The organism is uncultured Sulfitobacter sp. (genome assembly GCF_947500075.1).
In the GTDB taxonomy this organism is placed as follows: Bacteria; Pseudomonadota; Alphaproteobacteria; order Rhodobacterales; family Rhodobacteraceae; genus Sulfitobacter.
The window spans coordinates 166,204-278,127 of record NZ_CANMQS010000004.1 but is presented as its reverse complement, the minus strand read 5'-3'; the positions used below and the strand labels follow the sequence as shown (position 1 = coordinate 278,127).

At 60.1% G+C, this 111,924-nt stretch carries 114 protein-coding genes, 1 tRNA gene and 1 pseudogene (2 of these 116 cut by a window edge); 55 read left to right on the top strand and 61 right to left on the bottom strand.

Features of this window, described 5'->3' with window-relative positions:
• The 8 genes from Q1A91_RS14260 to ruvC form a co-directional block, all read right to left on the bottom strand.
• Window positions 1–41: the 5' end (the start) of an energy transducer TonB gene (locus Q1A91_RS14260; protein ID WP_299878596.1), read on the bottom strand. The gene continues 1,075 nt to the left of window position 1, outside the view; the window shows 41 of its 1,116 coding nt (coding positions 1–41); its start codon is at window positions 39–41; its stop codon lies off the left edge, out of view.
• Window positions 42–44: 3 nt separating this feature from the next.
• On the bottom strand, window positions 45–527 hold the full coding sequence (tolR, locus tag Q1A91_RS14255) for a protein TolR (protein WP_299878594.1): 483 nt from the start codon (window positions 525–527) through the stop codon (window positions 45–47).
• Window positions 528–530: 3 nt separating this feature from the next.
• On the bottom strand, window positions 531–1,226 hold the full coding sequence (gene tolQ / locus Q1A91_RS14250; RefSeq protein WP_299878592.1) for a protein TolQ: 696 nt from the start codon (window positions 1,224–1,226) through the stop codon (window positions 531–533).
• A 123-nt stretch (window positions 1,227–1,349) separates the two neighbouring features.
• Window positions 1,350–1,745 carry a YbgC/FadM family acyl-CoA thioesterase gene (locus tag Q1A91_RS14245; RefSeq protein WP_299878589.1) on the bottom strand — a complete coding sequence of 132 codons (396 nt, stop codon included), beginning with the start codon at window positions 1,743–1,745 and terminating at the stop codon, window positions 1,350–1,352.
• The gene (locus Q1A91_RS14240) at window positions 1,742–2,365 is read right to left on the bottom strand and encodes a hypothetical protein (protein WP_299879457.1); all 624 of its coding nucleotides are present in this window, start codon (window positions 2,363–2,365) and stop codon (window positions 1,742–1,744) included. Before Q1A91_RS14240 ends, Q1A91_RS14245 begins: the two co-directional genes overlap by 4 nt.
• 60 nt (window positions 2,366–2,425) lie before the next feature.
• Window positions 2,426–3,445: a Holliday junction branch migration DNA helicase RuvB gene (gene ruvB / locus Q1A91_RS14235; protein WP_299878586.1), complete on the bottom strand. Its 1,020-nt coding sequence runs from the start codon at window positions 3,443–3,445 to the stop codon at window positions 2,426–2,428.
• A gap of 55 nt (window positions 3,446–3,500) precedes the next feature.
• Window positions 3,501–4,160 carry a Holliday junction branch migration protein RuvA gene (ruvA, locus tag Q1A91_RS14230; RefSeq protein ID WP_299878583.1) on the bottom strand — a complete coding sequence of 220 codons (660 nt, stop codon included), beginning with the start codon at window positions 4,158–4,160 and terminating at the stop codon, window positions 3,501–3,503.
• Window positions 4,157–4,660 (bottom strand): crossover junction endodeoxyribonuclease RuvC, encoded by a 504-nt coding sequence (ruvC, locus tag Q1A91_RS14225; RefSeq protein ID WP_299879454.1) that lies wholly within the window; start codon window positions 4,658–4,660, stop codon window positions 4,157–4,159. Before ruvC ends, ruvA begins: the two co-directional genes overlap by 4 nt.
• A gap of 344 nt (window positions 4,661–5,004) precedes the next feature.
• Between ruvC and Q1A91_RS14220 the strand changes: the two genes are divergently transcribed.
• A complete protein-coding gene (locus tag Q1A91_RS14220; protein WP_299878580.1) occupies window positions 5,005–5,223 on the top strand; it encodes a DUF1127 domain-containing protein in 219 nt (72 codons plus the stop codon).
• A gap of 161 nt (window positions 5,224–5,384) precedes the next feature.
• On the opposite strand, the gene Q1A91_RS14215 is transcribed toward Q1A91_RS14220, so the two are convergent.
• From Q1A91_RS14215 to Q1A91_RS14195, 5 genes are all read right to left on the bottom strand, one after another.
• The gene (locus tag Q1A91_RS14215; protein WP_299878577.1) at window positions 5,385–5,735 is read right to left on the bottom strand and encodes a hypothetical protein; all 351 of its coding nucleotides are present in this window, start codon (window positions 5,733–5,735) and stop codon (window positions 5,385–5,387) included.
• 108 nt (window positions 5,736–5,843) lie between these two features.
• A complete protein-coding gene (locus Q1A91_RS14210; protein WP_299878574.1) occupies window positions 5,844–6,716 on the bottom strand; it encodes a 50S ribosomal protein L11 methyltransferase in 873 nt (290 codons plus the stop codon).
• The gene (locus Q1A91_RS14205) at window positions 6,716–8,107 is read right to left on the bottom strand and encodes an MATE family efflux transporter (RefSeq protein WP_299878571.1); all 1,392 of its coding nucleotides are present in this window, start codon (window positions 8,105–8,107) and stop codon (window positions 6,716–6,718) included. Before Q1A91_RS14205 ends, Q1A91_RS14210 begins: the two co-directional genes overlap by 1 nt.
• Before the next feature lie 4 nt (window positions 8,108–8,111).
• Window positions 8,112–9,344 (bottom strand): MFS transporter, encoded by a 1,233-nt coding sequence (locus Q1A91_RS14200; RefSeq protein WP_299878568.1) that lies wholly within the window; start codon window positions 9,342–9,344, stop codon window positions 8,112–8,114.
• A gap of 80 nt (window positions 9,345–9,424) precedes the next feature.
• A complete protein-coding gene (locus Q1A91_RS14195; RefSeq protein WP_299878565.1) occupies window positions 9,425–10,546 on the bottom strand; it encodes an FAD-binding oxidoreductase in 1,122 nt (373 codons plus the stop codon).
• A 97-nt stretch (window positions 10,547–10,643) separates the two neighbouring features.
• Between Q1A91_RS14195 and Q1A91_RS14190 the strand changes: the two genes are divergently transcribed.
• Window positions 10,644–11,969 (top strand): cytochrome c peroxidase, encoded by a 1,326-nt coding sequence (locus tag Q1A91_RS14190; protein ID WP_299878562.1) that lies wholly within the window; start codon window positions 10,644–10,646, stop codon window positions 11,967–11,969.
• 138 nt (window positions 11,970–12,107) lie between these two features.
• Here Q1A91_RS14190 and Q1A91_RS14185 read toward each other — a convergent pair whose 3' ends face one another.
• Window positions 12,108–13,532 carry a CRTAC1 family protein gene (locus tag Q1A91_RS14185; RefSeq protein WP_299879451.1) on the bottom strand — a complete coding sequence of 475 codons (1,425 nt, stop codon included), beginning with the start codon at window positions 13,530–13,532 and terminating at the stop codon, window positions 12,108–12,110.
• 56 nt (window positions 13,533–13,588) lie between these two features.
• Entirely contained in the window at window positions 13,589–14,797 is a 1,209-nt protein-coding gene (locus Q1A91_RS14180; protein ID WP_299879448.1) for an ROK family protein, read from the bottom strand.
• A gap of 266 nt (window positions 14,798–15,063) precedes the next feature.
• Between Q1A91_RS14180 and xylF the strand changes: the two genes are divergently transcribed.
• The 5 genes from xylF (at window position 15,064) to Q1A91_RS14155 (ending at window position 20,024) form a co-directional block, all read left to right on the top strand.
• A complete protein-coding gene (gene xylF / locus Q1A91_RS14175) occupies window positions 15,064–16,104 on the top strand; it encodes a D-xylose ABC transporter substrate-binding protein (protein WP_299878561.1) in 1,041 nt (346 codons plus the stop codon).
• A gap of 101 nt (window positions 16,105–16,205) precedes the next feature.
• Window positions 16,206–17,504: a sugar ABC transporter permease gene (locus tag Q1A91_RS14170; RefSeq protein WP_299878558.1), complete on the top strand. Its 1,299-nt coding sequence runs from the start codon at window positions 16,206–16,208 to the stop codon at window positions 17,502–17,504.
• Window positions 17,504–18,259 carry an ATP-binding cassette domain-containing protein gene (locus Q1A91_RS14165; RefSeq protein ID WP_299878555.1) on the top strand — a complete coding sequence of 252 codons (756 nt, stop codon included), beginning with the start codon at window positions 17,504–17,506 and terminating at the stop codon, window positions 18,257–18,259. The genes Q1A91_RS14170 and Q1A91_RS14165 overlap by 1 nt, the downstream gene beginning before the upstream one ends.
• A complete protein-coding gene (gene xylB, locus Q1A91_RS14160) occupies window positions 18,256–19,695 on the top strand; it encodes a xylulokinase (protein ID WP_299878552.1) in 1,440 nt (479 codons plus the stop codon). Before Q1A91_RS14165 ends, xylB begins: the two co-directional genes overlap by 4 nt.
• Window positions 19,696–19,772: 77 nt before the next feature.
• Window positions 19,773–20,024: a DUF1289 domain-containing protein gene (locus Q1A91_RS14155; protein WP_299878549.1), complete on the top strand. Its 252-nt coding sequence runs from the start codon at window positions 19,773–19,775 to the stop codon at window positions 20,022–20,024.
• A 63-nt stretch (window positions 20,025–20,087) separates the two neighbouring features.
• Here Q1A91_RS14155 and Q1A91_RS14150 read toward each other — a convergent pair whose 3' ends face one another.
• The 4 genes from Q1A91_RS14150 to deoC form a co-directional block, all read right to left on the bottom strand.
• A complete protein-coding gene (locus Q1A91_RS14150) occupies window positions 20,088–20,558 on the bottom strand; it encodes a DNA starvation/stationary phase protection protein (RefSeq protein ID WP_299878546.1) in 471 nt (156 codons plus the stop codon).
• A gap of 115 nt (window positions 20,559–20,673) precedes the next feature.
• On the bottom strand, window positions 20,674–21,021 hold the full coding sequence (locus Q1A91_RS14145; RefSeq protein WP_299878543.1) for a hypothetical protein: 348 nt from the start codon (window positions 21,019–21,021) through the stop codon (window positions 20,674–20,676).
• 153 nt (window positions 21,022–21,174) lie between these two features.
• The gene (locus tag Q1A91_RS14140) at window positions 21,175–23,544 is read right to left on the bottom strand and encodes an aldehyde dehydrogenase family protein (protein ID WP_299878539.1); all 2,370 of its coding nucleotides are present in this window, start codon (window positions 23,542–23,544) and stop codon (window positions 21,175–21,177) included.
• 4 nt (window positions 23,545–23,548) lie between these two features.
• On the bottom strand, window positions 23,549–24,535 hold the full coding sequence (gene deoC, locus Q1A91_RS14135) for a deoxyribose-phosphate aldolase (RefSeq protein WP_299878536.1): 987 nt from the start codon (window positions 24,533–24,535) through the stop codon (window positions 23,549–23,551).
• A 166-nt stretch (window positions 24,536–24,701) separates the two neighbouring features.
• Here deoC and Q1A91_RS14130 point away from each other — a divergent pair, with 166 nt between their 5' ends.
• On the top strand, window positions 24,702–26,213 hold the full coding sequence (locus tag Q1A91_RS14130) for a malonyl-CoA synthase (RefSeq protein WP_299878533.1): 1,512 nt from the start codon (window positions 24,702–24,704) through the stop codon (window positions 26,211–26,213).
• Here the strand turns inward: Q1A91_RS14130 and ccoS are convergent.
• From ccoS to fnrL, 9 genes are all read right to left on the bottom strand, one after another.
• Window positions 26,210–26,356, bottom strand: a complete 147-nt coding sequence (gene ccoS / locus Q1A91_RS14125) for a cbb3-type cytochrome oxidase assembly protein CcoS (RefSeq protein ID WP_299878531.1) — start codon at window positions 26,354–26,356, stop codon at window positions 26,210–26,212. The genes Q1A91_RS14130 and ccoS overlap by 4 nt on opposite strands.
• Window positions 26,353–28,470 (bottom strand): heavy metal translocating P-type ATPase, encoded by a 2,118-nt coding sequence (locus Q1A91_RS14120; protein WP_299878528.1) that lies wholly within the window; start codon window positions 28,468–28,470, stop codon window positions 26,353–26,355. Before Q1A91_RS14120 ends, ccoS begins: the two co-directional genes overlap by 4 nt.
• Window positions 28,467–28,919 (bottom strand): FixH family protein, encoded by a 453-nt coding sequence (locus tag Q1A91_RS14115; protein ID WP_299878525.1) that lies wholly within the window; start codon window positions 28,917–28,919, stop codon window positions 28,467–28,469. The genes Q1A91_RS14120 and Q1A91_RS14115 overlap by 4 nt, the downstream gene beginning before the upstream one ends.
• Entirely contained in the window at window positions 28,916–30,340 is a 1,425-nt protein-coding gene (gene ccoG, locus Q1A91_RS14110) for a cytochrome c oxidase accessory protein CcoG (RefSeq protein ID WP_299878522.1), read from the bottom strand. Before ccoG ends, Q1A91_RS14115 begins: the two co-directional genes overlap by 4 nt.
• Before the next feature lie 179 nt (window positions 30,341–30,519).
• Entirely contained in the window at window positions 30,520–31,386 is an 867-nt protein-coding gene (ccoP, locus tag Q1A91_RS14105; protein WP_299878519.1) for a cytochrome-c oxidase, cbb3-type subunit III, read from the bottom strand.
• On the bottom strand, window positions 31,379–31,606 hold the full coding sequence (locus Q1A91_RS14100) for a cbb3-type cytochrome c oxidase subunit 3 (protein WP_299878516.1): 228 nt from the start codon (window positions 31,604–31,606) through the stop codon (window positions 31,379–31,381). The genes ccoP and Q1A91_RS14100 overlap by 8 nt, the downstream gene beginning before the upstream one ends.
• A gap of 12 nt (window positions 31,607–31,618) precedes the next feature.
• Window positions 31,619–32,344, bottom strand: a complete 726-nt coding sequence (gene ccoO, locus Q1A91_RS14095) for a cytochrome-c oxidase, cbb3-type subunit II (protein ID WP_299878513.1) — start codon at window positions 32,342–32,344, stop codon at window positions 31,619–31,621.
• Between the two features lie 10 nt (window positions 32,345–32,354).
• Window positions 32,355–33,971 (bottom strand): cytochrome-c oxidase, cbb3-type subunit I, encoded by a 1,617-nt coding sequence (ccoN, locus tag Q1A91_RS14090; protein WP_299878510.1) that lies wholly within the window; start codon window positions 33,969–33,971, stop codon window positions 32,355–32,357.
• A 119-nt stretch (window positions 33,972–34,090) separates the two neighbouring features.
• Entirely contained in the window at window positions 34,091–34,822 is a 732-nt protein-coding gene (fnrL, locus tag Q1A91_RS14085; protein ID WP_299878507.1) for a transcriptional regulator FnrL, read from the bottom strand.
• Window positions 34,823–34,874: 52 nt separating this feature from the next.
• Between fnrL and hemN the strand changes: the two genes are divergently transcribed.
• Complete coding sequence (gene hemN, locus Q1A91_RS14080) at window positions 34,875–36,230, top strand: oxygen-independent coproporphyrinogen III oxidase (protein ID WP_299878504.1); 1,356 nt, start codon at window positions 34,875–34,877, stop codon at window positions 36,228–36,230.
• 48 nt (window positions 36,231–36,278) lie between these two features.
• Here hemN and Q1A91_RS14075 read toward each other — a convergent pair whose 3' ends face one another.
• Complete coding sequence (locus Q1A91_RS14075) at window positions 36,279–38,693, bottom strand: fasciclin domain-containing protein (RefSeq protein ID WP_299878501.1); 2,415 nt, start codon at window positions 38,691–38,693, stop codon at window positions 36,279–36,281.
• Between the two features lie 25 nt (window positions 38,694–38,718).
• Window positions 38,719–39,132 carry a fasciclin domain-containing protein gene (locus tag Q1A91_RS14070; RefSeq protein WP_299879445.1) on the bottom strand — a complete coding sequence of 138 codons (414 nt, stop codon included), beginning with the start codon at window positions 39,130–39,132 and terminating at the stop codon, window positions 38,719–38,721.
• Between the two features lie 196 nt (window positions 39,133–39,328).
• On the opposite strand from Q1A91_RS14070, the gene Q1A91_RS14065 reads away from it, so the two are divergent.
• Window positions 39,329–40,171 carry a DUF6502 family protein gene (locus Q1A91_RS14065; RefSeq protein WP_299878499.1) on the top strand — a complete coding sequence of 281 codons (843 nt, stop codon included), beginning with the start codon at window positions 39,329–39,331 and terminating at the stop codon, window positions 40,169–40,171.
• Complete coding sequence (locus tag Q1A91_RS14060; protein ID WP_299878496.1) at window positions 40,158–41,090, top strand: DUF5666 domain-containing protein; 933 nt, start codon at window positions 40,158–40,160, stop codon at window positions 41,088–41,090. The genes Q1A91_RS14065 and Q1A91_RS14060 overlap by 14 nt, the downstream gene beginning before the upstream one ends.
• A 22-nt stretch (window positions 41,091–41,112) precedes the next feature.
• On the opposite strand, the gene Q1A91_RS14055 is transcribed toward Q1A91_RS14060, so the two are convergent.
• From Q1A91_RS14055 to Q1A91_RS14045, 3 genes are read right to left on the bottom strand one after another with little or no spacing between them, the layout of a single operon-like run.
• Window positions 41,113–41,595: a hypothetical protein gene (locus tag Q1A91_RS14055; RefSeq protein ID WP_299878493.1), complete on the bottom strand. Its 483-nt coding sequence runs from the start codon at window positions 41,593–41,595 to the stop codon at window positions 41,113–41,115.
• On the bottom strand, window positions 41,592–41,756 hold the full coding sequence (hemP, locus tag Q1A91_RS14050) for a hemin uptake protein HemP (protein WP_299878490.1): 165 nt from the start codon (window positions 41,754–41,756) through the stop codon (window positions 41,592–41,594). Before hemP ends, Q1A91_RS14055 begins: the two co-directional genes overlap by 4 nt.
• The gene (locus tag Q1A91_RS14045; protein WP_299878488.1) at window positions 41,753–41,920 is read right to left on the bottom strand and encodes a hypothetical protein; all 168 of its coding nucleotides are present in this window, start codon (window positions 41,918–41,920) and stop codon (window positions 41,753–41,755) included. Before Q1A91_RS14045 ends, hemP begins: the two co-directional genes overlap by 4 nt.
• A 307-nt stretch (window positions 41,921–42,227) precedes the next feature.
• Between Q1A91_RS14045 and Q1A91_RS14040 the strand changes: the two genes are divergently transcribed.
• Together Q1A91_RS14040 and Q1A91_RS14035 are read left to right on the top strand one after the other, a co-directional pair.
• Window positions 42,228–43,850: a thiamine pyrophosphate-binding protein gene (locus tag Q1A91_RS14040; protein ID WP_299878485.1), complete on the top strand. Its 1,623-nt coding sequence runs from the start codon at window positions 42,228–42,230 to the stop codon at window positions 43,848–43,850.
• Window positions 43,851–43,993: 143 nt separating this feature from the next.
• Window positions 43,994–45,085 carry a histidinol-phosphate transaminase gene (locus tag Q1A91_RS14035; protein ID WP_299878482.1) on the top strand — a complete coding sequence of 364 codons (1,092 nt, stop codon included), beginning with the start codon at window positions 43,994–43,996 and terminating at the stop codon, window positions 45,083–45,085.
• Here Q1A91_RS14035 and Q1A91_RS14030 read toward each other — a convergent pair.
• The gene (locus Q1A91_RS14030) at window positions 45,082–46,062 is read right to left on the bottom strand and encodes a 3-hydroxybutyryl-CoA dehydrogenase (protein WP_299878479.1); all 981 of its coding nucleotides are present in this window, start codon (window positions 46,060–46,062) and stop codon (window positions 45,082–45,084) included. The two genes, Q1A91_RS14035 and Q1A91_RS14030, sit on opposite strands and share 4 nt — an antisense overlap.
• Before the next feature lies 1 nt (window position 46,063).
• A complete protein-coding gene (locus Q1A91_RS14025) occupies window positions 46,064–47,149 on the bottom strand; it encodes an NAD/NADP-dependent octopine/nopaline dehydrogenase family protein (protein WP_299878476.1) in 1,086 nt (361 codons plus the stop codon).
• A gap of 182 nt (window positions 47,150–47,331) precedes the next feature.
• Here Q1A91_RS14025 and dctP point away from each other — a divergent pair, with 182 nt between their 5' ends.
• From dctP to Q1A91_RS14000, 5 genes are all read left to right on the top strand, one after another.
• Window positions 47,332–48,357: a TRAP transporter substrate-binding protein DctP gene (dctP, locus tag Q1A91_RS14020; protein ID WP_299878473.1), complete on the top strand. Its 1,026-nt coding sequence runs from the start codon at window positions 47,332–47,334 to the stop codon at window positions 48,355–48,357.
• A gap of 69 nt (window positions 48,358–48,426) precedes the next feature.
• Window positions 48,427–48,930 carry a TRAP transporter small permease gene (locus Q1A91_RS14015; protein WP_299878470.1) on the top strand — a complete coding sequence of 168 codons (504 nt, stop codon included), beginning with the start codon at window positions 48,427–48,429 and terminating at the stop codon, window positions 48,928–48,930.
• Window positions 48,931–48,957: 27 nt separating this feature from the next.
• Entirely contained in the window at window positions 48,958–50,295 is a 1,338-nt protein-coding gene (locus Q1A91_RS14010) for a TRAP transporter large permease subunit (RefSeq protein WP_299878467.1), read from the top strand.
• A gap of 18 nt (window positions 50,296–50,313) precedes the next feature.
• The gene (locus tag Q1A91_RS14005; protein ID WP_299878464.1) at window positions 50,314–51,027 is read left to right on the top strand and encodes an EthD family reductase; all 714 of its coding nucleotides are present in this window, start codon (window positions 50,314–50,316) and stop codon (window positions 51,025–51,027) included.
• 14 nt (window positions 51,028–51,041) lie between these two features.
• On the top strand, window positions 51,042–51,839 hold the full coding sequence (locus Q1A91_RS14000) for an aspartate/glutamate racemase family protein (protein ID WP_299878461.1): 798 nt from the start codon (window positions 51,042–51,044) through the stop codon (window positions 51,837–51,839).
• Window positions 51,840–51,865: 26 nt separating this feature from the next.
• On the opposite strand, the gene leuD is transcribed toward Q1A91_RS14000, so the two are convergent.
• The 3 genes from leuD to Q1A91_RS13985 are packed head-to-tail and all read right to left on the bottom strand — an operon-like array spanning window position 51,866 to window position 54,683.
• Window positions 51,866–52,477: a 3-isopropylmalate dehydratase small subunit gene (leuD, locus tag Q1A91_RS13995; RefSeq protein ID WP_299878458.1), complete on the bottom strand. Its 612-nt coding sequence runs from the start codon at window positions 52,475–52,477 to the stop codon at window positions 51,866–51,868.
• Window positions 52,477–53,883: a 3-isopropylmalate dehydratase large subunit gene (leuC, locus tag Q1A91_RS13990; protein ID WP_299878455.1), complete on the bottom strand. Its 1,407-nt coding sequence runs from the start codon at window positions 53,881–53,883 to the stop codon at window positions 52,477–52,479. The genes leuD and leuC overlap by 1 nt, the downstream gene beginning before the upstream one ends.
• On the bottom strand, window positions 53,880–54,683 hold the full coding sequence (locus Q1A91_RS13985; RefSeq protein WP_299878452.1) for a GntR family transcriptional regulator: 804 nt from the start codon (window positions 54,681–54,683) through the stop codon (window positions 53,880–53,882). Before Q1A91_RS13985 ends, leuC begins: the two co-directional genes overlap by 4 nt.
• A 136-nt stretch (window positions 54,684–54,819) precedes the next feature.
• Here Q1A91_RS13985 and Q1A91_RS13980 point away from each other — a divergent pair, with 136 nt between their 5' ends.
• The 6 genes from Q1A91_RS13980 to Q1A91_RS13955 are packed head-to-tail and all read left to right on the top strand — an operon-like array spanning window position 54,820 to window position 61,974.
• Entirely contained in the window at window positions 54,820–55,386 is a 567-nt protein-coding gene (locus Q1A91_RS13980) for a nuclear transport factor 2 family protein (protein ID WP_299878449.1), read from the top strand.
• A complete protein-coding gene (locus Q1A91_RS13975; RefSeq protein ID WP_299878446.1) occupies window positions 55,383–57,077 on the top strand; it encodes a hydantoinase B/oxoprolinase family protein in 1,695 nt (564 codons plus the stop codon). Before Q1A91_RS13980 ends, Q1A91_RS13975 begins: the two co-directional genes overlap by 4 nt.
• On the top strand, window positions 57,074–59,137 hold the full coding sequence (locus tag Q1A91_RS13970) for a hydantoinase/oxoprolinase family protein (protein ID WP_299878444.1): 2,064 nt from the start codon (window positions 57,074–57,076) through the stop codon (window positions 59,135–59,137). Before Q1A91_RS13975 ends, Q1A91_RS13970 begins: the two co-directional genes overlap by 4 nt.
• Window positions 59,134–59,754, top strand: coding sequence for a cysteine hydrolase family protein (locus Q1A91_RS13965; protein WP_299878442.1), 621 nt, complete (start codon window positions 59,134–59,136; stop codon window positions 59,752–59,754). The genes Q1A91_RS13970 and Q1A91_RS13965 overlap by 4 nt, the downstream gene beginning before the upstream one ends.
• Window positions 59,751–60,614, top strand: coding sequence for an isocitrate lyase/phosphoenolpyruvate mutase family protein (locus Q1A91_RS13960; RefSeq protein ID WP_299878439.1), 864 nt, complete (start codon window positions 59,751–59,753; stop codon window positions 60,612–60,614). The genes Q1A91_RS13965 and Q1A91_RS13960 overlap by 4 nt, the downstream gene beginning before the upstream one ends.
• A complete protein-coding gene (locus Q1A91_RS13955; RefSeq protein WP_299878436.1) occupies window positions 60,598–61,974 on the top strand; it encodes an FAD-dependent oxidoreductase in 1,377 nt (458 codons plus the stop codon). The genes Q1A91_RS13960 and Q1A91_RS13955 overlap by 17 nt, the downstream gene beginning before the upstream one ends.
• Before the next feature lie 764 nt (window positions 61,975–62,738).
• Here the strand turns inward: Q1A91_RS13955 and Q1A91_RS13950 are convergent.
• Complete coding sequence (locus tag Q1A91_RS13950) at window positions 62,739–63,197, bottom strand: hypothetical protein (RefSeq protein WP_299878434.1); 459 nt, start codon at window positions 63,195–63,197, stop codon at window positions 62,739–62,741.
• Window positions 63,198–63,303: 106 nt separating this feature from the next.
• On the opposite strand from Q1A91_RS13950, the gene Q1A91_RS23710 reads away from it, so the two are divergent.
• A complete protein-coding gene (locus Q1A91_RS23710) occupies window positions 63,304–63,630 on the top strand; it encodes a helix-turn-helix domain-containing protein (RefSeq protein ID WP_367278682.1) in 327 nt (108 codons plus the stop codon).
• A 23-nt stretch (window positions 63,631–63,653) separates the two neighbouring features.
• Here Q1A91_RS23710 and Q1A91_RS13945 read toward each other — a convergent pair whose 3' ends face one another.
• Both Q1A91_RS13945 and Q1A91_RS13940 read right to left on the bottom strand, forming a co-directional pair.
• On the bottom strand, window positions 63,654–64,646 hold the full coding sequence (locus Q1A91_RS13945; RefSeq protein WP_299878432.1) for a site-specific integrase: 993 nt from the start codon (window positions 64,644–64,646) through the stop codon (window positions 63,654–63,656).
• Complete coding sequence (locus Q1A91_RS13940) at window positions 64,639–65,712, bottom strand: hypothetical protein (protein ID WP_299878429.1); 1,074 nt, start codon at window positions 65,710–65,712, stop codon at window positions 64,639–64,641. The genes Q1A91_RS13945 and Q1A91_RS13940 overlap by 8 nt, the downstream gene beginning before the upstream one ends.
• Before the next feature lie 404 nt (window positions 65,713–66,116).
• Between Q1A91_RS13940 and Q1A91_RS13935 the strand changes: the two genes are divergently transcribed.
• The 5 genes from Q1A91_RS13935 (at window position 66,117) to Q1A91_RS13915 (ending at window position 71,591) form a co-directional block, all read left to right on the top strand.
• Window positions 66,117–67,139 carry an SIR2 family protein gene (locus Q1A91_RS13935; RefSeq protein WP_299878426.1) on the top strand — a complete coding sequence of 341 codons (1,023 nt, stop codon included), beginning with the start codon at window positions 66,117–66,119 and terminating at the stop codon, window positions 67,137–67,139.
• 9 nt (window positions 67,140–67,148) lie between these two features.
• Entirely contained in the window at window positions 67,149–68,891 is a 1,743-nt protein-coding gene (locus tag Q1A91_RS13930; protein ID WP_299878423.1) for an ATP-binding protein, read from the top strand.
• A 358-nt stretch (window positions 68,892–69,249) separates the two neighbouring features.
• Window positions 69,250–69,414: a hypothetical protein gene (locus tag Q1A91_RS13925; RefSeq protein ID WP_299878420.1), complete on the top strand. Its 165-nt coding sequence runs from the start codon at window positions 69,250–69,252 to the stop codon at window positions 69,412–69,414.
• Between the two features lie 124 nt (window positions 69,415–69,538).
• Window positions 69,539–70,258 (top strand): hypothetical protein, encoded by a 720-nt coding sequence (locus Q1A91_RS13920; RefSeq protein ID WP_299878417.1) that lies wholly within the window; start codon window positions 69,539–69,541, stop codon window positions 70,256–70,258.
• Window positions 70,259–70,565: 307 nt separating this feature from the next.
• Entirely contained in the window at window positions 70,566–71,591 is a 1,026-nt protein-coding gene (locus Q1A91_RS13915) for a hypothetical protein (RefSeq protein ID WP_299878414.1), read from the top strand.
• 84 nt (window positions 71,592–71,675) lie between these two features.
• Here Q1A91_RS13915 and Q1A91_RS13910 read toward each other — a convergent pair whose 3' ends face one another.
• The 5 genes and pseudogenes from Q1A91_RS13910 to Q1A91_RS13895 form a co-directional block, all read right to left on the bottom strand.
• The gene (locus tag Q1A91_RS13910) at window positions 71,676–72,185 is read right to left on the bottom strand and encodes a hypothetical protein (protein WP_299878411.1); all 510 of its coding nucleotides are present in this window, start codon (window positions 72,183–72,185) and stop codon (window positions 71,676–71,678) included.
• A 693-nt stretch (window positions 72,186–72,878) separates the two neighbouring features.
• Window positions 72,879–73,682 carry a hypothetical protein gene (locus Q1A91_RS13905; protein WP_299878408.1) on the bottom strand — a complete coding sequence of 268 codons (804 nt, stop codon included), beginning with the start codon at window positions 73,680–73,682 and terminating at the stop codon, window positions 72,879–72,881.
• 182 nt (window positions 73,683–73,864) lie between these two features.
• Window positions 73,865–75,394, bottom strand: coding sequence for a site-specific integrase (locus tag Q1A91_RS13900; protein ID WP_299878405.1), 1,530 nt, complete (start codon window positions 75,392–75,394; stop codon window positions 73,865–73,867).
• Between the two features lie 15 nt (window positions 75,395–75,409).
• Window positions 75,410–75,586, bottom strand: a pseudogene (locus Q1A91_RS23705) (DUF6538 domain-containing protein); the annotation flags it as partial.
• A 99-nt stretch (window positions 75,587–75,685) separates the two neighbouring features.
• Window positions 75,686–75,775: transfer RNA gene (locus Q1A91_RS13895), tRNA-Ser, on the bottom strand.
• 465 nt (window positions 75,776–76,240) lie between these two features.
• On the opposite strand from Q1A91_RS13895, the gene Q1A91_RS13890 reads away from it, so the two are divergent.
• Window positions 76,241–76,486 carry a hypothetical protein gene (locus Q1A91_RS13890; RefSeq protein WP_299878402.1) on the top strand — a complete coding sequence of 82 codons (246 nt, stop codon included), beginning with the start codon at window positions 76,241–76,243 and terminating at the stop codon, window positions 76,484–76,486.
• A 195-nt stretch (window positions 76,487–76,681) separates the two neighbouring features.
• Here Q1A91_RS13890 and Q1A91_RS13885 read toward each other — a convergent pair whose 3' ends face one another.
• Window positions 76,682–76,855, bottom strand: coding sequence for a hypothetical protein (locus tag Q1A91_RS13885; protein WP_299878399.1), 174 nt, complete (start codon window positions 76,853–76,855; stop codon window positions 76,682–76,684).
• A 139-nt stretch (window positions 76,856–76,994) separates the two neighbouring features.
• Between Q1A91_RS13885 and Q1A91_RS13880 the strand changes: the two genes are divergently transcribed.
• Entirely contained in the window at window positions 76,995–78,983 is a 1,989-nt protein-coding gene (locus Q1A91_RS13880) for a helix-turn-helix transcriptional regulator (RefSeq protein WP_299878396.1), read from the top strand.
• A 6-nt stretch (window positions 78,984–78,989) separates the two neighbouring features.
• Here the strand turns inward: Q1A91_RS13880 and ychF are convergent, their stop codons facing one another.
• Window positions 78,990–80,087, bottom strand: coding sequence for a redox-regulated ATPase YchF (ychF, locus tag Q1A91_RS13875; protein WP_299878393.1), 1,098 nt, complete (start codon window positions 80,085–80,087; stop codon window positions 78,990–78,992).
• A gap of 155 nt (window positions 80,088–80,242) precedes the next feature.
• Here ychF and trpA point away from each other — a divergent pair, with 155 nt between their 5' ends.
• Window positions 80,243–81,034, top strand: a complete 792-nt coding sequence (trpA, locus tag Q1A91_RS13870) for a tryptophan synthase subunit alpha (protein WP_299878391.1) — start codon at window positions 80,243–80,245, stop codon at window positions 81,032–81,034.
• A 269-nt stretch (window positions 81,035–81,303) separates the two neighbouring features.
• Here the strand turns inward: trpA and Q1A91_RS13865 are convergent, their stop codons facing one another.
• A complete protein-coding gene (locus Q1A91_RS13865; RefSeq protein WP_299878388.1) occupies window positions 81,304–81,753 on the bottom strand; it encodes a MarR family winged helix-turn-helix transcriptional regulator in 450 nt (149 codons plus the stop codon).
• Complete coding sequence (locus Q1A91_RS13860) at window positions 81,746–82,852, bottom strand: twin-arginine translocation pathway signal protein (RefSeq protein ID WP_299878385.1); 1,107 nt, start codon at window positions 82,850–82,852, stop codon at window positions 81,746–81,748. The genes Q1A91_RS13865 and Q1A91_RS13860 overlap by 8 nt, the downstream gene beginning before the upstream one ends.
• Before the next feature lie 133 nt (window positions 82,853–82,985).
• Here Q1A91_RS13860 and Q1A91_RS13855 point away from each other — a divergent pair, with 133 nt between their 5' ends.
• Both Q1A91_RS13855 and Q1A91_RS13850 read left to right on the top strand, forming a co-directional pair.
• Window positions 82,986–84,152, top strand: a complete 1,167-nt coding sequence (locus Q1A91_RS13855) for an alpha-hydroxy acid oxidase (RefSeq protein WP_299878382.1) — start codon at window positions 82,986–82,988, stop codon at window positions 84,150–84,152.
• Window positions 84,153–84,218: 66 nt separating this feature from the next.
• On the top strand, window positions 84,219–84,839 hold the full coding sequence (locus Q1A91_RS13850) for a hypothetical protein (RefSeq protein ID WP_299878379.1): 621 nt from the start codon (window positions 84,219–84,221) through the stop codon (window positions 84,837–84,839).
• 161 nt (window positions 84,840–85,000) lie between these two features.
• Here Q1A91_RS13850 and Q1A91_RS13845 read toward each other — a convergent pair whose 3' ends face one another.
• Window positions 85,001–86,161, bottom strand: a complete 1,161-nt coding sequence (locus Q1A91_RS13845) for an MFS transporter (protein ID WP_299878376.1) — start codon at window positions 86,159–86,161, stop codon at window positions 85,001–85,003.
• Window positions 86,162–86,308: 147 nt separating this feature from the next.
• Between Q1A91_RS13845 and Q1A91_RS13840 the strand changes: the two genes are divergently transcribed.
• Window positions 86,309–86,968 carry a 50S ribosomal protein L25/general stress protein Ctc gene (locus tag Q1A91_RS13840; RefSeq protein ID WP_299878374.1) on the top strand — a complete coding sequence of 220 codons (660 nt, stop codon included), beginning with the start codon at window positions 86,309–86,311 and terminating at the stop codon, window positions 86,966–86,968.
• Between the two features lie 63 nt (window positions 86,969–87,031).
• Here the strand turns inward: Q1A91_RS13840 and Q1A91_RS13835 are convergent, their stop codons facing one another.
• The gene (locus Q1A91_RS13835) at window positions 87,032–87,811 is read right to left on the bottom strand and encodes a universal stress protein (protein WP_299878371.1); all 780 of its coding nucleotides are present in this window, start codon (window positions 87,809–87,811) and stop codon (window positions 87,032–87,034) included.
• Between the two features lie 172 nt (window positions 87,812–87,983).
• Between Q1A91_RS13835 and Q1A91_RS13830 the strand changes: the two genes are divergently transcribed.
• The 6 genes from Q1A91_RS13830 (at window position 87,984) to Q1A91_RS13805 (ending at window position 93,753) form a co-directional block, all read left to right on the top strand.
• Window positions 87,984–88,889 carry a haloalkane dehalogenase gene (locus tag Q1A91_RS13830; RefSeq protein WP_299878368.1) on the top strand — a complete coding sequence of 302 codons (906 nt, stop codon included), beginning with the start codon at window positions 87,984–87,986 and terminating at the stop codon, window positions 88,887–88,889.
• A 69-nt stretch (window positions 88,890–88,958) separates the two neighbouring features.
• A complete protein-coding gene (gene pth, locus Q1A91_RS13825) occupies window positions 88,959–89,648 on the top strand; it encodes an aminoacyl-tRNA hydrolase (RefSeq protein WP_299878365.1) in 690 nt (229 codons plus the stop codon).
• Window positions 89,645–90,685, top strand: coding sequence for a DUF2332 family protein (locus tag Q1A91_RS13820; RefSeq protein WP_299878362.1), 1,041 nt, complete (start codon window positions 89,645–89,647; stop codon window positions 90,683–90,685). The genes pth and Q1A91_RS13820 overlap by 4 nt, the downstream gene beginning before the upstream one ends.
• Before the next feature lie 2 nt (window positions 90,686–90,687).
• Window positions 90,688–91,851: a serine hydrolase gene (locus Q1A91_RS13815; protein ID WP_299878359.1), complete on the top strand. Its 1,164-nt coding sequence runs from the start codon at window positions 90,688–90,690 to the stop codon at window positions 91,849–91,851.
• 17 nt (window positions 91,852–91,868) lie between these two features.
• On the top strand, window positions 91,869–92,246 hold the full coding sequence (locus Q1A91_RS13810) for a DUF2237 domain-containing protein (RefSeq protein ID WP_299878356.1): 378 nt from the start codon (window positions 91,869–91,871) through the stop codon (window positions 92,244–92,246).
• A gap of 304 nt (window positions 92,247–92,550) precedes the next feature.
• The gene (locus tag Q1A91_RS13805) at window positions 92,551–93,753 is read left to right on the top strand and encodes a multidrug effflux MFS transporter (RefSeq protein WP_299878353.1); all 1,203 of its coding nucleotides are present in this window, start codon (window positions 92,551–92,553) and stop codon (window positions 93,751–93,753) included.
• A gap of 137 nt (window positions 93,754–93,890) precedes the next feature.
• Here the strand turns inward: Q1A91_RS13805 and Q1A91_RS13800 are convergent, their stop codons facing one another.
• The 7 genes from Q1A91_RS13800 to Q1A91_RS13770 all read right to left on the bottom strand — a co-directional run bounded on the left by Q1A91_RS13800 (window position 93,891) and on the right by Q1A91_RS13770 (window position 102,111).
• Complete coding sequence (locus tag Q1A91_RS13800; protein ID WP_299878350.1) at window positions 93,891–94,673, bottom strand: xanthine dehydrogenase family protein subunit M; 783 nt, start codon at window positions 94,671–94,673, stop codon at window positions 93,891–93,893.
• A 114-nt stretch (window positions 94,674–94,787) separates the two neighbouring features.
• Window positions 94,788–97,154 carry a xanthine dehydrogenase family protein molybdopterin-binding subunit gene (locus Q1A91_RS13795; protein ID WP_299878347.1) on the bottom strand — a complete coding sequence of 789 codons (2,367 nt, stop codon included), beginning with the start codon at window positions 97,152–97,154 and terminating at the stop codon, window positions 94,788–94,790.
• Between the two features lie 84 nt (window positions 97,155–97,238).
• Window positions 97,239–97,574: a VOC family protein gene (locus tag Q1A91_RS13790; RefSeq protein ID WP_299878344.1), complete on the bottom strand. Its 336-nt coding sequence runs from the start codon at window positions 97,572–97,574 to the stop codon at window positions 97,239–97,241.
• Window positions 97,575–97,576: 2 nt separating this feature from the next.
• Window positions 97,577–98,062: a (2Fe-2S)-binding protein gene (locus Q1A91_RS13785; RefSeq protein ID WP_299878341.1), complete on the bottom strand. Its 486-nt coding sequence runs from the start codon at window positions 98,060–98,062 to the stop codon at window positions 97,577–97,579.
• Between the two features lie 37 nt (window positions 98,063–98,099).
• Window positions 98,100–98,618 carry a CoxG family protein gene (locus Q1A91_RS13780; RefSeq protein ID WP_299878338.1) on the bottom strand — a complete coding sequence of 173 codons (519 nt, stop codon included), beginning with the start codon at window positions 98,616–98,618 and terminating at the stop codon, window positions 98,100–98,102.
• A 222-nt stretch (window positions 98,619–98,840) separates the two neighbouring features.
• Window positions 98,841–100,073 carry a tryptophan synthase subunit beta gene (gene trpB, locus Q1A91_RS13775; RefSeq protein WP_299878335.1) on the bottom strand — a complete coding sequence of 411 codons (1,233 nt, stop codon included), beginning with the start codon at window positions 100,071–100,073 and terminating at the stop codon, window positions 98,841–98,843.
• An 88-nt stretch (window positions 100,074–100,161) separates the two neighbouring features.
• Window positions 100,162–102,111, bottom strand: a complete 1,950-nt coding sequence (locus tag Q1A91_RS13770; RefSeq protein WP_299878331.1) for an AsmA family protein — start codon at window positions 102,109–102,111, stop codon at window positions 100,162–100,164.
• A 63-nt stretch (window positions 102,112–102,174) separates the two neighbouring features.
• Here Q1A91_RS13770 and rimO point away from each other — a divergent pair, with 63 nt between their 5' ends.
• From rimO to Q1A91_RS23700, 5 genes are all read left to right on the top strand, one after another.
• Window positions 102,175–103,551, top strand: coding sequence for a 30S ribosomal protein S12 methylthiotransferase RimO (gene rimO, locus Q1A91_RS13765; protein ID WP_299878328.1), 1,377 nt, complete (start codon window positions 102,175–102,177; stop codon window positions 103,549–103,551).
• Between the two features lie 173 nt (window positions 103,552–103,724).
• Entirely contained in the window at window positions 103,725–104,090 is a 366-nt protein-coding gene (locus Q1A91_RS13760) for a hypothetical protein (protein WP_299878325.1), read from the top strand.
• Window positions 104,091–104,145: 55 nt separating this feature from the next.
• Window positions 104,146–104,529, top strand: a complete 384-nt coding sequence (locus Q1A91_RS13755; RefSeq protein WP_299878322.1) for a thiol-disulfide oxidoreductase DCC family protein — start codon at window positions 104,146–104,148, stop codon at window positions 104,527–104,529.
• Window positions 104,530–104,566: 37 nt separating this feature from the next.
• Complete coding sequence (locus Q1A91_RS13750) at window positions 104,567–104,986, top strand: hemolysin III family protein (protein WP_367278681.1); 420 nt, start codon at window positions 104,567–104,569, stop codon at window positions 104,984–104,986.
• Between the two features lie 45 nt (window positions 104,987–105,031).
• Entirely contained in the window at window positions 105,032–105,187 is a 156-nt protein-coding gene (locus tag Q1A91_RS23700) for a hypothetical protein (RefSeq protein WP_367278680.1), read from the top strand.
• Between the two features lie 48 nt (window positions 105,188–105,235).
• On the opposite strand, the gene Q1A91_RS13745 is transcribed toward Q1A91_RS23700, so the two are convergent.
• Both Q1A91_RS13745 and Q1A91_RS13740 read right to left on the bottom strand, forming a co-directional pair.
• Complete coding sequence (locus Q1A91_RS13745; protein ID WP_299879443.1) at window positions 105,236–105,586, bottom strand: YigZ family protein; 351 nt, start codon at window positions 105,584–105,586, stop codon at window positions 105,236–105,238.
• Window positions 105,587–105,598: 12 nt separating this feature from the next.
• On the bottom strand, window positions 105,599–106,318 hold the full coding sequence (locus Q1A91_RS13740) for a M48 family metallopeptidase (protein ID WP_299878319.1): 720 nt from the start codon (window positions 106,316–106,318) through the stop codon (window positions 105,599–105,601).
• 146 nt (window positions 106,319–106,464) lie between these two features.
• On the opposite strand from Q1A91_RS13740, the gene Q1A91_RS13735 reads away from it, so the two are divergent.
• From Q1A91_RS13735 to Q1A91_RS13700, 8 genes are all read left to right on the top strand, one after another.
• Window positions 106,465–106,701, top strand: a complete 237-nt coding sequence (locus Q1A91_RS13735; RefSeq protein WP_299878316.1) for a hypothetical protein — start codon at window positions 106,465–106,467, stop codon at window positions 106,699–106,701.
• Window positions 106,702–106,723: 22 nt separating this feature from the next.
• Complete coding sequence (locus Q1A91_RS13730; protein WP_299878313.1) at window positions 106,724–107,602, top strand: branched-chain amino acid aminotransferase; 879 nt, start codon at window positions 106,724–106,726, stop codon at window positions 107,600–107,602.
• An 83-nt stretch (window positions 107,603–107,685) separates the two neighbouring features.
• Complete coding sequence (locus Q1A91_RS13725; RefSeq protein ID WP_299878310.1) at window positions 107,686–108,144, top strand: universal stress protein; 459 nt, start codon at window positions 107,686–107,688, stop codon at window positions 108,142–108,144.
• Window positions 108,145–108,231: 87 nt separating this feature from the next.
• Window positions 108,232–108,792, top strand: a complete 561-nt coding sequence (locus Q1A91_RS13720) for a NifU family protein (RefSeq protein ID WP_299878307.1) — start codon at window positions 108,232–108,234, stop codon at window positions 108,790–108,792.
• The gene (tsaB, locus tag Q1A91_RS13715; RefSeq protein WP_299878304.1) at window positions 108,785–109,495 is read left to right on the top strand and encodes a tRNA (adenosine(37)-N6)-threonylcarbamoyltransferase complex dimerization subunit type 1 TsaB; all 711 of its coding nucleotides are present in this window, start codon (window positions 108,785–108,787) and stop codon (window positions 109,493–109,495) included. The genes Q1A91_RS13720 and tsaB overlap by 8 nt, the downstream gene beginning before the upstream one ends.
• Window positions 109,492–109,911 (top strand): GNAT family N-acetyltransferase, encoded by a 420-nt coding sequence (locus Q1A91_RS13710; protein WP_299878301.1) that lies wholly within the window; start codon window positions 109,492–109,494, stop codon window positions 109,909–109,911. Before tsaB ends, Q1A91_RS13710 begins: the two co-directional genes overlap by 4 nt.
• Window positions 109,912–110,049: 138 nt before the next feature.
• The gene (locus Q1A91_RS13705) at window positions 110,050–111,045 is read left to right on the top strand and encodes a BMP family ABC transporter substrate-binding protein (protein ID WP_299878298.1); all 996 of its coding nucleotides are present in this window, start codon (window positions 110,050–110,052) and stop codon (window positions 111,043–111,045) included.
• A protein-coding gene (locus Q1A91_RS13700) for an ABC transporter ATP-binding protein (RefSeq protein WP_299878295.1) crosses the window boundary here: on the top strand, window positions 111,046–111,924 show its 5' portion. Its footprint extends 747 nt past the window's final position; only the first 879 of its 1,626 coding nucleotides appear in the window; it begins with the start codon at window positions 111,046–111,048; its stop codon lies beyond the right edge, outside the window.

Below are 111,924 nucleotides of genomic sequence, written 5' to 3'. Positions count from 1 at the left end.
AGCGTATGCCCCGCACCAGAGATGACATGCCCGGTACCCACCGATCATTCCCCTGTTGTCGGACGGCCATCCAGTGCAGGCCCGCCGATGTCCGTCACAAGTCCGATGTTGGAAAAGCCGCCCGCGTTGAGCGCGCCCATCACTTCCATGACCTGCGCATAGGGAACGGCCCCATCCGCACGCAGGAACACCCGGTCGCTGGTGCGCTCCGCGGCAATGGCGCGCAGGCGAACGACCAGTTGATCGCGCGCCACCGGGGTTGTCTGGATCTGCACGGCGCCGTCGGCGGTGACAGTCACGGCCAGGGGTTCTTCCTGATCGGCAGGCAGGGCGCCTGCGGCGGTACGCGGCAGCTCCACCGGCACGCCTACGGTCAGCAGGGGGGCGGCGACCATGAAGATGATCAACAACACCAGCATGACGTCCACGAATGGTGTGACGTTAATCTCGGACATCGGCGCGCTGCGCCGTCTGCGCCGACGGCGTTTGCCGCCGCCGCTGTCGGATTTGACCACTCCGGCACCCACGGCTCAGCTGTCCAACTGGCGGCTGAGGATGGTGGCGAATTCGTCCGAGAACGCCTCATGCTGGGTCAGGATGCGGTCGCTGTCTGCCGTCAGCTTGTTGTAGAAAATCACCGCCGGGATCGCGGCCAACAGGCCCAGACCTGTGGCCAGCAGAGCCTCCGCAATACCCGGTGCCACAACGGCAAGGTTGGTGTTCTGCTGCTCTGCAATCTCGATAAACGCATTCATGATGCCGATCACGGTACCGAACAGCCCGATAAACGGCGCAGAGGATCCAACCGTGGCCAGCACTGTCAGCCCCTTCTGCAAGCTCTCGGCCTCCTTGGAGATCGCCACATCCATGGAGCGGTCGATCCGCGCGGTGGCACCGGGGATCAACCCGCCATCCTCGCGGTGCGAGCGCCGCCATTCGGTCATGCCTGCGGCAAAGACCTTCTCTGACGGCCCATCGGGAGAGGCGCCAATGGTGTCAAACAAGCCATCCAGCGGCTCCCCGGACCAGAACGCCTGATCAAAGGCTTCCGCTTCGGCCCGTGCGGCGCGGTATTGCAGCATCTTCTGAACGATGATGGCCCAGGACCAGAAGGAGGCGAGGATCAGCATGATCATCACCAGTTTCACGGTCAGTGTCGCGCGGGCAAACAGCCCCCACATGGAGAAATCGACCTCATGCGCGAGGGCGAGCGCCTCTGTTTCCATTATTCCCACTCTTTCCTGTGCCTGCCGTTGGTCTGGCAGCCTGCCGCCTCGGCCCTGATTTTCGGGCTCAATTTGGGCGCAATGTAGCGAGAAACAAGGGGATTGGCTAGACGTCGTCGCGTACTAACCGGTCACATCGAGGTGTGAGCGAACTCTTGCTGGAAGGCGCACGGGTTTTCCTTCCGTCGACATCGACACTGCGGTGACCTTGGAGCGGAACAAAACCGTGTCGTCGCGCCAGACTTCTTGATCAAACATCCAGCGCACAGCGCCCTTGGCATAATGCGTGGTGCGCACTTCCAGCCGATCCCCAAAGCGCGCAGGCGTGATGTAATCCGCCTCCACCCGCGTGATGGCAAAGACGATGCCTTCCGCGCGCATGCTGCGCTGATCCAGCCCCATCTGTTCGACAATGTCCGACCGGGCGCGTTCGATATAGCGCAGATAATTGGCGTAATAGACGATGCCCGCCATATCGGTGTCTTCATAGAAGATGCGGATCGGGAAGGTGTGGCTCATTGCGGGGCCTCCATGCGGGCGGCAAGGCGCAGGGCGAAGGATGGATCCTGCGCGGCCACGGGCAAGACCGGATCATAGGCCGCGCGCAACAGGCTGGCGATATTGGGGCGCAACACCGTTGTCTCCCCCGCCACCATCAAGGCGGAGCGGTCCTGAAACGCGGTGTCAGACCACAGCACCATCGACTGCACAATCTGGCTCAGCGCCAATGTCTGGGCCGGCACATCGCTCAGGTGCTGATCCATGCGCAGAAACACGAAACAGGCCTTGATGGCCCCTGCGGGATCAAACCGGAAAAAGCGGTACTGGTTCGCCTCCGCCTTCTCCAGCCGCGCCACCAATGGCCCCAGATCCGGCACCAGCTTGTCCATGCCCGGCACCTCGATCAATTCCTGCCAGTCGGAAAAGAAGAAGACCATCAGGTTGCTGCCCAGTTCGGCGTCCATCTCGCCCATCTCGTGCCCCGCAAGCTCACAGGTCGCCTCAATCGCGCCTTTCACAACCGCCAGAGTCGCGTCGTCGACACCAAAGACCACCGGGCAGATCGGCCGCCCCCAGCGCGCAAAGGCAAACTGCCCATCCCCGCGCGTAAACAGCGCCTCTATCTCAGCCACATCCATCGCATCTTCCAAATGGTTCAAAAAACCTCCCCGAAGGGCTAAAATCTCTTGTCTTCGGTCTCAACCAAAAAGATCACTCTGCCCCTTGGGCGCGGCCATCCCCAAATGCGTCCAGGCCTTCGCGGCCAGCATCCGCCCGCGCGGCGTGCGCTGGATCAGACCCTGCTGCAACAGGAACGGCTCAATCACCTCTTCCAGCGCATCCCGGCTCTCGCTCAGAGCCGCCGACAGGGTCTCGATCCCCACGGGGCCGCCCTGATAATTCTCTGCGATCAGCTTCAGATACCGCCGGTCCGCGCCATCAAGGCCCAGCTTGTCCACACCCAACCGGGTCAGGGCCATATCAGCCAGCGCTTGCGTCACCCGCCCGTCGCCTTCGACCAGCGCAAAATCCACGACCCGGCGCAACAGCCGTCCGGCAATGCGTGGCGTGCCGCGCCCGCGTTTGGCAATCTCGCGCGCGCCCGCTTCATCGGCCGGGGCGCCCAGCTTGCGGGCGTTGCGTTCGACAATGATGAACAGCTCATCCTCGGAATAGAATTCCAGCCGTGTGGGGATGCCAAAGCGGTCGCGCAGCGGGGTGGTGAGCAACCCCATGCGCGTTGTGGCACCGACCAGGGTGAAGGGCTGCAATTCGATCCGCACGGTGCGCGCAGCGGGGCCTTCGCCGATCACCAGATCCAGCTCGAAATCTTCCAGTGCCGGATACAACACTTCCTCCACCGCCGGGTTCAGGCGATGAATTTCGTCAATGAAGAGCACATCGCGCGCTTCCAGATTGGTCAGGATCGCCGCGAGGTCCCCGGCTTTGGCCAGCACCGGGCCGGAGGTCATGCGGAACCCCACACCCAGTTCGCGCGCCATGATCTGCGCCAGCGTTGTCTTGCCCAGACCGGGCGGGCCGTGGAACAGCGTGTGGTCCATGGCTTCTTCGCGCTGGCGGGCGGATTGGATGAACACCTTGAGGTTCGCGCGCGCTTCTGCCTGCCCGACGAATTCGTCCAGCATCTGCGGACGCAGGGCGCGGTCGAAGTCCTCAGGCAGCGGGTCGGGGCGCACGGTGGGGTCGATCTCGGTCATTAGCAGCTTCCCGTAGGATGGGTGGTTCTTGCACCGCAAGGTTCACCCATCATCCCTACCCCTTTGGCGCCAGGAGTTTCAACGCCGCGCGGATCAGGGCGGGCGTCTCGGCGCCCGCGTTTTCGCCCGCGGCTTGCGCAACGGCCCCTGCGGCATCGCCGGGGCTGTAGCCGAGGTTGCCCAAAGCCGACAAGGCTTCAGCCTGCGCGCTGCTGGTGGGGGCGGCTGCCACGGGGGGCGGTGCGGCGGTTTCAATCACCTCGACCTGTTCTTCCCCCTGCGCCTGCGCCAGCGATCCGGCCATCGCCATCACGCCCGGCGCCTTGTCCTTGAGGTCAAGCACCACGCGCTGCGCGATCTTGGGGCCCACGCCCTTGGCCGCTTTCACCGCGTTCCAGTCGCCCAGCGCAATCGCGCGGCTGACCCCATCGGGGCCAAGTGTGCCGAGGATCGCCAGCGACGCCTTGGCCCCCACCCCCTGCACCGAGGTCAGCAGGCGGTGCCATTCCTTTTCCGCCAGCGTCTGAAAGCCGAATAGCTGCAAAACATCTTCCCGCACCAGCAGATCGGTATAGAGCGCCACGACCTCTCCCACACCGGGCAGTGCCGCCATGGTCCGTTCCGAGCAATAGACCAGATACCCCACGCCCCGCACGTCGATCAGCACGTGATCCACAGTCCGGTAGTCGATCCGTCCGGTGATCTTGCCAATCATGCGCTGGCCCTCATCACGGCCGCCGCCAGCCCGCCTGCGGGGCCGTGGTGGGCGTGGCAGATCGCGATGGCCAGTGCGTCGGCGGCATCGGGGCCGGTGATCTCGGCTCCCGGCAATTGCATCTGCACCATATGTGCCACCTGTGTCTTGTCCGCGTGGCCCACGCCCACGACGGTCTTCTTGATCTTGTTGGGCGCGTATTCGCCCACGCTCAGCCCTGCCTGTGCGGGCACCAGCATCGCGATGCCCCGCGCCTGTCCCAGCTTGAGCGTGCCTGCGCCATCCTTGTTGACAAAGGTCTGTTCCACCGCCGCCGCCTGCGGCTGGAACCGGGCAAACACATCCGTGAGTTGCCCATGCAGAGACAGCAGCCGCGCGGCCAGATCATCGCCCTGAGACTGGCAGACCCCGTTCGCGACGTGAATCAGTTTGCTGCCCGCCACGTCGATGACGCCCCATCCGAGGTTGCGCAGCCCCGGATCTATGCCGATCACTCTGATCATCTGCCCACCCTGCCCAGATTTGTTGCTTTTTTGATGCACTAGCACGAAAGGCGAACATCCGACAAACAAAAAGGCGTGGAAACTGTTTTGAGCGAATTGCGACATCGCCCATGTCGCAAATGCTGCACATGCAACATCCGCGCCTTCGAAAGCGCTAAAAACGACATTCATTGTGGCCAATAAGTGTATAATTTACGGCAGGTTAACTCTTTTTTTCAGCCATGCAGAAATTGCATATCACATTTGCAATTCGGGCCATTGCCGAACGGTCCGATGCCCCCTATCTGCCCATCACGACGTTGGACAGACCAACACCACACTCAAACAGAAGGACGGCTCACATGGCAGCTTTTGACACCACCCGCACCACATACGGCTCCGCAAGTGCCGTATCCAAATTCGGCTCTTTCCTGGCCTCGCTCGTCACCGCAGTTGTGGCATGGCGCGACGCCGCGATGACCCGTAAGGCCCTCAACAGCCTCACAGACCGTGAGCTGGAAGACATCGGCCTGCTGCGCAGCGACGTAGACAACGTCGCCAAGTCGCACTTTATCCGCTAACCCTGCGGATCGCCCCTGGCAGAAGCCGGGGGCACAGGCACAAAGCCGGGGGCAAGACACAGCAAAAGCCGCGCCTGAGAGATCAGAGCGCGGCTTTCTCATGTCCGTGTCCGGACATGCTTGGGCGTCAGACCTCCCCCCAGAGGTCCGACAGGGAGAACTTATCGCAGGATCGGGCCTGCCAGATCGGCCAGCTTCTGGGTGATCGGATCAACACCCAGAACAAATGCCCCGGCCTGTTCAATCACGGTGCCCTCTTTCATGCCAGCAAGGCGATCGCCGTATGCGTCGGGGCCGGATGCCGCCAGCATGAAGGCTTTGAAAGCGAAAAAGCCAAGTGCCACCAGCAAAAGGAATGTAATTCCGGAGGTGCTGCGGGCGCGGCGTGCTTTTGGTGTGACGGTGATCAGGCCGTCTTTGCCCACTTTCGTGGTATACCCATGAGTCATTTGCTCATGTTTGCGCCCCAGCTTGCCCAGGCGCTTGGTAAAGTGATCGTGTGTCTCAACCATGACAGACTCTCGTAACAAACGGCCCCCACCGCTGTTGAGCCTTGTTTGGAACACAAATGTGGCAATTTCTGGGCAAATGCCTCAAATAGACCTTAAAAGCCCTTCAAATCAGGTATTTCTTTGCAGGGCGAGTGTCGTCCAGTCGACAATGCTTTCCCGGTGCACAAGATTGATGCCAGATCGTGCATAAACCTCCACCACATTGTCGGCTTGTTCGTTGAGAATCCCTGATAGAATCGCATAACCGCCCGGTTGCAGGGCCTGCGCCATGTCCGGTGCAAGGGCCACAAGCGGTCCTTTGAGGATATTGGCAAAGACCAGATCAAAGGGGGCGGCCTGCGCCAGCGTTGGGTGGTCAAAGCCTGCGGCTTCGACACAGGTCACCCTTCCGTCCAGCGCATTGGCGGTCACGTTGGCTTTTGCAACGTCCACAGCCACCTCATCAATGTCGCTGGCCAGCACCGGAGCGTCCCAGATGCGCGCGGCGGCCATGGCCAGCACCGCGGTGCCACAGCCGATGTCGACAACCCTGCGGCCAATGAAGCCGTCCGTGGCCAGCCGGTCCAGCGCGCGCAGGCACCCCAGCGTCGTGCCGTGGTGCCCGGTGCCAAAGGCCATGGCGGCTTCGATCAGCAGGGGTTCGGCATCTGCGGGGACTTTGTCGGCATCATGGCTGCCGTAGACAAAGAACCGACCCGCAGCCACCGGTGACAATTCGCGGCGCACGTGAGCGACCCAGTCGGTTTCGGGCAGTTCGGACACGGTGAAGGGTTTGGCCCCCATCGCGGCGGCCAGCAGCGCCAGTGCGCCGACGTCGGGGCTTTCCTCAAAATACCCGCCGACTTCCCACAGGCCGGAGCCGTCTTCCATCTCGAACACGCCGATGCCGGTGGGGGGTGGGTCCATCCGCTCCATCGCGTCGCCGAGTTTGTAGGCGGGGTCGCGCCCCTCAAGGGTGGTGAGAGCGGTGAAAGTGGGCATCAGCGTATCCTGTGTCTGTCGGGGTTCGGGTAGGGCCGTGGGCGGTCAGGGTCAAGCGTGACCGGCGGGGTGGCGCGCAGCCCTGCCACATAGGACCAACCCCAGAGTGCGGCCAGCGTGCCCATCAGCGCGCCTGCCAGTGCCTGACCGTAGATCACGCCGGTTGCACCAAAGATCGGCGCAAGCCAGACCGCAGCGGGCCAGCTTACCGCCGCATCCTTGAGCCAGTTCACCAGGGTCGACCGTCCCGGCTTGCCCAGATTGTTGAACGCCGCGTTGGAGACAAAGAGCGCGCCCACGAAGATAAAACCGCCCACACCGACAAGGGTGAAGGCGCGCAGCACCTCTGCCCCTTGCGGCGGCAGTCCGAAGATCTGAATGATGAAGGGTGTTGCCAGCAACAGCAGCCCCCATGCCACAACGGTATAGACCCCGCAGAACACCAGCGCATCACGGTAGGTGCTGCGCACCCGGTCGATCTGGCCCGCGCCGAAGTTCTGGCCGAAGATCCCGCCAATAGCGCCCGACAGCGCAAAGATGCCGCCAAAGACCACCACGGTCAGCCGCCCGACGACGGCCCAAGCCGCCACCGCCTCATCCCCGAATGCCGCCATCACGCCCGTCAGCAGGTAGTTCCCCACAGGTGTGGACATCTGGGTGGCGATGGCGGGGCCTGCCACGGCCATGAAGGGCCACAGGATGCGGCGGAAGGTGCGCAGGCGGGGGCGTTCGACCAGCTGCATCTGGATGATGGCGAAATAGATGCCCAAGCCCATCAGCGCAAAGCGGAACAGCACCAGCCCGATGGCCGCGCCGTCCAGCCCCCAGCCGAACCCGAAGATCAGAATGGGGTCTATGATCAGCAGCACCAGACCGGACAGGAGCGTGATGTACATCGCCTTCGCGCCATAGCCATCCGCCCGCAGCGCGCCGGAACAGAGCATCCCGCAGGACATCACCACCAGCGAAGGGATCGTGATTGCCAGATACCGTGCGGCAAGGCGCGCGGTTTCGCCCGTGGCGCCTGCCATTTCCACAAGATCATGTCGGAAGCTCACGATCAGCAGCGCCACGACCGCCTGAATGGAGGCCGCAATCACAATCCCTGCCCCGGCTTGCCTGCGGGCCATTGCCCGCTCTCCCTGCCCGATGCTGCGGGAGATCAGGGCGGTCGCGGCAATCATCAGACCCACGCCGACGGAAACCGAAAAGAACTGGATCGCATAGGCAAAGCCGATGGCGGCCACAAGCTGCGGGTCGCCCAGTTGTGCAATCCACAGAAGGTTCGCGGCATCGACCAGAAAGACGAAGGTGATCCCCATGGCCCCTGTCGCGGTCATCCGCACCACATGTCCCATGGTGCTGCCGGTCAGGAACCTGCCCTCTGCCACCGGGCTATTCCGCGGCCTGGGGGATGGGTCTGGCGAAGATCGTCTCATTCCCCGGCGCGGGATGGCGGGGGATCATCATGGCAAGGCAGAAGGAGGTGGCAGCCATGGCGGCGGCCAGCAGGAACACCGCCGCCGGAGATGCCAGCCACAACAACCCCAGCCCAAACGGCAAAAACACTGCCGCGATATGGTTGATGGTGAAGGCCACCGCGGCAGTCGGCGCAATGTCCGCCGGATCAGCGATTTTCTGGAAGTAGGTTTTCAGCGCGAGGGCCAGGGCGAAAAAGATATGGTCTAGGATATAAAGCGCCGATCCGACCAATACTCCCCAGCTCATATAATAAACGCCACCGTAGCATAGGAACACGACAACCAGCCCAATGTACTCAAACCCCAGCGCGCGGCGTTCGCCAAAATAACTGACCGCGCGACCCATCAGCGGCGCACAGATGATGTTGGCCACTAGTGTAATGAGAAGAAGCGCCGTGATCTCATCCACCTCAAACCCAAACTTTTCCACCATCATGAAAGCTGCAAAAACCACAAAAATCTGTCGCCGCGCCCCCGCCATGAACTGCATCGCATAATAAAGCCAGTAGCGGCGGCGCAGGATCATACGTTTGTTCTGTGGTGTAGGTGCTTCGAATTGCGGATAGGCGACCATCGCAAAAAGCGCGATCAGCACTGTTGTGCCGCCCGCCATCAGATAGACGAGGTTATAGGACAGATCGAAGGCCTTCCATGTGCCGATAATCAAGATGTAGGCCAGCATCGTCGCCAGCGACCCTGCCGCCATCAGCCAGCCGATCATACGCGGGGCGTCCTCAATCTTCAGCCATTGCAGTTGCAGGGACTGGTTGACCGTCTCGTAATAGTGAAAGCCGATGGAGCTGAGCATCGTCAGCGTCAGAATACCGCCCATTTGCGGAAACCATGCAGTGATTGCCGTGGCCGCCCCCAGCAGAACAAGCGACACCAGCCCCAGCACCTGCTCACGCATAAACATGAGGATAGCGATCACGCCAATGGCCAAGAAACCAGGAATCTCGCGGATTGTGTGCAGCAAGCCGATATCGGACCCATCGAAATCCGCCATTTCCGTCACGAAGTTGTTCAGCAAAGCCGACCAGACGTTGAAAGCAATCGGCATCGCCATTGCCATCAGGAACAGCAAAGCAACCGGACGGCGCCAGAAGGGGAGGCTTTTTGCCTCTTCAAGAGTAACGAATTGAGCCATGCCCCAGCCTTACGCCTGTGCCATGCAAAAGACGAGGGCCGAGGTGCACATTGGTCTGCGCGTTTTTGCAGGGGTTGCGGTCAGGGCAATCCGGGGCGGCTGCGAGAGAGGGCTTGGGGCGTGACACCTTCGGCGGCGATGTCGTCGGGCAGTGGTTCGCCCCGTACCAAGGCGGCAGCGGCGCGGGCCAGAGCCGGGGCGGTCTGGATGCCGTAACCGCCCTGTCCTGCCAGCCAGAAGAACCCCTCAGCCTGCGGGTCAAAACCGGCCAGCGGGTCGCCATCGGGCAGGAAACTGCGCAGGCCCGCCCATTTGTGGTCGATGCGGCGGATGGGCAGATCGAAGGCGGTTTCGATCCGGTCGACGCAGATCGCCACGTCCATTTCCTCCGGCTGGGCATCGCAGGGGGCAGAGGGTGTGGCATCCGCCGGAGAGATCAGCAGCTGGCCTGCTTCGGGTTTGAGGTAGAAGGATTCCTCGGCGTCCACGACCAGCGGGAGGGAGGCGACGTCGGTGCCCTTTGGGGGTGCCACGATCAGGGCGGTGCGGCGTTTGGGGGTGAGGTCAGCGGGGGGCAGGCCTGCTTTGATGGCGATGGTGTCAGCCCATGCGCCTGCTGCGTTGATGATGGTGGGGGCGGTGAATGTGCCCTGGGGCGTGGTGACCTGCCAGTTTCCCCCATGCTGGTTGAGGGCGGTCACCTCTGCCTTGCAGTGCAACACACCACCCTGTGCGCGCAGGCCCGCAAGGAAGTGCTGGTGCAGGCGTCCGACGTCGATGTCAGCGGCGGTGGCGTCGTGCAGGCCTGCGGCGCAATAGCCGGGGCGGAGGAGCGGGACAGCCTCTTCCACCGCATCGGTGGTCATCGGCGTGACGGCGGTGCCGAGGTCTGTTTGCAGCGCAGTGAGTGCCTGGGTCTGGTCATCGCGGGCGACAAAGACAACGCCACGGGGGGAGAGGAAGCTGTCTGTGCCATCTGGTGGTTGATTGAAGAACGCGCCCGAGGCCCGCGTCAGGGCACGGATCACGGGCGGGCCGTAGGCGATGGTATAGAGCGCGGCGGAGCGCCCTGTCGTGTGGTAGCCCGGCTGCGCTTCGCGCTCCAGCAGCAGCACGCGGCGGTGGGGGGCGAGTTCCGCTGCGACAGAGGCCCCGGCGATGCCTGCGCCGATCACGATGATGTCGTATGGTGTGTCTGTCATGGCCGCCCCTTTTGGCGCGACAGTATCAAAGCAGAAACCGTTGGAAAGGGGCTCGTTTGCGTTTGCCCTGCTCTGTCAGTTTGTTAGCGTCGGGGCGATGAAATGGATGCTCTCCCTCTTTGCGGCGCTGGCGCTGCCACTGGCGGTATTGGCCGATCCCCTGCCCGCGCCGTTGACGGATGCGGATTTCCTGCCTGTGGACCCGGAGGAAGCCGCATTGGGGCGGCTGTTGTTTTACGATCCGATCCTGTCGGGCAACCGCACTGTGTCCTGCGCGACCTGCCACCATCCGGCGTTTGGGACCGGGGATGGTGTGTCACTGTCGATCGGGGATGGCGGCATTGGCATGGGGCTTGCGCGGCGTCCTGATCCGGAGAACCCGCCCGAGAAGCGCATTCCGCGCAACGCACCTGCGCTGTTCAATCTGGGCGCGCGGCAGATGACGGTGCTGTTTCACGACGGGCGGCTGGAAGTTGATCCGGCACAACCCGGCGGCATCCGTACGCCGATGGATGCGGATATGGTGAGCGGTTTTGCCTCTGCCCTGTCGGCGCAGACGATGTTTCCGGTGCTGAGCCGGGATGAGATGGCGGGGTCCTGGAAGGAGAACGACGTGGCACGGGCGGTGCGGCAGGGAGTGATCACCGGGCCCGGTGGCGCCTGGGATTTGCTGTCCCGGCGGGTGGCAGGCGTGCCTGCCTATGCGCAGGCGTTTGAAGCCACCTATGATCATGTGCGCGGGCCAGAGGACATTGCGTTTACCGATATCTCCAACGCGATTGCGGCGTTTATGGCGTTTGAATGGCGCTCTGACACGGCGCCCTTTGATGCGGTGTTGCGCGGGGAGGCAACGCTGGACGGCGAAGCGGCCCGTGGCATGGCGTTGTTCTATGGGGATGCGGGATGCAGCGGCTGCCACAGCGGGGCGCTTTTGACCGACAACAGCTTTCACGCGATGGGCGCGCCACAGATCGGGCCGGGGAAAGCAGCGACGTTTGAGACGCACCAGCGCGACACGGGACGGTTTCGGGTGACGGGTGATCCGGCGGATCTGTTTGCCTTTCGCACGCCCTCTTTGCGCAATGTCGCAGTGACGGGGCCGTATGGGCATGCGGGTGCGCATCGGGACTTGGCGCGGTTTGTGGCCGATCATGCGGCCCCTCGGGCCGGGTTGGCGGCATATGATCCGGCGCAGGCTGTCCTGGCAGGCGCCATGGCGGCGGATTTTGCGGTGATGCGCGACAGGACGGAGGTTGCGGCGATTGCGGCGGCGATTGGTCGGGTGGACCAGCCGCTTGCGGCGGATGAGGTGGCCGCAATCGTGGCGTTTCTGGAGACACTGACGGATCCGGCGAGCGTGGCGGGGCGGCTTGGTGTGCCTGAGACCGTGCCGAGTGGGCTGGTTGTGGAGAAGGTGCCTTAGGCGGCGCGTTTGTGGCGTCTGAGGTGCAGGGATATTTTTGGCCAAAAAGAGGGGGCGGACGGTGACCTTGTGGCTTGTGCTGGTGTGTGAGGGGAGCGGTGCAGGCAACGGGTGGAGAAGGGGTGAGCGTTACTCGGGCTACGGCTTTTGCAGGAGACGGGTTTGATTGGCCCGGATGTTGTGGGTGGAGAGGCTGCCATCTGGCCAGGTGACTGTAATCTCTGCTGCGGGGGCTGCGCCGAGGCCGATGTGCAGGGGCAGAAGGTGGCCACCCGCATGGCCGCCGCCGATGATGCGTTGCAGGGTTTGGGTGTGCTGTGCGGTCGTGACAGTGATGGTGGCGCCGATGGCGTCGCGGTTGCCGCCCGGCTGGCGCAGGCCAACCTTGAGCCAGTTGCCGGTGTCTTGCGTCACATTGCGGTAGAGCATCAGCGGCGCGCGGCGGTTGGTCACGATCAGGTCGAGGCGTCCGTCGCCATCGAAATCCGCGAGCGCTGCGCCACGTGACCGCTCCATTGCCGCGACGCCTGCGCTGGCGGCGCGTTCGACAAAGAGGCCATCGGGGGTTTGCATCAGCAGGTTGTTGGGGTCACGGGTGGCCATGCCGGGCATCTGGTCCACGTTGCCTTTGGCGATGAAGAGATCGGCGCGGCCGTCGTTGTCGATGTCGCCAAATTCCGCGTGCCAGCCGGTGGAGGGGCGGCCATCGCCGCCCACATGCGGGCGTTGGGCGTAGGTGCCGATGCTGAAAGGCGCGCCTGTATATGTGCCGTCGGGCCCTGCGATCTGCAACAGCTGGTCGCCCATGGAGGTCAGCATCACTTCATCCCGGCCATCGCCGGTGATGTCGCGGCTGGCGATGCCCATGCCCCAGAGGGAGACGTTTTGCCAGCCGTCCTGCGCGCCAAGAAAACGGCGGCTGGCGATGTCCCACATCTGTTCATGCCCGCCGGAGACATAGTAGTGGCGGTCGTTCGACAGGCGCAGGCGCCGGGTGCCGGAGGCATCACGCGCAGCGAGGATCGACAGGGCGCAATAGCCGGGGGTGAGGGGCTGGGCGGTGTAGCTTTCCCCTGTGGGGCGCAGGATCACGTTGTGATCACAGGCTTCAAAGGGGCCGTCCGGGTCATCGCGGTCGACATAGTTGCCCACGGCCATGACGGGGCGGGCATCGTCCTCCCACCAGGCGGTGAAAGCGGTGCTCCACTGGTCGTGCCGGGGCAGGCCCCAGGAGGCGGTGGCGTCCTCAAACCGGCAGTCGCCGGTGCCACGCAAGACCACGTTTGGGCCGACCCGCAGGACAAAGAGGTCACGATGGCCATCGGCATCCATGTCGATCGGATAGGCGCCTGTGACCCCGATCAACAGCGGGAGGGGCACTTGGGTAAAGGCGAAATCACCGTCGTTGCGGATCATGCGGGCAGGTGCGCTGCCGCCGGCGGCGAAGATGTCCGGGCGCGCGTCCCCGTTGCAGTCAAACACCGCCACACCGCCGCCGACAAAATGGGTCCAGCCGCCTTCGTACTGGTGCAGCGGCAGCGCCTGCGACATGTCCTGAAACATCGGATCAGCCGCAGTGTTGCTTCCCACAAGGCAAGCCAGAAGCGCGCAAAACCGCCTCACGCAGAAGACGCCTCTCCTGCCAGCAGGGTGTCGGTGAGGGCGGACAAGGCCAGCGCGGTGGCACCGCGCGCCCAGACCAGATCGCCACAGGGATGGATCGCGACTTCGCAGGGTTTGCGCCCTTCGGAGAGGGTCATTTCCTGCATCTCTTCCATGATCTCGGAGGCAAAGAGATTGCCGTGCTGCATCCGTTCGCCCGACAGGATGATCAGTTCGGGATCAAAGAGTTGCACCACATTCGACAGGCCCAGCGACAGATACCGCCCCGCCCGGCGGAAGATGGTGCGCGCTGCGGTCTGGCCTGCTTCGGCTTCGGCCAGCAGCACCTCAAGCACGTCCTGACGGCTGTGGCTTTCGTCAAAGGCAAAATCCAGCGCGGTGGCGGCTTCGCGGGTGAGGGCGTAATCGGCCAGATAGGCTTCCAGACACCCGCGCTGGCCACAGCGGCAGAGCGCGCCGTCCAGTTGCACCTTGGTATGGCCCAGTTCCAACCCCATGCCATGGGCCCCGCGGTAGAGGCAATTGTCCAGCACCAGCCCCATGCCGACCCCGTTTTCGATGGTCACAACGGCAAAGTCGGACATCGCGCGGCCGGCACCAAACCACAGTTCTGCCAGGGTCAGCATGTTGGCGTCGTTGTCGATGTAGACAGGTATGTTCAGCGCCTCAGCAAAGGCCCCGACCAGATTTTCGTCGCGGTTTTGCAGGAGCGAGGACCACATCACCAGTCCGGAGACGGGATCAATGATCCCAGGCATGCCGATCCCGACCGCCTGGACCTGATGGCGTTCCATATCGTTCTGCCACAGCAAACGGTCGATCAGCGCCACGATTTCGGACATCAGATCCGGCAGGGACAGGCGTTTGTCGGACGCTGGCAGGGAAAGATCGGCAATCATTTCTCCGGCAAAGTTGGTCAGCACGGCGGTGTGGGTCTTGTAGGACAGTTTGAGGCCGATCACATGTGCGGCTTCCGGCACCACGGCCAAGGCAACGGGCGGGCGGCCCCTGCCCTGCTCGCGCGGTGTGCCGACGACTTCGCGCAGGAAACCTGCCGCGATCAGATCCGCCGTCAGCGTGGTGGCGGACCCCGCAGAGATGTCGAGCGCGCGGGTGATGTCCGCCCGCGCGGCTTGTCCATTGGCGCGGACGTATTCGAACACCCGTTGGCGGAGTCCCCCCTTGCCTGCACGCGGTGCTTGCAAAAGCGGGCCGTAGCCTTCAGCCTGCGCGGGTGGTGTTGGAGCCGTACCGTCCAAATTATTTAATCCCTAAATTAAAAATCATGGATTTCATCGTGATTTCCGGTTTCATGGTAGGTTATGGGCGGAATTTCCACCTGACCAGAGAAATATTTGGCCATTTCTGATTTTTTTATTTTGACAACTGAAAAAAATAGAGCAGATTGGGTGCATGAGTCCACATGACTCGCCCCGGCACGCAGAGGTCGGGCTTATCCAGGGAGGATCTTATGTATAAGAATCTATTCGCAGCCGCCGCGACGGCTGTCAGCGTCGGCTTTGGCTCCATCGCCATGGCAGATGGCCATTCCGTTTCCGTCGGCGTCAGTTGGTCCAACTTTCAGGAAGAGCGTTGGAAGACAGATGAAGCGGCGATCAAGGCCGCGTTGGAAGCCGCAGGTGCGACCTATGTGTCGGCGGATGCGCAGTCTTCTTCGGCCAAGCAGTTGTCAGATGTTGAAAGCCTGATTGCACAGGGTGTTGATGCGCTGATCATCCTCGCGCAGGACAGTGCCGCGATTGGCCCGGCTGTGGATGCGGCGGCTGCCGAAGGTATTCCGGTTGTGGGCTATGACCGCCTGATCGAAGACAACCGCGCGTTCTACCTGACGTTCGACAACGTCGAAGTGGGCCGGATGCAGGCGCGTGCCGTGTTGGCCGCCCAGCCCACCGGCAACTACGTGATGATCAAAGGCTCCCCCACCGACCCGAACGCAGATTTCCTGCGCGGTGGTCAGCAGGAAGTGTTGCAGGCGGCGATTGACGCGGGCGACATCACCATCGTGGACGAAGCCTATACCGATGGCTGGCTGCCTGCGAATGCGCAGCGCAACATGGAGCAGATCCTGACCGCCAACGACAACAAGGTCGATGCGGTTGTGGCCTCCAACGACGGTACGGCAGGTGGCGCGGTTGCGGCACTGACCGCACAGGGCATGGAAGGCATCCCGGTCTCCGGTCAGGACGGCGATCACGCCGCACTGAACCGTGTCGCATTGGGCACGCAGACTGTATCCGTGTGGAAAGACGCACGGGAATTGGGCAAGGCGGCGGGCGAGATTGCCGTTGCCATGGCCAAGAACGATGGCGATATGTCCGCTGTTGAGGGCGCGCAGTCCTGGACCTCCCCTGCGGGGACGGAAATGACAGCTGTGTTCCTGGCCCCCGTGCCTGTCACCAAAGACAATCTGACGGCTGTGGTCGATGCAGGTTGGATCACCCAAGAGAAACTGTGCCAGGGCGTGACCAACGGTCCCGCGCCTTGTAACTGATTTCCTCCCTGCTCCGGCCTGCTGTTGTGCGGGCCGGAGCGCTTTTTCCTTGTACGCACGCGGCATTGCCGCCTCACGCTTCCCTCGCGAGGACACCCCCCATGTCAGACACATCCACCGCTACAGACGCCCCAGCTGCGCGCCGCAGCTTCTGGCAGGCGCTTGATCTGGACACCCGCCTGCTGGGCATGATCGGTGCCTTTGTGCTGGTGGCGCTGGTGTTCAACGTGCTGACCGACGGGCGTTTTCTGACCCCGCGGAACATCTTTAACCTGACGATCCAGACCGTATCCGTGGCCATCATGGCCACCGGCATGGTGTTTGTGATCGTGACCCGCCATATCGACCTGTCCGTGGGCGCGCTGCTGGCGACCTGCACTGCCGTGATGGCGATGACGCAGACATCCTTTTTGCCGAATGTACTTGGGTTGGAGCTGGGCCATCCGATGATCCCGTGGATCACCATGCTCGTGGGCCTTGTAACCGGCGCGATCATCGGGGGATTTCAGGGCTATCTGATCGGCTATCAGGCGATCCCGGCCTTTATCGTGACCCTTGGCGGGTTGCTGATCTGGCGCAACGTGGCCTGGCACCTGACCGATGGGCAGACGATCGGACCACTGAACGAAACCTACATGCTGCTGGGTGGCATCAACGGCACGCTGGGGGTGTTCTGGAGCTGGGCGTTGGGGCTGGCAGCCGCCGTGGCCGCAGCCGTGGGTCTGATGTCCGCCCGGCGCACCAAGGTCAGCCACGGCTTTCCGGTGAAACCCCTCTGGGCCGAAGGCGCGATCATTGCGATTGTGGTCGCGGCCATCCTTGGGTTCGTGGCAATTCTCAACGCCTATGCTGTCCCCGAACGTGTTGTCGCGCGGGACTTTGAGCGTTGGGGCTGCGACGCGGCAGAAGGTTGCACGGCAGCCTATGGTATCCCCTATTCCGTGCTGCTGTTGATCGCTGTGGCCATCATCATGACTGTCATTGCCCAACGGACGCGGCTGGGGCGCTATATCTTTGCGACGGGCGGCAACCCGGATGCGGCGGAATTGTCAGGCGTGAACACCAAGCTGCTGACGGTAAAGATTTTCGCCATGGTGGGTATGCTCTGTGCGCTGGGGGGCATCGTGGCCTCTGCCCGGCTGGGGTATCACACAAACGACATTGGCGTGCTGGACGAATTGCGGGTGATCGCGGCTGCGGTGATTGGTGGGACGGCATTGTCCGGGGGCATCGGCACGATCTATGGCGCGATCTTCGGGGCGCTGATCATGCAGTCGCTGCAATCGGGCATGGCGATGGTGGGGGTCGATGCGCCTTATCAGAACATCGTGGTGGGTCTTGTGCTGGTTCTGGCCGTGTGGATCGACATTCAGTATAGAAAACTGACAGGAGCGAAGTGATGAACACCGGAACCCCTCTTGTTGAGATGAAGGACGTCTCCATCGCCTTTGGTGGCGTGAAGGCCGTCGATCACGTGAGTATTGAGCTTTACCCCGGTGAAGTTGTTGGCCTTCTGGGCCACAACGGTGCGGGCAAATCGACACTGATCAAGATGCTCTCGGGTGCTTATAAGATGGACAGCGGGCAGATCCTGATCAACGGGAAAGAGGCGCGGATCACCACGCCACGTGACGCGCGCGACCATAACATTGAGACGATCTATCAGACGCTGGCGTTGGCCGATAACCTTGATGCGGCCTCGAACCTGTTTTTGGGCCGGGAGTTGACCACGCGGCTCGGCTTCGTGGATGATGCCACGATGGAGGCGGAGACGCGCAAGATCATGGCGCGGCTGAACCCGAACTTCAAAAAGCTGAAAGAGCCGGTGTCGGCCCTGTCAGGGGGGCAGCGGCAATCGGTGGCGATTGCGCGGGCGGTCTATTTCAACGCGCAGATCCTGATCATGGATGAACCCACAGCGGCGCTGGGGGTGCATGAGACCGCGATGGTGGCGGAGCTCATTCAGGAGTTGAAAAAGCAGGGCCTTGGCATCTTCCTGATCAGCCATGACACGCGCGAGATGATGGACCTGTGTGACCGGGTGGCCGTCATGAAAAACGGCAAGATGGTCGGTTCGGAACGGGTCGAAGACGTGACGGAGGATGACATTCTGTCGATGATCATTCTGGGCAAGAACCCCAAGGCCGCCGCGTGAGTTTTATCGGGCTGGATCTGGGGACATCGTCGCTCAAGGCGATTGTTCTGGATGACGCCCAAAACGTGCTGGCGGAACACCGCGTGGCGTTGACGGTGCAGCGGCCCCATGATGGGTGGTCCGAACAGGACCCGCAAAGCTGGTGCGATGCCACGATGGAGGCGCTGCGGGCGCTGGCGGCACAGGTGGACATCGCAGCGATCGAAGGGATCGGGCTGGCAGGCCATCAGCATGGCGCGACGCTGATTGGCGTAGATGACAGGCCGCTCAGACCGTGCATGTTGTGGAATGACACGCGGGCGCATGCAGAGGCTGCGGCCATGGACGCGATGGCGGATTTTCGTCAGATCACGGGCAATATCATCTTTGCAGGCTTCACCGCACCCAAGGTCGAATGGGTGCGGCTGAATGAGCCTGATGTGTTTGAGAAAACAGCCAAAATCCTGCTGCCCAAGGATTATCTGCGGCTGTTCCTGAGCGGGGAACATGTGTCGGAGATGTCTGATGCCTCCGGCAAAGGCTGGTTGGACATCGGGGCGCGGGACTGGTCGGACAGGTTGCTGGCGCATAGTCATCTGAGCCGGGATCATATGCCAAGATTGGTAGAGGGCAGTGCCGTATCGGCCATGCTGCGCGCCGATCTGGCGGCTGAGCTGGGGATGCGGCAGGTGCCGATTGCGGGGGGTGCGGGCGACAATGCGGCGGCGGCCATGGGTGCGGGTGTGGTGACCGATGGCACGGCGTTTCTGTCGCTGGGCACGTCAGGGGTCCTTTTTGCCTCCAACGCCAGCTTTCGCCCGCAGGCGGAGACGGCGGTGCATACCTTCTGTCATGCGGCACCGAATACGTGGCACCAGATGGGTGTGATCCTTGCGGCGACGGACGCCCTGGAGTGGCTGGCGCGGCTGACGGGCCAGACGGCGGCGGCGCTGACGGCGGATCTGGGCGAGGTCACGGCCCCGCAGCGGACGTTGTTCCTCCCCTATCTGGGAGGGGAACGCACGCCGATCAACGATCCCAGGATGCGCGGGCAGTTCCTGCATCTGGATCATGCGACCGACGCCAAGGCGGCGGCGCGGGCGGTGATGCAGGGGGTGTGTTTTGCCTTTGCCGATTGCCGCGATGCGTTGGCGGCAACGGGCACGACGATTGAGACGGCGCTGGCCTTGGGTGGCGGGTCACAGTCAGCCCATTGGCTGTCGATGATGGCCAGCACGCTGGGGATCACGCTGACGGTGCCAAAGGCCGGGGATTATGGTGCAGCGCTGGGTGCAGCGCGGTTGGGGATGCTGGCGGCGACGGGTGCGGCGGTTGCAGATGTCGCAACGCCGCCACCCGTGGCCCATGCACACGCCCCCGACGCTGCCCTGCGCGCAGCGATGGAGGCGGGCCATGCCCGTTATCGCGCGGCCTATCAGGCGTTGAAAAACATGTAACCTGCGGCGTGCTGTCCCTTTGACATTGCGCGGGTGCGGGCCCACTTCCTTGGTGATTGTTTGCAGGATTCACCCCCATGCCCAAGACGCCAAGCCCTTGTATTGACGTGTGTAAATACAAACGCGAGGGCCATTGTATTGGCTGCGCGATGACCAAGGCGCAAAAGCAGATTTTCAAATCCCTGAAAAAGGAAAGCCACAGGCAGGGATTTGTGCAGATGCTGACGGCACAGCAGGCGCAACTGGGCAAATACGACCATTGGACCCGCGCCTATCTCAAGAAGCTGAAAAAGCGCAAGATTGTGCCGTTTGATTTCTTGCAGGATTAGGGTCTGTTGACGCAAAAGACCCGCCGTTTCGGGCGGGCCTCTATTGAGCCGTAGCGCGTTGCGTTACGCCAGATGCGACCGCAGGAACCACGCGAATTTCTCATGCTCCTGCCCGCGCGCGATGCACAGGTCTTCGGTCAGGGTATCGCCATGTACGGCGGCAATCTCTCCCGCGCCCGCAAGGGTCGCGGCGAGGGTTTCCTGCGCGACCATCATCGCCTTGATCATCTCCTGATCCTTGGCGTGGCCGTCATGCTCGCTCACTTTGGAGCGTGCGATCATGCCTGCCAACGTGCCTTCGGCATGGCCTTGCAACGCCTTGATACGTTCGGCCAGATCGTCCTGGGCGATAAAGTGATCCTCATAGATCTTCTGGAACAGGTCATGCAGCGGGCCGAAGGCCATGCCGGTCACGTTCCAGTGGAAATTCTGCGCCAGCATGGTGGTCACGGCGGTTTCTGCGACGGATTGGTTCAGCGCCTCAACAATCTGGGTCTGGGCGTCAGTGGAAAGGGCGGCGGCGGTCTGAGTCATCGTATGCTCTCCTTTAAAAGTGAATGCTGGCTGGCTGAGAACGTGCTGGCTTGCACGCAATACATAAGGCACCGATCAGATTTGCCAAGATGTTTTTAGAATAATTCTAAAAGCTCTATCTGCGCATCAAACCGCGCGCCAGAAACCCGATGGCGCGGCGGTGTTCGAAGGGGACGCGGCTGTTGATGAGGAAAGTGAAGCTGGCATCATCCTCCGCCTGCGCGGCCCGCAAGGCGGAGGTGAGCCAGGCTTCGTCGAACGACAGTTCAGGCACGCCCGGTCGGAAGAATACCGGCGCTGCGCCCCATGCCTGTGTCAGGCACCGCACGAAGGCGTCGGCAAAGACCGGTCGCGTCTCTTTCGGGGTGGTCGACAGCAGCGCGCAGGCTTTGAACACATCCGTGCGCGCCGCAGACCGGCACGAGAGGGCGGCCATGCGCACGTCCGCAAGGATGTCCAACATCTGCGCGGGCACCTGTTGGGTTGGGCGCGGGCGGGACAGAGGGGTTTGGCGGAGGGCTGAGAGCATGAAAAGGCCATTGGCTTGGGTACCTGACAATATTAATCAGGAAATACGGTCTTTTCAAGTCTGTGATCTGCGGTTTGGCCCCTGCCTCTATGCGCCGTAAGGCACCCAGATGCTTTTGGTCTGGGTGGCGGCGCGCAGGTATACCTCGCCTTCGGCCACGGCGTTGTTGTGCCAGTCCACCTGCCGACCATAATCCACAAAGCAGCGTTTGAGATTGCCGATGGAGTGTTCCTCCACCAGTGTTGACAATTCCGGCGCGCCAAAGGCCCAGACCGCGTCGACGTCGTTGTGTTTGGCAAGGGTGTCGGCCAGCGACATGGCATCCCCGGTCACGATGTTCAGCACCCCGGCGGGCACGTCGGAGGTTTCCATGACCTGGTAAAAATCCGTCGCCGACAGCGGATGCGCGGCACTTGGGACCGCCACCACCCGGTTGCCCGTGGCGATCAGCGGGGCGACCATACTGACGAAGCCCAGCAAGGGCGCTTCATCCGGGCAGATCACGCCGACCACACCCAGCGCTTCGGGGATCGCCAGTGCCACGCCCTGCATGGGGGGCAGATGCACGGCACCTTCCCATTTGTCAGCCCAAGCGCCGTAGGTGAAGAAACGGTCGATAGCGGAGTCGACTTCGGCGCGTGCCTTGGCAGCGCTTGCGCCTGTCATCTCCCTGATCCGGCTGGCGAATTCGTCTGCGCGGCCTGAGAGGTTTTCACCCAGATAGTAGAGGATCTGCGCGCGGTTATGGGCGGTCTTCTGGCCCCAGCTTTTGGCACCGCGCGCCGCTTCAACCGCGTTGCGGATGTCCTTGCGGTTGCCGTCGCCAACTTCGCCCAGCTTGTCGCCTTTGGGGGACTGGACGGGGATGGAGTAGTTCCCATCGGGACGCGCTTGTTTGCCGCCGATAAACAGCTTCGGCGTGCGGTCGATTGCTTCCAGTTTCAACCCGCCGGAGGGTGTCGGCCGCGTCAGCGGCTTGCGCATGGGCAGCTTGGCCCACGCTTTGGGTTTGAGGTAGCCGTAGCAGCCTTCCTTCCCCCCTTCCCGGCCATAGCCGCTTTCCTTCACGCCGCCAAAGCCCACGGCGGCGTCCATCACGTTGGTGGTGTTGACCCAGACGATCCCGGCTTCCACAGAGGCGGCGACATCCATCGCCTGAGAGATCGTCTCGCTCCAGATACTTGCGGACAGGCCGTAGCGGGAGTGATTGGCCAGTTGCACCGCTTCATCAAAGGTGCGGAAGGTCATGGAGACGACGACGGGGCCGAACACCTCATCACAGGCGACTTCGGCTGTGGGTTGCACGTCGGTGAGCAGCGTTGGCGGGTAGAAGCTGCCGCCCTCGGGCATGTCCATGTCGGGCTGGAACAGGGTCGCGCCTGCCTTGACGGCGGCGTCGACCATGCCGCTGACGCGGGCGTGTTGATCGGGGGACACGAGGCTGCCCAGATCAATGCACTTGTCCATCGGGTTGCCCATCCGCAGTTTGGCCATGCGGGCGCGCAGGCGGGTGTGGAAATCCTCCGCCACGCCTTCCTGCACCAGAATGCGGGAGCCTGCGCAACAGACCTGCCCCTGGTTGAACCAGATCGCATCGACCACCCCTTCGACAGCGGCATCCAGATCAGCGTCGTCGAAGACGATGAAGGGCGATTTGCCCCCCAGTTCCAGCGTCAGCGATTTGCCGGAGCCTGCGGTGGCTTTGCGGATCTCCTTGCCCACGGCCGTCGAGCCAGTGAAGGCGACCTTGTCGATGCCGTCATGTTCCACGATGAGCGCGCCGGTTTTGCCGTCGCCGGTGACGATGTTCAGCACGCCATCAGGCAGTCCTGCGGCCTGCGCCAGTTCCGCGAAGAGGAGTGCGGTGACGCTGGTGTTTTCAGCAGGTTTCAGCACCACCGTATTGCCCAGTGCCAATGCAGGCGCAAGTTTCCATGACAGCATCAGGAAGGGGAAGTTCCAGGGGATCACCTGACCGACAACGCCCAGGGGGTCATGGTCGGGGAAGGTCGTTTCCTGAAGCTGCGCCCAGCCTGCGTGGTGGTAGAAATGGCGCGCGGCCAGTGGGATATCAATGTCGCGGGTTTCACGAATGGGTTTGCCGTTGTCCAGCGCCTCCACCACCGCGATCAGGCGCGCGTTGCGTTGGATCAGACGGGCAAGCGCGTAGAGTTTGCGGGCGCGCGCAGGACCGCCCATCGCCGCCCATGCCGGTTGCGCTTTGGCAGCGGCCTTCACGGCGGCATCCACATCCGCCTTGCCGCCTTGGGACACTTTGCCCAGCAGCGCCCCTGTGGCGGGCTCCACGCTGTCGAACAGCTTCGCGGGTTTGGTGAAACCGCCGTTGATGTAATGCCCAAACCCCTTGGCGTGGGTTCTCAGCCATGCGCGGGCCTCTGCATCACTCTCTGGGGCGGGGCCATAGTCCATGGTGTCGAAATACTCTGATACGCTCATGGGTTTATCCAATCGGGTGGCGGTTGAGGGCGCTGTAGGCACCGTCGAGGTGGTGTTCGAGCTGGCGTTCGATGTCCGCCAGCAGGCTGGAGGCGCCGAAGCGGAACCAGTCAGGATTGAGCCATGCGTCGCCGAGTTCTTCTTTCAGCAAGGCCAGATACATCACCGCGTCCTTGGCTTTGGAGACCCCGCCGGCAGGCTTGTATCCCACCATCTGCCCGGTCAGCTGGTGGTACTGCCGGATCGCGCGCAGCATCACCAGCGTGATGGGCAGCGTCGCGTTGACGGCTTCCTTGCCGGTCGAGGTCTTGATGAAATCCGCGCCGGCCATCATGCAGATCAGACTGGCGCGGGCAACGTTGCGCAGGGTCTTGAGGTCTCCGGTCGCGAGGATCGCCTTGACGTGCGCCTCCCCGCAGGCCTCGCGGTAGGCGCGCATTTCATCGTAGAGCGCTTGCCAGTTGCCCGTCAGCACGTGTTCGCGGGTGATGACGATGTCAATCTCCTGCGCCCCATCGGCGACAGAGGCTTCGATTTCGCGGAGTTTGGTTTCCATCGGTGCAAGCCCTGCGGGAAAGCCCGTGGAGACGGCGGCAACCGGGATGCCCGTACCCTTCAGCGCTTCGACAGCGGTGGCGACATAGCGGTGATACACACAGATCGCCCCTGTGGTGATCCCCCGGTCTGCCATGCCCAGCCGTTCGAGAATATCCGCCCGGACCGGTTGCGCGGCCTTGGCGCACAGCCGCTTCACCCGCCCCGGCGTGTCGTCCCCGTTCAAGGTCGTCAGATCAATGCAGGTCACCGCCTTCAGGAGCCATGCCGCCTGCGCGTCCTTCTTCACCGATCGCCGTCCCGGCAGGGAGGCCGCGCGGCGTTCGGCGGCGGCGCGGTTCACACGGGCCGCTGCAACCAGCCCCAGATCCAGCGGCATGCCTGCGTTGCGGGCGTGTGGGGGGGCGGTGTCCTGAACTTCTCTCAGACGGGTCATGGGTCCTCCATCGCGCGGGCGGCGCGTTTGGTTAGGGGCATAGCATCCGCCAGAGGGGCGTCAAAGTAAACATGGGCGTTGCGGCGGCTATGGGACGTGTTGGGGGGACTTTACGTCAAGCGGGCTTTGGCGCAGAACTGAAAGCCAGCGACAGACAGGAAGACCGATGGCCAATCCCCTTTACGACACCCTTTATGGGTCGCACGCCGGCAAACAGGACGTGTTTTTGCATCTGCCGGATGGGCGCACCGTGACCTATGCCGCGTTTCTGGATCAGACCGCGCAAGTGGCCCATGCGCTGACCGGTATGGGGGTGCAGGCCGGGGACAGGATCGCTGTGCAGGTGGAGAAATCCGCCGAGGCGCTCGCGCTCTGCGCCGCCTGTGCGCAGGCGGGGCTGATCTTTCTGCCGCTCAACACCGCCTACACGGTGGAAGAGCTGACCTATTTCATTGAGAACTCCGGGGCAGCGCTGGTGATCTGTGATGGCGCGCGGGAGGGGGATCTGACCCCTGTGGCTGAGCGGCTTGGGGCGAAGACCGCGACGCTGAACGCGGATGGCTCTGGCAGCTTGATGGCACAGGCCGCGTCACAGCCAACCACGTTTGAAACGGTTGCCCGCAGCAAGGATGATCTGGCGGCGTTTCTCTATACCTCCGGCACCACGGGGCGGTCCAAAGGCGCGATGCTGACGCAGGAGAACTTGCTGTCCAACGCGCAGACCCTGACGCAGGAGTGGCGATTTACCGATCAGGATGTGCTGCTGCATGCCCTGCCGATATTCCACACCCACGGTCTGTTTGTAGCGATCAACATCACGTTGATGGTGGGCGGCAGCATGATCTTTCTGCCCAAGTTCGATGTGGATGCGGTGATTGCAGGTCTGCCACAGGCGACATCGATGATGGGCGTGCCGACCTTTTACACCCGGCTGCTGGATGACCCACGCTTCACGGGCGAATTGACCGCGCATATGCGGCTCTTCGTCTCCGGCTCCGCCCCGCTGTTGGCCGACACCCATGTGGCGTTTGAAGCCCGCACGGGCCACCGGATTCTGGAACGTTACGGGATGACGGAAACGAACATGAACACCTCAAACCCTTATGACGGGGATCGGCGTGCGGGCACCGTGGGACTGCCTTTGCCGGGGGTGGAGCTGAAGATCACCAACGCAGAGACCGGGGAGACGTTGCCCGATGGCGAGGTTGGCCAGATCGAGGTGCGCGGGGCGAACGTGTTTAAAGGCTATTGGCAGATGCCGGAGAAAACCGCAGCCGAACTGCGCGACGATGGGTTCTTCATCACCGGCGATCTGGGGGTGATTGATGCGGATGGCTATGTGAGCATCGTGGGGCGCAACAAGGATCTGATCATCTCAGGCGGGTACAACATTTACCCCAAGGAGGTGGAGTTGGTGCTGGACGCGCAGCCCGGTGTGCTGGAAAGCGCCGTTATCGGCGTGCCACACCCGGATTTTGGCGAAACGGTGCTGGGTATTCTGGTGGCGGAACCGGGGGCTTCGATTGATGAAGGCGCGGTGATGGCAGCTGTGAAAGACGGGCTGGCGCGTTTCAAACATCCGCGTGCGCTGATCGCGGTGGACGCGCTGCCGCGCAACACGATGGGCAAGGTGCAAAAGAACGTGCTGCGCGACGCATACGGCACGATGTTCACTTAGCGTTCGTCGTCGTCCAGCAGGATGCGCGCGGCATTGCCTTGCGCGTCATCATATTGATCTGACCGCACGGTCCACAGGAACGCCACAAGGCCGATGCCGCCCAATATCAAGGAAACCGGGATCAGGATTACAAGTACGTTCATTTCACCCTCCGCATCCGTTGGGAATTCAGCAGCACTGTAATGGACGAGATCGACATCGCCAAGGCGGCGGCCAGTGGTGTGGCGAAACCCGCCAGCGCCAGCGGGATGGAAAACAGGTTGTAGATCGTGGCGATGTTGAAGTTCTGCTTGGACAGATCGCGGGTCGCGCGGGCAACCTTCAGGACCAGTGGCAGGGCCGCGAAGTCTTCTTTCAGGATCACCACATCCGCTGCATTCCGCGAGGCTTCCAGCGCCACGGCAGGCGCGATGGAGGCATGGGCGGAGGCAAGGGCTGCGGTATCGTTAAGGCCGTCGCCAATCATCAGGACACGTTCGCCCTGGGCGGCCAGCGCGTCGAGGCGGGCGAGTTTGTCTTCGGGGCGGGCCTGTGCCGTGACAGGCAGCGCGAGTTGTTTGGCCAGCGCTTGGGCGGGGCCTTCGCTGTCCCCGGTCAGGACTTCGCACGGCAAGTCGATCTGGGCGAGCGCGTCGGCCACACCATCGCGCAGGGTTTCGGGGGCTTCGATCTGGTGGGCCGTGTCGGTGCCGATGCGCAGGCCGAGGCCGTCGAATGAAGCCTCCAGCCAGTGACCACGGCCCAGACGCACGGGCGTGTCCCCCCACATGCCTTCGACGCCCTGCCCGGCCACTTCGCGAATATCGCTGAGGGGCGCGACAGTGGTGTCGGTCAGCTGTTCCAGCAGCGCACGCGACAGCGGGTGGTGGGAGGCTTGGGCCAGCGCCTTGGCCACCCCGCGTTCGCCTGCGGTCATCGCCTCGGGCACCATGGCGGCGGGGCGGGTCAGCGTGCCGGTTTTGTCGAGGACCACATGCGTGACTTCCGCAAGCCGTTCCAGCGCGCTGGCGTGTTTGACAAGGAACCCTTCGGAGAAAAGGCGGCTGATCGCGGCGGTGGACACCGCAGGTACGGCAAGGCCCAGTGCGCAGGGGCATGTGATGATCAGCACGGCGATGGCCACGTTGATCGCATGGCGCAGGTCGCCGTCAATGAACATCCACATCACGAAGGCGAAGAGCGCCAGCAGATGCACGGCCGGCGCATAGAATTGCGCGGCCTTGTCGGCCATGCGGGTATAGCTGTTGCGGCTGTTTTCGGCGGTTTCCACGAGGGCCGCGATGCGGCGCAGGGTGGTGTCTTCGCCAACCGCGGTGGCTTCAAGTGTGAAGGGCGCGGCGAGGTTGATTTCACCGGCTTGCAGCAGATCGCCTGCGGCCACGGGCACGGCGGCACTTTCCCCGGTGAGGAAGGAGCGGTCCATCAACCCTTTGCCGGAGGTCAATGTGCCGTCCACGGGGACACGTGCACCCGATGGCACCAGGACCCTGTCACCGACGGCAAGGTTGGAAACGGGGGTCGTTTCGGTGCCATTGTCGGTGACCTTTTCGGCGGTATGCACCTCAAGCGCGGTCAGTTCCTTCGCGGCGGAGCGCGCGGCACTGCGGGTTTGATGGTCCATGTAGCGACCGATCAGCAGGAAGAAGGTCAGCGCGACGGCGGCGTCAAAATAGGCGTGTTCGCCGCTGTTGAGCGTTTCAAACAGCGACATGCCCGCCGCCAGCGCAATCGCGAGCGAGATTGGCACATCCATGTTCAGCCGCCCGACCTGCAAGGCAGACCAGGCGTTCTTGTAGAACGGCTGCCCCGCATAGGCGACGACCGGCAGGGTGATCAGCGCGGATATCAGGTGGAACAGGTCGCGGGTTGCGTCCTCTGCCCCGGACCAGACAGCCACGGAGAGCAGCATGACGTTCATCATTGCAAAGCCTGCAACCGCCATGCGGGTCAGCAACTTGCGGCCTTCGTCGTCGCGGGTGTTGGTGAGGGCTGCCATGTCCAGCGGGTAGGCCTCAAACCCCAGATCGGTCAGGGCAGCCTGCACACGGGTTGCGTCAACGTGCCCTTCAACCGACAGGCGTTTGAGCGACAGGTTCACACGGACGTGTCCGATCCCCGGCATGCGCGCAAGGCCGCGTTCGATCTTGCTGATGCAGGCGGCGCAATGGATCGTCGGCAGGGAGAACTGCAACGCAGGGGCGCTGACCACATCCTCAACCGGGGGCATTGCAGCACAGGCAGGACAGGCGGCTGTCATGACCCGTTGCCGACAATCACACGCTGCTGGAACAGGGTGCCATCCGCACTGCGCGCCTTGAGCCGCAGGTTCCAGTTGCCATCAGGCGCGCTGACTTCGGCCACCAGCGCCGAGCCGTCAAAAGTGAACGCAGGGGTCTGATCCTGTGCAACGCTGGTTGCGCGGCCGAAGGTGGCGCTTTCGATCCGGGGCGAAATAGCGGTGCCGTTTTCAAGGATCACCAGACGCAGCTCGTTGTTCTCAACCGTGGCTGACACGTCCCAGCCCAGCGCCAGTTGTGCGGCCCGGTCTTTGTCGAATGCCTGACTTGCGACGTAGGAGTTTTTTACCTCAAGGCCGGGAAAGGTTTTCACGGCGTTGAAGGCCAGCGTCAGGTTCACCGCGATGATGATGCTGAAGGCTGCGGCGAAACCGGCAAAGACATGCCATCCTTTGATTTCAGTAATCATTCGCTTTTCCCATTGAAAGAGGTGTCGCGGCTGGCGCGTTCACCGGTTGCAATATCTTCGACCCACAGGCGCAGATCGACACTGTCCATGGATGCGGCTGGGTCCTGGGGCCGTGCGGTGACATAGACCCGTTGCAGCACGGTCCGGTCGGCGGGCACATCGACGACCAGTTGGCCCTGTTGCCCTTCCAGCTCAATGCGCAGCACTTCGTCACTGGTCAGGCTGAGGTGGAATTCGCGCGCTTCTCCGGTCTTGTTGCGCAGGCGCACGTCATAAATGTTCCGGATGGAGCCATCCGACTGCATCACGAAAGTCGGATTGCGCTCCGGGCTGACAGTCAGTTCGATGTCGGTGCGGATAAACAGGGCATAGACCAGCCCGAGCCCGATCAGGGACCACATCGCGGTATAAAGGATCGTGCGCGGCCGCAGAACGTGGCGCCAGATCGGTTTGGCAGGCGCCCCCGCCGCTTCCGCAGGCTCATCCGCCAGCGACAGGTAGTCCACCAAACCGCGTGGCTTGCCGATCTTGGCCATGATGTCATCACAGGCGTCGATGCACAGACCACAGGTGATACATTCCATCTGCTGGCCGTCGCGGATGTCGATGCCCATGGGACAGACGTTCACGCAGGCCATGCAGTCGATGCAATCGCCCATCGGCTCACCGGTTTTGACGGCTTCGGAATGTTTGCGCGGCTCTCCGCGCCAGCCGCGGTAGCCGATGGTGATCGTGTCGACATCGACCATGGCGGCCTGAATGCGGGGCCAGGGACACATGTAGATGCAGACCTGTTCGCGCATGAAGCCGCCAAAGACAAAGGTGGTCAGTGTCAGGATGGCGATGGTGATATAGGCCACCGGATGCGCAGAGAGCGTGACCAGATTGGTCAGCAATGTCGGGGCATCGGCAAAATAGAACACCCAGGCCCCGCCGGTTGCGAGGCCGATCAGCAGCCAGACCGCCCATTTAGTGACCCGAAGCCGCCATTTGCGGATATCCCATTTGCCCCGGTGCAGACGCAGGCGCGCGTTGCGGTCGCCTTCGATCCAGCGTTCCACCAGAATGAAAAGATCGGTCCAGACGGTCTGCGGGCAGGCATAGCCACACCAGACCCGGCCAAGGGCGGAGGTAAACAGGAACAACCCCAGCCCCGCCATGATCAACAGGCCCGCGACGAAGTAGAACTCGTGGGGCCAGATCTCGATCCAGAAGAAATAGAAACGGCGGCTGGCAATATCGACCAACACGGCCTGATCGGGCAGGTTCGGGCCACGGTCCCATCTGATCCAGGGGGTCAGATAGTAGATGCCAAGCGTGAAGATCATGATCCCCCACTTGAACCGCCGGAAGAAGCCGGTGACCCGGCGTGGGAAGATCGGCTCACGCGCCGCATAAAGGGAGGGAGGAGTTGTTGTCATATCTGGTTTCCTGTTCGCATCCCCGGTCTAGAGCGCGGGTCGAATCGTGGCCTTGATCTGGATCAAAAAGCCCCTCGAAACAGCAGCGTTGTGCGAACAGGGCCGTTTCGAGGGACGGCCGCGCGCGCCAGGCGCGCGGCCTCAGGACCGGTTAAGTTGTCAACCCGGTCCAAAGCTGTCTACTCGCCTCCTCCCAGGCTGTGGACGTAGACAGAAACAGCGCGGACGTCTTCGTCCGACAGGCGCTGGCCCCAAGCGGGCATCACGCCATAGCGTGAGTAGCGCACGGTTTCCTCAAGCGTGGCGCGGTCCCCTCCATAGAGCCAGATGGCATCTGCGAGGTTCGGCGCGCCCTGCTCATAATCACCCAGTGCAGTGTCGCCATGGCAGGCCGCGCAATTGTCGGCATAGATTTCCGCCCCCTGCCCTGCCAGCCCTGCGTCATGCTCGGTCGAGGACAGGCTGACGACGTATTCGACAACCGCGACGATTTCCTCGTCCTCAAGGATTTCGCCAAAGGCGGGCATTTCGGAATACCGCGCGTCATCGTCCGTTTCGTTGCGGACGCCATGGGCAATCGTCAGCGAGATGTTCTCGATGTCGCCGCCCCAGAGCCAGTCATTGTCCAGCAGGTTGGGATAGCCCTTGGCTCCCGCCGCGCCAGAGCCGTGGCACTGGCTGCACTGGGCGCTGAACACAGACCGTCCCCGTGCCACCGCGTAGCGATGAAGGTCATCACCCGGTGCCAGTGTGGGCAAATCGGCGCTGTTCAAAGACGCAACCAGCGTTGCGTTTTCTGCTTCGTGCTCAGCTATTTGGGTCGCGACTTCGCCGCGGGTCGAATAGCCCATCACACCCGCCGTTGCGCCGGAAATCAGCGGCCAGGCCGGGAAGGCAATGGTATAGCCGATCCCCCAGACAATCGTGGCATAGAACGTCCACAGCCACCACCGCGGCAGGGGATTGTTCAACTCTCTGATACCGTCCCAGGTGTGGCCTGTGGTCTCAACACCGGTTGCTTCGTCAATTTGGTTTTCATCAGACATCAGACTGCCCTTTCAACTTCGGCGACAGGCTGTCGCTGCCTTGGGGTCCTGCGGATGCGGCAGGGCCTTGTTCGTTACGAAACGGGATCATGCTGGCATCTTCGCGGGCCTTGCGCTGACTGGGCAGGAACGCCCAGACCGCAGTGCCCAGAAAGAACACGAACATGGCCAGAAGAACCCAACTGTCTGCGATTTCGCGCAGGAGTGAATATGTTTCCATGTCAGGGCCCTCCTATCGGCTTGCATCAGGGGTGAAGGTGTCAAAGTCGACCATCGTCCCCAGGATTTGCAGATAGGCGATCAGCGCATCCATCTCGGTCAACTCTGGCTGACCATCGAAGTTGGACACAACGGCGCCGGGATACCGCTCTACCAGACCGTCCCAATCGCCATCAGGGTCGCCCTGAACCTTGAAGTCGGCGCTGGCAGAGGTGATCTGCTCATCCGTGTAGGGCACGCCGACGAAACGGTGCGTCTTCAGCAGCGCTTCGATATGCTCTCCGTCGATGGGTGTATCGGCGAGGAAGGCATACTTGGGCATGATGCTTTCGGGCACAACGGACTGCGGATCCATCAGGTGGTCCACGTGCCATGCGTCCGAATAGCGTCCACCGACCCGCGCCAGATCAGGCCCGGTGCGTTTGGAGCCCCATTGGTGCGGGTGGTCGTACATCGACTCCGCCGCCAGTGAGTAGTGGCCATAGCGCTCCACCTCGTCCCGCATGGGGCGGATCATCTGGGAGTGACAGACATAGCAGCCCTCCCGGATGTAGATGTCGCGCCCGGCCAGTTCCAGCGGGGCGTAGGGGCGCACGCCCTCCACTTCCTCGATGGTGTTCTCCAGCCAGAAGAGCGGCGCGATTTCCACCAATCCCCCTACGGTCACAACCAGAAGGGACGATACCAGAAGGAGCGTCGGGCTCTTTTCAAGGATGGCGTGTTTATCAAGAATTGCCATTGGTCAGATCCTATTCTGCAGGTGTTGCGGCTGCGCTGGCACGGGGAAGTGCCGCGTTTGCAGGGGTGGCACCGCGGATGGTCATGAACATGTTCCAGACCATCACCAGGGCACCAGAGAGGAACAGAACCCCACCCAGACCGCGTACGATGTACATCGGGAACTTGGCACTGACGGTGTCAGCGAAGGAGTTCACCAGGAAGCCCTGATCATCCACTTCACGCCACATCAGGCCTTCCATGATCCCGGTCACCCACATGGACGCCGCGTAAAGGACGATGCCAAGCGTGGCGAGCCAGAAGTGCCAGTTGATCGCGGACATCGAATACATTTCCTTCCGGCCCCAGAGTTTGGGTGTGAGGAAGTAGATGCAGGCAAAGGTGATCATGCCGTTCCAGCCAAGGGCGCCGGAGTGTACGTGCCCAATGGTCCAGTCGGTGTAGTGCGACAGGGAGTTCACGGCGCGGATCGACATCATCGGTCCCTCGAACGTGGACATGCCGTAAAAACCGAGCGACAGGACAAACATCCGCATGATCGGATCGGTGCGCAACTTGTCCCAGGCGCCTTGCAGCGTCATCAGACCGTTGATCATACCGCCCCAGCTGGGCATCCACAGCACGATGGAGAACACCATGCCAAGCGTGGACGCCCAGTCAGGGAGAGCGGTGTAATGAAGGTGGTGCGGACCAGCCCAGATATACAGGAAGATCAGCGCCCAGAAGTGAATGATCGACAGTTTGTAGCTGTAGACAGGACGTTCGGCCTGCTTGGGCACGAAGTAGTACATCATGCCAAGGAAACCCGCTGTCAGGAAGAAGCCCACGGCGTTGTGGCCGTACCACCACTGCGTCATCGCATCCTGCACGCCGGAGAAGACCTGCACGGATTTGCTGCCCAGAAGGCTGACGGGGATGGAGATGTTGTTGACCACATGGAGCATCGCCACGGTGATGATGAAGCTCAGGAAGAACCAGTTGGCGACGTAGATGTGCTTTTCTTTGCGCTTGAAGATCGTGCCCAGAAAGACCGCCAGATAGGCAAGCCAGACAATGGTGAGCCAGATATCAATGTACCACTCGGGTTCGGCGTATTCCTTGGACTGTGTCCCGCCCAGCAGATAACCGGTCGCGGCCAGCACGATAAAGAGCTGATAGCCCCAGAACACAAACCAGGCCGTCTTGCCGCCCCAAAGGCGGACACCGCTGGTGCGTTGAACCACATAAAGTGAGGTTGCGATCAGGGCGTTGCCCCCGAATGCGAAAATCACCGCAGATGTATGCAGTGGGCGCAGTCGGCCAAAGTTGGTGAAAGGCTGCCCCCAATCGAAATTGAGTGCCGGGAAAGCAAGTTGGAAGGCGATGAAGGTGCCCACCAGAAATCCTGCAATGCCCCAGAAAGCCGTTGCGATCACCCCGGCGCGGATGACGCCGTCGGAATAGATGCCATCAGGTTCCGCAGGTCCAGCGGGCTCATCGGTGTGCCGCAGCACATAGATGAACATGCCAACGGCAATCGCCATAATCAGAAAGGCGTGTACCTGATACGCCAAATCGTGGCCCCAACTGCTGGCGATCGCCGCCAACACCGCAATGGCGCCCAATAGTACAAGTTTTACATAGTCCATGTTGTTCCTCGCAGTCAAAAAGAGCACCCGAGGACGCTCCTGTTCGCGAGGTTGTTTTAGGAAGCTGTAAAAATCTGCACTTTGATCTGAATCAAGAACATCATCATTTCAGCCGGGTGTCAGGACAAAACACCACCATCTGCGTCGTCACCGGTCGCTTCGTTCAGGGCGATGATATCCTTGACCTCGAACTGATGGCGGTTCTTGAAGTCAATAATGCCCTCTTTTTTCAGGGCGTTGAATTGACGGCTTACCGTCTCCAGCGTGAGCCCAAGATAATTTGCAATCTGGTCGCGGGTCATCGGCAATTCGGATTGCGCGGTCAGGTTGGATGTATTGCTGCGCCCGCGCCGGGCCAGCATTTCGATGAAGGTCGCGATCTTTTCACGGGCGGTTTTCCGGCCCAGCAAAAGCATCCAGTCGCGCGCCGCGTCCAGTTCATCAAGCGCCAGTTCCATCAGACGCTGCGCGACATGCGGGGTCTCGTCAACCAGGCGCTCAAACGGCACGCGGTCAAAGCAGCACAGCGTCACATCGGAGGTTGCAGTCACGTCAAATTCGATCTGCTTGCGTCCCGGCCTGCCAATGAAATCGGACGGCAGCAAAAGGCCCACCATCTGCGTGCGCCCGTCTTCAAGGGTCTTGGAAAGGGAGGCGACGCCCTGCACCATGGATGCAACGAACTCCAGCGGTTCCCCCCGCCAGAGAATCACATCCCCCGCTTTGAACGAGCGGTAGGACTTCATGCCTTCAAGAATCTCCAGTTCATCCTGATCGCACCGGGCACAGACGGCACGGTGACGGATAGGGCAATCGCCGCACTTTACGGCATCAATTTTCAAATTCGGCATTTAGTTGATCTGAATCAAAGTTGTTGGTTACGCGTTAAGGTTAAACGGCATCATGGAAAAGATCGACTCCCTTCGACACCATGGACTCTTTGACGCAAGGGTTCCCCGGTATACGAGCTATCCGCCAGCCAATCACTTTGAGCAGGGCATCGGCACCCGGCACCAGACAGAATGGCTCAAGGCGGTTCCCGATGGCAGTGAGGTTTCCGTCTATATTCATATCCCCTTTTGCAAACGGTTGTGCTGGTTCTGTGCCTGCCGAACGCAAGGGACCAAGACCATGCGCCCGGTGGATGCCTACGTGGATATCCTGCGTCAGGAAATTGAAACCGTGCGCGAAAACGTGCCGGCAGATGTGCGTATGGCACGGCTTCATCTGGGGGGCGGGACACCGACCATCCTGAGCCCGGAGACCATGACCCTGCTGCTGGAGACGGTGTTTGCCGCCTTTGAGCGGGCGGAGGAATTCGAATTCTCTGTTGAGATTGATCCGACCGAGGCATCAGATGCGTTGCTGGATACCCTGATCATCTTTGGAATGAACCGCGCGTCCATCGGGGTGCAGGATTTTGCCCCCAGGGTGCAGGACGCCATCGGGCGGCTGCAATCGCTTGAACAGACCCAGCATGTGATCGGCTTCCTGCGGGAGCGGCATGTTCGCAGCCTGAACCTTGATCTGCTTTATGGTCTGCCGCACCAGACACCGGAGAGTTTTGCGCAGACCCTGTCCCATGTTGCCAAGATGGCGCCGGACAGGCTCGCCATTTACGGCTATGCGCATGTGCCTTGGATGTCCAAACGACAGGTGATGATCAAGCAGGACGACCTGCCAGATGCCGAAGCGCGCTTTCATCTGGCCGAAATGGCTCAGGAAGTCTTCTTGAGAGAAGGCTACAACGCCATCGGTATTGACCACTTTGCGCTGCCGACAGACAGTCTTTCGGACGCGGCCGAGCGCGGACGTCTGCGCCGGAATTTTCAGGGCTACACCGATGACCAGAGCGAAACGCTGATCGGGTTCGGTGCCTCTGCGATCTCCCGGTTCCAGCAGGGGTATCTTCAGAACGCAACGGCCACCTCCGCCTATCAGGACCGCATCAACACCAGCGGGTTTTCAGGCCACAAGGGTTACCGGATGGAGATGCAGGATCAAATGATCGCGCAGGCGGTCGAGGATCTGATGTGCCGGTTTGTTTATAGCGAACAAGCGCTCAGCGCTGCTTACCCGGACTTTGCAGATGTCATTCGCCAGACAACCGTGCGGTTGATGGCCAGATTTCCGGATGTTTTCTACATCAGTGAAGGCGGGTTGGAGATGCGCGAAGCTGCCCATCCGCTTGTACGGGTTATCGCAAGCTTCATTGACCAGTTTGCCAGCAAGGACGTGGCGCACTCCGCTGCGATCTAGGGACAGGATGTCGGCGGAGGTTCCCGCCGACATCCTTTTTCTTGGCCATCAGAAGATGAAGTCTTCTTCGGTCAGGTTCAGCGTGCGGCTGTCGATCACAATGGACTGGTCTTCACCCAGGTCAAGCGTGGCTGTGCCATCTTCATTCATGATCATCGGGGCAAGGGCATCATAGCTGTCAAACCCGGTGCCGGAGAGGTCGATCTTGTCGATCCCTGTCTGGAACCCGAGGAATACGTCATTGCCATCGCCGGTGTTAAAGACAAAGACGTCCGCACCGCGCCCCCCAACGAGGAAGTCGTCCCCGGCACCGCCGACCAGAAGGTCTTCGCCGCGGCCCCCACGGATCACATCCGTGCCGTCGCCGCCCACGCCAACATCATTGCCGATGCCAAGGATGATCACGTCATCCCCACCGTTACCATCCACGAAATCGTTGTCACGCCCGGTGAAGAAAACGTTCCGTTTCTCGCCACCGATCTTGAAGTCGACGCCGTTGGAGCCGTCCGACACAAGCAGGTCAGCAGGCAACAGCACACCGTCCAGCACATGCGCAACGCCGTTGGAGGCAAAGAGGTTGGTCGCGATCAGATTGGGGTTCCCCACATCCGGATCCGCATCCACCAGGCTTGCGCCATCCACGGTCAATGTCCCGCCCTGCAACGTGGCGATACCGTCAGAGCTCAGGACCGCATCAGCGTCCAGCGCTTCGGGCGCGACATGGTATGTCAGCACAGTGGTCAACAGCGGGATCGGATCGCCGCCGCCACTGAGCAGTGACAGGGATTCCACCAGATAGTTGAACGCGGCCTGTTCGCCGTGGCCCTGAAAGCCCAAAGTTGCTGCCAGACCTTTAAACGCAGCATCGTTGGGGGCAAAGACCGTCAGATCAGCTTCTGGATCGTCCAGCGCGCCGACAAGACCGGCGGCCTGAACAGCGTTCAGAAGAATGTCAAAGTCCTCTCCGTTCTTGTCGAACACGCCTTCACTTGCGCCCACCAAACCGGCCAGCGTTGGCAGTTCAGGTTCGTTGCCGGGAACATCCAGCGGCAGCAGCACCCGGTCGATGCCCTGTATGGTCCCGTTGGAAGCAGGCACGTCCGGCACAACGATGTTCGGGTTGTCGATGTCGGGTTCATTGTCGATCAGTTCCGTGCCCTCGGAGCCGAATGTTGCGCCTTCGAGGAAGGTGGAAACCGCGTCTGCCGCATCGACTTCGGCGGCCGTTTTCGCCCCTGCCGAGACGTGATAGAGCAGGATATCCGTGAGCAGCGGGATCGGGTCGCCATCGGGCGCCAGACCAGCCAGCGCATCGGCGATAAAGCCAAAGACCGCGTCTTCGTCCGACGTGTCACCATCAAAGCCCAGATCAGTCGCCAATTGCGTAAACGCCGCATCTGTGGGCGCAAAGACCGTGATGTCATTCAGGTTTTGCACCGTTTCAACCAACCCGGCAGCGCCCAGCGCTTTGACCAGAATGTTGAAATCATCCGACCCGCCTGCGATGTCCACGATGTTGGGCAGCGGCGTGTTGCCGGGAATATCCAGTGGCAAGAGCACCCGGTCGATGCCCTGAATGGTCCCGTTGGAGGCAGGCACGTCCGGGACAACGATGTTCGGGTTGTCGATGTCGGGTTCATTGTCGATCAGTTCCGTACCCTCGGAGCCGAAGGTCGCGCCTTCGAGGAAAGTGGAAACCGCGTCTGCCGCATCGACTTCAGCCGCCGTTTTCGCCCCTGCCGAGACGTGATAGAGCAGGATATCCGTGAGCAGCGGAATAGGGTCGCCATCGGGCGCCAGCCCCGCCAGCGCATCGGCGATGAAGCCAAAGACCGCGTCTTCGTCCGACGTGTCACCATCAAAGCCCAGATCGGTCGCCAATTGCGTAAACGCCGCATCTGTGGGCGCGAAGACCGTGATGTCATTCAGGTTCTGAACCGTTTCAACCAACCCGGCAGCGCTCAGCGCTTTGACCAGAATGTTGAAGTCATCCGAACCACCTGCGATGTCTACGATGTTGGGCAGCGCGGCCGCACCTGCGGACAAATCTGCGTATTCCAGCCCGGACCCCGAAACGTTCACGCGACCTCCAACGGTCAGCATCACGCCTGCCGGGGGCACCTCACCCAGAAACGTGAAGCTGTCTGGCCGTTCGCCCGGCTGTTCCAGCTCAACCAGGCGATAGGTTTTGCCGTCATCGCCGGAGACATGCCAGACCTGCTCTGCATAGAGCCGCCCGCCGGTGCCGACGTCGACACCATCGCGCAAAAGCGTCGCGGTCTGCTGTGTATGGTCATCGCCCCGTTCGTTGAAGTGCGCGTCCCCTGACAAGTGGCTGTCATCATCGGTGACGTTGATTTCCAGCGTCGCGCCCGCTGGCATGGTGAAGGTCGCATGGGAGAAGATGCCATGCGGGCCAAAAAGATCGGAGGCTTCGAAGCCAGAGAAAGTGAAAAATGACATGAGATCATCCTACTCTTTGAGGGAATTACGGAAGAAGAACGCTGTCGATCACGTGGATCACACCGTTTGATGCGGGAATGTCGGCCTGAATGACGGTGGCGTTTTCAACTTTCACGCCGTTGCGCCCATCGACATGGACGGCCTTGCCATTCACGGTTGTCGGGCTCAGACGTTTGCCTGCGATATCGGCCGCCATCACTTTGCCGGGCAGCACGTGGTAGGTCAGGATCGCGGTCAGCTGATCCTTGTTCTCGGGCTTCAACAACGTCTCGACGGTGCCAGCGGGAAGGGCCGCAAAGGCCGCATCGGTTGGGGCGAAGACGGTGAAAGGTCCGTCGCTTTGCAGGGTGCTCACCAGATCGGCTGCCGATACGGCAGCGACAAGTGTTTCAAAAGTGCCTGCGGACTGGGCGACCTCGACAATATCAGGCTCCCCCATGGTTTCGGCACAGCCCGCAAGGGCGAGCGTGGCAGCAAGAGCGGCAGCTTTGGCGACGTTGGACAGTTTCATTTCTGGACCTCCTTGAAGTTCTTGTGTGCAAAATACACACGGTATTCGCTTCAAATTGTCTCATGGATCCGTTTTGGCAAGTTTTTTGTGGAATTTTTTCACACACGGCGTCATCTTGCCTGTCATGGCAGTGCAAGATCCCTTCTCCAAATCCAGTTTGTTCGAACAGGCTGTGCGGCGGCTCGTCCGTCCGTTGGTGCGTGCGTTGATCGCGCAGGGCGTGACGGCACCCGCCCTCTACCGCATTGTAAAACAAACATATGTTCAGGTTGCCGAAGAAGAACTGAAGGACAGCGCCACGGACAGCCGGATCTCTGTCATGACGGGTGTGCACCGCCGGGACGTGAAGGAATTCCGCTCTCTCAGCAGGGGTGAGGACAAGGCGGTTGGACAGAAAGTCAGTATTCTGGCGACGGTTGTCGGGCGCTGGTTGTCTGACAAATCCTTCGTGGATGCGGACGAAAACCCCGCCCCCCTGCCCCGTACGGCAGCCGAAGGGGCGAGTTTTGACGCCCTCGTCCAGTCGGTCAGCCGCGATATCCGCCCGCGCACGGTGCTGGACGAATTGGAACGCCAGAAGATCGTTGCCGTGGAAGACAACATGGTCACGCTCTTGCTGGAAGGGTTGTTCGGTTCAGCTGACATGGATCAGAAGCTGCATTTCTTTGCCCACAACGTCGGCGATCACATGCAGGCGGCGGTAGAGAACCTCATCTCCGAAGGGGCGCCGCATTTCGAGCGGGCCGTTTTTTACAACTACCTTTCGGAAGCCTCGGTGGCGGAGATCGAAACAGAAGCCCGCAGGTTGAGCATGGATGCTCTCCAGAAGGTGAACGCACTTGCCTCAGCGCGGCAGGATGCCGACAAGGAAGATGCTGCCGCACGACACAGATTCAGGTTCGGCCACTTCTTTTTCAAGCAAGATGAGACGGGTCAAGCACAAGGGATCCACGATGAAGACGCCTAAATTCTCCCGCCGCCTCTTTTTGGGACTGGGTGCTGCCGCTCTTGTCGTGCCCCATATGGGTCTGGCGCAGACCGCACGCCCCGATGCGGAAGGCGGTATCGGAGGAACGGGTATCGTGGGGCTTCTGACCGATTTCGGCAGCCTGATCGTCGCAGGCAACTATGTGCGGACCGATGCCGCGACCCGGTACATTGATGGGTTTGGCGCATTGCGCAAAGGGGATTTGAAGGTTGGGGACAGCCTGACGGTCGAAGCCGCAGGCCCGGCAAACGGGCTGGTTGCCAGACGTGTGCATGTCACACATCCGCTGGTTGGCACCATCACGCAGGTGTCCGGAGGCGGCAGGCAGATCACGGTCAACGGTGTTGACGTCCGTCTGGACGGGCGGCTCAGCGGGTTCGGCATTGGCGACCGCGTGGCGGTTTCGGGTGTGTGGCGGGGCCGGGTTGTGCAGGCCAGCCGCTTGGCACCTGCCCGTGCGGCCCGCGATCTGGTGGCCGGAGATGTGACACGAAGTGGCGGCAGCGCCCGCGTTGGCGCCGTTCCCGTGCGCGGTCCCGGCACCGGCAGCCCCGCAAGCGGTTCTTTTGCCAGTGTTGTCGGACAATTTGATCCGCAAACAGGCGTGTTGCGCGCACGCCGCGTCGAAACACAGCGGTTCACAGGGGCTGCCGGACCTTTGGTGCGGTTGAGCGTGGAAGGGTATCTTGACCCCACCTCCAACGCGCCCGGCTACAGGCTGGCGGGGTTGGGGCACAGCTTTGAACGCAACCTCAAGCTGGACAGCTTCGCGGGATCGCGGGTCTTGCTGAATGGCGACTATACCGGGCGTTTTGCAGCGCGGAGAGCTGTGGTCCTGCCCGAAGGGTTCGGCGCGCAGCGTCGTGTGCTGCGCCGCATCTCGGACCAGTCACGGTGACGACGCGGCGCGTTTGGCGTGCTTAATGCAAGGTGTGGAATTCGGTTTGCCGCGGCTGGTTTACAGCCCGCGGTGTCCGCAGCCGCATGCGTTTCAGCGCAAGCCCCACGTCGATCGCCAGAGCCACAAGGACAGGCGCCATGTCCACCCGCACAAGCAGCGTTGCCATCAGCATTGCATCGTCCCGCTCCCCTTCTGCCGCGGTGGCGATGAAATGGGCAAAGCAGGCTTCGTCTGCGCCAAGGCATGTGCACCCGATGCCATGACGCATCAAAGGCCGGCGTCCGTGGGTGGCACAAAGGGTGCAGAGATCCTCAAAAGCGTGCATCGCGCGCGCGCCCTGATCCACGCCGAGCATCGATGAAAACGCGCACTGCATATGGGCCTGTGCGTCTCCCCCGTCACTCCACAGCCGCAGATAGATGACACTGGCCGCTTCAAGCGCGTCCAGCTCTGCCAGATGGCCGATGGGCGCGGCACCACGTTTGTCCGGGGCCGCTGTCATTTTGTGAGGATCAGTTTGCCCGCACGGGTAATGCGCAGCGTGTAGACCTGCTCTCCGAGGACGATCTGGGCCAGATCGCCGTGTTCGGTCAGATCCCTGGCCGCATAGGTGGGCAGCGTTTTGGCCGTGGTCTGTTTGGGCGGTGTCGCGTGATAGGTCATTGGCCACGCCCCACGGGGGGCTGCACACGGTCCAGCATGCGTTCAAGGCTGAAATCTGCACAGGGGGAAAGCTCGGCGAATGCGGTGATCAGGTCGACACGGTTCACTTTCTGGGGCTCGGACGGGCTGCGTGCACCCTGCCCGATCAAATCGCTCTGGCTCATTCTCAACATCCTCGCATCTGTTGGGGTCGGGCTGGCCCAGTGCGTGCATGGGGTTGGCTTGACGATGATTTATTTCTGAGTGATTTCGTTTGTTATGTCAATCCGACAATTTTAGTAAGAATTAAATCGCCGACGGTCATACCCCATGAAACGCATCTTCCAGCGCAAGTTGCGCGCGACATCTCCGCACCAAATTCTGATTTTTCATCATATTCCCGCACCGTATTGAAAAAATACGCCAAATTCGCGGGCATCCCGCGCAATGCTCCTGATATTCAGGCCAGATCAGCAATCAACGGGGGCACCCATGGGCCAACATCTAAACGTCTATCAATCCATCGCACGCGCGACCCATGAGCATGGCGTCGAAACGATGTTTGGATTGATGGGGGATGCCAATCTGTTCATGGTCGACAGCTTCGTCCGGGAATTTGGTGGCCGCTTTGTGCCCGCAGCCCATGAAGGAAGCTCTGTCCTGATGGCGCTGGCCTATGCGCATGTTTCGGGCAAAGTGGGCGTTGCCACAGTGACCCATGGCCCGGCCCTGACCAATTGTGTGACTGCCCTGACAGAAGCGGCGCGCGGGCATATGCCAGTTGTCGTACTTGCGGGCGACACCCCGGTTGACAACCCGCGCCATCTGCAAAGCATCGACCAGCGCGAGTTGGTCAAGGCCACCGGCGCAGGGTTTGAACAGTTGCGCACACCCGAAACAGTCGTGATGGACGTGGCGCGCGCCTTTTACCGCGCGCAGGTGGAACGCCGCCCGATTGTGCTGAACATGCCTGCCGATTTCATGTGGCAGGAGGTCAGCCACGCGCCCCATGTGCTGGACGTGTTTACCGCACCCGGCGGGGTGGCGCAGGGCGATATTCTGGATCAGGCCATCGGCATGATTGCCTCTGCCCGTCGTCCGTTGATCCTTGCCGGCGCCGGCGCGGTGGACGCGCGGGAGCAGTTGATCAAGCTGGCAGACCGGCTGGAAGCCCCCCTTGCAACGACGCTGAAAGCGAAGGGGTTGTTCAACGACCACCCTTACAACATCGACATTTTCGGCACGCTGTCGACGCCAGCAGCTTACGATCTGATCGCGCAGTCTGATTGCATCGTCTGCTTTGGCACCGCCTTGCACGATTTCACAACGGATCGTGGCAAGCTGATGAAAAACAAGCGCATCGTGCAGATTGACGTTGAATCCACAGCCATCGGCGGCGGTCTGCACCCCGACGCCGCGCTAGTGGCCGATGCGGGCCTGACGGCTGAAACCATCCTCTACTGGCTGGATGAGGCCGAGGTGCCGCCAAGCGGTTTCACCCGCGAACTGGACACCGCAACCCTGACCGCGCATCCCACTGGTGCAGACAAAAGCGGCGAGGGTTTTGTGAACTACGTGCAGGCGCTGGAAACGCTCGAAGCTGCCCTGCCTCAAGACCGTATTCTGGTCACCGATGGAGGGCGTTTCATGACCGAAGTCTGGTGTCGCATCTCCGCGCCGAACCCCAAGAGCTTTGTGGGAACGGTCAATTTCGGGGCCATCGGGCTGGGCCTTCAGGAAGCGATTGGGGCGGGCCTTGCCGCACCCGACCGGCCGGTCGTGCTGTTCAGCGGCGATGGCGGGTTCATGATGGGCGGCATCAACGAATTCAACACGGCTGTGCGCCTTGGCATCGACCTGATTGTCATTGTTGCCAACGATTCCGCCTATGGGGCGGAGCATATCCAGTTCATTGACCGCAAGATGGATCCCAGCCTGACGGAATTCCACTGGCCCTCTTTTGCCGAATCCGCCAAATCTCTGGGCGGCGACGGTGTGGAAGTCCGATCAATGGCCGAACTTGACGCTGCGCTCGTCGCGCTCAAAGACCGCAAGGGTCCGTTCCTGATTGATCTTCGCCTTGACCCCCATGATGTGCCGCGCATGCGGATCTGATGCGGGCCGCGACTGTGGTTTTTGAAGGAGCGCTCCGCCTGAGGCCATAGGTGGATCAGAATCACAGGCGGACTGAGGGCTTGTGCCTTCCACGGTTCTGCCCTTTCACTGCATAGAGCGTGCAGCAGATGTCAGGACAGATCATGAGACCACAGCCCTATCTTGAACCGATGCCCCTGCGCGGCCGGATCAGCCGCGCGCAGCCTCTGGGGTTGCCGATTGTGAATGTGGGCTTCAATGAACTGCCCTATCCGCCTTTGCCGTCCGTCCTGACGGCCTTGCACAACACAACCGCGCAGGCGCAATCCTACGGGAGCCCCCATTGTGATGCGCTGCGGGATGCGCTTGCCGCGCAAAACGGGCTGGATGCGGAGCAGATCGTCTGCGGCAATGGGTCAGAGGAACTGCTGGATGTGATTGCGCGGTGCTTCGCGCGACCGGGGGATGCTATCCTGATCTCTCAATTCGGGTACATCCAGTTTGCCCTGACCGCGAACCGGGTGGGCGCGACCCTGATCAAGGCACCGGAGGCGGCCTTCACCACAGATGTGGATGCGCTTCTGGGGGCTGTGACAGACCAGACGCGGCTTGTCTTTCTGGCCAACCCAAACAATCCCACGGGCACGATGGTGCCGCTGGAAGCGCTGCGCAGGTTGGCACGCGACCTGCGCCCCGACATCGTTCTGGTGCTCGATCTGGCTTATGGCGAGTTTGCGGAAGCTGGATACTGCGACGCGGTGCACAAGCTGGTGGCCACACATGAGAACGTGATTGTCACGCGGACCTTTTCCAAAGCCTACGGCCTTGCCGGGTTGCGGGTAGGATGGTGCCATGCCGCCCCCTGGATGATCCCGGTGATCTATGCCGCGCGGGGAATGGGGACGGTGAATGCTGCCGCACAAGCGGGCGCGGTGGCTGCATTGGGGGAACAGGCCGGGATTGACAAGCAGGTAGCAGAGATCAAATCCGAACGGGCGCGGATTGCCGGTGCTCTGGGGCAATTGGGGTTGGAAGTGATCCCCAGCCACACCAATTTCATGATGGCCCGGTTTCGGGATGGGTCCGCCGACCTTACAGAAAAGCTGGTGGAGCACCTCTTTGATCAGGGTGGGTTCATCGTGAACCGCACGCGGGAGCCGGGGCTGGAAGATTTCTTTCGCTTCTCCCTGCATCTGCCGGACAACAATGACCGGCTTGTGGCGTGTATCCGCCGCTTCGCCGCAGAGGCGCGTTAACCCTTCACCGGCATCTTGTCCAAATGGCGCAGCATTTCCGCAAAGGCGCCGATGCGTTGCTTTTGGTAGGCGGGCACGTCCATACCGTCGTAATTCATGAACCCTTCGCCATCGCGCAACCCGTTCCGGCCCTGCGCCATGTTGTCCTGCACGATCCGGGGAGCCTGAAACCGGTCCTCCCCCGTGGCATCGGCCATGTAGCGGCTGGCATAATACAGGATGTCACCCCCGCCCCAGTCGATGAACTCCAAAAGGCCCAGAACAGCAAACCGGAAGCCGAAGCCGTATTTCGTCGCCTTGTCGATGTCTTCTGCGCTGGCAACCCCCTCTTCGACCAACCGCGCGGCTTCATTCATGGCCAAGGCCTGAATGCGCGGCACGATGTAGCCGGGGCTGGCGGTGCAGACCACGGGCACCTTGCCGATCCGTTCAAGCAGTTCTTTCAAACGCGCGGTCGTCTCCGGAGCGGTTTCATCACCGGGAGAGAGTTCGACCAATGGCACCAGATACGCGGGGTTCAGCCAATGGGCATTGAGGAAGCGTTCCGGTGCGTCCACGAACCCTTGCAGGTCGTTCGACAGAATGGTGGAGGTGGTGGAGGCGACGATGGCATCCACATCCGCGCACCGCGATACGGCTTCGAATGCGTCGCGCTTGGCTTCCAGCGTTTCGGGCACCCCTTCAAAGATCACCGGCACGGAGGCGAGTGCCGCCTCCATCTGATCCAGCGGGAAACAGGTCACGCGGGCGCAGACAGTTTCCACTTCATCAGCCTCCAGCAGTCCAAAGCCCGCCAGCATTGCGAGTGTCGCCTTGATCTCCTCCATTGCTGCCTGTTGCAGCGTGGCAAAGTCATCCGCACTTCGGGGTTTGGCGTCGATCAGCCGAACCGCGTGACCGGCATAGGCAAAGGCGATCGCGATGCCACGGCCCATGCGGCCCGCGCCAACGGCGGCGATGGTTTCCTTGTCGATCATGTTATGCGCCTGCTTTCAGTTTTGACTGTAGGTCATCAACGGACAGCCCTGACAGCCCGAGGTTTTCGAGTGTCCGGCCCGTCTGACGGAAATCATCGTCACAAATGGCGGACCCCAGCGCGAGCAACCCGGTGGCCGTTGGCGCAGGCACACCAGCCCAGTCGGCGACGGACACCAGCACAGCAAGACCCACCGCCACATCCTCGCGCATGTACCGATGTTCTGTCAGGATCAGGTTTTCGCGCCAGTCGCCACTGTCTGTCAGCTTTTCGTGGGCCGCGTTGCCGTACATCCATTCCTCCCCTTCGGGGTCGTAGTGATCCGCCAGCGGGAAATGCGGCGCAGCGTAGCCCAGCGCTTCGCGCACCGCCATGCGTTCCGCATCGAGCCGTGAGGTCACGCGGCGGATGGCAGGCTGGGTCCCTTCGTTGTGGATGTCCCAATGGTCAAAATGCTCAATGGGTCCGGCGTTCATGGTGATGAGCGGAGGATGGATGATCGGGCCTGCGTTCATCAAGGCGCCCGACAGCGCATCGCCTGCGGGTTCAACGGACGGATAGGCTCGCGCCAGAATGCGGTGGGCATGATCGGCGTTGCGCAGGGGATAAACACCGCTTGGCAACCGGGTTGCACGTGTGGTGATGGCGATTGTGTCTGCGCCGTGCAGGCGGGTCAGATAGGGCAGCGTGCCGGCCTCCGCCCAGGACACATCAGCGGTATTCCCGGACGCCCGCACAGCCTGCGCCATGATCCAGCTGCCAAAGCTGCCCGGCGGCAGGAAGACGACCTGACCGTCCGCCAGATGTGGCCCCAGAGCGGCGGCGATATCCGCCTGCGCGGTGGCAGGCGTTGGGCAGACGATCAGCTCCGCGCCCTGCACAGCCTCCCCGATGTCAGATGTGACCACCGCGATCTGAACCGGCCGCGTCCCGGCAAAATCCTTCAGCGTGAGGGTATTGTCAGCCGCCTGCAACACCTCCTGAGCCTGCGCGTTGCGCCGCCAGAATCGAACCCGGTGGCCTTGTTCCGTCAGATCGACTGCCGCCGCGATGGACCCGTTACCGCCCCCTAAAACCGCAATCTCCATGAATTCTGCCCCCGAATTTCAGCGTTGTTGCATATTTAAAATGTTTTCATTGCAAACCTTCGCCGGTCAAGGCTTTATACATGTAAACGCATGCAAGTTGATCTGCGCCAGCATACACCGCCTCAGAAGCGGGGTGTTGCGCGAGGAGTCAGGCGTTTGATGATATAATAGGGAGACGACCGATGACTTTTTTCAACCGGCTTTCACAAAAGGCCACAATGACACTGGCTGCGGCTGGCATGGCCGTGGCAATGGCCCCCACTCTGGCGCAGGCCGAAGACCGCGTCAGCGCTGTCCACGCCTTCCCCGATTTTCTGGTTTACACCAAGACCTTCCTGGCGATGGTGGATGACATCAACGCGCGCGGCGAAGGCATCGTGCAGATTGACGTGCGCGGTGGGCCCGAAGCGATCGGCATGTTCCAGCAGCCCGCAGCCGTGCGGGACGGTGTTGTCGACATGGTCCACACACCGGGCAGCTTTTATGGTGCAAACGTGCCGGAGATCGACGCAATGGTCGCCTCCCGCGTGACACCGATGGAGGCCCGCGCGAACGGCGGTGCCGCCTTGATGGATCAGGCGCATCAGGACCGGTTCGGCGTCAAGCATCTGGGCTGGATCGACGGTGGGATCAAATTCCACATCTACATGAATTCAGAGCCCAAGTTTAACGAGGACGGTGTTCTCGACCTCACCGGCGTCAAGCTGCGCGACAACCCGATTTACCACGCTTTCTTTGAGGCGATGAACGCCACGACAGCCTCCATGCCTGCAACAGAAGTCTATGCGGGTCTGGAAAAGGGCGTTGTCGATGCGGCCGCATGGACAGAGATCGGCATTCCGCAGCTGAAGTGGAATGAGTTCCTGAAGTACCGTGTCGATCCAACGTTCTACAACACGGACATTGGCGTGATCTTCAACGCGGAAGCCTGGAATGCGCTGTCGGCGGAATCGCAGGAACTGATCCAGTCTGTTGTGATCGAGTGGGAAGCGAAATCCTATGCCGACCGTCAGACCGAAGTGGCGGCGGATGCCAAGGTGCTCGCGGATGGCGGCATGACCTTTGTCAGCCATTCCGAAGAAGCCGGTGCAGCCTACCAGAAGATGGCGGATGATGCGGCCTGGGCGCGGATGTATGAGCGCATTGACGGCGGTGGTGCAGGTGCAGAGATGTACAAGGCACTGCGCAAGCACTACGCGGGTGAGTAACCCAGAGATGCCTATTGGCCCACCGTGCAGCATGTCTGCGCGGTGGTGCCTGAAAGTGGTTTTCCTGACATGATGCGCGTGATCGACCGGCTGTGTGATCTGCTGGCCATATTTGCCGGTGTTTACCTGATGGCGATCATGATGGGCATCGTCGTGAGCGCGCTGGCCCGCACCTTTGACATGTCCGGCGCCTGGTCGAGCCATATCTTCACCTTCGCAGAATTCGGTCTGCTGTATATCGTGATGGCCGCCTCGCCCTGGCTGGTCCGGCACCGGGGTCATGTTTTCATTGAACTGGTGACAGCCGCCCTGCCGCGGTCGCTCCAGCGTCCGTTCAGCCGCGCGGTGTCCGGTCTGTGCGTGCTCATCTGTCTGGTACTGGTCTGGTACACTTTCGGCGCGACCTACCGGGCGTGGGAGTTTGGCGATGCAGAGATGCGCAGCCTCGATATGCCCAAGTACCTGCTGCTGGGCGCGATGCCCATCGGATTTGGCCTGATGGGCGTGCAGTTCTCCCGCTTTGTCTTTGGCCCCGTAACATTGCACACCGGCGAAGCAGGCGTGCACGAATGACCCTCTCGAACGACGATCGGATGTTTCATGGAGTGGTTTGAAGCGCTCTTTTTCCTTTTGGGCATGATCCTGTTTTTCATGGCCATCGGCGTGCCCGTGGCCCTTGCCTTTCTTGCCGCAAATGTCATTGGCGCTGCCTATTTCATGGGCGGACGGGGGGACATCTTTGACCAGATGTCACGCGGGATCGGGCAGTTGGCGAACAATGCCATCCCGACGATCACCAGTTTCAATCTGATGCCTGTACCGATGTTCCTGCTGATGGGAGAGATCTTCTTTTTTACCGGCCTTGCAACGCGCATGTTTGGCGCGGTGGACAGCCTGATGGGCAAACTGCCTGCACGCCTGTCCTTCGTGACGGTCGCGGGCGGCACGGCTTTTGCCACGCTCTCTGGCTCTTCCATGGGCTCCACAGCGCTGCTCGGCTCGCTGATGGTGCCGGAGATGGAGAAACGCGGATACAAGAAACACATGGCCATTGGTCCCATTCTGGGAACCGGCGGACTTGCCATGCTGATCCCGCCGTCTGCCCTTGCGGTGTTGCTGGCCACGCTGGCGGAATTGGACATCGGCGCGTTGCTGATTGCGGGCATCATGCCCGGCATCATGCTTGCCATCTTCTATGCCATCATGATCCTTGGCATGGCCCTTTATGACCCTGATGCGGCCCCGGCCTATGAGCTGGACCCGACAACGGGCTTGCAGAAACTCAAACTTCTGTTTGTCGATATCCTGCCGATGGTGTCGGTTGTGATCGGGGTGATCCTTGTGATCATGTTCGGCATCGCCACCCCGTCAGAAAGTGCCGCGTTTGGCTGTCTGGGGGTGATCCTGCTGGCCGCCCTCTACCGTTCCCTCACGTGGGACGGGATGGTCAAATCGGTGATTGGTGCATTGAAGGTGACGACAATGGCGCTGCTGATCATCTTCGGCTCTGCCACCTTCTCGGCTTTGCTTGCGTTCTCCGGTGCGTCCTCGGGGTTGATCCGCTGGGCCACGGGGTTTGAGCTGGACCCGATCACCATGTTGCTGATCATGTTTGCGATCCTGCTGGTGCTGGGCATGTTCATGGATCAGCTGTCGATGATGCTGCTCACGGTGCCGATCTTCTTTCCACTGGCGCAGACACTTGGATTTGACCTGATCTGGTTCGGCGTGATCGTCCTGCTGGCGCTTGAGATCAGCTTTACCACGCCGCCCTTCGGGTTGCTGTTGTTCGTGATGAAAGGGGTTTCCGCTCCGGGTACGAAGATGCGGGATATCTACATCGCGGCCCTGCCGTTTATCGCCTGTTCGATGTTGCTGGTGGCGTTGCTGATCCTTTTCCCCGGCATTGCGACGTGGCTTCCAAGCCTTGGGCAATAGCAAGATGGGCTGGAGGGTATGAGCTTCACGTGGTTCGCGACTTTTCAGAACGACACCGGGCCGGGTGCGGAGATTGCGCAGGCTGAACTTGAGGCAGTCAATGCGATTGTCGCGGGCACGCCGGGGCTGAGCAGCGGGTTGATTTACACGCCATGGGCTGTTGACGGGCTGCCTTTTGATGATGGACCGCCGCCAAGGCTTCAGCTGCAACTGTATTTTGAGCACATTGAAGATCTGGAAAACGCCCTCCGCGCGGGCGGGCCCCTTCAGGCGTTGGCCGATCCGGATGCCCTGCCATCCCTCGCCAAAGGCCCAGTCACAGAGCAGGCAATGCTGGCCCGCGACTTTGCCGGTTCCCAAGGCCCGGATGTGAGCGGCACATTCTGCACCTTTCTGGTGCATTATCCGGGCCCGGCGGAGGATCTCAACCATTGGCTTCAACACTATATCGCCCACCACACCCCCGTGATGCGCCGCTTCCCCGGCATTCGCGGGGTGGAGGTATGCTCCAGACTGGATTGGTGCAGTGCGCTGCCGTGGGAGCGCGTGCATCATATGCAACGCAACAAGGTGGTGTTTGACGACGCGGAGGCGCTCAAGGCGGCGCTCGCCTCCCCGGTGCTGGCAGAAATGCGGGCGGATTCAGGCAGTTTCCCGGCCTATGCCGGTGGCAACGCGCATTATCCCATGCGGACTGTCCATGTTCATGGGACAACACCAAGAACGCCCTGAAGGAAGGATCAAAAATGCGGATTTTCTGGCAGAGCTTTGTGGATGCTGAGATCGCAGGCGCATACCTTGAAACCCTGCAATCCTACCTCAATGGCATCGCGGCAGCGGGTACCGAAGTCGAGGTCTTTGGCATGGTGCCCCCCGACCGCGATTTCGGTCGGCTGAGCGAACTGCGGTGCGGCATACAGGCGATTGATGCGGGGATCGGGGCCGAAGAGGATGGATACGATTGTTTTGTGATGGGGCACTTTCAGGATCCCTGTCTTTATGACCTGCGCGCCACCCTTTCGATCCCGGTCATCGGCGCGGGAGAGGCCAGTTTGCTGGCGGCGTCGCAGTTGGGCCGACGGATCGGGCTGGTGACACTGGACCCCGCGTTCGAGGTGATCCACCGCGAACAGGCTGACCTCTATGGTCTGGGCAACCGCGTGACCCATGTCACCGGGTTGGGTCTGACGCCCGGCGACTTCAATGCGGCCTTTGCAGGGGATGAGAGCAAGCGCGCGGATCTGTTGGCCGGATTTTCCGATTGCGCGATGCCGATGGTCGAGGACGGCGCGGACGTCATCGTTCCCGCAGGCATTCTGCCGGGGCTGCTGATCGGTGGGGAGCGTGGCTACAAAGTGGGAACCGCCCCGGTGGTGAATTGCGCCGCCGCAGCGCTCAAATCCGCGGAGATGTGGGTGCAGTTGCGCGCGCTGAGCGATCTGGAACCGAACCGTGGGACCAGTTTTGTGCCGTCCAACGCGCGGGCGAAGAAGGACTTTCGGACGCTGATGGCCCGGGGACAAGCTGCGTTGAAATCCGAGTAGGAAACGCAGCGCGGTTTAGGCCGCTTTCAGGACCGCTTGCGGGGCACTGTCCAGGGTGACGTTTCGGCATAGCGTTCTCTGAAAGCGTCGATCGCCATCGCATGTTGCTGTGTCAGGTCGATATCATCCCAGCCATTCATCAGCTTGATGCGCCAGTTTTCATCCAGCGTGAATGGCACGTCATGGTTCCCGAACGTCGCGCGGCAGGTGCCCAGATCAATCTGCACCTTGCAAGGGAAACCAACCAACATCTCGGCCAGTGCGTCGCTTGTGTCTGCATCGATCCGGGCAGGCAAGAGACCGTTGTTCACCGCATTGCTGGCAAAGATATCCCCGAAGCTGGGGGCGAAGACAACCCGGAACCCTGCGTCGACCAGAGCATAAACCGCCGCCTCCCGCGACGACCCGCTGCCAAAGTTCGCGCCCGCGACCAGCACGCTTGCCTGATCCACGGTGTTGAGCGGAAAATCCCGCCGCATCACGCCGCTCTCATCGCGCCGCAGATCGTGCAGCAAGTACCTGCCATAGCCTTCTGCGCGGGGAACCGACATGAACCGGGCCGGGATCAGCTGATCCGTGTCGACATTGGCCAGCGGCAAACGCACGGCCTGCCCCTCATGTCTACGCCACCCGGCCATTACGGGGTCCGCCCTGCAAGCAGGGGACGGACATCGGCGATGGTCCCGGTGACCGCCGCTGCCGCGACCATTGCGGGCGACATCAGATGGGTGCGCGCACCGCGTCCCTGTCTGCCGCGAAAATTGCGGTTGGTGGAGGACGCGCAGCGTTTGCCGCTCTCCACCAGATCGCCGTTCATGCCCACACACATCGAACAGCCCGACGCGGCCCATTCCAGCCCCGCCTCGGTAAACACCCGGTCCAGCCCTTCTTCCTCCGCCTGTGCCTTGACCCGTTGCGATCCGGGAGAGACCAGACCGGGCACTTTAGCGCGCCGCCCCGACAGCACCGCTGCCGCCGCGCGCAAATCCTCTATCCGGCCGTTTGTGCAGGACCCGATAAAGACCTGATCGACCGGTGTCCCGGCCAGATGCTGTCCCGCGGCCAATCCCATGTAATCAAGCGCAGCTGCCGCGGCTTCCGCCTTGGCGGGTGTCAGCGCCGCTGGGTCAGGCAAGGCCGCATCAATGGGCAAAGCCTGTTCCGGGCTGGTGCCCCATGTCACAGTGGGCGCGATGTCGGCCGCGTTTATCACGACCTCCCTGTCAAACGCCGCGCCTGCGTCGGAGACGAGGGAGCGCCACTCCTCCACAGCGGCAGTCCATGCCGGACCGTCAGGCGCATAAGGCCGCCCCTTGATATAGGCGAAGGTGGTCTCATCCGGTGCGACCATTCCGAACCGCGCGCCCCCTTCGATGGAAAGGTTACATAGCGTCATGCGTCCCTCCATCGACAGGTCCTGAATGGTACTGCCAGCGTATTCCACCGCATGGCCCTGCGCGCCGCCGGTGCCCAGCCGGGCAATCCAATTGAGCGCGATGTCCTTCGCTGTCACTCCCGGCCCAAGCGGACCTTCAACCGAAATCCGCATGGCTTTGGGCTTTTTCTGCCAGACGGTCTGCGTTGCCAGCACATGTGCCACTTCCGTGGCGCCGATGCCAAAGGCGAGCGCGCCGAAGGCGCCATGGGTTGAGGTATGACTGTCCCCGCAGTTGATCAGCAGTCCGGGCAATGTCAGCCCCTGTTCCGGCCCCACCACATGCACGATGCCCTGCGACGGGTCATCCAGATCAAACAGGCGCAGATCATGGCGCCCTGCGTTCTGGCGCAAGGTGTCAATCATCCGCGCGATCTGTGGGTCCGCAATCCGGCCGCGCCCGCGTGTCGGGGCGTAGTGGTCAACGACCGCAAAGGTCTGTTCCGGCACCGCCACGGCCGCACCGCGCGACGCGAGTTTTGCAAAGGCATGGTGCGACCCTTCGTGCACCAGATGCCGGTCCACCCACAAAAGGGAAACGCCATCCTCGCGCTGCAAGACCTCATGCGCGCGCCAGAGTTTGTCCAGAAGGGTCCGGGGCTGGCTCATACCGCCCCCTGCTCTGCCTGACCGATGGCGGGTTCCCAGTGGCGCCCCACACCGTCACCCACCCGCGCCAAGGGCATCTCAAGGCTGAACATGTCAGGCCGGTAAAGACCTGACAGATACTCCACCCCATTGCCCTCCACATCCCGGACTATGCGTTTAAGCGACAACAGCGCGGAGCCGACAGCAACCTCAAGCGCTTCGGCCACCTCAGGGCCAGCAAGGGTGGCTGAGACGGATTGGTGCGCCGCGTCAATCTGCACGCCGCTGCGCTCAAGCAGTTTGAAAAGCGGCGTGGTCGCGAGATCATTCTCTGAGTAGTTCTGCGCGATGGCGGTTGGGACATAGGTTGTCAGGTGGGAAAACGGCACCCCATCGGCAAGCCTGACCCGTGTCGCGATCTGCGCCTTCTGGGCCGGCGGCAACCCCATCGCCTGCGCCACGTAATCTGGGGGCTGGCTGTAGGAAAACGACAGCAGCCGCGCGGTGGTCGATTGCCCCATCTCCACCAGTTGCGGCATCAGCGTGTTGAAATTCATCGCCGTGCGTTTGTCCATCAAGGACTTGCTGCGCACGGTGGTCCCGCTACCAGCACGCTTTTCGACAAGACCTGTTTCGCGCAGCACATCCAGCGCGCGGCGCACGGTCACGCGGGAGACGCCATAGGTCTGTGCCAGCCGTTGCTCACCGGGCAGCGTTTCCCCATCGCACAACCGGCCATCGGCGATCTGGTCGCGCAGGGACAGATAGACGCGTCTGGCTTTGGCGCCTTCCGGCAGCGGGGTTGCGCGGTCGGGTTCCAAGGGTGGGTTTCCTCCACAGGGCTGATGGCTCGCCTTCCAGAAGGCCAAGGGTCGGGCGATTTTGCAAGTAAAACTTGACTTAAGCAAAATACACAAGATGTATTACAGATAATACAGATTTTGAAGGGAGGGTCAGATGCCTGTTGTCGAACTGCATGTTCTGGAAGGCTATGACGCGGATGCCAAACAGCGGTTGGGCGCAGCGTTGACGGATGCGGTTCGGCTGGTCGTGCCTGCGCACCCCGATCTGGTGACGATCATGATCCACGACCTGCCCGCCACGGATTACTACCGAGGCCGCAGCACGCGCACGCCCGCTCCCGCAAAACCCGATCCTGCCGGTATTGTGCGCCAATTCCTGACCGCGATGGAAGCCCGCGACCTGACCCTTGCAAAGTCTTTTCTGGCCGAAGGGTTCGAGATGCAGTTTCCCGGCACTGGTCCCCTGCACGCGCTGGAGGATCTGATCGCCTGGGCGCAACCCCGCTACCGCTTTGTCACCAAGGCCTACAACGGTTTTGACGTGATGCAGAGCCCGTCGGATGCCGCAATTGTCTATTGTCGCGGAACGTTGTCGGGTGAATGGCCCGATGGCACCGCGTTTGAGGGTATCCGCTTTATCGACCGCTTCGAAGTCGTGGACGGCACGCTCACCAAACAAGCTGTCTGGAACGACATCGCTGAAACAAGGGCTGGCTCATGACCGAAATTGACCCGATCACCCTGTCCGTTCTGGCAGGCCGGATGGAGCAGATCGCCGATGAGATGGACGCCACGCTGTTCCGCGCGGCGTTCAATCCGATCATCGCGGAAGCCCATGACGCGAGCCATGGGCTCTATCATGCGGCCTCTGGCGATACGCTGGTGCAGGGCAAATCAGGGCTGCCGATCTTCGTGGGGGTGATGTCCTTCGCCGTAAAGGCCGTCATTGAGAAAGCCGCCAAGGACGGTGATCTGGCGGATGGCGATATCTATATCTTCAACGACGCGCATATTGGCGGCACACATCTGAGCGACATGCGGCTGGTGCGGCCCTACTTCCGGGATGGAAAGCTCTTTTGCTATCTGGCCTCTGTCGGCCATTGGCATGACGTCGGCGGTGCCGTGCCGGGGAACTACAACCCGGCGGCGACGGATGTGTTTCAGGAGGCCTTTGTGCTGCCGCCGGTGAAACTGGCGCGTGGGGGTGAGGTCAATCAGGACATCATCGACATCCTGCTGCGCAACACCCGCCTGCCGCAGTCCGCCATGGGGGATCTGAACGGCCAGCTGGGCGCGCTTGATCTGGGCATCAAGCGGATGGATGAACTGCTGGATGAATACGGGAGCGAGACGATTGCCGCCGCACTGGACGCGCTGGGGCATCGTGCCGAAGCGCTGATGCGGTCGGAGTTGCAGGACCTGCCCGATGGCAGGTGGGAAGCGGAGGATTTCCTCGACAATGATGGGATCACCGACGACCCACTGGCCATCCGGGTCGCGCTGGAGATCAAAGAGGACCGTATGACGCTCGATTTCACCGGCTCTGCCCCGCAATGCGCGGGCCCTGTGAACATTGCGCTGCCGACAACCGTGGCGACGGCCTACGTGGCCATCAAGCACATCTTCCCGGCCCTGCCTGCCAACGCCGGTGTGATGCGCCCGATTGAGGTCGTGGTGCCGGAAGGATCGCTGCTGTCGGCGGAATTTCCTGCACCAACGGGCGGGTATACCGAAACGATCCTGCGGATGATCGACGTTGTCTTCTCCGCCTTTGCCAAGGCTGCACCGGGCCGGGTGGTGGCCAACGCATATGGCACGATCAACGCGCTGTCGATTGCGGGCAAACGCGCCAATGGGCAGCCTTGGGTGATGTTCAGCTTTTACGGTGGCGGGCATGGCGGGTCGATTGAGACGGATGGCTTGAACCACGGCAATGCGCCGATCTCAACCGCGACGATCCCGCCGATGGAGATCCTGGAAGCCGCCTATCCGGTGATGTTCCGGACATGGGCGCTGCGTCCGGACAGCGCGGGTGCAGGCACGCACCGTGGCGGGGTCGGTGCGGTGTATGAGATTGAAGTGCTGGAGGAAAATGGGGCGGAGGCATTTCTGTTCGGCGAACGTGGCCGCTTTGCACCCAAGGGCATCGCCAATGGCGCGGATGGTGCGATGAACGTCTTTTCCTTTGAGCAGGACGATGGGTGGGCGACGCCGCCGCTCGCTTCCAAAATGCGCGGGATCAAGCTGCGTCAGGGACAGGCCGTGCGGTTGGAGACACCCGGCGGCGGGGGGTACGGCCCCGCTGAGGATCGCGCGCCCGCGCATATCGCGCGGGATGTGGCGCGGGGGTTGGTCACTGCGGACCGGGCTGACGCACTTTACGGGCCTGCATGGCGGGAGGTCACGCCATGAGCAAGCGCATGATCGGTGTCGACGTGGGCGGCACCTTCACGGATGTTTTTGTACTGAACGAAGCGGAAGGCACTGCCACGGTCGCCAAGGTTCCGACAACCCGGCCCGACCAATCGGGTGGTTTTCTGGACGGGATCGGGCGGGACGTCAGTGACCTGTCGGAGATTGCGGTTGTCGTGCATGGCACCACCGCAGGCACCAATGCCCTACTGGAACGCAAGGGCGCCAAAACCGGCGTGATCTGCACGCAAGGCTTGCGCGACGTGCTGGAGATGCGGCGGCGCGACCGGCCCCGCACGTGGGGATTGCGCGGGGACTTTGAACCCGTCGTGGACCGTCGCAACCGTCTTGAAGTGCCCGAACGCACGCTGGCGGATGGGACAATCCGCACCGCCGTCGATCTGGACGCCGTGCGCGCAGCAGCGAGGCAGTTGCAGGAAGACGGCTGCGAAGCCGCCGCGATCCTCTTTGCCAATGCCTACGCCAATCCGGCGAATGAAGCCGCTGCGGTTTCAGTCCTGCGGGAGGTCTGGCCGAATGCCCATGTCTCTGCCTCTCACGAAATCCTGCCGGAAATACGGGAGTTTGAACGGTTTTCTACCACCGCGCTCAATGCCTATCTTCAGCCCGAAGTCTCGGGCTATCTGGGCCGACTTGAGAACGCTCTGCGGAACGGTGGCTTTGACGGGGAGTTCATGATCGTGCAATCCAATGGCGGGGTGATGGCGGTTGATACCGCCTGTCGTTTGCCGGTGCGGACAGCGCTCTCCGGCCCGGCGGCGGGGGTGATTGCAGCGGGGTACATCGCAGGCTCCGCCGGGTTTGAGAATGTCATCACGGGCGATATGGGCGGGACCAGCTTTGATGTCTCCCTGATCTCCGAAGGGCAGTCGATGCTGTCGCCCCAGACCTCCATCGACTTTGGCATGGTCGTGCGCACCCCGATGATCGAGATCACAACCATTGGGGCTGGCGGTGGCTCCATCGCATGGGTCGACAAGGGCGGATTGCTGAACATCGGGCCGGAAAGTGCGGGGTCGAACCCCGGTCCCGTGGCCTATGGTCTGGGCAATGATCGCCCGACGGTTACGGATGCCAATGTGGTGCTGGGGCGGATCGACCCGGACAACCCCATTGGTGGGAAACTGGAGCGGCTGGACGTCGATGCCGCGGCGCAGGCGATTGAAACGTATGTGGCGCAGCCGCTGGGTCTGAGCATGCTGGAAGCGGCAGAGGCGATCCTAACCGTGGCGAACAGCCGCATGGCCGGGGCGATCCGGCTTGTGGGGATTGAACGGGGATTTGATCCCAAACGATTTGCCTTCATGCCTTTCGGCGGCGGCGGTGCGCTGCATGCAGGCGCAATGCTGGCAGAGACGGGTATCGCGCGGGCGATTGTGCCGCGCTATCCCGGCGTGACCTCCGCCATGGGCTGCGTGATTGCAGACATGCGGCAGGATTTCGTGCAGACGATCAACACCCTCGTCAGCACACTGGATGAGACAGCGTTGGCGGGGTTCATGCAGGCCCATGCGGACGAGGGAATGGCATTGCTTGATGCCTCCCGCACCCGTTTCGAGGCGCGGGAGCTGAGTTTCGAGCTTGATATGGCCTATATCGGCCAGACCCATACAGTATCCGTGCCCATCGCCGTCGAAGTGAATGACGGCACCGTTCAGCCCCCCACGCAAGCTCAGATTGAAAGCGCCTTTGACACCGCTTATGGCGCGACCTTCGGACGCTTGCTGAGCAACGGCGTGCGGCGCATCCTGAACCTGCGCAGCGCGGTCACCGGCAAACGGCCCAAGTTCGATCTGGCCACCCTGGCACCATCGACAAGCGGCGTGGCGGCCCCGATTGCAATGCGGCCCGTCCACTTTGGCGATGCGTGGCACGACACCGCCATCTATGACCGGTTGTCCTTGCCGGTGGGCAGTGTGATCACCGGGCCTGCGATCCTCACCCAGCCTGACACAACCGTGTTGATCGAACCCGACCTGCAAGGACGTGTTGATGCCTTTGGCAACACGATCATCGAACCACAGGAGACACCCGCATGAGCGACCCCAGAACTTGGGACCTGTCCCGCACGGCGCTGCTGACGATTGATCTGCAAAATGACTTCATTCACCCCGAAGGGGCCTATGGGCGCGCCGGACAATCCGCCGAAGCCATTGCCGCCCTGCCGGATCGGGTAGCGCCCCTTGTCGCCGCCCTGCGCGCGCAGGGCGGGCGCTATGTCTCGGCGCAGTTCACGCTGGTGCCTGACAGCGATGGCACGCCCCTGATTGCCCCGCATCTAAAGGAGCTTCGCCCCTTTCTGGACAAGGGCGATTTCGCGCCGGGGTCCTTTGGACATACGGTGGTCGATGTCCTGCATCCTGCTGATTTCGTGATCGAAAAGGTCGCCTATTCCGCCTTTTACCAGACCCGGCTTGAATACATCATGCGCGCAGTGGGCATTGATCATCTGATCGTCGGGGGAATTGTCACCAACGGCGGTGTCGCCTCTACCCTGCGGGACGCACATCTGCGCAACATCGAAACAGTCATGTTGAGCGATGGGTGCGCGGCTTTCAAACATGAGGTGCACGACGCGACGCTGCTGTCGCTTGGGACCGTGACCCATCAGATGACCTGTGCAGAAGCCCGGACATGGCTGGAGGGCGCGGCATGACCCTCAAATCCCGCCTGCAAAGTGACCGCATTCTGGTTGCTCCCGGTGTCTATGACGGTCTGACCGCCGCACTGGCTACTGACGCGGGGTTCGAGGCGCTCTACCTCAGTGGGGCTGCTGTCGCCTACACCCGCCTGGGGCGCCCTGACATTGGCCTGAGCACAGCAAGTGAAATGGCCGACACCATGGCGTTGATCGCGGACCGCACGCCGCTGCCGGTGATCATCGACGCGGATACCGGTTTCGGCAATGCGCTCAACGCGCAACGCACCATGCGGGTCTATGAACGTGCCGGTGCCGCGGCCTTGCAACTGGAGGATCAAAGCTACCCCAAACGGTGCGGGCATCTGGCGGACAAGTCCCTGATCCCGGCGGCTGAAATGGCCGGCAAAATCGCTGCCATGGCCGACGCGCGGGCACGTGCGGACACGTTGATCATCGCCCGGACCGATGCCATCGCGGTTGAGGGGTTCTCCGCCGCGCTGGACCGGGCAGAAACCTATCTGACGGCCGGGGCTGACGTCCTTTTCATCGAAGCACCCCAGACCCGCAGCCAATTGCAGACGATTGGCCAGCAGTTTGCCGGGCGCATCCCGCTTCTGGCGAACATGGTCGAAGGCGGGGAAACACCGATGACCGGTGCGGATGATCTGGAGCAACAGGGTTTCTCCATCGTCATCTTTCCCGGTGGCATTGTCCGGGCGCTGGGGCGCACCGCGCAGGCGTACTACCAAAGCCTGCATAGCAATGGCAGCAACACCCCCTTTGCGGATCGCATGTTCGACTTTGCCGGTCTGAACAAGGTGATCGGCACGCAGGAACAGTTGGACAAAGGGGCGCGCTATGACGCCAAAGGCTGAGGTTCTGCCGCCCCCGGATGCCTATGACCTTAGCTGTGAGACCCTGATCATCGGGGCCGGCGCCTGCGGGATGGTGGCTGCCCTGTCGGCCCATGAGGCGGGGCAGCAGGTTCTGGTGATCGAAGCCGACGCCGTGCCCAGCGGATCAACCGCGCTGTCCGCAGGATTGATCCCGGCAGCGGGGACGCGGGCTCAACAGGCGGCGGGGATCGCGGATTCCGCCGCACGCTTCGCAGCCGACATTCAGGCCAAAGCCAAGGGCCAGAACGATGCCGCGCTTGTGGATCTGTTGGCCGGACAGGCCGCTGAGGTCATCGAATGGCTGACAGAGGCCCATGGTCTGCCCTTCTCCGTCGTGACGGACTTTGACTACCCCGGCCACACAAGCCGGCGCATGCACGGGCTGCCGACGCGCTCAGGCGCGGAGTTGATCGACGCCCTGCGCAGCCGCTGCGAAGCGCTTGAGATCGACATTGTCTGCGAACGCCGTGCTGCGACACTGTTCCACGCGGATGGCGCGATCACAGGGGTGGCAGTCACATTGCCCGACGGCGGGCAGGAAACCATCGGATGTGACCGCCTGATCCTCGCCTGCAACGGTTTTGGCGGCAACCGCGCCCTGGTGGCCCAGCACATGCCAGAGATTACAGAGGCGGTGTGGTTCGGCCATGATGGGAACCGCGGCGAAGCCGTTCTGTGGGCCGATGCAATCGGTGCCCAAACCATGCACCTGGGTGCGTATCAGGGGCATGGCAACGTCGCCCACCCCCACGGCATCCTGATCACATGGGCAGTGATCACCGAAGGGGGTTTTCAGGTGAACCGGGACGGCCGACGGTTTTGGGATGAAACACAAGGGTACTCCGAAGCCGCCCGCGCGGTGCTGTCGCAGCCAGGACAGCAGGCCTATGCGATCTTTGATGCCCGCATCGCGGCAATTGCCCGCCAGTTCGAGGATTTCAAACGTGCCGAAGCAACGGGCGCGGTGCAGACAAGCGATACAATCACGGGTCTGGCAGAAGGGCTGGGCCTGCCTGCGGATCAGCTGCATCAGACCGTTGAGGGGATACCGCTCGGCGGCACCGACGCCTTTGGCCGGGCGTTCACAGACACCCCACTCTCCCCGCCCTTCTGCGGCGTGAAAGTGACGGGGGCCCTGTTCCACACCCAGGGCGGATTGAAGGTGAACACGGCCGCACAGGTTCTGCGGATGGATGGCACCGCGTTCGGGACACTCTACGCCGGCGGCGGCGCGGCATGTGGTGTCTCCGGCAGCGGTGACAGCGGGTATCTGTCGGGCAACGGACTGCTGAGTGCGGTGGTGCTGGGGCGGCAGGCGGGGATGGCAGGTTCCGCGTGAGCGCGGCGGTTCGTTGCCTGCGCACTGCGCCGGGACGGCGGATGGTGTGCGAGAGGTGTGGCGGAGACGAAGGGAGAATGTTCCACTTTGATCGCCGTATTGTTTTCCAAGAGGTTACACTGTGCCCAGCCCCCAGGGTGTTTGAAAACTGTAGCAGGTACCTGAGCAGTGTGAAACAGAAAGCCGCCACCCATGCGAAGGATTGATCGAACTTTTCGTGTGCTCGATCCGTTCTGGTGCAGTTGCGTGGATTGGACCATAGAGATCACATGAAGGACAATCTCGGCTTGGGAAACGACAATACCCACTTTAACAGGATCAATATCAGAACGGCGTGGAGAGCCGTTTAACGCAGACTGCCAGATCAAAAAACTGTCTCCTTGGAGCAATTTCTGACTGCGGTTTCGGCAACCGCGGAACGAAGTTGCTAGAATGAAATAGCTACAGCCATGTGTTCGAGATGCAATTCGGAATACGACAGCACATCATGGTTAACGAGGTAATTTGCCAAGTACTTAAGAACCTTCGCCTACGTGAACGTCGCAGCATTACCAAGGCTTCCTTCAGGTCTGCATAACTCAAGGTACCTGCTAGGTGTTTTCAATTGCAGTTAACTGCAAGGTCAACAGTTCTCGCACTCATCATTAGAAAGACGGGGTTCACGATCCGACTTTGACGGGTTCCAGCAAAAATTCTCCCAATTCGTTCATTTTGGTGGCTAGCGACCCTAGCCTCTTCGTTATCTGCCGAAGTCCACAGCAGTTTCAATCGAACGAAATCAGTGTGAAACTGTGGCGGTCAGTCTCGAGATCATAATGCGTTTTGACTGCGTATATGTTCTGAACGTAGCCACCAAAGCCGTTCTTCGCCCTGATCGAACCAACGACCAAAAAACTGCACTGGCCGAGCCAACCTACACGGATAGGGCTGGACGGTGCAATTGCACTCTCTGGCTCCCGCAAACTTCGTTTGATAAAGGATTGTGCACGAACATATGCTGAGCCTGCTGCTCGATCAGTGTCTCCACAATATTTTTCTTTGTTACTTGGCGTTGGAACCATGAGAAAGAATGCCACCAGAAGCATGACAACTACAAGAAGCCACCGGATCGGCCGCAAAGCTTCTTTGAGCTCTTTAGTCGACTTTTTGAAGTCTTCAACATTCTTGCGGTGCGCCTCCTCCAGCCGCTTCATCTTTTCATCTCCTTCAGAGTTCTTGCTCATAAGGACCTCCAATCTGCTGTGATCTACTCGAGAGGAACAAAACGGTCTGAATGCTCCCCACAAATAGTTCATAGCGCATCGTGAAATTCCAGAACAAAACGTTCCTATGGATGTATTTTGTAGGAGTTTGAGGAGCCGCGCGAAAGCACTGGGTATATCCAACGCAGAAGCCGCAAGGCGTTGCGGGCTTAGTGAGCGTCGCTACGCACACTACGTTAGCGGGGATCGTGAACCTGATCTTGGTACACTTGTTCGGATAGCGACCGCTCTCGGCACCACCCCCAACCAGCTTCTCGGTCTTGGTGAGATTCAAGACACATCTTCGCGTGATATTCTGTTTCAGCGCATTCAGTCTGCGGTTCAGGTCATTTCTGATGAAGCTCTTGAGATCGCAACGGTGCAAATGGAAGCACTGGCAGCAAAACGCCTCTAGCGCATACGGTGAGGGCTTCACTATCATAGCAATGATGCGGCTGCATTTCCGTCGAACAACTCGCCATCACGAATGTAACGCTCGAGCATCGCATCGGATTTGTGCCCAGTTTGTTGCCGGATCTTGTAAGCCGCAACCCCGGCCTTGGCTGCGCTGGTTGCGAATCCTGCACGAAGCGAATGACCCGAAAACCCGGTTGGATCAAGACCTGCTTCTCTCATCCGTCCCCGAATGATGTAAGGGACCGCATCCCCTGAAAGACGCTGTTCTTGAATGCGATCCATCCGATCGACTGGTCTGAAAAGGGCTTTACCTGTATCGTGTGATGCTTCTCGCCAGAAATTCAGCGCACGGACCGGACAATGCCTAGTTCGCCCCAGAGGGATGCCGACTTTGCGGCCGTTTCCGGCCTGATCCGTCTTAGATCGACGTAGGTTAATTACCACTCCCTCTCTCACTTCGTGCACATCGTCCCAATCTAGACCTATCAACTCGGACCGCCTAAAACCTCCTGCGAAACCGGTCAGAAGCAACGCTCTGTCCCTTTTGTCTTTGAGTGTCCCAGCCATACAATCAAGAACAAGAAACAGGTCTTCCCGGCATAACGGTTTTGCTTGTTTTGGGGAACTTTCTTTCAGCCGTTGTAAACCCCGCATCGCGGACCGCACCAATTCTGACTTGCAGGGGCTCTGCCACCCGTTGGCCTTATGAACTTTGCTGATGGTAGCCAGTCGGCGAGTCAACGTCGATACAGCCAAATCGTCAGAAAAGCGCGACAGGTACACGGCGACCATTTCCGGTGTGGCGGGGATCTGCCCACCAGCGTCGATGAAGTGAGATAAGTCAGCCATGTAGGCGCGGCGGGTGTTCGAGGAGAGGCTTGCGGAAACCAACTCTTGCAAACGTCTAAGAACCCCTGGATTGCAGTTAACTGCAATTGAAGTTGAGACTGTTCGAGTGTTGTTTTGAGCCTCTGATAAATGGATATTATCCGAGGTTTGGCCCAAATTATCCATTGGATGCATCCCACACAACTTGCCGTCTCAGACTGTTGAGAAGCTCCAAATTTGAACTCGTCAGCCGAAGGACTTCACGCGCTTGGTGAGGGTGAATGCCCATGCACTCCAATTCCATGATTTGCCGAAGTTGTTGACCGAGCGCTCCATCTTGACGTTTTCGCAAGAGGCCGCCTTCGACCCGGAATATCGCTTCGCCTAGGAGCTGCGTTCGCCCCGCACTTGGGAAGCTACGCCTGATGTACTGCGACAATGCGTTGTCGTGTGCGAGAAGCCGCCTGATCGCGGCCTTTCCTTCTCGGGTAAACATGTCGAGTGCCCAGCCGGGCATGCCTGCGAATTCAATTTCTGCAGGTAGAACGTCATCGGGATTGGGCGAACGCAGACCATTTTGAAGTGTCAGCAGTGCGACCAAAAATGGGAGATCATTGCGAACACGTGCTTTGCCTTGCACGAATAGAGCGATCGCCGCTGGCGCGGCCCCCGCATTTTCCAGAAGCTCAACCTCAACTGAAATATGGGGTTTTGGGGATCTGGCCGCGATAATCTTCGCTGCTGATGCCTGCGCCAGGACCTCCGGGCACCCAACGAAGATTGATCTTAGACGCTCTGTTGGGATGCGTTGAAATTCGTGCTGCATATCTCGCGCATCAGGATGCTGGTCCCGTATGCACAGGAGATCATCCGCACTTCGATTCTTAGCAGAATTTGCGAGACACTGCGCCAAAGCCATCGCCACGCGGGTATCGCCACCGAATTCTCCGCGAACCCGTTTCCCAGCCAAGGCTGCAGTCACAGCATACACGAGCGGAAGGTTCGATACACCCACGTCCTCGAACGCGATGACGCCCAGACGCCGCCAAAACCTCTCTGCATCTAGATTAAGAAGCGTCGAGGTTGCTACAGCGGTACGATGACTGTCGTTCCTCCGAATAGCCTTTTGAAGCATGCTCATAGCCTGCCAAACGCTGATCGATAGTTTAGGTGCTAGGGGCTGTGGATCGACGTCGAGGATTTGTTGTGCAAGTAATTGCAAAGATTTCGTAGATGGATCGGTCCTATTCATTCTGCTCCTCCTTGAGCAAAGGGAGCAGAAACATTCAAACCCACGTTAAGCGTAGCTGAGAGGGGTTTGCAGGGAAGCAAAAAACGATGCCGTCGGTGCCTCTTAGACTTCTGCCGTTCGACTAAATACACTCATTGGCGCTACGAAAAGCACCGACGGCGGAAAGCCGTCATTCGCTGCATCAGCGTGGAAACCAAGGCCGCGACAAGAAGCGGCCGTTTAGTTCATCGATACTAGTTGCTTATGGTCGGTGTGCAGCGTTCCTTCTGGCTGTAACGCCAAGATTGTTTCCTGTTAGAAATTGCATATTAAGGTTGATTTCCAATGGGGCCTGTTTAGCGTCTGACGACGGGCTTTTTCATTCAGATCATTGATACCAACTCAAGGGGAGCGTCCCAAACGAAATGAAGACAGAAGACATCGCCAAGTTTGCGCAAACCTGTTTCCAAGGATCCCCCACAATTGTCCTTGGAAGTGGCGCCTCTATGCCACATGGATTGCCAAGTATGGGAGCACTGAGCGACTACCTGCGTGACAAGCTGGAAACAGCGGGCCAAGCCGAAGAGGACGCTTGGCTGTTGGTCCGGGCAGCCTTGGCAAACGGTGATCATCTTGAAGCTGCGTTGGAGGGCAAGGCTCTGCCGGATACCCTGCTCGCGAAGATTGTCGGCTTGACTTGGCAATGTGTCAACGAGAAGGATACAGCGCTCTTGAGCCTTGCAGCGTCAAATGGCCAGGAATTCGCCCTTGGGCATTTACTGTCCGGGATGTTCAACAGCACGTTGAAAGAGATCCATGTTGTCACCACCAACTATGATCGTGTTGCAGAGTTTGCTTGCAATTCCAAAGGGGTGCTTTTTCAGACCGGCTTCGCTCCAGGCTATGTCCAGAAGTGGGAAAGCACCGGCGGCGTCAAATTCCGACATGGGGCTAAAGCTTCGCGGGTCGTCAAGATCTGGAAGGTCCATGGCTCGCTAGACTGGTTCCGCACTGCAGATGAGCGAACCGTCGGACTGCCGGTTTTTGAATTGCCTCCAGCCGAATACGCTCCTCTGATCGTTACCCCTGGGTTCAACAAATACGAGACAACCTCCCAAGACCCGTTCAGGACGATAATTAATGGTGCAGATGACGCACTGAAGACAGCCTCGGCGTTTCTTTGTATTGGATTTGGCTTCCGCGATCTACACATCCACCCAAAAATCATCGAGCGATGTCAGGAAAAAAACGTGCCAATCGTTGTGCTAGCCAGAACGCTGACCGACGAAGCCAAAGATTTTCTCAAGAGCAAAGCCGGTGCGAACTACATGGGAATCGAGAGGTCCGGTGACGGAAGCTTGGTCTACCGTCCTGAGGCACCCGATGGTGTCGAGGTGGCGACTGCCGATTTGTGGTCGCTTTCAGGTTTCAACAATTTAGTCCTCTAGGTAATGCACATGTCCATTTTTGATTTCGCAGACAATGAAGCCCTCGGCAGCGTGATTTCAGTAGATACCGCCGCAGCGACTATCCGCGTCGATGACCTCGACCGGCTCAAGCGCCTTCAGGTGAACCGTTTGGTGGTTCTCCAAAGCAGCAAACCTGGGCAACACTTGATCGGTGTCGTGGTGCGGATCACCAGGAAACCCGACAACCGCGATTTGGACGAGGCTGACTTGACCGACGTAGAGTTGATCCCGAACGAGAATAACCTCGTCAAGATCACACTTATCGGCACTTTGCTCGACAAAGTAGGGGAAGATGAGAACGTTTTCCGCCGTACGCTAGAAACCGTGCCGGAAATCGACGCCAATTGCTTCTCTCTGGAGGGCGAACGCCTCACCAATTTCATGCAGGTCATTTCCAACGTGAAAACGGACGGCCCAAAGCTGTCTTTGGGAAACTTCACGCTTGATGATGAGGCTGTTGCCTATTTGAATGGCAACAAGCTGTTCCAACGTCACGCGGTGATCGTCGGGAGTACTGGATCGGGCAAGTCCTGGACTACGGCTCGATTGCTGGATCAGATCGCGGAATTGCCACAGGCGAATGTGGTCTTGTTCGATATCCATGGTGAGTATCGCCCGCTGAAAGGCGAGGCGTTCAAGCACCTGAGGATTGCGGGGCCTTCAGACATCGAGCACAAGCGCGGCTTGGATGACGGGGTATTGCATCTACCATACTGGTTGTTGGGCTATGAGGCGCTGGTGTCCATGTTCGTTGACCGCAGTGACCAGAACGCACCAAACCAATCGATGATCATGACGCGCACTATCGTCGACGCAAAAAAGGGCACCCTAGATCCGGTCAAGCATAAAGAAATATTGGAGAATTTCACGATCGACAGCCCGGTGCCTTTCGACATCAATTCAGTGCTGCAGAACCTCAAAGACCTAGATGAAGAAATGGTGCCAGGCGCGAGGGGCGAAAAGCAGGGCCCATATCATGGCAAGCTGAGCAGGTTGATCGGTCGCCTAGAAGCAAAAAGGCATGATCGTCGTCTAGCATTCCTGTTTCAGCCTCCCAACGAATGCATGGACATGAAGTGGTTGGAACGAATGGTTCATGCCATTTCAACCGGTCGCGGGGCTCAGGATGGCAATGAAGGCGGCATCAAGATTATAGACTTCTCAGAAGTGCCATCTGACGTACTGCCCTTGATGGTAAGTCTCTTGGCTCAAATTGTTTTCTCTACGAGCCTCTGGACGAAATCTGACCAGCGGCATCCTATCGCAATCATGTGTGATGAGGCCCATCTGTACATACCAGAACGGATGAATGCCGACAGTTCTGACGCTGTTGCCGTTGAGATTTTTGAGCGGATCGCAAAAGAGGGCCGGAAACATGGAATAGGCCTTGTGGTTATCAGCCAGCGGCCATCCGAAGTAAACCGGACTGTTCTGAGCCAGTGCAACAATGTTGTTGCCATGCGTCTGACCAATGGTGACGATCAGAGCGTGATAAAGCGTCTTCTTCCTGACAGCCTTGGAAGTTTTGGTGACCTATTGCCTGTCTTGGATATCGGAGAAGCTCTGGTTGTCGGCGACGCGAGCCTTTTGCCAACGCGTGTTCGCATAGCAGAACCCAAGATGAAGCCAGACAGCCAGACTGTTGCCTTCTGGGATCGGTGGAATGATGCAGAGCCAAAATCAGACACACCTAACTCCATCCGTTCTTGGCGGCGACAGAGCATGAACTGACAATACTGGCAAGAAGGATGAGACGAGTTGAAATGCTATTTGGGCAAATCACAAATGGTTCGCCGAACTGCAAAGCGGCGGTAAGTCCTGCTGGAGCACATGACAGTTCTGTCTTGCATTGCGGATCTCCAAAAGCTATCGGTTTCGTATTCACGGCGAATGACGGCAATGCGTGCTGCTACCGCCAAATCAATTATTGGTTAGTGAATGTCGGCAATGGGCCGGGCCTACTGCCGGGAACAGCAGAGAACCTCGTGCTCCCAACGCAGTGTCGCGCTCTAAAAGCTGCAATGCGTAAACTTCAGTCGCTCCGAATGAAACTGTTTCAATAAACGAACAGACGGAGATAGCGTTTGGTATGGCGCAGCGCCAACTAACACCAGTAGCTAAAGAAAGGGGATACTACACTTGGTGCGGATGTACTAATGAGAATGCGCAGGTGATGGAGAAATGGTTTAAGGGCGATCAACGTGACAAAAATGTCGCCTATTCTGATTCTGAGGATTGGTATGCGGTGGAGTAGATTACTTTCGATAGGTGGCGTGCTGGGCGGTATTATCGCATTTATTGCGACAGTTGGACCCTCACTATTTGACCGCTTCGGTGTGTTTCTGTTCCCTGACGCCTTTATCTCGATGGAGAATCGAGTGGCAACAGATGTTGGAACGCTGTTTCACCGAAGGCATCCAATGTTCGAAGTTCCAATGGTAGAATCCGGCTTTCATTCACTGCTTCTCATGTACAACCAATCAACACGACCAGTAACTGTATACGATTTAACCATTTCGATAACCGCTACTGACTTAGAACCCCTTCAATACGATGATTTCGACTATTTCTCAGTTTATGAAGGTGGAATGCAGAATGACTACAATTCTCTGTACATCCGTGTCTCTTGCAGGGAACTGTCCCTGAAACCAAACGTAGTCATCCCTGTCGTGAACGTTAATAACCTTCCAAAAAGGTTTGACATCTCTCCAAACACTACAGCAATCCTTAGCGTATATGTGGATGGTAACTCTGACTGTGATGCGACCGATAGCTTCAAGGGTGCAGCTAAAATCTCATACGATGCGAAGTTCGTCGGAGCTGGCTTTTCTTCGAGCCTTGATGCGGATAGCCCTCTGTCCATAGAGTTTGGCCTTTCGACCCCACCAAAAGACACACGGTGGCGTGATCTTGTTGCGGAATCATCCCCAATACCTGAGCTTGCCAGATGGTCGGGAGTATGGCTTGGACGAAGCATTTATGAGCTGGAGCTCTGCTTGAAAGAAGGAAAAGCTGAATGTGAAATACATGAGGATGATATTCAGTCTAGGTACCCGAATTTGACCTCGAAACAGCAGTTCTATCCGACAGACAGATGACGCGGTCAATCAAGCAGGATCTTGAGCGCCGCAGACAACTCTTTCGGGAGCTAGAAAAGGAGTAGAATCCCGAGGTTCGATCGTCTGGGCCACTGAAGTGCTGCATTGCGTCAAGGTCGGCTTCCGGGAGCCCGGTCAGCTCGGTTTCTGAAGTGATGAATGTCGGCAATGGGCCGGTCACGCTCGGCAAGAATGGGTGCTTCCAAAGGAGCGTTTGGCATCTGTTCTCATTGGAAAATTTTCTCGCCACGGCCGCGCCATTCAGCAAGACTGGGTTGATACATCCAACGGAGCAAGATGAATCGTCATGAAAGTCTACATCGCCAATTTCGGGCGCCAGAACTATGAATGGCCAATCTGTCGGGAACGCGGAACAGTCGCGACCATGAACGCCGTTGACGCCCAGAAATACTGGGAAGCAAACGATCGCGAGGGTTATGTGTCCACCCGCATGGCCAATGACACCACTGCGGCAGGAAAGAAACCAACCAAGGCGACCGCTTCTCGCTGGTTCAACTTGATGACTACTGTCGCTGAGACTGTTGGCGATATTTGGGTTCACAAGGACGGAGACGAGCTTTGGTGGACGACCTCTCGAAGTGGCGCACCTTCTTTCGAAAGGAAGATGGAACCCATCGAGCATGGGCGTGACGTGGTAATTTGCCATAAGCACTGTGCACCTTGGTCGAATGAGTCAAAGAAGGGCGTTCCACTGAGGTGGAACGAACTACATCCCAAGGCGAAAGACTTCTTGTCTACTGAAGCCACGCTACAGTCTCTCAGTCCTTTGTACCGAGACTACACATTGGCGCTGATCGCCGGAGATGACCTAGGTCAGTGGCACGATACTCCACTATGGGCGAAGCGCAGCGAAACCGCCAAGAAGGGGTATGCGCCGATTAAGTACGGGTCGCAGGCGGACAAGATTGCGTACCAACGAGCTTCAGAGCTTTTCGAAGCGGCAGATGCCGCTGAACGCATGGCCCGAACAGCCGTCTCCACCACCAATTCAGCGAATGGTCAGACAGCGGAGCGTGTAGTGAAAAGGAAGGACCTCCGGTTCCCGTCCGCAGCAGCACTTCAGGACTACATCACCGAACTCATGGGGGCTCAGGAATATTGCTGCGAACTGACGGGCCTTCCGCTGGAAATGGATGAAGTAAACGGCGATCCTGCGATGTTCGCTTCCTTGGATCGCATCGACAGTAGCGGTCATTATGAACCCGACAATCTTCAGGTTGTTTGCCGTTTCGCAAACTTCTGGAAAGGCGCGTCTGATGACACAGAGTTTCGACGTTTGGTCGGAGTTCTTCGATCATCTGCGAGCGCTTAGTCAGTATGCAACTGGACGAATGTCAGCAATGCGGGCTGCAGCCGCAGCATATTCGGCTCGTGCCCAACGACTGGAATTCGCCAATCACGTCTCGCCTGAAAGCTCCAGTGCTTCAATTGCGTAGTCGAGCGCATCTGCAGTGGTTGAAGTGATCGTATGAAAATCATCCATCGAGGATGCAGGTATAAGATAACGTTTTCCCCTTTGCCCTGCTGAAATGTGTCCCAAAAATTGATCCATACCTTCAAGGCTGATCAATGCATTCAGGACAACATCAACCTCACCCAATTCTAGCAGGCCAAGCTCAGATGCTAGGTCTTCCGAGAACAGCCTATCAATCTTTCCAACTGAGAGATGGTCGTCTTTTACTTCGTTAGCTTCGAGGTTCGCCTTGAGCGCACGTGTGTAATTTCGAAACTCAGCGGCCAAGATACGCCGCAAAGTCATCCGCCGAGTGTTAGTTTGCCTCCGATACTCTTCCTTCGAATGTTTGGCATTGGTTCGTAGTGTCCAAATGACACCTGCAAAACCAACGATACCAACTAGCAGGGTTTGAAAGCGCTCGATAAGGTCAAGTATTTCAGAATCAATCAATGGTTTGCTCTTTCTGGGGGTGCAAGCAAGAAGATGCGATGGGTTCATCGTTGAGACAAGAACCAAAGTAAGACCGATAAAAGAGTTCTGGCATTGAAGAAGCGCTTTCCGGAAACTCCCAACAGGAAACCGTCGCTAGGTGCAACATTTTTGGACACAGTCCGCCAATTTCGCGTAGGGATGTCCGGTATGCAGAAAATTAGTCTCGCTCACGCTCCGCAGTGCCACCTTCGGCGAACGTGTACTTTCAGGAATACACGCCGCTAGCTTGGGTCCAACGGAACGCTGGTCTCAATCTCTTGCGGCCGAACTCGAACCACGAGTTAAGGGAATTCGTGGAGGAGCCAGCACAAAAAAGTTCTCCGCGAAAACCGCCGTTAAGTGCGACTTGTTGAGCCTACGAGTTCGAGACGACTTCGAAATTCCCGAAACGTCCGTTATCGGGACTGATATTGTCCCCATTCAGCCTGCGTTGGGCAGCGGCGTGGCAGCTTAGGTTTTGACTGTTAGCTGATGTTTAGCAGGCAGTGCATGCATCACTGAATGCCTAAAGTCCGAAACTGATAGTCCTTTGTCTTTCTTTGGAAATGGGCTGAATTTACATTGCTCTCCCCCGAAATTGTAATTTTGGTACAAGTAATTGCACGGAACTGGTATTGTCTTTGGAACTGTCGCAGAGACAAACGTATTAACTTACTTCCAATAGCTTGGGTCACTCAGCTTTAGTTCCTTCAAGACCCCTGGCCACGCAAACCAGATTATGTCGGGGAGCCACCACTGGTGCTTGTGAGTGGCGATGTGCTTTCGGTAAGCCGAGCGCTTGTTCTGAGGTAGTAGTTTAAGAGCAGGATCTAGTCCACGATAAGCAACTGCCTCCACGAATAGCTCCCAGATGTAGGTTTTCTTCTCATTTGGTGGAGGTACGGGCGGGATAGCAACAAATTCTACGTGCGAAAATGGATTCTTCAGTTTAGCCAATTCATACACCTTCAAGTTCAAGTTACTCTTTTTCCTTTCTATTCTCGTGCATATTCCTGCTTTGAACTCCTGCCCCTTCTGCTTTCTTTTTGCGCCCCTGTCATAGATTATTGTCTGGTTACTCTTGGATTTTCCAAGATAAACGGTTTCAAATTTTTGCCCTGACTTATAGACAGACACCGTTTTTGCCTGTCCGGGAAGAATATTTACAGAGTTGAGCGAGATACCCTCTAAGTCGATGGAAACTTCGATCTGAGTGACTTTTGCCTCACTAGAGAAATCACCCCAGCCATCGTCGGTGAACATTCCAAGAATGCTGTGTAGCTCTTCGAAACCTTGCAATCCCATGTCTCTAGGATGAAGCGTCAAGCGCATCCATTGAGCTTGATGGTTTGCATATCTGTAGACGAAATGAGGATAGTGCTTTGAGTTTTCGAGGCTCTCTATTACCATATTCCGCTGAATCTCAACGCCATTTCCTGGCTTATTGCCAATGAAGCACTCGGGATCATCGAACAAGGGGAATAGCGCTGAGTGAGTATTGGAGGCGCTATCATTTGGCAAGAAATCAAGTTTTACAACTAGACGATCTATAAAGAGGTGAGGGCTATGGCCTTTCCCATACTTAATCTTAATCATTTTTGAATAGGGTTTGGATCTTGTTAAAGAGTCTCACGAGTATGAACTTAGCATCGCCCAAGTTAACATCCCTTGTAGTCGATTGCTGCCTCACGTTCAATCAAACAATTCAACATAGGTGAATCATATCGAACCTTGTCAACATACGATTGGCGAATTTTGAGATTTGCCCCATGGCCGTAGTTCGCAGTAATACTCTTGTCAGAATGTCCAAGGATAGACTTCAGGACATAGTCTGGTGCTTCAAGGTCCCTCAAGGCATCGGTGAACAGATGCCGAAAGGAGTGAAATACTCTGCGCTGTCCATGAAATCCAAATTTCCTGCCGTATCTTCCCCACCATTTTGAGAAATTGTGCGAAAAATAACCATCCTTGCCCACCTCCAAGTCCTCAAATAGCCGCTCGCCTGGCAGTGTACTCTCAAGCATCTTAAGCAAACCAAGGTCAATCAGGGTTCGGTGGACTGGAACTTGCCGAATGCTCGTATCAGTCTTAACCTTCTTACTCTCGTCTTCTCCACGATTAATGTCGAATACCCATACATCATCGTCGATGAGTAAGTCAGTTCTTTGAAGTTGTACAATCTCACCAAGGCGCATCCCTGAAAACAGGCCGATCAGAGGAACCCAAAACTTGCCGTCTTTGAAGACGTGCTCTCCGGGAGTGCCATTTCGTGCTAGACTAGCTCTCCCGGTATAGATTGGGGTTGCAAAAATCAGTTCCAAGTCCTTTTTCGTATAGGGGCCGCCGGTGCTCCCCTTTTTCTTTGTAACGGCCACGGAGACTTTCTTACCCGGTACTTTGTCAATGTATCCTTCCCCTTCAGCCCAATTGAGCATTGCGCGCAAAAACCTGAGTCGTTTTTCCTGTGTTGTATCTGCTAAAAAAGGGCCAGTTTCGTTTTCTTTTGCAAGTTGCGAGAACGACTTTCCAGCTGCGCCCTTAACCTTAAGCGCATTTGGAGGTATTCGTTTCAGCAAGTCTCTCACGCCCCGAATATCCGCATCATCTATCGTCGCGATCTGTTTGTTGGCCGGTATCACCTCATATGCGATCCGCATTGTCACATCGAAGTCGGCAATCGTTTTCTTTGCGTCACCAACTTCTTCCTTGTGAGAACGATACCGGTTTGCAATTAGTTTCAGTGTTTCGCCTTCCTGATCAGCCACCTCACTTTCGGACAAAGGTGGATATCCATTTGCAACCATACCGGCAAACCGCGGGTCACCTTGGCCAAGCGCACTGTAATCTCCTATCAGGTCGCCAATTAGGCGCCTGTACTGCTCCATCCTTGCAAGCGAAATTCCCCTACAAGCGTGCTTAATCGCACTAAGATCGGCTTTTTCACCGGCTGGTAGTAAGGGTCCGAGCAATTCGTTAGCCTCGCTGTGAACCAAGCTGTTGAACTTACCGGACTTGAGTTGGTTTTGGTATTCGCTGATCAACACTGGCAGCCCTGCAGCCTCGTCTGCGGCGTCAAGAAAAGGATCTTCCATGAATACTTCCGAGAACTCCAACGACCAGTTGAGCGCTTTTTGGAAGTACAGCTTTATCTGAGTGTCGATCTCCTCAATGGTCGGCCTGTCTGTCATAGATAGCTCCTGGAAAAACAGATCCATCGAGTTGCTTAAGTAGCGGCACCTTAGCGTCGCTTCTTTACGGTGAACAGTTCTCATAGACGTCGAAATCTCTGTTCGACCGACCTTATTAACAAGGTGCCGGGGCACGGTCCTTCGGAAATAGTAGATCGTGCCACGCAGCACGAGATGCGGAGTAATGCCCATCCTTGGCGCTCCCACTGTAGCAGTATTCTGTAGCAGGAGGCGGATTTACTAGTCTAGCTCTTGGAAAACAGTCGATTGACCAGTGGGTTACTGGTCAAGTGGCGGAGACGAAGGGATTCGAACCCTCGAGACGATTCCTCGCCTACTCCCTTAGCAGGGGAGCGCCTTCGACCACTCGGCCACGTCTCCACCTGCCGCTATACAAGGGGCATTTGCGGGTAAACAAGAGCAAAACCGCCAAAAGGGGAAAAAACCGTGATCCGTGGGCTGCGGGAGATGTGGGCGGCATGGGCTGAAGGGTGGCATGGTCGGACGGGAGACCTTGCGCGGCAGGTGAACATCGACGGGGCCTTGAAACCTGTCTCATGAAATGTCCGTGGGACGGGGTTGAGACGGTGCGGCCCAGGCGAAGTTCCTGGGAGATACAACGGATGGTTTGTGATGCGTGCGTTTCATGGGGCTCACTTGAAAACCCATAACCAATTATAATTAAACAATTTTCACACCCAAAGAAGGCGCACTGACCACCCACCCACAGCAGAGAACACGGTGAGGTGATGCAGCGTGCGTTGAGTGTGTGCCGAAGGATCCCCATCTCGGTTTCATTACGCACCAGGGTGCAGTTGCGCACCGCTCACGCACAAAGGAAACGCCATGAAACTTGCTCTGACAACACTGCTCGCCGCTGGCCTTGCGACCTCCGCATTTGCCGCCTCAACTGCTGGCTCCTCCGATCAGGGGAGCAATGCACCCCCCCTCAGCGTCAGCCAGAACAGCACGAATATCGCGACGGGGGAGGTCAAACAGCCGAGGATTTCGACACGCAACGCCTCCAAGAAGGCACCACCCTATGCCTACAGCAATCCGCTGGGTGTCGGGCCGAACAACGACAGCCGCTGACGGGACGGACAGCACGGTGAAGGACCCGGTCGAGAGGCCGGGTTTTTTGCGTTTGCCGGGTCCGGGAGGGTGCGATTTTGCGTGCGTTTCAGAGGTCCCGATTGGGGGTTTGGCGGGGCGCACGACCGGTGCACAGGCTGTACACAACCTGTACACCGGCAACGCGCGCCGGGGTGGGCGTTTGCGCAACAGCGGTCACAGCAACCAGAGCGTCGCGTGCAGCGCGAAGGTCAGCGCGAGGCAGAGCGGGACCGGCGCGCGCAGGAGGGCGGCGAGCGCAATGAGGGCCGTGGCCGCGTGGGGGCCTGCGGGGGAGTGCAGGAAGGTTGCTGTTTGAGACAGCAGGGTGATGAGGTCGATAGGTGTCATGTCTCGTCTCCTTGACGGGGAAGTTGAGACTGGCCAGTCGGCGGCCTGTTGACCGCGTGTGTCTAAGATGGTGGATTAGCGCCAAAGAGGTGGAGCCATATTGTTTCACCCGCAGACCGATAGTGATGGTGGGTGACACATGGTTACATCTGACGATCTGAAAGCCTTCGGGGCGCAGGTCCGCGCGGCTCGTTCTGCGGCGGGGTGGACCCTGGCCCAGTTGGCGGAGGAAGCCTTCAGGAACCCTGACCGCAAGGGGTACGTTTCCCAGATCGAGCACGGGCGGAAACAGATCACCGCGCTGACGGTGGGCAAGTTAGCCGAAGCGCTGGATTTGCCGGAAAGCGTGACCGCGCCGATGTATGCTAACCATCCTCCCAATCAGGAAGCGGGTGACGAGATCGACTCGCGGGTACAAGAACTATTGTCCGCCATCGAACGCGAAGACGTCGACGAATTGCCGGAGGCGCTGGTGCACGGACTAGCACAAGAATACGCCAAGGGCGAGGTGGTTGACATAGGCGCGGCTTATCGCAGCCTTCAGGCAGCTTTGAAAACGGCACGGGAGATGAAAGCACGTGATCATCTACCAGAAAGTTTAGAAGAAAAGCTCGTAGCGATACGCAAAGAGGTACTACAACCGAATACGATGGAAACGTATGAGACGGAGCGGCCTCCATCAGATACAGTAGTTTCTGATATGATTGCATATCTAAAAGATAACCCAAGCTCAGCTTATGCAGCGCGGGAGCCAAGTCTTCGCTTACAGGAATTCATTAATGACTTTGAAGGCAGTATTTCGTTCGAAGTATTAACACGCGTTCACGAGAAGTGGTTAGACGGTTCCAGAAATTCATATCTCACCTACGATGGGAAAATTGCGATCGGCCTTGCAGAACTGCTTTCGAATTTCGCGGAAAGCCCGCTTGAATTAGCCAGAGCACATAACTGTCAGGGCGACGCTTATGCAGATTTTGCAAGAAAGGATATTGGAACCCAAAATATGGAGATAGCGGTGGCTTGTTATGAGTCCGCTCTAAAGGTCTTTTCGCCTCACGACCACACTATGCGGTGGCTAGCAACACAGTACAATCTTGGTCTGGCGTTGAAATTTATAGGTGAGCGTGAAAACCAAAGAGAAACCTTAGAACTTGCAGCAAACGCATTCGAAGCAATGTTAAGTCAAACTGAAGAGGACGAGAGTATTGGTGAGTTGCAGTTAGCACACACAGAACTAGCGCGGATAATTGAATTGATTCAGCAAATAGAGGGTAGTAAAAATGGGTCCCCTCTAGCGCAAGCAAGCTTGGTGGACTTTGACTTTGACCGTGCGAAGCAATGGCTTCACGCGGTCGGTTTTAGTGATGACATTACTCACCTACGAGACCACAGGCGCATTAAGGTTTTTTTAGAGGACGTCATAGAATTAAGAGACAGTTTGCAGGACTTTACTGATTACGCGTCTGATATTCGAATGGAAGGAAACCACGGACTACTAATTGCACGCTCAGCAAAAAAACTTCTAGAAGAACTAGAAGATGTCAAAGTGAATGATCACCTCCGACCGCGCCGCCTTATTGAATTGGGAAGTTACTTTAGAGGCTTCAGCCTCGAAGAGATGCAGAGATCCCATATGGGCGCGAGCCTATCCACAATGGCGGATGATCTAGTTGACAGGCTACAAGCAGTATTCACCAAGCATTTTGGGCCAAGCTTAGAGAAACTAAACGCCTTGAACGATTTATCTCTTGAAGATCAAAATATTGATGTGCTTCTGGATAGTTTAGAACGCGCCTTTGAAGTCGCAAAAAATGCTGATGGCACTGAACTCGTGAAACTAAGTCCGGAATCCTTGGCGATATTGGAGCAAATGATTCAGGATGTTGATCAGGTACGGGGGCAATTAGGGGAAGCAAAGTCCTCTGAACAAAAGCAGGTATTGCGAAATCGAATAGCGAAGAGCGCGGGCCTTACTGCCGTGACACTTGGTCAATACGTTAAAAAAGCAAAAGAATATTCTTCGACACCTACAGACTGGGTCGATAACGTTCTAAAGCAATTCAAACGTGTGAAGGGAGTGTCAGACTTGATCGAGTTCCTTCAAAATTTCTTTCAGGCCGGAAGCTAACCGCCCCTAAGTATTAAACAAGAAATGCAAAACATCCCCGTCCTTCACCACATACCCCTTCCCTTCCGCCCGCATCTTGCCCGCTTCCTTCGCGGGCCCCTCGCCCCCCAATGACACAAAATCATCGTAGGCAATCGTCTCCGCGCGAATGAAACCCTTTTCGAAATCACCGTGGATCACGCCAGCGGCCTTCGGCGCGGAGGTGCCGGTTTTGATGGTCCAGGCGCGGGCCTCTTTGGGGCCTACGGTGAAATAGGTCTCCAAGTGCAAAAGGTCGTAGCCTGCGCGGATCAACCGATCCAACCCGGCTTCTTCCAGGCCCATCTCGGAGAGGAACATTTCGGCTTCGTCTGGCTCCAACTGGCTGATCTCTTCCTCGATCTGGGCGGAGATGATGACGTGGGCGTTGCCTTGGGACGCGGCCATCTCGGCGACGGAGGCGGAGAAGGCGTTGCCCTCGGCGGCCTCAGACTCGCCCACGTTGCAGACGTAGAGGACGGGCTTGGTTGTCAGCAGTTGCAGCATGCGCCAGGCTTTGGCGTCTTCCTCGTCCACCTCGACCACGCGGGCGGGATTGCCTGCTTCGAGTGCCTCTAGGGCCATGCGCATCAGGCGCTCTTGCTGGACGGCTTCCTTGTCGCCGCCACGGACTTTGCGCACGATGTTTTGCAGGCGTTTTTCGATGCTTTCGATATCGGCGAGCATCAGTTCGGTGTCGATGGTTTCGGCGTCGGCCACGGGGTCGACGCGGCCTTCGACGTGGGTGACGTCGCCATCCTCAAAACAGCGCAACACGTGGGCGATGGCGTCCACCTCGCGGATGTTGGCGAGGAACTGGTTGCCGAGGCCTTCGCCTTTGGAGGCCCCCTTCACCAGACCGGCGATGTCCACAAAGGTCATGCGCGTGGGGATGATGGATTTCGACGCGGCGATGGCGGCGAGTTTGTCGAGGCGGTCGTCGGGCACGGCAACTTCGCCCACGTTGGGCTCAATCGTGCAGAAGGGGAAGTTCGCGGCCTGCGCGGCAGCGGTGCGGGTGAGTGCGTTGAAGAGGGTGGATTTGCCCACGTTCGGCAAGCCCACGATGCCCATTTTGAAACCCATGATATGTCCGCCCCGTCTGTCTGTGGAAGATGCTGGGCTGCACCTGCCATATGCGGGCGGGCAAAACAACATCTGTCGTTGTGTCAGGCCCGCAGGCCATTGATTTTGCCCCGCGGAATGGTGCATGGGGGAAGCCAAGCAGAAGGACGCGCCCCATGACCCGTATTGATGACACGTTTGCGAAATTGAAATCCGAAGGGCGCAAGGCCTTTGTGGCCTACGTGATGGCGGGTGATCCGGATTATGAGACCTCATTGGAGGTGGTCAAAGGGCTACCGGGGGCGGGCGTGGATGTGATCGAGCTGGGGCTGCCGTTTACCGATCCGATGGCGGATGGGCCGACGATCCAGCTGGCAGGGCAGCGCGCGCTTGAGGGCGGGATGACGCTGAACAAGACGCTGGATCTGGCGCGGGCTTTCCGGGTTGAGGATGATGCGACACCGATTGTGTTGATGGGGTATTACAACCCGATCTATTCGATGGGGGTGGATGCGTTTCTGGCAGCCGCGAAAGACGCGGGTGTGGATGGGTTGATCATTGTCGATCTGCCGCCTGAGGAAGATGCGGAGTTGTGTGTGCCGGCACAGGCGGCCGGGATGAACTTCATCCGGCTGGCGACGCCGACGACGGATGATGCGCGCCTGCCTGCGGTGGTGCAGAACACCTCGGGTTTCGTGTATTACGTGTCGATCACCGGGATCACCGGATCGGCGGAAGCGGAAGCGGGTGATGTGGCGCCTGAGGTCACGCGGATACAGGCCGCGTCAGGCCTGCCGGTTGTGGTGGGCTTTGGTGTGAACACGCCAGAGAAGGCGCGGGCCATTGCATCCGTGGCGGACGGGGTTGTTGTGGGATCGGCGATTGTGTCGAAGATCGGTGCGGGCGAGCCGGTGGCCGATGTGCTGGCGTTTGTGAAGTCGCTGTCGGATGGGGCGCATTCGGCGTGATCTAGGGTCTGTTGACATTCATCACAGTTCACCAGCGCGAGACAGATTTTGCCCCCAGCATCGCTGATTTGCCCTGCCGATGGCCCGCATCGCTGCGGTCAAATCAGCTCACTGGAGGCAAAATCTGCCGCGCCGCGAAGCGGTTTCGCCGAAATTGCCCAGGGCGGCGTCACGTGAGCTTGAAATAACCTGCTATTCCTGCGCTCCCGTTCCTGGACCTGAGCATTTTCGGACTGAAACTGGTGAATTGTGCTGAATGTCAACAGACCCTAGGGATCGCGGGCGGCGTCCATGATTTCGCGCAGTTCGGACAGGACGGGGATGAGTGCGGTCAGCTTGGCCGCGTCCATCTTGCTGAGCACGGAGCCCATGGCTGGCCCCAGGTTTTCAATCGTCTGGTAAAACAGCGCCCTGCCCTTGTCCGTCATCCAGACGGTCTTGGACCGTTTGTCTTCCGGGTTTGGCCGGATCTCAATGTACCCGCCTTTCTCAAGCCCTTTCAGCGTGTGGGTCATGGAGGTCTTGGGCACCTGAAAGGCGCGGGCCATGGTGATGGGCACCGCACCATCGCCCCGGTTGATGAGGTGGCTGAGCACGGCGAAGTGAGGCGCGATCAGCCCGTCGGGGAGATGCGCCTCTAGCTGGGTGCGGCTGAGCTGTTCGATGATCCCGATTTCCCTGAACAGGGCGAACAGGGTGCGGGGATCGGGCTCAGGCATTGATCAACTTCTGCTCCAGAGGCCAGCGCGGCGTGCGCGGGATGGTCGGACCATAGCCGAGCCGCCCGAGCATTTGAACCGTGTGTCCCATGGGGGCCAGCATGTCATGGGCCTGCGCATAATGTGGCGCCATTTCAGGGTATTCCTGCAAGGCCTGACTGACCGGGTGCAGCGCCAGTCCCATGGATGTGGTGGCAAGGTTGAGGCGCAGCCAGCGGCGGCCTGCGTCGATGTGATCAACACGGGTGTTGGTGGGGCTGGTCAGCGCGGCATAGGCGGGCGTGGCGTGCAGCATCTCATTGTACATTTTCACACCTTCCTGGAAGCCACGGCTGCTGGGGTCGCTTTGCACGTCACGGCTGAGGATGCCTGCGACCATCAGGCTTTCCAGAAACGGGCCGCCCAGATCAATGCCATCGGGGTTCGCGTTGATCTCAGCCTTGCCAAAGCGCATCAGATCGACGCTTTCCTGCATGGTGTGCGGCGTGAGGGCTTCGACTTCCCAGGCTTTCCAAGTCAGGTCCTTGAGGGCCGCGACAGAGGCGGCATCCGTGTAGATGTCTGCGTAATCCTCCAGTTGGTTGGCAAGGACGGCGGGCACGGCGCGGTCTTCAAACGGTTCCTTGCAGGAACGGCGGTCGAGGATGTGCGCGCTGAGCGGGTCGGGTGTGCCGCCGTCGCGGAAGGTGGCGTGGGCGATGGCACCGTCGTCGCCCTCGGGGAAGAGCGTGAGGTCCACGGCCTGCCCCCCTGCCCCGGCGGCGAGCACCATTTGCTCCACAAAGCAGCCCATGCCGATCATGATCTGGCGGTCAAAGGGGTCTGTTGCAGGCAGGCGGCGGCTGCGGTCGTGGTGCAGGGTCAGTGCGTCATCGCCTTCCAGCGCGACCTGCCAGGGTTGCAGGTTGTGCGGGTTTGGCGCGAGCAGCGCGAAGCTGAGCGCATTCAGGCGCGGATCGTCGTAGCTGCCGGCAAGCGTCCAGGGGCGCTGCGCATCATGGGGCGTGCGGGTGGTCAGAAAGCCAGCGGCAGAGGCGCTGGCGGCGAAGATGGTGCCACCGCCAATCAGGGCGAGTGTCTTGCGTCGGGACAGGGTCATGGGTTTCTCCATTTAGTGCGATATTGCACCATTATATATTGGTACGATATCGCACCAGTCAAGGCGAAATTCATGATTGACGGATGATTCACATATTGGTAAAGAAACTTTACCAATATGGAAGGTTGAGAAAATGGCTGCGATTACCAACATTGACGATCTCAAGCGCATCTATGCACGCCGGACCCCGCGCATGTTTTACGACTATTGCGAATCCGGCAGTTGGACGGAGCAGACCTTCCGCGAGAACACCTCGGACTTTGACAAGATCCGCCTGCGGCAGCGCGTGGCCGTGGACATGACCGGGCGCAGCACGGCCAGCCAGATGGTCGGGCAGGATGTGTCGATGCCGATGGCGCTGGCGCCGGTGGGGCTGACGGGGATGCAGCACGCGGATGGAGAGATCAAGGCCGCACAGGCGGCGGCGGACTTCGGCGTGCCCTTCACCCTGTCGACCATGTCGATCTGTTCGATCGAGGACGTGGCAGAGAACACCGACAAGCCGTTCTGGTTTCAGGTCTACACCCTGAAAGACGATGATTTCATGAAACGGCTGATTGCCCGCGCGGCAGATGCCAAGTGCAGCGCGCTGGTCATCACGCTGGATCTGCAAATCATGGGTCAGCGTCACAAGGACATCAAGAACGGCCTCTCCGCCCCGCCCAAACCCACGTTGGTCAACATGATGAACCTTGCCACCAAAGTGCAGTGGGGGCTGGGGATGCTCCAGACCAAGCGGCGGTTCTTTGGCAATATCGTCGGCCATGCGGCGGGGGTCACGGACCCTGCGTCCCTGACCACCTGGACGGCGGAGGCGTTCGATCATTCGCTGGACTGGGAGCGGGTGAAAGAGTTGCGCAGCTGGTGGAAGGGCCCGGTGATCCTGAAAGGCATTCTGGATGCCGAGGACGCCAAGATGGCGCTGAACGTGGGTGCGGATGCCATTGTTGTGTCCAACCACGGAGGGCGTCAGCTGGATGGGGCGATGAGCTCCATCGCGTCGCTGCCTGCCATTCTGGATGCGGTGGGTGACAAGATCGAAGTGCACCTCGACAGTGGCATCCGGTCCGGGCAGGACGTGCTCAAAGCGCTGGCGATGGGGGCCAAAGGCACCTATGCGGGGCGCGCATTTGTCTACGGGCTGGGTGCGATGGGTCAGAAGGGTGTCACAACCGCGCTGGAGGTCATGCACAAGGAGCTCGACACCACCATGGCGCTGTGTGGGGAGACCGATGTCAACAACCTGGGGCGGCATAACCTGCTCATTCCGAAGGACTTTAGCGGCGATTGGCAGGCCTGATCACAGGCTGTGAGCAAGGCGCGTTTTCCTGCTGACATCTGCGGCGCAGGGAGGCATAAACGCGCCATGCTGATCTTTCTTCCCCCCAAGCTGGCGTTTCTGGCCACCCCCAAGACGGGGACCACCGCCGTGGAACTGGCATTGAAGGCTCATGCAGAGATCATCTTTGCCAATACCCGCAAACACACTCCGGCAAGGCGTTTCCGGCGCAGGGTGGTGCCTTTTGTCGAGGAGACATTCGGGGCGCGGCTTGAAGGCGTGGCGGTGATGCGTGATCCCGTTGAGCAGATCAAAAGCTGGTTTCGCTATCGCAACGCAGCGCGCCTGGAAGGCTCCGAGCTGAGCACCGAGGGGTTGAGCTTTGAGCAGTTCGTGATGGAGGTCATCGACGATGACCCGCCACCCCGCGCCCGGATCGGCAGCCAGTTTGCCTTTCTGACCGGGGATGAGGGCGAGGTGCTGGTGGATCACATCTTTGCCTATGAAAGCCAGCCTGCGTTTCGCACGTTCATGACGGATCGGCTGGGCCGGAAGATCAAGTTGAAGGTGAAGAATGTCTCTCCCTCCGTTCGGACGGATTTGAGCGGTCAAGCCACGCGGCGGTTGCAGGCCGCGCGGGAGGGCGAGTTTGCATTGTACGAGCGGTTGATGGCGGCGAAGGGGTATTTGCACTCTGCGCAGGTGTGAGACTGGCGGCGTTTCGTTTGGGGGTGCTGTGGTGCAAGGATATTTTTGGCCAAAAAGAGGGGCCAGGGCGGTGGTAGGGTCGCTTTTGGTGTGTGGCTTTGCGGATGGTGCGGGGACCGGCTTTGAAGGGGTGAGATCTGTTTGAAGGGGGGCGTTTGGGGTCAGCTGCGGCGCATCTGGCGGCTGAGCAGGGGAATCAGTACGAGGGCGGTCGCGGCCAGCAGAGCGGCCACCAGCATGAAGGCTGCGCCGAGGCCGACGCCCTGGGCCACGAGGCCCATCAGTGGCGGGCCGAGGAAGAACGCCCCGTATCCCATGACCGAAACCCGGCTGATCGCCGTGAGCCGCGCGGCCGGATCCGCCACCCGGCGCCCGACCAGCGCCAGGGCCAGCGGGGCCACCACGGAGATGCCAAGCCCCCCGAGCGCAAAGCCCATCAGCGCCACGGACACATCGCTTGCATTGCCGGCAATCGCCAGCCCGACGGCTGAGACCAGTGTGGCCAGCAGCATCAGGTGCGTGTCGCGGATGTAACGGGCAAGGCCGTGTCCAAAGAGCCGCCCGATGCCCATGGTCAGCCCCATCAGCGCGGGGCCCAGCGCCCCCTGCGCGGCAGTACCGCTGAGCGTGCGCTCCAGATGCAGGGCGGACCAGCCTTCCGTCACCGCCTCTGACAGGAAGGCGACAAAGACGGTCAGACCGGCAAGGAAGACCAGCAGGGTCGGCACGGATGCGGGCGGGGCATCGGCAGTGGTGTCGGCGTCTGGTTCAACAACGGCGTCTTCGCGTGCGGCATAGGCCAGACCGGCGAGCAGCACACTGAGGCCGATAAAGATCGGCAGCGGGCCGATTTCTGCGCTGCGCAGGACACCGGTGGCCAGCGCCCCGCCTGCGTAGGCGAAAGAATAGAGCGCGTGGTTGAGGTTCATCAGCGTGCGCCCGCTGTGGGTTTCGGCATGGGAGACACGGTCATTGACCAGCACGTCCACAATGCCCGACCCTGCTGACGCCAGCATCATCGCAAACGTCAGCGCGACAACCGTTCCGGAAACGCCCGCCGTCAGCATGCCAAGCGCCACCGTTGCAATCCCCAGCGGCATCGCCATTCCGCCTGCCAGCCGCTGGGCTGTCGGTGCCAGCCACATCGCCGCAAGCGACCCGAAAGCAGACACCAGCAGGGCAATCCCGTACACCGCGTCGGACGCGCCCACATTGGCCTTGATCACCGGCATCTGCGCAAAATACACCGACCAAGAGACACCGATGGCAAAGAACCCTGCCAGCGGCTTGCGGGAGAGATAAAGGTCGCGGCGCAGGCTCATGGTGCTGGCTTCGCACGGGCCTACGTGAAAGCCAAGGCTGCGGGTGCAGAATCCCTCTTTTCACATGGGGCAAACCTGTATAGAGGAAGCGCTTCACGCAGGAATACAGCCTTGGAGGATTCCTGCCCTAACATATTGGAGATTAAAATGGCCGGAGAGATTCCAGATCTTGAAGCCCAGGAACGGACGGGGACAGGCAAGGGCGCCGCTCGTCAGGCACGCCGTGATGGCATGGTTCCGGGGATTGTTTTCGGGGGCGACGCTGATCCGCTTCCCATCAACATCCCGTTCAACAAACTGCTGACAATGCTGCGCAAAGGCCGGTTCAAGTCCACCCTGTTCAACATGAAGGTCGAGGGCCATGACGACGTGCGCGTCATCTGCCGCGACGTGCAGCGCCACGTGGTCAAGGACCTGCCCACACACGTGGATTTCATGCGTCTCAAGCGGACCACGAAGATCAACCTGTTCATCAACGTGGAAGTTGCGGGCGAAGAAGACTGCCCCGGCCTGCGCAAGGGTGGCGTTCTGACGCTGGTGCGTCCGGAAGTTGAGCTGATCGTGACGGCGGCAGACATTCCCGAAAGCCTGGTGATCGACATCTCCGCATTGGAGATTGGCGACAACCTGACCATTTCGGACGTCAAACTGCCTGAAGGCGCAAAGCCCACCATCGACCGTGATTTTGTCATCGCACAGGTGTCCGCACCTTCCGCACTGGCAGCCCAGTCCGATGATGAGGACGAAGGTGACGGCGAAGAGGGTGATGCACCCGAGGCCGCAGCCGAAGAGGGTGGCGAAGAATAAGCATTCGCCGTTTGGTGATGTGGAAAGGGCTGCGCTGAGGTGCGGCCCTTTTTGTTTGAGGCCTTACTTGGCCAGCAGAAGGTCGCAGGGCGGCTTGCGGATCAACCCGGCAGAGAAGCCCCCCAGAATGTAGCGCCCTGCGTTTGAACGGGTGTGCGCGCCGATGGCCAGCAGATCGTAGGTTCTGTCCTCCATCATGTCATCCAGCGCATCGCGGGCCGTGGCCTCGATAAAGGTCGGGCGTGGCAGGTTTTTGGGCAGGGCGTACATGGCTTTCCAGGTCTCGTAGTCCTGCTCCGCTTCGGTCCGGAACGAAATTTCATGGGCGTGGAACAGGGTCAGTTCCGCCTCCGGCGCGACCATCGCGATCTTGTGGAGCGCGGAGGCACAGACGCGGGACAGGTCCACACCGCTGAGCACGCGGGCATAGGGGTCATCGGCAGGTGCCATGGCAAGCAGGACAGGCACTCGGCTGGACCGGACGAGGTGTTCCATGGTGGTTTCGCGCACGTGATCAAAGAACGTGCGGCGGCGGTGGATCCCCAGAACCAGAAGATCCGCGTCGGTTTCTTCGACGATGCGCTTGACCGCCTCCATCGGGTCACCGGTTGCGACATGGACGTCCGTATCAAGCTCTCGGCCCGCCATCTGCGCCGCGATCTGGTCGGACAGCAGCGTTTTCGCCCCAGCCTTCAATTGATCAGAAAGGTCCGGCGGCATGGAATCGTCGACAACATGGACCACAGTCAGCCGCGCACCGCTGGCGGCGGCCAGATGGATGGCACGCTGGACAGATGGTTTGGACCGTTCGGACAGATCGCTTGCCGCAACTATGTTTTTCACTGGTCTGCATTCTCCTGTATTCGGGTTTCTGGTGTCCTGTTGAGATAGGAAGCCTTGGGACTGTCACAAGATGTTGACAGCTGTGTTTCGGTCGATATCGGCGGGCGCACCGGGATGGACGCTGCCCCGGCCTCTGTGCGATGCTTTGGATGCCCAAATTCTGGAGACACCCATGGAATACCTGCGCACCCCGGACGACAGATTTGCCGATCTGGCTGATTTCCCCTACCCGCCCCGCTACACCCATGTGGACGACACGGAAGGCGGCACATTGCGGGTGCATTACGTGGATGAGGGAGCAGCGGACGCAGCCCCCGTTCTGATGATGCACGGGGAGCCGACGTGGTCTTACCTCTATCGCAAGATGATCCCGGTGTTTGTGGATGCCGGGCATCGGGCGCTGGCCCCAGATCTGATTGGTTTCGGACGGTCCGACAAACCAACACAGCGCAGCGATTACACCTATCAGCGGCATGTGGACTGGATGTCGGATTGGGTTCGGCAGCTTGATCTCAAAGGTATCACGCTGGTCTGTCAGGACTGGGGCGGTTTGATCGGATTGCGTCTGGTCGCGGCCATGCCGGAGCGGTTCGCGCGGGTGGTGGTGGCGAACACGGCTTTGCCGACGGGGGATCAACCGATGGGGCCGGCCTTTGAAGCCTGGCGTGCCTATTCGCAGGATGCGCCGGTTTTTGACGCCGGGCGCATCGTCTACGGCGGGACAACCGGCAAGATCACCGAGGCGGAGATTGCCGCCTATAACGCCCCCTACCCCGATGAGACCTATCAGGCGGGTGCGCGTCAGTTCCCGATGCTGGTACCCGCCACGCCAGACGACCCGGCCCGCGACGCCAACCGGGCCGCATGGGAGGTCTTGAGGGGTCTGGACACGCCGTTCCTGACGGCCTTCGGCGCGGACGACAAGATCATGGCAGGTGTGGACAAGGGATTTCAGAAGCTTCTGCCCGGTGCGCAGGGGCAAAAGCACACCATTCTGCCGGATGCGGGGCATTTCCTGCAAGAGGACGTGGGGCCGGAACTGGCCGCCTTGACTGTCGCGTTCATGGCGCGGGCCTGAGGACCTCAGAATGCGCATTTCCCTCCCCCGCGGCGGCGGGTAGACTGCGCGCAACGCAGGAGGCAACGTATGAAACTGATCGTAGGTCTGGGAAATCCCGGCGCGAAATACGCGCGCAACCGGCATAACATCGGTTTCATGGCGCTGGACCAGATTGCAGGCGACCATAGCTTCGGCCCGTGGAAGGGCAAACACCAGGGCAGCATCAGCGACGGGCGCTTTGGCGCGGACCGGGCGGTGTTGCTGAAACCTGAAACCTTCATGAACAACTCTGGCCAGTCGGTGCAGGCGGCGATGCGGTTCTACAAGCTGGAGCCAGCAGATGTGATTGTATTCCATGACGAAATCGATCTTGCACCGGGGAAGGTCAAGTGCAAGACGGGCGGTGGTCATGCGGGCCACAACGGGCTGCGGTCGATCCATGCGCATATCGGTCCCGACTATGACCGGGTGCGGTTGGGTGTCGGCCATCCGGGGCATAAGGATGCGGTGCCGGGCTATGTGCTGCGGGACTTCTCCAAGGCGGATGAGGGGTGGCTTGATGACGTGTTGCGCGGGATTGGCGATGGGGCTGCGTATCTGGCGGCCGGGGATACGGCGAAGTTTCTCAATGCGGTGGCTTTGCGGGTCTCTCCGCCCCGGTCGGGGACGGGAACCAAAGGCGGGGCGCAACAGCCCAAAGCTACGCCACCTGAGCCTGAACCAGCGCCAGAGGAGAGCAAGTCGCCCCTGCAACGTCTTGTGGCGAAGTTCCGATGAATCTCTCTGAGGCTTTTGCAGCACAGGCCGGAACTTGCGCGCAGATGGGGTCCCCCTTCATGGGGCAGTTGCTGGGTATTCTGGCACAGGATTGGCCGGCAGATACCGCATTGGGCCGCAAATTCGCGGCATTTGAGGGGGATATCGGGCCTGCGGGGCATTCGCTGCCTTTGCGGATCGCAGGCGGGCTGCATGCGCTGGTGTTGTCGAATGCGGCACCTGAGTTGGCAAAGCTCTACCCGCCGGTGCAGACCTCTGACGCGGAACTGCGCGCTGGCGTTCTGGCCGCTTTGGCGGCGCATGAGCCCTTCCTGCTGGATTGGACCGACAGCCCGCCCCAGACAAACGAAGTGCGCCGGTCCGGGGTGCTGATCGCGGGTGCACGGGTCGCGGCGGCGGCATTCGATCTGCCGATCTGGTTGAGTGAGCTGGGCGCAAGCGGTGGATTGAACCTGATGTGGGACCACTACGCGCTGGAGATTGACGGTGCCCGCTTTGGCCCGGATGTGCCGACGGTGATCCTGACGCCCGACTGGAAAGGCGCGCCGCCCCCGCGCAAGGCGCCGGTGATTGCGGATCGGGCGGGCGTGGATCTGAACCCGCTCAATCCCAAGGATGGTGAAGACCAGTTGCGCCTGATTGCCTACCTCTGGCCCGACCAGCCGCAGCGGTTGACGATGACGCGCGCGGCGGCGTCTGTGGCGCAGGGGCGGGTCGCAAAAGGCGATGCCATTGAATGGTTGGGGCCGCGGCTGCATGCGGCACCGGAGGGGCATTTGCACCTGATCCAGCATACGGTCGCCTGGCAATATTTCCCGGCGGAAGCCCGCGCGAAGGGCCGGGCGCTGATCGAAGCGGTCGGCGCGCAGGCCACTGCGACACGGCCGCTGGCATGGCTGTCGATGGAAAGCGATGGCGACACAACGGGCAAGGTGGGCGCTGCGGTGGTGCTGCGTCTGTGGCCGGGTGACATCACGGTTGAACTGGGGCGCGCAGATTTCCACGGGCGCTGGATCGACTGGCAATTCAAGGAATAGGTATGCGGCGTGTGTTGAAGTGGGCCTTGCGGCTGGTGCTGGTTCTGGTGTTGGCCATCGGGGCCGTGGGCATCTGGAAACAGGAAGAGATCAAACGGCTTTGGGCGGTGCGCACGTTGTTTTTCGAAGACAACATCGTGGGCAATTTCTCCAACATGCGGGCGGCGTTTCTGACCGTGGGCGTGCCGCGCGGCGATGGGCCGACGGTGGAGCTCCCCTATGGGCCGGAGACCGAATTGCCCGTCAGTGTGGGGGCCTGGGTCGAAGACCGTGATGTGACTGCGTTGGTGGTGCTCAAGGACGGGGAGATCGTTTTTGAGGAGTATTACAAAGGCACGGGCGCGGATGATCTGCGGATCAGCTGGTCCATGGCAAAGAGCTTTCTGTCCGTACTGGTGGGGCAGTTGGTGGCAGACGGCACGATTGAGAGCCTCGACGTCCCGGTCACGCAATATGCGCCTGCGCTGAAAGGCGGCGCCTATGACGGCGCGACCCTGCGCAATGTGTTGCAGATGACAAGCGGGGTTCTCTTTGACGAGGACTACCTTGATCAGAACTCGGACATCAACCGCATGGGCCGTGTCTTGGCTTTGGGCGGCAAGATGGATGAATTTGCAGCCGGTCTGACCGCCTCCTTCGCGGCACCGGGAGAGACATGGAAATACGTCTCCATCGACACGCATGTGGTGGGCATGGTGGTGCGCGGGGCCAGCGGACGGCCCATTGCCGACTTGCTCAGCGAAAAGGTCATTGCGCCGCTGGGGTTGGAGCACACGCCCTATTACCTGACAGACGGGGTTGGAACCGCCTTTGTGCTGGGCGGGCTGAACCTGAGCACGCGGGATTATGCGCGCTTTGGCCAGATGATTGCGCAAGGCGGGCAGTGGCAGGGGCAGCAGATCGTGCCTGCGGATTGGATCGACGCGTCAACCCTGCCCAGCGCGCCGACCCCGGAGGGGGCTGTTGGATATGGGTATCAGTGGTGGATCCCCGTGGGGGCCGCACCCGGAGAATTCATGGCGCGTGGCATCTACGGGCAGTACATCTATATCGACCGCGCGCGGGGCGTGGTGATTGCCACCAACGCGGCAGACCGCAAATTCCGCGACGCGGGCGTGGCGGATCAGAACGTGGCGATCTTCCGCGAGATCGCGCAGAACCTGTGACAGGAGGGCGAAAGCCGATGGAACCGGATGAGAGTGTGAACGTGCTGGGTGAGCCGCTGGCCTTGTGCGGGATGGATCCGGTGACGGGGTTTTTCCGCGACGGGCATTGCAACACCTGTGCTGCCGATCAGGGCAGCCATACGGTCTGTGCCGTGATGACGGCGGAGTTTCTGGCGTTCTCCAAATATGTGGGGAATGACCTGAGCACGCCGAACCCCGCGTTTGGGTTTGCCGGTTTGAAACCGGGTGATCCCTGGTGCCTGTGTGCGGGACGGTTCTTGCAGGCAGCGGAGGAAGGGTGTGGGCCGAAGGTGCATCTGGCGGCAACACACCGCCGCGCGCTGGAGGTGGTGCCGTTGGAGGTTTTGGAGCGGCATGGGGTGGATGCAGAGTGACGGGTGTTGGTGCTTGTGGTGCAGTGAATGCGCACCCTACGGGGTGAGGCGCAAGGGCGGTGCGGCAGGGCGGGTTTGAGTCTGTAGTGTCCGACGCCGCATGTTTCACCAACGGCAGCTTTTCAGATTGCCTAGGTAGAACTGTCTGACTACGCTAATCATCAGAGGAGAAGACCATGACCGTTAAATTCGTCGTCGTAGTAAGCAAGAGGTACATGGTCCGATAAGGGTTTCCCATATCTGTTTCCATGTGCCCCCGAAATCTTCGGGGGCTTTTTTGTTTCTAGAGCTGAGAACATTCAAAATGTACCGCCCAAAAACACCACCGCATTTGATCACACTGATCCTCCTGACTGGGTTCTCGCCTATGTCTCTCAATATGTTCTTGCCTTCGCTAGCGAACATCGCCGTCGATCTCGAAACAGACTATGGAACGGTGAGCTGGGCGGTCTCTGGGTATCTAGCGATAACTGCCATAATCCAACTGGTCATTGGCCCGCTGTCAGACCGGATTGGCAGACGGCCAGTCCTATTGGGAGCGTTGCTGGTCTTTGCATTTGCATCGGTGGGCTGCGCTCTTGCTCAACGCGTTGAGGTGTTTTTGTTTTTCCGGATGCTTCAAGGCGGGATAATCGGCGGATACGCCCTGTCTCTCGCCATCGTCCGGGACACGAGATCAGAGCGAGAGGCCGTGAGTTTGATCGGTTACATCGGCATGGCCATGGCAATCGCCCCGATGGTTGGTCCGATGTTAGGAGGTGTGTTGGACACCTTTCTGGGATGGCGATCCATCTTTATGTTCTATGCCGCGTGCGGGTTTGGTCTGCTTATTTTATGTTGGCTGGACTTGGGCGAGACCAAGCGGGACCGGGACAGCGATCCTGGCACGCCGGTGCCTGGCACGACATCCCTTTTGCGCGAGCCGCAGTTCTGGGCTTACGCACTCTGCGGCACGTTCTCGGTTGGTGCGTTCTACATCTTCCTAACGGGCGCTCCGCTTGTCGCTCAAACCGTCTTTGAAATTTCGACGGCGGAGCTTGGATTCTACATAGGAACAATAACGGTCGGGTTCATGTTGGGCGGCTTCATTGCCGGGCGTTTTGGCAAAGGCTTTGAGCCGACAACCATGATGATTGCGGGCCGGATCATAGCCTGCATCGGTCTTGTTGGAGGTCTGCTCGTCTTGGCTTTGGGCAATACATCGCCACAAATCTTCTTTGCGAGCACGATATTCGTGGGCCTCGGAAATGGGATCACAATGCCCGGTAGCAATGCTGGCGCGATGTCCGTGCGACCGGAACTTGCGGGCAGTGCCGCAGGGCTAAGTGGCGCGTTGATCGTTGCTGGAGGTGCCATTTTGACTGCGGTGACAGGCACATCCGTGACCGAAAGCAATGGCGCGCAAACGCTCCTTACATTGATGCTCGCCGCATCCGGCTTGGGCTTGGGTTTCGCCATCTGGGCATCGTGGCTCAGGCAAACCGCGACACAAGGGGCGACTGATTAAAGCGGTCGTTCGTGCGGTCGCAGCGAAAGCTCACTTCGTCCCGCACAACAGACCTTGCCGCTTCCCCTCCTCCATCATGCATCTACAAAAAAGCCGCCCCCAACCGGGAGCGGCTTTCTCATTTCAAACCCTACAGATCAAGCCGCCGCAGCAACCGCCCGTTTGGTCAGCACGCCCACCAGATGCGCGCGGTACTCGGCCGTGCCGTGCAGGTCGCTGATCATGTCGCCAGACGCCGCAAGACCGTCGAGCGCGCTTGCGGAGAAGTTGGACGACAGGGCCGCTTCGGCCTCTGCCCAGCGGAAGACACCGTCGTTGGAAGCACCCGTCACGGCCACGCGGACGCCGTCGGCGTATTTGGCGACGAAGACGCCGACCAATGCGAAACGCGACGCGGGCTGGACGAACTTTTGGTAGTTGGCCTTTTCCGGGATCGGGAAGGTGACAGCCGTGATGATCTCACCTTCGTCCAGTGCGGTGGTGAACATGCCCTGAAAGTAGTCATCCGCCGCGATGTCGCGGGTGTTGGTGGTGATCGTCGCGCCAGACCCAAGCGCCGCCGCAGGGTAGCAGGCGGAGGGGTCGTTGTTGGCCAGTGACCCACCGATGGTGCCGCGGTTGCGGACTGCCGGGTCGCCGATGTGGCTGGCGGTTTCGGCGAGGGCGGGATAGCTGCCTGCCTCTGCCGCGACGGTGGCGTGGGTTGTGGCCCCGCCGATCTTGATCGCGCCACCGCTGGCGGAGACGCCTTTCATGTCGGCAATGCCGGTGAGGCTGACCAGCTTGGACGGGCTGGCCAGACGCTGTTTCAGCGTCGGGATCATCGTCTGCCCGCCGCCCAGCGCCTGCGCGTCTTCCGCGCCCAGTGCGGCCACGGCGTCAGCAACGCTGGAGGGTTTTTCGAAGTCGAAGTTATACATCAGTTGTTCCTTTCATCTCCCTGCCTGCATCCCGTTGTGGAAGGGGGACAGGGCGAAATATCATTCTGTGCCCTGCCCCGCGCCCGGTGTGGCGCGCGGGGCAGATCAGCAAGCTCAGCCCTTTTGCATCGCCGCCCAAACGCGGGACGGAGACACGGGCATGTCGATGTGGTCCACCTTGTGACCACCTGAATACATCGCATCCAGCACCGCGTTCACCACTGTGGGGGTGGAGCCGATGGCACCCGCCTCCCCACAGCCTTTCACGCCCAGCGGGTTGTGCGTACAGGGCGTCCCGTTGGTGTGATCGACGGTGAAGTTCGGCACATCCGCCGCGCGCGGCATCGCGTAATCCATGTAGGACGCGCTGAGCAGTTGGCCGTTCTCATCGTAGGCTGCGTTTTCCATCAACGCCTGACCGATGCCCTGGGTCAGACCGCCGTGGACCTGCCCCTCAACGATCATCGGGTTCACGACGTTGCCGAAGTCATCGGCTGTGGTGAACTTGGCGATGGTGACTTTACCGGTGTCGGGATCGACTTCCACTTCGCAGGCATAGGCACCGGCAGGATAGGTGAAGTTGGCGGGATCGTAGAATGCCGTTTCCTCCAGACCCGGTTCGATGTCTTCGAGCGGATAGTTGTGCGGAACGTAAGCTGCCAGTGTCACATCGCCCCAGGCAACCGACTTGTCCGTGCCTGCAACGCTGAAGGCGCCGTCTTTCAACTCAATATCCGCCTCAGAAGCCTCCATCAGGTGAGCCGCGATCTTCTTGGCCTTGTTGATGATCTTTTCCGTGGCACGGACCATGGCAGGACCGCCCACCGCGATGGAGCGGGAGCCATAGGTGCCCATGCCCATCGGTGTGTTGGCGGTGTCGCCGTGCACAATTTCCACCATGCTTTCGTCAATGCCGATCATCTCGGAGATCACCTGCGGGAAGACCGTCTCGTGACCCTGACCGTGGCTGTGGCTGCCGGTCATGACGACGATGCCGCCTGTGGCATTGACCCGCACGGTAGCGGATTCATAAAGACCCGCGCGCGCGCCGAGTTGCCCCACGAGGTTGGACGGCGCGATGCCGCAGGCCTCGATAAAGCAGTTGACGCCGAGGCCGCGCAGCAGCCCCTTCTTTTCGCTTTCCGCGCGACGTGCGGCGAAACCGCCGAAATCCGCGCTCTTTTCCAGTTTGTCCACCAGCCGGTGGAAGTCACCGGAATCATACTCAACCGCCACAGGGGTCTGGTAGGGGAATTCGGTGACGAAGTTCTGACGCCGCAGTTCGAACGGATCAACGCCCAGCTCACGCGCTGCCTTGTCGATGACACGCTCCAGCTGATAGGTCGCTTCGGGCCGTCCGGCCCCGCGGTAAGCATCCACCGGCACGGTGTTGGTAAACACCGCACGGACGTTCACGTAGACCAGCGGCGTCTTGTAGTTGCCTGCCATCAGCGTGCCGTGCAGCCATGTGGGAATGCTTGGCGCGAAGGTCGACAGGTACGCGCCCATGTTGGCCAGCGTGTTGGTGCGCACAGCGGTGAAGTTGTTGTCCGCATCCAGCGCCAGTTCGATCTTGGTCACGTGGTCACGCGCATGAGCGTCCGACATGAACGCTTCGGTCCGGGTTGAGACCCATTTGACCGGGCGTTTGAGCGTTTTGGCGGCGAAGGTACACAGGGCCTCTTCGGCGTAGTGGTAGATCTTGGAGCCGAAACCACCGCCTACGTCGGGGGCCACGACACGCAGCTTGTGCTCTGGAATGCCGAGCACGAAAGCGCCCATCAGAAGGCGGATCACATGCGGGTTCTGCGAGGTGGTGTAGAGCGTGGACATGTCGCCCGCGCGGTCATATTCACCAATCGCCACCCGTGCTTCCATGGGGTTCGGCACCAGACGGTTGTTGATCAGTTCCACGGTTGTCACATGGGCGGCGTTCTTGATCGCCTCGTCCACGGCTTCCTTGTTTTCCTCAACAAAACCCCAGTCATAGCAGAGGTTGTCGCCCAGTTCGTCATGCACGGTGGCGGACCCGCTTTCGAGCGCATCGGCCATGTTGATCACGGCGGGCAGTTCTTCGAGGTCAAGCTCAATGGCTTCTGCGGCATCGCGGGCTTCGGCCAGCGTTTCGGCCACAATCGCGCAGATCGGGTCGCCCACGTGGCGGACCTTGCCATGGGCCAGAACGGGGTGCTTGGGTTCTTTCATCACTTCGCCGAAACGGTCGGTGACCTGCCAGCCGCAGGGGATGCCGCCGATGGCTTCAAAGTCATCACCGGTGAAGATGTGGATCACGCCGGGCATGGCCATTGCCGCAGCGGTGTCGATGTTCTTGATGCGGGCATGCGCCATGTCGGAGCGCAGCACGTGCATATAGGCCTGACCGGGGCGGTTGATGTCATCGGTGTAATTGCCGACACCGGTCAGGAACCGGATGTCTTCGCGGCGCTTGGGTGATGCGCCGATGCCTGAATCTTTGGGCATTGTATTCCTCCATTTGCGGCACACCCGTGGTGCACCTGTTGGGTTGATTTGGGCCCCTGGATCAGCCTGTGCGGCTGCCGGTCCCTATTCTTGATCTTGATGCAGTCCGAACCGCACACCGCGCGGATCGATACAGGTTGCAAAGCGGCCAAAGCCGGGGGCATCTGCGATTTCCCCCATCAGGCTGCCGCCTGCGGATTTCACACGTGCGACCATGACTTCGATGTTGTCGACGGACAGATAGGGCACCATGCAGGGCGTGCCTTCTTCGTGCATGCCGACCTTGCGGGTGCCATCGGTGAAGTAGCCACCCTGCCCCGCGCCCATGTCGGTCCACTCCCAATCCATCACGGACGTAAAGAACGCCGTGGTGCTGGCGGGATCATCCGTGCCGATTTCAATGAAGTCCGGGCCTGCCACGCCTATTCCGCAGCGATCGCGCCGACGTCCTGACCGGATGCGGCCATGATCGACTTGACGATGTTATGATAGCCCGTGCAGCGGCAGATGTTGCCTTCAAGGTAGTCGCGCACTTCCTGCTCTGTCGGCTTGGGATTTTCCTTGAGCAGCGCCGCTGCGGACATCACCATGCCGGGGGTGCAGAAACCGCACTGGAGGCCGTGGTGATCCTGAAAGGCCTGCTGGATCACGTTCAGGGATCCGTCGGCATTCGCCTGACCTTCGATTGTGCTGATCTCGGCACCGTCGGCTTCGCTGGCGAACATCGCGCAGGATTTTACGGCAACGCCGTTGACGTGCACCACGCAGGCACCGCACTGGCTGGTGTCGCAGCCGATGTGCGTGCCGGTCAGGCCCAGATCATCGCGCAGAAACCCTGACAGCAGGGTGCGGCCTTCGACGTCGCCAGACATCTCCTTGCCGTTTACGGTCATTGTGACCTTGGTCATTGGTATCTTCCTCCCGTTACTTTTCTTCTAAGTGTTTTCAACCGGATACGATCTTCTTGAACCACCCTTTCTTGGGGGCGTCTTCGGATGTATCCGCGTTGTCTTCCGCGTCAGCAGGCCCTTCGATGGCCTGCTGGAATTTCTCAAAGAACTGGTCTGCCATCTTGCGGGCAAAGCCGTCGATGATCCGGCTGCCCAGCTGAGCGAGCTTGCCGCCGACCTTTGCATCGACGTTGTATTCAAGCAAAGTGCCGCCTTCGTCCTCGCTCAGGGTGACCTTGGCGGCCCCTTTGGCAAAGCCAGCCGCCCCGCCTTTGCCTTCACCGCTCAGCGTGAGGCTGTCGGGGGGCAGACGGTCTTGCAGCGTGACCACACCTTTGAACGTCGCTTTGACCGGGCCGACCTTTTGCACCACCGTTGCAGTGAACCCGTCATCGGCGGAGCCTTCCAGCGACTGGCACCCCGGCACACATTCTTTCAGGACGTCGGGGCTTAACAAAGCCGCCCAAACCGTATCGCGGTCGGCTGCGATCACGCGGGAGCCTGTCATTTCCATAGGTTGAATCCCTCCAAAGGTGTATCTGCCTGGCGTCAGTCTGCAACATTAGACTGCCGTGATCAAATGCCAGATCACCCTAGAATGGAATGAAAAAATGTGCGGGCCGCGCGGCAAACTGCCGCGATGGCCCTTGTATGGGAGTGTTCAATTATGGCGCGACTGATTGCGCAAACAGTCCCGAACCCCAACGCGCTATACCGCAAAGCGGGTTGCGGTGGGTCAGGCGAATTCGCCCATTTCAAAGCCAAGCGCTTTGGCGACGGTAAAGATATCTTTATCGCCACGGCCACACATGTTCATGCAGATGATGTGGTCCTTGGGCAGATCGGGCGCAATTTTCATCACATGGGCCAGCGCGTGGGAGGGTTCAAGCGCGGGAATGATTCCCTCCAGCTCACAACATTTCTGGAAAGCGGCCAGCGCCTCGACATCCGTGATGGAGACATATTGCGCGCGGCCGATCTCATGCAGCCATGCGTGTTCCGGCCCGATGCCGGGGTAGTCGAGGCCTGCGGAGATGGAGAACCCTTCGAGGATCTGACCATCGTCGTCCTGCAACAGATACGTGCGGTTGCCATGCAGCACGCCGGGGCGGCCACCGGTCAGGGAGGCGCAATGCTCCATCTTGGCGTTCACGCCTTTGCCGCCTGCCTCAACCCCGATGATGCCAACCTCCGCGTCATCAAGGAAGGGGAAGAAGAGGCCCATCGCATTCGAGCCGCCCCCGATGGCAGCAATGACCGTGTCAGGCAGACGCCCTTCAGCGGCAGTCATCTGCTCGCGGACTTCCTTGCCGATGATGGCCTGAAAATCGCGCACCATCGCGGGGTACGGATGCGGGCCGGCAACGGTGCCGATGCAATAAAACGTGTCGCGCACGTTGGTGACCCAGTCGCGCAGGGCGTCGTTCATTGCGTCTTTCAGCGTGCCCCGACCGGATGTGACCGGCACAATTTCAGCGCCCAGCAGGCGCATGCGGAAAACGTTCGGGGCCTGACGCTCGACGTCATGCGCGCCCATGTAAACCACGCATTTCAGGCCAAACTTGGCACAGACGGTCGCCGTGGCGACGCCGTGCTGCCCCGCGCCTGTCTCTGCGATGATGCGTTTCTTGCCCATGCGGCGGGCAAGGATGATCTGCCCCAGCACGTTGTTGATCTTATGCGCGCCGGTGTGGTTCAGCTCATCGCGCTTCATATAGACCTTGGCGCCGCCCAGTTCTTCGGTCAGACGCTCCGCATGATAGAGCGGGCTGGGGCGGCCCACGTAATGGGTCCACAGGTCGTTCATCTCCGCCCAGAAACTGTCGTCGGTCTTGGCCTTCTCATACTGCTCTTCCAGCTCAAGGATCAGCGGCATCAGCGTCTCGGACACGAACCGTCCGCCGAAATCACCAAAGCGGCCGTTTTCATCCGGGCCGGTCATGAAGCTGTTAAAAAGATCGTTGGCCATGGGGCGTCTCCTGAAAGTCTGATGTGCGTCTTAGCGCAGGCAGGCGAGGCGTTAAAGCGCCCATTGCCGTGGCGGTTGCGCGCAGGGGTCAGTCAAAGATCTTGAACAGTTCGCGTTTGAGTTTGTCTTCGACGCTGTCCTTCACGGCATCTTCAACCGATTGTCCCTCTTGCCGTTGCAGACCGAGTTCCTCTTGCAGCTTTTCCTCGATCTTGGCTTTGGCCCGCGTCTCGGCCGCTTTGCGCTCTGCGGCGAAGTTCAGATCCACCGCGGCGGAGAGGTCCGGTTTCACGCTTGGACCCGCCCAGGGGCCGCTGATGCGCACCGGGACCGCAAGGCCACGGTCCCCATTCACGCGCAGGGCCTTGGGCACCACCGTGTAGTCCAGCGTTTGCGCACCGAGGTTAATCTGCCCTGATCCGGTGGTGTTGAAGTTCGGCAAGAGCATCAGCAGATCGTCATTGCGCAGAATACCGCCCGCGATGGTGTAGCTGGCATTGACGCTGTCAAAGACGGTTGTGCCGCCTTTGACGTCGAAGGACCCCAGCAACTGGTCCAGATCAATCCCTTCGATGCTGCCCCGCCCCAGCGTGATCGCGCCATCGCCTTTGAGGGACCGCATGATCTGATCCACCGTGTTGCCCACGCCCAGAAAGGAGAGCCGCGCGTCGCCGGTGCCGGTGAACCGCGTCAGATCCGCCAGATCACTGAGCAGCGGATTGATCTGCACGCCTGCGGCAGTCAGCTTGCCGCCCACGGACAGCCCGTTGCCGTTGTTCATCACGAACTCCCCGCTCAGCCCGCCGCCATAGGCCGCCACTTCACGCAGGCCAAAGACCATGCGGGAGCGGTCGTTGGTGAGGTTGAAGCGGCTTTTGCCCAGGGTCAGCGCGCCCAGATCAATGCTGTCGGCACTCAGGCCGATGGAGCCGTTGAACGCGGCAAGGCCGGAGGCATCAATGCGGTCGGTGGGCCAACCTGTACCCGCGGCGGCGGCGGTATCCCCGCCGCCGTTGCTTTCGGCGTCCTCCGATCCTGTGAGGCTGCGCAGGTCCAGCGCGCCAGCGCTCAGTTGCGCGGTGATTTGCGGGGTGCCGTTGAGTTCCATATCCACACCGCCCCGCAGGGTGTTGCCACCCAGATCCGCCACCAGATCGCGCAGGGTCAGTTTGCGGTCCGGGGTCAGGGTCATCTTGGCGGTGACATTCGTGGTACGCCCCAACCCTTGCGGCAGGTCAACCGGCCCTGCCCCCAAAGCGTTGAGAAAGGCGCTGGTGCTGTCGGTCTTGAGCGTCATATCCGCTGCAATTGCCCCTTGCAGCGTGCCCCGCCCCGCGACCAGCAGGCTGCCACCGGGGGCCGCGATCTGCGCCCGCAGGGGGGAGATTTCGCCGGTCAGGAAGGTGGCAAAGCGTTCGATCCGCGCGTCCAGCGTGACGGGTTCGCCGTTCGGGTGCAGGCGCGCTGCGATGTCGGCCGCGCCGTTGATGTCCGGCCAGTCAAGCGACAGATCCACCCCTTCGTAGAAGACCCGGTCCGCGCCTTCGGCATCATAAATGAGCGTGGCATCGGTGATCGAAAGCCGTTGCAGGCTGATGGGTTGCGCGGTGCGTTCGGGGGCTGTCTCCGTCTCGATGGTGGCGGTGCCTGCGGCGTCAGAGAAGGACCAGCTGGTGCGGCCATCCGCGCGGCTTTCAAGGCGGATCGTGGGGCTTTGCGCCTCAATATTGGTGATGCGGATTTCTCCGCGCAGCAGGGCGCTGGCGTCCACACCGATCGCGGCAGACCTGGTGGACAGCATCGCGCCCTCTTTGGCCCAATCGGCATTGCCGACCTCCAGCCCTTCGGCGCTGACGCCCAGCACCGGCCAGAAGGTCATGCCCACATCACCGCTGATCGTCACCTCGCGGCCTGTGACCTTGCGCAACTGGTCCGTCGCGATCTGTGCGATCTTGTCCGCAGGCAGCATCAAAATGCCAACAACCGCGACGACAACCAGCAACACCAGCACGCCGATGATCCGTACAATCCACTTCATACCCATACTCTCCTCACCACGGGGACCTTTCGCCGCCCCTTTGAGTGCACTATAGCCCACAACATGAGCACAAACCCACCCGATCTGCGCCCCGACCTTGCCCCCACTGCCCAATTGCGCGACAGCCGCCGCGCGGGGCAACCTTCAATCGGCATGGTGTCGCTGGGATGCCCCAAGGCCCTGGTTGACAGTGAGCGCATCCTGACGCGGCTGCGCGCCGAAGGCTATGGGGTTTCGCCGGATTACGCTGGGGCGGATGCGGTGATTGTGAACACCTGCGGGTTTCTGGATTCGGCCAAGGCGGAATCGCTGGAAGCGATTGGCGAAGCGCTGGATGAGAATGGCCGGGTGATTGTGACCGGCTGTCTGGGGGCAGACCCGGAGTACATCACCGGGGCGCATCCGAAGGTGTTGGCCGTGACCGGGCCGCATCAGTACGAACAGGTGCTGGATGCGGTGCATGCAGCCGTGCCACCCAGCCCCGATCCCTTCGTTGATCTGCTGCCTGCAAGCGGTGTTAGCCTGACACCAAGACACTATAGTTATCTCAAGATTTCAGAGGGTTGCAACCACAAGTGCAAGTTCTGCATCATCCCGGACATGCGGGGGCGCCTGCAATCACGCCCTGCCCATGCGGTGCTGCGGGAAGCGGAAAAGCTTGTGGATAACTCTGTGCGTGAATTGTTGGTTATCTCGCAGGACACCTCCGCCTATGGTGTGGACATCAAACATGCCGAAGACCGGGGGCACCGGGCGCATATCACCGATCTGGCGCGGGATCTGGGCAGTCTGGGGGCCTGGGTGCGGTTGCACTACGTCTACCCCTACCCGCATGTGCGCCAGTTGATCCCGCTGATGGCGGATGGATTGGTGCTGCCCTATCTTGATATCCCCTTCCAGCACGCCCATCCGGATGTTCTTAAGCGCATGGCGCGGCCAGCGGCAGCGTCCAAGACCCTGGAAGAAATAGCCGCCTGGCGGGATGTTTGTCCTGACATCACACTGCGCTCCACCTTTATTGTCGGATATCCGGGCGAGACGGAAGAAGAGTTCCAGACGCTGCTGGATTGGATGGACGAAGCGCAACTGGACCGCGTGGGGTGCTTCCAATACGAAAACGTCGATGGCGCGCGGTCGAATGCGTTGCCGGATCATGTCCCTGCCGAGATCAAGCAAGACCGCTGGGACCGCTTCATGGCAAAGGCGCAGGCAATCTCGGAAGCAAAGCTGGCCGCGAAGGTGGGTCAGGTTGTGGATGTTATTGTGGATGAAATTGACGAGGACGCCGCGACCTGCCGCACCAAGGCCGACGCGCCTGAGATTGACGGGAACCTGTTTATCGATGAAGGGTTTGCAGATTTGTCCGTTGGGGACATTGTTCAGGTCGAGGTGGATGAAGCTGGGGAATATGACCTGTGGGGGCGTTTGGCCAAATCCTGATGGCGATCCTTTATATCCATTAAAACAGAATGTTATCCGCATTACTTAAAGTCACAAAACCCCTGTGGATAATTTTATCCACAGGGGTTTTGATCTACCTTCTCTGCAAGCCTCTTGATTTAGATTCGGATATGTTCTACTTATGTTCTCCCTTCAGACAGAGGAGAACGCGCATGTCTTTGCAACCGCAGTTTCCAGGTATTTTCGCCCCCGGCAAAGGGGCCGTTCCGGTGCAGGACGATCTGCCTTTGCCGCAGCCTGTGGCGGCGACGGACAAACAGGTCAGCTATGCCCGCGTGCTTGCGGCACGGTCGGGCACGCGGATGCCAGCGGGGATCGAGGGTGATCGTGCTGCCCTGTCCAAGTGGATTGACCGGCAGAAAGCCGCGCCTGTGGGGAAATTCGGCAATTACCCCTCCTCCAAGCAGGTGGCTTTTGCCGAACGGATCGCACGGCTGAAACGCGCGGACGTTCCGCCGGAGTGTTTCCGCGACCGCACCCTGATGTCGCGCTGGATCGACAGCAACAAGCCACGCTAGGGGCGTGGCGAAGTGTCCGGGGTGACTTGGCCCTGCGCGCCCCTATCTCCGGCTCATGAGCAAAGAAACCGAAGTCCTTTACAACGCCGCCTGCCCCGTCTGCCGACGGGAAATCGAACATTACGAGAAGATCACAACGCGGGACGCCCTGCCGATCCGGTATGACGATCTGGGCGATGTGGAGACCCTGAACCGCTGGGGCATTGATTCCGACGCAGCCGCCCGGCGTCTGCATGTTCGCAAAGAGGGGCAGACCTACGCGGGCATACCGGCCTTTGTGGTGCTGTGGCAGGAAATCCCGCAATGGCGGTGGTTGGCACGGCTGGTCGCGCTGCCGGGCATCTATTGGGTGGCCAACAAGGTCTACGATCACGTGCTGGCGCCTGCGCTTTACCGGTGGCACGTGGCACGGCAGCGCAGGATGGGTAACTTGAGGTAAACACCAAATCTTAACAACCCGGTGCTAAGCTATTGATATGGCTTACCCGAACTCCCCTTCAGAGACGCTGGCAGATGGTGCTGTGCATTGCGCGGGGCTGATGATGTCGATCCCGGCCTGCGCGGTGTTGATCCACCATCTGATGCAGCAAGGGGCACCGGTGACGCCCGCGGCGCTTTATGCAGGCTGCCTGATAGTCGCTTTTGGGGCCTCTGCCCTTTACCACCTGTCGCCCAATGACCGCATCCGCCCGGTGCTGCACCGGATTGACCACGCAGCGATTTACCTCAAGATTGCGGGGACTTACACGCCTCTGGTCGGAGTGATCGGCACGGGGTTTGCCTATGGCGTGCTCGGGTTGATCTGGGTCCTTGCCGGGGTCGGGGCGCTGGCGAAACTGTGGTTCTGGCGGCCCAATGCAAGGGGGTCTCTGGCGCTTTATCTGGCGATGGGATAGCTGGCGGTACTGCTGATCTGGCCGATGTCGCAGGTGGTGCCGGGGATGGCTTTGGTCCTGATGGTGGCAGGTGGTCTGATCTATTCCGCTGGCACCTGGGTCTTCGCCCATCCGGGCATGCGGTTTCAGAACGCGATCTGGCATGGTTTTGTGTTGACCGCGTCAAGCTGCTTTTTCGCCGCCATCGCATTGAGCCTGTGACGCCTTACCAGTGGTGCGGCGCGTCTGCCTCCGCATGATGTCAATGTGTTACAGCGCCTCGAGATAGGCGCTGACACAGGTCTGCACATGTCGAAACCGGTCCCCGCCCAGATGCTTGCCACCGTACCAACGGGTCACGATGATCAGGTGATCTGACAGGCCTTCCCGCTCCAGCATGCGCAGGATCACCATCCCAGCACCGGATTCGCCATCATCGCCTTTCAGTGGCCCGCCCTCAGAAAGCTGCACGCCCCAAGTGTTATGCGTGGCCTTGGCGTAGGATTTTTCCCGCTTGAGCGTTTTCAATGCCGCGTCCACACCCGCGCGGTCCAGCACCGGCCCGCCGGACACGGCATATTTTGAGCCGCGGTCGCTCAATACCTGGCCCAGCTGGATCAGCACGCAGAGACCTTAAAGGCCCGCAGCCGTGCGGCGGACGATGTCGATCCGGGCGGCGTTGGGCGGATGGGTGCCCAGAAAGCGATCGCCGGGATCGGGGATGCGGGTAAAGAACTGCGCGCCTTTGACCGGATCATAGCCCGCGCGTGCCGTGATGATCGTGCCCAGCGCGTCTGCCTCCAGCTCAAATTCCTTGGAGAAACTACGCGCGCCCACCTGAGCCCCCACCTGTTGGGCCGTGCGGATGGCAGAGGCATCGCCGCCGCTGAGCGTGGCCAACCCCGCAGAAATCACGGCACCCACAACCGCGTTCTGCTGCTGACGCCCGATATGACCGGCGATGTGGTGGGCGGTTTCATGGCCAAGCACGAAGGCCAGTTCATCTTCGTTCCGCGCGTCAGCGATCAGCGCGAGGGTGAAGGCGACAATCGGGCGGCCCTGCGCGTCCAGCGTCTGGAATGCGTTGGCGGGCTGGCCGGGGCGGTCATCGACCACGATGTTGAAATCGCAATTCACCCCAGACGTCCGCGCCCGGCATTCCCGTTCCGCCACAGGTTCGACCGTGCGTACCACCCGCACAAAGCTGCGCGCGGCTTGCGATGCGCTCAGGCTGCGGCTGGCGGTACTGGCTTGTGCAGGTGCCTCTGCGGGCGGTGCGGTTTCGATCGGTTGCACGTCGCAGGCCGCAAGGGCGGCGGCAACGAAAAGGGCAATGGCGGCGTTCTTGAACATGGGGCGGTCCTTTGCCACGGGTAGCGGCGGAAATCGGTGGGGTCACTGGGCGTTGTTTTATCACGCTGCTGGCGCAGGGCCACCCCGTTCACGTCACTTTGAAAGCCGCGCTTGCAAAGCGGTGCGGAAAGCCGCAGGTTTCGGGCATGTTTACCATTGAACACGAATTCGACGCCACTGTGATCACGCTGGTGGATGAGGGCGCCACCCCGCTGCGCGAGGACATCACCGTGCAGGCATTCGACAGCGAAATCACCTTTGAACAATGGGATCCGCGCACCGATCAGGTGGCCAAGATTACCCTGTCGCCAGAGCAGTTGCGGGACCTCACGGCCGCGCTGAACCTGCCCGAAGGCATCTATCGCAGCGCCCCCGGTTCATAATCCCGCCAGTTGAGGAGCACCCATGGCTACCGGCACAAACATCAAGACCTATTACAACGGCGCATGGCATGACGGCGACCAGATGATCATGACGGCCGCCGACCACGGCGCATGGCTGGGCACAACCGTATTTGACGGCGCACGCCTGTTTGACGGGCTCGCCCCGGATGTGGAGGCGCATTGCGCGCGGATCAACCGCTCGGCCCGCGCGTTGATGATCACGCCGACGGTTGAGACGGAGGATATGATCGAGATCGTGCGCGAAGGTCTCAAGAGCTACGGCAAGGATCAGGCGGTCTATATCCGGCCGATGTATTGGGCGCTGGCGGGGGATGAGTTGGGGATTGTCCCACGGGAGGGCGCGACGGGGTTTGCGGTCTGTCTGGAAGAGATCCCGATGGCGCCGCCGGAGGCTGCAACGACGCTCACCCGCACACGGTTCCGGCGTCCGGTGCTGGAGGACAATGTGGTAAATGCCAAGGCGGGCTGTCTCTATCCCAACAACGCCCGGATGATGGTGGAGGCACGCAGCAAGGGCTTTGGCAACGCGCTGGTGGCGGATGCGATGGGGAATGTGGCCGAAAGTGCCTCGGCCAACGTGTTCATGGTCAAGGATGGAGAGGTCTTTACCCCCATACCCAACGGCACGTTTCTGGCCGGGATCACCCGCGCGCGGCACATGTCGAACATGGCGCAGGACGGGATCAAGGTGCATGAAACCGTGCTGAGTTTTGACGATTTCCACGACGCGGATGAGGTTTTCCTGTCGGGCAACATGATGAAAGTCACCCCCGTCAAAGCCTTTGATGACACCACATATGGCGTAGGCGACAACCAAAACCCCATCACCCGGCGTGTGCGGGAGATGTATTGGGACTGGGCCGCGTCGCAACAGGCCTGATCCGGCGCAGCATAGGTCCAGTTTCATTTCGAGATTGCGCGAGGGCTTCTTGCGCGCCATGATCGCCGCCAAGGGAGAAGATCATGCGCAAGTTCCTCGTTGTGTTGGATGACAGCCAAGAATGCCTGAACGCCATGCGCTTTGCCGCGCTGCGCGCCGCCCACACGGGTGGCGGGGTGGAAGTCCTGGCCGTCATTCCGCCGGAAGAGTTCAATCACTGGATCGGTGTCGGTGACATTATGCGGGAGGAAGCGCGGGAGCGTATCGAGGTGCATTTTGAGGTTTTTGCCAAGTGGATGCGCGACAAGCAGGGGGTTGATCCTGAATTGGTCATCCGGGAAGGCGAGGCGGTAAAGGAAATCACCCAGCAGATCGCGGACGATGGAGAGATCGGCGTGTTGGTCCTGGGTGCCAGTTCCGACACCAAGAAAGGCCCCGGTCCGCTGGTCACGCAGATGTCGCGCAGCGCGGGATCGCTGTCCGTGCCGATCACGATTGTGCCCGGCGATCTGAGCAAGGAACGGCTTGAGGCGATTACCTAGCCCGAACCACGTTTTAGAATCATTCCAAAGTCTTGACTCTCAGGGTTGCAGTCCGCATATCTGAGGGTAAGCAATGAAGGGCGCGCCATGTTCATCCAGACAGAATCCACACCTAACCCTGCAACCCTGAAATTCCTGCCCGGTCAGGCCGTGCTGGAAATGGGAACGGCTGATTTTCCGACGTCGGATACAGCCGATGGCTCTCCGCTGGCGACGCGCATTTTTGGGGTGTCGGGGGTTGAGGGGGTGTTCTTTGGCACCGACTTCGTCACCGTAACCAAAGCCGAGAATGTAGAATGGGATCACATCAAGCCCGCCCTGCTGGGCGCGATCATGGAGCATTTCCAGTCCGGTGAGCCTGTGATGGCAGCGGACCACACGCCCACCTCCGGTCATGCGGCGCATGAGGGTGAGGATGGTGAGGTTGTCGGCCAGATCAAGGAGTTGCTGGACAGTCGGGTGCGCCCGGCTGTGGCCCAGGATGGCGGTGACATCACGTTCCACGGTTTTGATCGTGGGATTGTTTATCTGCACATGCAGGGTGCCTGTGCGGGCTGCCCGTCCTCGACCCTGACGCTGAAGATGGGTATCGAGAACCTGCTGCGCCACTACATCCCAGAGGTGACAGAGGTGCGCCCGATTGCCTGACACGGGCTTCGTCGACGGCAAGAAGAAATGGCCAAAGGTCCTGACGTTCGACACGTCCGGGCCTTTTGTTTCTGTGGGCTGGTCTACGGAAAGCTATTCCGGCGGCACCGTTCATGACATGGCGCGCGGTCAGGCTGAGGCGCTGTTTCCCCTGCTTGAGACGCAACTGGCCGCCTTTCGCTGGACCTGGGAAGATGTCGACGTGATTGGCGTGGCGGTGGGGCCGGGGAATTTTACCGGCATCCGGATTGGTGTGTCAGCGGCACGGGGGCTTGGGTTGGCGCTCGGCCTCCCCGTTTTTGCGATCAACCAGTTTGAATTGGTGCATGGGCATTCTCCCCTGCCTGCCGGAACGCTGATCTCTGTCCCTGCGCCGCGTGACATGAGTTTCGTTCAGGGGGCAGACATGGGCGGCGCCCTGATCAGCGAGGGTGGGCGTTTGATTGATCCTGCCGACCCGCCTGCGGATTTGCAGCTTTCAGGTGGGATGGAGGTTGTCGGACACCGCGCAACGGAGATTGCGTCCCATTTCGAAGCGACCGGTTTTGACGAAACCTACGCCCCCGATCCGGGCCGCATGGCTGAAATGGCCGAATTCAAATACCTTGACGCTACCGCGTTTCCGCCGCGCCCCGCGCCGCAATACGTCAAAGCCCCAGACGCCGCCCCGGCACGCGATCCGGGTCCTGCGATCCTGGCGTGACAGAACCTGACGCGCTTGCGCGCCTGCACCGGGCCGCGTTTACCGTCAGCCGCCCGTGGCACGCGGCAGAGATTGCAGATCTGCTCAACGCCCCCCACGTCACGCTGTTCCGCGATCCCCATGGTTTTGCCCTGACCCGTCTGGTCGCGGGGGAGGCCGAGTTGCTCACCATTGCCGTGGACCCGGCGCATCACCGGCAGGGAATCGCGGAAACGCTGTTGCGGGACTGGCTTGCATCGCTGGAAGGCCGCGCTCAAACCGCTTTCCTTGAGGTGGCCGCAGACAACGCAGCGGCCCAATCGCTCTACGCCAAAATCGGGTTTGGCGAAGTGGCCCGCCGCGCAGGCTATTACGCGCGCGCCAATGCGACAGATGTTGACGCCGTGATCATGCGACTGGCCTTAACCAAAGGTTAATCACGCTTATCCACAGGATCGCTGATAAAAGCGGTTGACCCTGCCCCCTCCCTGCGCCCTAAATTGCTGCGATCTTTTGATCCTGGGCGGGAGGCCCTTTGGACCCTGCCCCAACACATGATAACTGGGAGACGACACATGACCCTTATGACCAAATTTATGGGCGCCGCTGCCGCACTTGCCCTGAGTGCCGGTGCCGCCCTTGCTGAGCCTGCGATCATTTTTGATCTTGGCGGAAAGTTCGACAAATCCTTCAACGAAGCCGCTTTCAATGGCGCGCAGCGTTGGGCAGAAGAGACCGGCGGCGAATTCCGTGAGATCGAACTGCAATCCGCCGCCCAGCGGGAGCAAGCGCTGCGGCGTTTTGCGGAATCCGGTTCCAACCCGGTTGTGATGGCCGGCTTTGCCTTTGGTGACGCGCTGGGTCAGGTGGCGGATGATTATCCTGACACGGACTTTGTCATCATCGACATGGTTGTCGACAAGCCCAACGTGCGCTCCGTTGTGTTTAACGAACATGAAGGTTCATACCTTGTGGGCATGATGGCGGCCAAAGCCTCCAAATCCGGCACAGTCAGCTTCATCGGCGGCATGGATATCCCGCTGATCCGCAAGTTCGCCTGTGGCTATGCGCAGGGCGCTATGGCGGCCAATCCTGACGTCAAAGTCATTGCCAACATGACAGGCACCACGCCGTCCGCATGGAACGACCCGGTAAAAGGCTCTGAGTTGACCAAAGCGCAGATCAGCCAAGGCGCAGATGTGGTTTATGCAGCGGCAGGTGGCACCGGTGTTGGTGTGCTGCAAACCGCCGCAGACGAAGGCATCCTGTCCATCGGTGTGGACAGCAACCAGAACTACCTGCATCCGGGCAAGGTCCTGACCTCCATGATGAAGCGCGTAGACAACGCGGTGTATCAGGCGTTCAAAGACGGCCCCGGCATGGAAAAAGGCTTTAGTGTCATGGGCATCGCCAATGGTGGTGTGGGCTATGCGATGGATGAATTCAACGCACCACTGGTCAGCGACGAGATGAAAGCAGCCGTGGATGAGGCTGCGGGCAAGATCGCCGACGGCTCGCTTGCCGTGCACGACTACATGTCTGATGACAGCTGTCCTGCCCTGAGCTTCTAAGTGGCAGATCAAACGACAGCGGTGCGGCAGGAGACTGCCGCACCCGCAATCGAGTTGAAGGGCATTTCCAAAGCCTTCGGCCCGGTACAGGCCAACAAAGACATCTCCATCCGCGTCATGCCCGGCACGATCCATGGGATCATCGGGGAAAACGGCGCGGGCAAATCGACGCTGATGTCGATCCTTTACGGGTTCTACAAGGCCGACAAGGGCGAGGTGTTCATTGGCGGCAAGAAGACCAACATCACCGACAGTCAGGCCGCGATTGCCGCAGGCATCGGTATGGTGTTCCAGCACTTCAAGCTGGTTGAGAACTTCACCGTTCTGGAAAATATCATCCTTGGTGCGGAAGACGGCGCGATGCTGCGCCCGTCGCTGGCCAAGGCCCGCAAGACATTGATTGAACTGGCCGAAGATTACGGCCTGAACGTTGACCCCGACGCGCTGGTGCAGGACATCGGCGTTGGCATGCAGCAACGGGTGGAGATCCTCAAGGCGCTCTACCGGCAGGCGGATATTCTCATTCTGGATGAGCCCACGGGCGTGCTGACACCGGCGGAAGCGGATCAGCTCTTTCGCATTCTGGGGCGGCTCAAATCCGAAGGGAAAACCATCATCCTGATCACCCACAAACTGCGGGAGATCATGGACACCACGGACACCGTCAGCGTGATGCGGCGGGGGGAAATGACGGCGACTGTGAAAACGGCAGAGACGTCTCCGGCGGAACTGGCTGAATTGATGGTGGGCCGTAAGGTCTTGTTGCGCGTAGATAAAGTGCCCGCGCAACCGGGCGATGTCGTGCTGGATGTCAAAGGTCTGAGGGTGTTCGATGACAAGAAAGTCGAACGGCTGCGTGGCATTGATTTACAAGTCCGC

Bases quoted from the DNA above. Each gene is read 5' to 3' on its own strand.
- tolQ (WP_299878592.1), bottom strand. From the start codon at position 1,226: ATGGAAACAGAGGCGCTCGCCCTCGCGCATGAGGTCGATTTCTCCATG.
- Q1A91_RS14245 (WP_299878589.1), bottom strand. From the start codon at position 1,745: ATGAGCCACACCTTCCCGATCCGCATCTTCTATGAAGACACCGATATG.
- Q1A91_RS14240 (WP_299879457.1), bottom strand. From the start codon at position 2,365: ATGGATGTGGCTGAGATAGAGGCGCTGTTTACGCGCGGGGATGGGCAG.
- ruvB (WP_299878586.1), bottom strand. From the start codon at position 3,445: ATGACCGAGATCGACCCCACCGTGCGCCCCGACCCGCTGCCTGAGGAC.
- ruvA (WP_299878583.1), bottom strand. From the start codon at position 4,160: ATGATTGGCAAGATCACCGGACGGATCGACTACCGGACTGTGGATCAC.
- Q1A91_RS14220 (WP_299878580.1), top strand. From the start codon at position 5,005: ATGGCAGCTTTTGACACCACCCGCACCACATACGGCTCCGCAAGTGCC.
- Q1A91_RS14215 (WP_299878577.1), bottom strand. From the start codon at position 5,735: ATGGTTGAGACACACGATCACTTTACCAAGCGCCTGGGCAAGCTGGGG.
- Q1A91_RS14210 (WP_299878574.1), bottom strand. From the start codon at position 6,716: ATGCCCACTTTCACCGCTCTCACCACCCTTGAGGGGCGCGACCCCGCC.
- Q1A91_RS14200 (WP_299878568.1), bottom strand. From the start codon at position 9,344: ATGGCTCAATTCGTTACTCTTGAAGAGGCAAAAAGCCTCCCCTTCTGG.
- Q1A91_RS14195 (WP_299878565.1), bottom strand. From the start codon at position 10,546: ATGACAGACACACCATACGACATCATCGTGATCGGCGCAGGCATCGCC.
- Q1A91_RS14190 (WP_299878562.1), top strand. From the start codon at position 10,644: ATGAAATGGATGCTCTCCCTCTTTGCGGCGCTGGCGCTGCCACTGGCG.
- Q1A91_RS14185 (WP_299879451.1), bottom strand. From the start codon at position 13,532: ATGTTTCAGGACATGTCGCAGGCGCTGCCGCTGCACCAGTACGAAGGC.
- xylF (WP_299878561.1), top strand. From the start codon at position 15,064: ATGTATAAGAATCTATTCGCAGCCGCCGCGACGGCTGTCAGCGTCGGC.
- Q1A91_RS14170 (WP_299878558.1), top strand. From the start codon at position 16,206: ATGTCAGACACATCCACCGCTACAGACGCCCCAGCTGCGCGCCGCAGC.
- Q1A91_RS14165 (WP_299878555.1), top strand. From the start codon at position 17,504: ATGAACACCGGAACCCCTCTTGTTGAGATGAAGGACGTCTCCATCGCC.
- Q1A91_RS14155 (WP_299878549.1), top strand. From the start codon at position 19,773: ATGCCCAAGACGCCAAGCCCTTGTATTGACGTGTGTAAATACAAACGC.
- Q1A91_RS14150 (WP_299878546.1), bottom strand. From the start codon at position 20,558: ATGACTCAGACCGCCGCCGCCCTTTCCACTGACGCCCAGACCCAGATT.
- Q1A91_RS14145 (WP_299878543.1), bottom strand. From the start codon at position 21,021: ATGTTGGACATCCTTGCGGACGTGCGCATGGCCGCCCTCTCGTGCCGG.
- Q1A91_RS14140 (WP_299878539.1), bottom strand. From the start codon at position 23,544: ATGAGCGTATCAGAGTATTTCGACACCATGGACTATGGCCCCGCCCCA.
- deoC (WP_299878536.1), bottom strand. From the start codon at position 24,535: ATGACCCGTCTGAGAGAAGTTCAGGACACCGCCCCCCCACACGCCCGC.
- Q1A91_RS14130 (WP_299878533.1), top strand. From the start codon at position 24,702: ATGGCCAATCCCCTTTACGACACCCTTTATGGGTCGCACGCCGGCAAA.
- ccoS (WP_299878531.1), bottom strand. From the start codon at position 26,356: ATGAACGTACTTGTAATCCTGATCCCGGTTTCCTTGATATTGGGCGGC.
- Q1A91_RS14120 (WP_299878528.1), bottom strand. From the start codon at position 28,470: ATGACAGCCGCCTGTCCTGCCTGTGCTGCAATGCCCCCGGTTGAGGAT.
- Q1A91_RS14115 (WP_299878525.1), bottom strand. From the start codon at position 28,919: ATGATTACTGAAATCAAAGGATGGCATGTCTTTGCCGGTTTCGCCGCA.
- ccoG (WP_299878522.1), bottom strand. From the start codon at position 30,340: ATGACAACAACTCCTCCCTCCCTTTATGCGGCGCGTGAGCCGATCTTC.
- ccoP (WP_299878519.1), bottom strand. From the start codon at position 31,386: ATGTCTGATGAAAACCAAATTGACGAAGCAACCGGTGTTGAGACCACA.
- Q1A91_RS14100 (WP_299878516.1), bottom strand. From the start codon at position 31,606: ATGGAAACATATTCACTCCTGCGCGAAATCGCAGACAGTTGGGTTCTT.
- ccoO (WP_299878513.1), bottom strand. From the start codon at position 32,344: ATGGCAATTCTTGATAAACACGCCATCCTTGAAAAGAGCCCGACGCTC.
- ccoN (WP_299878510.1), bottom strand. From the start codon at position 33,971: ATGGACTATGTAAAACTTGTACTATTGGGCGCCATTGCGGTGTTGGCG.
- fnrL (WP_299878507.1), bottom strand. From the start codon at position 34,822: ATGCCGAATTTGAAAATTGATGCCGTAAAGTGCGGCGATTGCCCTATC.
- hemN (WP_299878504.1), top strand. From the start codon at position 34,875: ATGGAAAAGATCGACTCCCTTCGACACCATGGACTCTTTGACGCAAGG.
- Q1A91_RS14075 (WP_299878501.1), bottom strand. From the start codon at position 38,693: ATGTCATTTTTCACTTTCTCTGGCTTCGAAGCCTCCGATCTTTTTGGC.
- Q1A91_RS14070 (WP_299879445.1), bottom strand. From the start codon at position 39,132: ATGGGGGAGCCTGATATTGTCGAGGTCGCCCAGTCCGCAGGCACTTTT.
- Q1A91_RS14065 (WP_299878499.1), top strand. From the start codon at position 39,329: ATGGCAGTGCAAGATCCCTTCTCCAAATCCAGTTTGTTCGAACAGGCT.
- Q1A91_RS14060 (WP_299878496.1), top strand. From the start codon at position 40,158: ATGAAGACGCCTAAATTCTCCCGCCGCCTCTTTTTGGGACTGGGTGCT.
- Q1A91_RS14055 (WP_299878493.1), bottom strand. From the start codon at position 41,595: ATGACAGCGGCCCCGGACAAACGTGGTGCCGCGCCCATCGGCCATCTG.
- hemP (WP_299878490.1), bottom strand. From the start codon at position 41,756: ATGACCTATCACGCGACACCGCCCAAACAGACCACGGCCAAAACGCTG.
- Q1A91_RS14045 (WP_299878488.1), bottom strand. From the start codon at position 41,920: ATGAGCCAGAGCGATTTGATCGGGCAGGGTGCACGCAGCCCGTCCGAG.
- Q1A91_RS14040 (WP_299878485.1), top strand. From the start codon at position 42,228: ATGGGCCAACATCTAAACGTCTATCAATCCATCGCACGCGCGACCCAT.
- Q1A91_RS14035 (WP_299878482.1), top strand. From the start codon at position 43,994: ATGAGACCACAGCCCTATCTTGAACCGATGCCCCTGCGCGGCCGGATC.
- Q1A91_RS14030 (WP_299878479.1), bottom strand. From the start codon at position 46,062: ATGATCGACAAGGAAACCATCGCCGCCGTTGGCGCGGGCCGCATGGGC.
- Q1A91_RS14025 (WP_299878476.1), bottom strand. From the start codon at position 47,149: ATGGAGATTGCGGTTTTAGGGGGCGGTAACGGGTCCATCGCGGCGGCA.
- dctP (WP_299878473.1), top strand. From the start codon at position 47,332: ATGACTTTTTTCAACCGGCTTTCACAAAAGGCCACAATGACACTGGCT.
- Q1A91_RS14015 (WP_299878470.1), top strand. From the start codon at position 48,427: ATGATGCGCGTGATCGACCGGCTGTGTGATCTGCTGGCCATATTTGCC.
- Q1A91_RS14010 (WP_299878467.1), top strand. From the start codon at position 48,958: ATGGAGTGGTTTGAAGCGCTCTTTTTCCTTTTGGGCATGATCCTGTTT.
- Q1A91_RS14005 (WP_299878464.1), top strand. From the start codon at position 50,314: ATGAGCTTCACGTGGTTCGCGACTTTTCAGAACGACACCGGGCCGGGT.
- Q1A91_RS14000 (WP_299878461.1), top strand. From the start codon at position 51,042: ATGCGGATTTTCTGGCAGAGCTTTGTGGATGCTGAGATCGCAGGCGCA.
- leuD (WP_299878458.1), bottom strand. From the start codon at position 52,477: ATGGCCGGGTGGCGTAGACATGAGGGGCAGGCCGTGCGTTTGCCGCTG.
- leuC (WP_299878455.1), bottom strand. From the start codon at position 53,883: ATGAGCCAGCCCCGGACCCTTCTGGACAAACTCTGGCGCGCGCATGAG.
- Q1A91_RS13980 (WP_299878449.1), top strand. From the start codon at position 54,820: ATGCCTGTTGTCGAACTGCATGTTCTGGAAGGCTATGACGCGGATGCC.
- Q1A91_RS13975 (WP_299878446.1), top strand. From the start codon at position 55,383: ATGACCGAAATTGACCCGATCACCCTGTCCGTTCTGGCAGGCCGGATG.
- Q1A91_RS13970 (WP_299878444.1), top strand. From the start codon at position 57,074: ATGAGCAAGCGCATGATCGGTGTCGACGTGGGCGGCACCTTCACGGAT.
- Q1A91_RS13965 (WP_299878442.1), top strand. From the start codon at position 59,134: ATGAGCGACCCCAGAACTTGGGACCTGTCCCGCACGGCGCTGCTGACG.
- Q1A91_RS13960 (WP_299878439.1), top strand. From the start codon at position 59,751: ATGACCCTCAAATCCCGCCTGCAAAGTGACCGCATTCTGGTTGCTCCC.
- Q1A91_RS13955 (WP_299878436.1), top strand. From the start codon at position 60,598: ATGACGCCAAAGGCTGAGGTTCTGCCGCCCCCGGATGCCTATGACCTT.
- Q1A91_RS13950 (WP_299878434.1), bottom strand. From the start codon at position 63,197: ATGAGCAAGAACTCTGAAGGAGATGAAAAGATGAAGCGGCTGGAGGAG.
- Q1A91_RS23710 (WP_367278682.1), top strand. From the start codon at position 63,304: ATGGATGTATTTTGTAGGAGTTTGAGGAGCCGCGCGAAAGCACTGGGT.
- Q1A91_RS13945 (WP_299878432.1), bottom strand. From the start codon at position 64,646: ATGGATAATTTGGGCCAAACCTCGGATAATATCCATTTATCAGAGGCT.
- Q1A91_RS13940 (WP_299878429.1), bottom strand. From the start codon at position 65,712: ATGAATAGGACCGATCCATCTACGAAATCTTTGCAATTACTTGCACAA.
- Q1A91_RS13935 (WP_299878426.1), top strand. From the start codon at position 66,117: ATGAAGACAGAAGACATCGCCAAGTTTGCGCAAACCTGTTTCCAAGGA.
- Q1A91_RS13930 (WP_299878423.1), top strand. From the start codon at position 67,149: ATGTCCATTTTTGATTTCGCAGACAATGAAGCCCTCGGCAGCGTGATT.
- Q1A91_RS13925 (WP_299878420.1), top strand. From the start codon at position 69,250: ATGGCGCAGCGCCAACTAACACCAGTAGCTAAAGAAAGGGGATACTAC.
- Q1A91_RS13915 (WP_299878414.1), top strand. From the start codon at position 70,566: ATGAAAGTCTACATCGCCAATTTCGGGCGCCAGAACTATGAATGGCCA.
- Q1A91_RS13900 (WP_299878405.1), bottom strand. From the start codon at position 75,394: ATGACAGACAGGCCGACCATTGAGGAGATCGACACTCAGATAAAGCTG.
- Q1A91_RS13890 (WP_299878402.1), top strand. From the start codon at position 76,241: ATGAAACTTGCTCTGACAACACTGCTCGCCGCTGGCCTTGCGACCTCC.
- Q1A91_RS13885 (WP_299878399.1), bottom strand. From the start codon at position 76,855: ATGACACCTATCGACCTCATCACCCTGCTGTCTCAAACAGCAACCTTC.
- Q1A91_RS13880 (WP_299878396.1), top strand. From the start codon at position 76,995: ATGGTTACATCTGACGATCTGAAAGCCTTCGGGGCGCAGGTCCGCGCG.
- ychF (WP_299878393.1), bottom strand. From the start codon at position 80,087: ATGGGTTTCAAAATGGGCATCGTGGGCTTGCCGAACGTGGGCAAATCC.
- trpA (WP_299878391.1), top strand. From the start codon at position 80,243: ATGACCCGTATTGATGACACGTTTGCGAAATTGAAATCCGAAGGGCGC.
- Q1A91_RS13865 (WP_299878388.1), bottom strand. From the start codon at position 81,753: ATGCCTGAGCCCGATCCCCGCACCCTGTTCGCCCTGTTCAGGGAAATC.
- Q1A91_RS13860 (WP_299878385.1), bottom strand. From the start codon at position 82,852: ATGACCCTGTCCCGACGCAAGACACTCGCCCTGATTGGCGGTGGCACC.
- Q1A91_RS13855 (WP_299878382.1), top strand. From the start codon at position 82,986: ATGGCTGCGATTACCAACATTGACGATCTCAAGCGCATCTATGCACGC.
- Q1A91_RS13850 (WP_299878379.1), top strand. From the start codon at position 84,219: ATGCTGATCTTTCTTCCCCCCAAGCTGGCGTTTCTGGCCACCCCCAAG.
- Q1A91_RS13845 (WP_299878376.1), bottom strand. From the start codon at position 86,161: ATGAGCCTGCGCCGCGACCTTTATCTCTCCCGCAAGCCGCTGGCAGGG.
- Q1A91_RS13840 (WP_299878374.1), top strand. From the start codon at position 86,309: ATGGCCGGAGAGATTCCAGATCTTGAAGCCCAGGAACGGACGGGGACA.
- Q1A91_RS13830 (WP_299878368.1), top strand. From the start codon at position 87,984: ATGGAATACCTGCGCACCCCGGACGACAGATTTGCCGATCTGGCTGAT.
- pth (WP_299878365.1), top strand. From the start codon at position 88,959: ATGAAACTGATCGTAGGTCTGGGAAATCCCGGCGCGAAATACGCGCGC.
- Q1A91_RS13820 (WP_299878362.1), top strand. From the start codon at position 89,645: ATGAATCTCTCTGAGGCTTTTGCAGCACAGGCCGGAACTTGCGCGCAG.
- Q1A91_RS13815 (WP_299878359.1), top strand. From the start codon at position 90,688: ATGCGGCGTGTGTTGAAGTGGGCCTTGCGGCTGGTGCTGGTTCTGGTG.
- Q1A91_RS13810 (WP_299878356.1), top strand. From the start codon at position 91,869: ATGGAACCGGATGAGAGTGTGAACGTGCTGGGTGAGCCGCTGGCCTTG.
- Q1A91_RS13805 (WP_299878353.1), top strand. From the start codon at position 92,551: ATGTACCGCCCAAAAACACCACCGCATTTGATCACACTGATCCTCCTG.
- Q1A91_RS13800 (WP_299878350.1), bottom strand. From the start codon at position 94,673: ATGTATAACTTCGACTTCGAAAAACCCTCCAGCGTTGCTGACGCCGTG.
- Q1A91_RS13795 (WP_299878347.1), bottom strand. From the start codon at position 97,154: ATGCCCAAAGATTCAGGCATCGGCGCATCACCCAAGCGCCGCGAAGAC.
- Q1A91_RS13785 (WP_299878341.1), bottom strand. From the start codon at position 98,062: ATGACCAAGGTCACAATGACCGTAAACGGCAAGGAGATGTCTGGCGAC.
- Q1A91_RS13780 (WP_299878338.1), bottom strand. From the start codon at position 98,618: ATGGAAATGACAGGCTCCCGCGTGATCGCAGCCGACCGCGATACGGTT.
- trpB (WP_299878335.1), bottom strand. From the start codon at position 100,073: ATGGCCAACGATCTTTTTAACAGCTTCATGACCGGCCCGGATGAAAAC.
- Q1A91_RS13770 (WP_299878331.1), bottom strand. From the start codon at position 102,111: ATGAAGTGGATTGTACGGATCATCGGCGTGCTGGTGTTGCTGGTTGTC.
- rimO (WP_299878328.1), top strand. From the start codon at position 102,175: ATGAGCACAAACCCACCCGATCTGCGCCCCGACCTTGCCCCCACTGCC.
- Q1A91_RS13760 (WP_299878325.1), top strand. From the start codon at position 103,725: ATGTCTTTGCAACCGCAGTTTCCAGGTATTTTCGCCCCCGGCAAAGGG.
- Q1A91_RS13755 (WP_299878322.1), top strand. From the start codon at position 104,146: ATGAGCAAAGAAACCGAAGTCCTTTACAACGCCGCCTGCCCCGTCTGC.
- Q1A91_RS13750 (WP_367278681.1), top strand. From the start codon at position 104,567: ATGGCTTACCCGAACTCCCCTTCAGAGACGCTGGCAGATGGTGCTGTG.
- Q1A91_RS23700 (WP_367278680.1), top strand. From the start codon at position 105,032: ATGGCTTTGGTCCTGATGGTGGCAGGTGGTCTGATCTATTCCGCTGGC.
- Q1A91_RS13740 (WP_299878319.1), bottom strand. From the start codon at position 106,318: ATGTTCAAGAACGCCGCCATTGCCCTTTTCGTTGCCGCCGCCCTTGCG.
- Q1A91_RS13735 (WP_299878316.1), top strand. From the start codon at position 106,465: ATGTTTACCATTGAACACGAATTCGACGCCACTGTGATCACGCTGGTG.
- Q1A91_RS13730 (WP_299878313.1), top strand. From the start codon at position 106,724: ATGGCTACCGGCACAAACATCAAGACCTATTACAACGGCGCATGGCAT.
- Q1A91_RS13725 (WP_299878310.1), top strand. From the start codon at position 107,686: ATGCGCAAGTTCCTCGTTGTGTTGGATGACAGCCAAGAATGCCTGAAC.
- Q1A91_RS13720 (WP_299878307.1), top strand. From the start codon at position 108,232: ATGTTCATCCAGACAGAATCCACACCTAACCCTGCAACCCTGAAATTC.
- Q1A91_RS13705 (WP_299878298.1), top strand. From the start codon at position 110,050: ATGACCCTTATGACCAAATTTATGGGCGCCGCTGCCGCACTTGCCCTG.